Source organism: Pseudomonas sp. Y24-6 (assembly GCF_020295325.1).
In the GTDB taxonomy this organism is placed as follows: Bacteria; Pseudomonadota; Gammaproteobacteria; order Pseudomonadales; family Pseudomonadaceae; genus Aquipseudomonas; species Aquipseudomonas gregormendelii.
Genome location: NZ_JACBXG010000018.1, coordinates 1 through 115,343, shown reverse-complemented (window position 1 = coordinate 115,343; position 115,343 = coordinate 1). Strand labels below are relative to the sequence as shown.

At 62.0% G+C, this 115,343-nt stretch carries 78 protein-coding genes and 1 rRNA gene (1 of these 79 running past the window's edge); 39 read left to right on the top strand and 40 right to left on the bottom strand.

Annotated features, from left to right (window positions below):
• From codB to HYI44_RS29715, 4 genes are all read left to right on the top strand, one after another.
• Nucleotides 1-848: the 3' portion of a cytosine permease gene (gene codB / locus HYI44_RS26500; protein ID WP_122839397.1), read on the top strand. 424 nt of this gene lie to the left of the window's left edge; only the last 848 of its 1,272 coding nucleotides appear in the window; its start codon lies beyond the left edge, outside the window; it ends in the stop codon at nucleotides 846-848.
• Between the two features lie 13 nt (nucleotides 849-861).
• On the top strand, nucleotides 862-2,106 hold the full coding sequence (gene codA / locus HYI44_RS26495; RefSeq protein ID WP_225570926.1) for a cytosine deaminase: 1,245 nt from the start codon (nucleotides 862-864) through the stop codon (nucleotides 2,104-2,106).
• Nucleotides 2,107-2,213: 107 nt separating this feature from the next.
• Nucleotides 2,214-3,365: an MFS transporter gene (locus HYI44_RS26490; RefSeq protein WP_225570925.1), complete on the top strand. Its 1,152-nt coding sequence runs from the start codon at nucleotides 2,214-2,216 to the stop codon at nucleotides 3,363-3,365.
• Nucleotides 3,366-3,415: 50 nt separating this feature from the next.
• Nucleotides 3,416-3,592 (top strand): glycine zipper family protein, encoded by a 177-nt coding sequence (locus HYI44_RS29715; protein WP_412548514.1) that lies wholly within the window; start codon nucleotides 3,416-3,418, stop codon nucleotides 3,590-3,592.
• Nucleotides 3,593-4,155: 563 nt separating this feature from the next.
• Here the strand turns inward: HYI44_RS29715 and HYI44_RS26480 are convergent.
• The 3 genes from HYI44_RS26480 to HYI44_RS26470 all read right to left on the bottom strand — a co-directional run bounded on the left by HYI44_RS26480 (nucleotide 4,156) and on the right by HYI44_RS26470 (nucleotide 8,204).
• Nucleotides 4,156-6,582 (bottom strand): TonB-dependent siderophore receptor, encoded by a 2,427-nt coding sequence (locus HYI44_RS26480; protein ID WP_225570923.1) that lies wholly within the window; start codon nucleotides 6,580-6,582, stop codon nucleotides 4,156-4,158.
• Nucleotides 6,583-6,679: 97 nt separating this feature from the next.
• A complete protein-coding gene (locus HYI44_RS26475; RefSeq protein WP_225570922.1) occupies nucleotides 6,680-7,663 on the bottom strand; it encodes a FecR family protein in 984 nt (327 codons plus the stop codon).
• A 40-nt stretch (nucleotides 7,664-7,703) separates the two neighbouring features.
• Nucleotides 7,704-8,204 (bottom strand): sigma-70 family RNA polymerase sigma factor, encoded by a 501-nt coding sequence (locus tag HYI44_RS26470; RefSeq protein WP_122838715.1) that lies wholly within the window; start codon nucleotides 8,202-8,204, stop codon nucleotides 7,704-7,706.
• A 223-nt stretch (nucleotides 8,205-8,427) separates the two neighbouring features.
• Between HYI44_RS26470 and tynA the strand changes: the two genes are divergently transcribed.
• A complete protein-coding gene (tynA, locus tag HYI44_RS26465) occupies nucleotides 8,428-10,713 on the top strand; it encodes a primary-amine oxidase (protein WP_225570921.1) in 2,286 nt (761 codons plus the stop codon).
• A gap of 128 nt (nucleotides 10,714-10,841) precedes the next feature.
• On the opposite strand, the gene feaR is transcribed toward tynA, so the two are convergent.
• From feaR to paaY, 3 genes are all read right to left on the bottom strand, one after another.
• Nucleotides 10,842-11,756 carry a transcriptional regulator FeaR gene (gene feaR, locus HYI44_RS26460; protein WP_225570920.1) on the bottom strand — a complete coding sequence of 305 codons (915 nt, stop codon included), beginning with the start codon at nucleotides 11,754-11,756 and terminating at the stop codon, nucleotides 10,842-10,844.
• 83 nt (nucleotides 11,757-11,839) lie between these two features.
• Nucleotides 11,840-12,763 (bottom strand): phenylacetic acid degradation operon negative regulatory protein PaaX, encoded by a 924-nt coding sequence (paaX, locus tag HYI44_RS26455; RefSeq protein WP_122838712.1) that lies wholly within the window; start codon nucleotides 12,761-12,763, stop codon nucleotides 11,840-11,842.
• Nucleotides 12,764-12,833: 70 nt separating this feature from the next.
• On the bottom strand, nucleotides 12,834-13,430 hold the full coding sequence (paaY, locus tag HYI44_RS26450) for a phenylacetic acid degradation protein PaaY (protein ID WP_225570919.1): 597 nt from the start codon (nucleotides 13,428-13,430) through the stop codon (nucleotides 12,834-12,836).
• A 369-nt stretch (nucleotides 13,431-13,799) separates the two neighbouring features.
• Here paaY and paaF point away from each other — a divergent pair, with 369 nt between their 5' ends.
• From paaF to paaZ, 15 genes are all read left to right on the top strand, one after another.
• Nucleotides 13,800-14,573, top strand: a complete 774-nt coding sequence (gene paaF, locus HYI44_RS26445) for a 2,3-dehydroadipyl-CoA hydratase PaaF (RefSeq protein ID WP_225570918.1) — start codon at nucleotides 13,800-13,802, stop codon at nucleotides 14,571-14,573.
• A gap of 45 nt (nucleotides 14,574-14,618) precedes the next feature.
• The gene (paaG, locus tag HYI44_RS26440) at nucleotides 14,619-15,410 is read left to right on the top strand and encodes a 2-(1,2-epoxy-1,2-dihydrophenyl)acetyl-CoA isomerase PaaG (protein WP_122838722.1); all 792 of its coding nucleotides are present in this window, start codon (nucleotides 14,619-14,621) and stop codon (nucleotides 15,408-15,410) included.
• 3 nt (nucleotides 15,411-15,413) lie between these two features.
• The gene (gene paaH / locus HYI44_RS26435) at nucleotides 15,414-16,931 is read left to right on the top strand and encodes a 3-hydroxyacyl-CoA dehydrogenase PaaH (protein WP_225570917.1); all 1,518 of its coding nucleotides are present in this window, start codon (nucleotides 15,414-15,416) and stop codon (nucleotides 16,929-16,931) included.
• Nucleotides 16,924-17,373 carry a hydroxyphenylacetyl-CoA thioesterase PaaI gene (paaI, locus tag HYI44_RS26430; protein WP_225570916.1) on the top strand — a complete coding sequence of 150 codons (450 nt, stop codon included), beginning with the start codon at nucleotides 16,924-16,926 and terminating at the stop codon, nucleotides 17,371-17,373. Before paaH ends, paaI begins: the two co-directional genes overlap by 8 nt.
• Nucleotides 17,366-18,577 (top strand): 3-oxoadipyl-CoA thiolase, encoded by a 1,212-nt coding sequence (pcaF, locus tag HYI44_RS26425; RefSeq protein WP_225570915.1) that lies wholly within the window; start codon nucleotides 17,366-17,368, stop codon nucleotides 18,575-18,577. The genes paaI and pcaF overlap by 8 nt, the downstream gene beginning before the upstream one ends.
• A 99-nt stretch (nucleotides 18,578-18,676) precedes the next feature.
• Complete coding sequence (gene paaK / locus HYI44_RS26420; RefSeq protein ID WP_225570914.1) at nucleotides 18,677-20,002, top strand: phenylacetate--CoA ligase PaaK; 1,326 nt, start codon at nucleotides 18,677-18,679, stop codon at nucleotides 20,000-20,002.
• 298 nt (nucleotides 20,003-20,300) lie between these two features.
• Nucleotides 20,301-21,290 (top strand): 1,2-phenylacetyl-CoA epoxidase subunit PaaA, encoded by a 990-nt coding sequence (paaA, locus tag HYI44_RS26415; protein WP_225570913.1) that lies wholly within the window; start codon nucleotides 20,301-20,303, stop codon nucleotides 21,288-21,290.
• A 164-nt stretch (nucleotides 21,291-21,454) separates the two neighbouring features.
• A complete protein-coding gene (paaB, locus tag HYI44_RS26410) occupies nucleotides 21,455-21,736 on the top strand; it encodes a 1,2-phenylacetyl-CoA epoxidase subunit PaaB (protein WP_007943393.1) in 282 nt (93 codons plus the stop codon).
• Nucleotides 21,737-21,744: 8 nt separating this feature from the next.
• Nucleotides 21,745-22,506: a 1,2-phenylacetyl-CoA epoxidase subunit PaaC gene (paaC, locus tag HYI44_RS26405; protein ID WP_225570912.1), complete on the top strand. Its 762-nt coding sequence runs from the start codon at nucleotides 21,745-21,747 to the stop codon at nucleotides 22,504-22,506.
• Nucleotides 22,493-23,026 (top strand): 1,2-phenylacetyl-CoA epoxidase subunit PaaD, encoded by a 534-nt coding sequence (gene paaD / locus HYI44_RS26400; protein ID WP_122838704.1) that lies wholly within the window; start codon nucleotides 22,493-22,495, stop codon nucleotides 23,024-23,026. The genes paaC and paaD overlap by 14 nt, the downstream gene beginning before the upstream one ends.
• A gap of 33 nt (nucleotides 23,027-23,059) precedes the next feature.
• Complete coding sequence (gene paaE / locus HYI44_RS26395; protein WP_122838703.1) at nucleotides 23,060-24,136, top strand: 1,2-phenylacetyl-CoA epoxidase subunit PaaE; 1,077 nt, start codon at nucleotides 23,060-23,062, stop codon at nucleotides 24,134-24,136.
• 164 nt (nucleotides 24,137-24,300) lie between these two features.
• Entirely contained in the window at nucleotides 24,301-24,609 is a 309-nt protein-coding gene (locus HYI44_RS26390) for a DUF485 domain-containing protein (RefSeq protein WP_122838702.1), read from the top strand.
• Nucleotides 24,606-26,252 carry a cation acetate symporter gene (locus HYI44_RS26385; RefSeq protein WP_205895987.1) on the top strand — a complete coding sequence of 549 codons (1,647 nt, stop codon included), beginning with the start codon at nucleotides 24,606-24,608 and terminating at the stop codon, nucleotides 26,250-26,252. The genes HYI44_RS26390 and HYI44_RS26385 overlap by 4 nt, the downstream gene beginning before the upstream one ends.
• A gap of 33 nt (nucleotides 26,253-26,285) precedes the next feature.
• On the top strand, nucleotides 26,286-27,539 hold the full coding sequence (locus tag HYI44_RS26380; RefSeq protein ID WP_122838701.1) for an OprD family porin: 1,254 nt from the start codon (nucleotides 26,286-26,288) through the stop codon (nucleotides 27,537-27,539).
• 58 nt (nucleotides 27,540-27,597) lie between these two features.
• On the top strand, nucleotides 27,598-29,652 hold the full coding sequence (paaZ, locus tag HYI44_RS26375) for a phenylacetic acid degradation bifunctional protein PaaZ (RefSeq protein ID WP_225570911.1): 2,055 nt from the start codon (nucleotides 27,598-27,600) through the stop codon (nucleotides 29,650-29,652).
• A 93-nt stretch (nucleotides 29,653-29,745) separates the two neighbouring features.
• Here paaZ and HYI44_RS26370 read toward each other — a convergent pair whose 3' ends face one another.
• The 3 genes from HYI44_RS26370 to HYI44_RS26360 are packed head-to-tail and all read right to left on the bottom strand — an operon-like array spanning nucleotide 29,746 to nucleotide 33,204.
• Nucleotides 29,746-30,654 (bottom strand): helix-turn-helix domain-containing protein, encoded by a 909-nt coding sequence (locus tag HYI44_RS26370; protein WP_225570910.1) that lies wholly within the window; start codon nucleotides 30,652-30,654, stop codon nucleotides 29,746-29,748.
• A complete protein-coding gene (locus HYI44_RS26365) occupies nucleotides 30,651-32,069 on the bottom strand; it encodes an aminotransferase (protein ID WP_225570909.1) in 1,419 nt (472 codons plus the stop codon). The genes HYI44_RS26370 and HYI44_RS26365 overlap by 4 nt, the downstream gene beginning before the upstream one ends.
• 31 nt (nucleotides 32,070-32,100) lie before the next feature.
• Entirely contained in the window at nucleotides 32,101-33,204 is a 1,104-nt protein-coding gene (locus HYI44_RS26360) for a polyamine ABC transporter substrate-binding protein (protein ID WP_045062637.1), read from the bottom strand.
• Nucleotides 33,205-33,415: 211 nt separating this feature from the next.
• Here HYI44_RS26360 and HYI44_RS26355 point away from each other — a divergent pair, with 211 nt between their 5' ends.
• Together HYI44_RS26355 and HYI44_RS26350 are read left to right on the top strand one after the other, a co-directional pair.
• The gene (locus tag HYI44_RS26355) at nucleotides 33,416-34,198 is read left to right on the top strand and encodes an enoyl-CoA hydratase (protein WP_122838697.1); all 783 of its coding nucleotides are present in this window, start codon (nucleotides 33,416-33,418) and stop codon (nucleotides 34,196-34,198) included.
• Nucleotides 34,195-35,376: an acetyl-CoA C-acyltransferase family protein gene (locus tag HYI44_RS26350; protein ID WP_045062634.1), complete on the top strand. Its 1,182-nt coding sequence runs from the start codon at nucleotides 34,195-34,197 to the stop codon at nucleotides 35,374-35,376. The genes HYI44_RS26355 and HYI44_RS26350 overlap by 4 nt, the downstream gene beginning before the upstream one ends.
• Nucleotides 35,377-36,344: 968 nt before the next feature.
• Here HYI44_RS26350 and HYI44_RS26345 read toward each other — a convergent pair.
• The 4 genes from HYI44_RS26345 to HYI44_RS26330 all read right to left on the bottom strand — a co-directional run bounded on the left by HYI44_RS26345 (nucleotide 36,345) and on the right by HYI44_RS26330 (nucleotide 40,206).
• Nucleotides 36,345-36,785 (bottom strand): carboxymuconolactone decarboxylase family protein, encoded by a 441-nt coding sequence (locus HYI44_RS26345; protein ID WP_122838694.1) that lies wholly within the window; start codon nucleotides 36,783-36,785, stop codon nucleotides 36,345-36,347.
• A 216-nt stretch (nucleotides 36,786-37,001) separates the two neighbouring features.
• The gene (locus HYI44_RS26340) at nucleotides 37,002-38,450 is read right to left on the bottom strand and encodes a mechanosensitive ion channel domain-containing protein (protein WP_225570908.1); all 1,449 of its coding nucleotides are present in this window, start codon (nucleotides 38,448-38,450) and stop codon (nucleotides 37,002-37,004) included.
• Between the two features lie 138 nt (nucleotides 38,451-38,588).
• Nucleotides 38,589-39,212, bottom strand: a complete 624-nt coding sequence (gene ycaC / locus HYI44_RS26335; RefSeq protein ID WP_122838692.1) for an isochorismate family cysteine hydrolase YcaC — start codon at nucleotides 39,210-39,212, stop codon at nucleotides 38,589-38,591.
• A gap of 127 nt (nucleotides 39,213-39,339) precedes the next feature.
• Nucleotides 39,340-40,206 carry a pirin family protein gene (locus HYI44_RS26330; RefSeq protein ID WP_225570907.1) on the bottom strand — a complete coding sequence of 289 codons (867 nt, stop codon included), beginning with the start codon at nucleotides 40,204-40,206 and terminating at the stop codon, nucleotides 39,340-39,342.
• 104 nt (nucleotides 40,207-40,310) lie between these two features.
• On the opposite strand from HYI44_RS26330, the gene HYI44_RS26325 reads away from it, so the two are divergent.
• Nucleotides 40,311-41,219 (top strand): LysR substrate-binding domain-containing protein, encoded by a 909-nt coding sequence (locus HYI44_RS26325; protein ID WP_122838690.1) that lies wholly within the window; start codon nucleotides 40,311-40,313, stop codon nucleotides 41,217-41,219.
• 85 nt (nucleotides 41,220-41,304) lie between these two features.
• Here the strand turns inward: HYI44_RS26325 and HYI44_RS26320 are convergent, their stop codons facing one another.
• The 7 genes from HYI44_RS26320 to HYI44_RS26290 form a co-directional block, all read right to left on the bottom strand.
• On the bottom strand, nucleotides 41,305-41,928 hold the full coding sequence (locus HYI44_RS26320) for a response regulator transcription factor (RefSeq protein WP_225570906.1): 624 nt from the start codon (nucleotides 41,926-41,928) through the stop codon (nucleotides 41,305-41,307).
• Nucleotides 41,929-41,960: 32 nt separating this feature from the next.
• Entirely contained in the window at nucleotides 41,961-42,374 is a 414-nt protein-coding gene (locus HYI44_RS26315; RefSeq protein WP_122838688.1) for a response regulator, read from the bottom strand.
• Between the two features lie 113 nt (nucleotides 42,375-42,487).
• Nucleotides 42,488-43,693 (bottom strand): EAL domain-containing protein, encoded by a 1,206-nt coding sequence (locus HYI44_RS26310; protein WP_225570905.1) that lies wholly within the window; start codon nucleotides 43,691-43,693, stop codon nucleotides 42,488-42,490.
• A 114-nt stretch (nucleotides 43,694-43,807) separates the two neighbouring features.
• On the bottom strand, nucleotides 43,808-47,413 hold the full coding sequence (locus HYI44_RS26305; protein ID WP_225570904.1) for a transporter substrate-binding domain-containing protein: 3,606 nt from the start codon (nucleotides 47,411-47,413) through the stop codon (nucleotides 43,808-43,810).
• Nucleotides 47,414-48,040 carry a response regulator transcription factor gene (locus HYI44_RS26300; RefSeq protein ID WP_122838685.1) on the bottom strand — a complete coding sequence of 209 codons (627 nt, stop codon included), beginning with the start codon at nucleotides 48,038-48,040 and terminating at the stop codon, nucleotides 47,414-47,416.
• A gap of 264 nt (nucleotides 48,041-48,304) precedes the next feature.
• Nucleotides 48,305-49,642 carry a lysine N(6)-hydroxylase/L-ornithine N(5)-oxygenase family protein gene (locus HYI44_RS26295; RefSeq protein ID WP_225570903.1) on the bottom strand — a complete coding sequence of 446 codons (1,338 nt, stop codon included), beginning with the start codon at nucleotides 49,640-49,642 and terminating at the stop codon, nucleotides 48,305-48,307.
• A 142-nt stretch (nucleotides 49,643-49,784) separates the two neighbouring features.
• Nucleotides 49,785-50,267: a sigma-70 family RNA polymerase sigma factor gene (locus HYI44_RS26290; protein ID WP_122838719.1), complete on the bottom strand. Its 483-nt coding sequence runs from the start codon at nucleotides 50,265-50,267 to the stop codon at nucleotides 49,785-49,787.
• Between the two features lie 321 nt (nucleotides 50,268-50,588).
• On the opposite strand from HYI44_RS26290, the gene HYI44_RS26285 reads away from it, so the two are divergent.
• From HYI44_RS26285 to HYI44_RS26275, 3 genes are read left to right on the top strand one after another with little or no spacing between them, the layout of a single operon-like run.
• Complete coding sequence (locus HYI44_RS26285) at nucleotides 50,589-51,761, top strand: efflux RND transporter periplasmic adaptor subunit (RefSeq protein ID WP_225570902.1); 1,173 nt, start codon at nucleotides 50,589-50,591, stop codon at nucleotides 51,759-51,761.
• Nucleotides 51,762-53,735, top strand: coding sequence for a MacB family efflux pump subunit (locus HYI44_RS26280; protein WP_225570901.1), 1,974 nt, complete (start codon nucleotides 51,762-51,764; stop codon nucleotides 53,733-53,735).
• Between the two features lie 7 nt (nucleotides 53,736-53,742).
• On the top strand, nucleotides 53,743-55,137 hold the full coding sequence (locus HYI44_RS26275; protein ID WP_225570900.1) for an efflux transporter outer membrane subunit: 1,395 nt from the start codon (nucleotides 53,743-53,745) through the stop codon (nucleotides 55,135-55,137).
• A gap of 145 nt (nucleotides 55,138-55,282) precedes the next feature.
• Here the strand turns inward: HYI44_RS26275 and HYI44_RS26270 are convergent, their stop codons facing one another.
• Nucleotides 55,283-56,911, bottom strand: a complete 1,629-nt coding sequence (locus HYI44_RS26270; protein ID WP_225570899.1) for a PvdJ/PvdD/PvdP-like protein — start codon at nucleotides 56,909-56,911, stop codon at nucleotides 55,283-55,285.
• Nucleotides 56,912-57,133: 222 nt separating this feature from the next.
• Here HYI44_RS26270 and pvdM point away from each other — a divergent pair, with 222 nt between their 5' ends.
• The 5 genes from pvdM (at nucleotide 57,134) to HYI44_RS26245 (ending at nucleotide 65,178) form a co-directional block, all read left to right on the top strand.
• Nucleotides 57,134-58,483, top strand: a complete 1,350-nt coding sequence (gene pvdM / locus HYI44_RS26265; protein ID WP_225570898.1) for a pyoverdine-tailoring dipeptidase-like protein PvdM — start codon at nucleotides 57,134-57,136, stop codon at nucleotides 58,481-58,483.
• A 29-nt stretch (nucleotides 58,484-58,512) separates the two neighbouring features.
• On the top strand, nucleotides 58,513-59,793 hold the full coding sequence (locus HYI44_RS26260) for an aminotransferase class V-fold PLP-dependent enzyme (protein ID WP_225570897.1): 1,281 nt from the start codon (nucleotides 58,513-58,515) through the stop codon (nucleotides 59,791-59,793).
• A gap of 100 nt (nucleotides 59,794-59,893) precedes the next feature.
• Nucleotides 59,894-60,772, top strand: coding sequence for a formylglycine-generating enzyme family protein (locus HYI44_RS26255; RefSeq protein WP_225570896.1), 879 nt, complete (start codon nucleotides 59,894-59,896; stop codon nucleotides 60,770-60,772).
• A gap of 77 nt (nucleotides 60,773-60,849) precedes the next feature.
• Nucleotides 60,850-62,499, top strand: a complete 1,650-nt coding sequence (locus tag HYI44_RS26250) for a cyclic peptide export ABC transporter (RefSeq protein ID WP_225570895.1) — start codon at nucleotides 60,850-60,852, stop codon at nucleotides 62,497-62,499.
• 201 nt (nucleotides 62,500-62,700) lie between these two features.
• Nucleotides 62,701-65,178 (top strand): TonB-dependent siderophore receptor, encoded by a 2,478-nt coding sequence (locus tag HYI44_RS26245; protein WP_225570894.1) that lies wholly within the window; start codon nucleotides 62,701-62,703, stop codon nucleotides 65,176-65,178.
• Nucleotides 65,179-65,364: 186 nt separating this feature from the next.
• Here HYI44_RS26245 and HYI44_RS26240 read toward each other — a convergent pair whose 3' ends face one another.
• A complete protein-coding gene (locus tag HYI44_RS26240) occupies nucleotides 65,365-65,712 on the bottom strand; it encodes a DUF6124 family protein (protein WP_225570893.1) in 348 nt (115 codons plus the stop codon).
• Between the two features lie 661 nt (nucleotides 65,713-66,373).
• On the opposite strand from HYI44_RS26240, the gene HYI44_RS26235 reads away from it, so the two are divergent.
• Nucleotides 66,374-67,567: a Fic family protein gene (locus tag HYI44_RS26235; RefSeq protein WP_225570892.1), complete on the top strand. Its 1,194-nt coding sequence runs from the start codon at nucleotides 66,374-66,376 to the stop codon at nucleotides 67,565-67,567.
• A 100-nt stretch (nucleotides 67,568-67,667) separates the two neighbouring features.
• Here the strand turns inward: HYI44_RS26235 and HYI44_RS26230 are convergent, their stop codons facing one another.
• From HYI44_RS26230 to HYI44_RS26210, 5 genes are all read right to left on the bottom strand, one after another.
• Complete coding sequence (locus HYI44_RS26230) at nucleotides 67,668-68,624, bottom strand: alpha/beta hydrolase (RefSeq protein WP_225570891.1); 957 nt, start codon at nucleotides 68,622-68,624, stop codon at nucleotides 67,668-67,670.
• 198 nt (nucleotides 68,625-68,822) lie between these two features.
• Nucleotides 68,823-80,702 carry a non-ribosomal peptide synthetase gene (locus HYI44_RS26225; protein ID WP_225570890.1) on the bottom strand — a complete coding sequence of 3,960 codons (11,880 nt, stop codon included), beginning with the start codon at nucleotides 80,700-80,702 and terminating at the stop codon, nucleotides 68,823-68,825.
• Nucleotides 80,702-91,726 carry a non-ribosomal peptide synthetase gene (locus HYI44_RS26220; RefSeq protein WP_225570889.1) on the bottom strand — a complete coding sequence of 3,675 codons (11,025 nt, stop codon included), beginning with the start codon at nucleotides 91,724-91,726 and terminating at the stop codon, nucleotides 80,702-80,704. The genes HYI44_RS26225 and HYI44_RS26220 overlap by 1 nt, the downstream gene beginning before the upstream one ends.
• Nucleotides 91,727-92,298: 572 nt before the next feature.
• Nucleotides 92,299-93,033 carry a thioesterase II family protein gene (locus HYI44_RS26215; protein WP_225570888.1) on the bottom strand — a complete coding sequence of 245 codons (735 nt, stop codon included), beginning with the start codon at nucleotides 93,031-93,033 and terminating at the stop codon, nucleotides 92,299-92,301.
• 86 nt (nucleotides 93,034-93,119) lie between these two features.
• Nucleotides 93,120-94,289: an MFS transporter gene (locus HYI44_RS26210; protein WP_122838669.1), complete on the bottom strand. Its 1,170-nt coding sequence runs from the start codon at nucleotides 94,287-94,289 to the stop codon at nucleotides 93,120-93,122.
• Between the two features lie 258 nt (nucleotides 94,290-94,547).
• Here HYI44_RS26210 and HYI44_RS26205 point away from each other — a divergent pair, with 258 nt between their 5' ends.
• The 3 genes from HYI44_RS26205 (at nucleotide 94,548) to HYI44_RS26195 (ending at nucleotide 98,145) form a co-directional block, all read left to right on the top strand.
• Nucleotides 94,548-95,348 carry a glucose 1-dehydrogenase gene (locus tag HYI44_RS26205; protein ID WP_225570887.1) on the top strand — a complete coding sequence of 267 codons (801 nt, stop codon included), beginning with the start codon at nucleotides 94,548-94,550 and terminating at the stop codon, nucleotides 95,346-95,348.
• Nucleotides 95,341-97,167 (top strand): glycoside hydrolase family 15 protein, encoded by a 1,827-nt coding sequence (locus HYI44_RS26200; RefSeq protein WP_225570886.1) that lies wholly within the window; start codon nucleotides 95,341-95,343, stop codon nucleotides 97,165-97,167. Before HYI44_RS26205 ends, HYI44_RS26200 begins: the two co-directional genes overlap by 8 nt.
• 78 nt (nucleotides 97,168-97,245) lie before the next feature.
• Nucleotides 97,246-98,145: an alpha/beta fold hydrolase gene (locus tag HYI44_RS26195; protein WP_225570885.1), complete on the top strand. Its 900-nt coding sequence runs from the start codon at nucleotides 97,246-97,248 to the stop codon at nucleotides 98,143-98,145.
• Here HYI44_RS26195 and HYI44_RS26190 read toward each other — a convergent pair.
• Complete coding sequence (locus tag HYI44_RS26190) at nucleotides 98,114-99,097, bottom strand: GlxA family transcriptional regulator (protein ID WP_122838665.1); 984 nt, start codon at nucleotides 99,095-99,097, stop codon at nucleotides 98,114-98,116. The two genes, HYI44_RS26195 and HYI44_RS26190, sit on opposite strands and share 32 nt — an antisense overlap.
• Nucleotides 99,098-99,185: 88 nt before the next feature.
• Between HYI44_RS26190 and inhA the strand changes: the two genes are divergently transcribed.
• Nucleotides 99,186-99,863 carry an isonitrile hydratase gene (gene inhA / locus HYI44_RS26185; protein WP_201148115.1) on the top strand — a complete coding sequence of 226 codons (678 nt, stop codon included), beginning with the start codon at nucleotides 99,186-99,188 and terminating at the stop codon, nucleotides 99,861-99,863.
• A gap of 473 nt (nucleotides 99,864-100,336) precedes the next feature.
• Here the strand turns inward: inhA and HYI44_RS26180 are convergent, their stop codons facing one another.
• On the bottom strand, nucleotides 100,337-100,825 hold the full coding sequence (locus tag HYI44_RS26180) for an SRPBCC family protein (protein WP_122838663.1): 489 nt from the start codon (nucleotides 100,823-100,825) through the stop codon (nucleotides 100,337-100,339).
• Between the two features lie 204 nt (nucleotides 100,826-101,029).
• Here HYI44_RS26180 and HYI44_RS26175 point away from each other — a divergent pair, with 204 nt between their 5' ends.
• Nucleotides 101,030-101,431: a lysozyme inhibitor LprI family protein gene (locus HYI44_RS26175; RefSeq protein WP_225570884.1), complete on the top strand. Its 402-nt coding sequence runs from the start codon at nucleotides 101,030-101,032 to the stop codon at nucleotides 101,429-101,431.
• A 141-nt stretch (nucleotides 101,432-101,572) separates the two neighbouring features.
• Here HYI44_RS26175 and HYI44_RS26170 read toward each other — a convergent pair whose 3' ends face one another.
• The 3 genes from HYI44_RS26170 to HYI44_RS26160 form a co-directional block, all read right to left on the bottom strand.
• Entirely contained in the window at nucleotides 101,573-102,598 is a 1,026-nt protein-coding gene (locus tag HYI44_RS26170) for a histone deacetylase family protein (protein WP_225570883.1), read from the bottom strand.
• A gap of 150 nt (nucleotides 102,599-102,748) precedes the next feature.
• Nucleotides 102,749-103,978: a Zn-dependent hydrolase gene (locus HYI44_RS26165; protein ID WP_122838660.1), complete on the bottom strand. Its 1,230-nt coding sequence runs from the start codon at nucleotides 103,976-103,978 to the stop codon at nucleotides 102,749-102,751.
• Nucleotides 103,979-104,001: 23 nt separating this feature from the next.
• Nucleotides 104,002-105,312, bottom strand: coding sequence for an MFS transporter (locus HYI44_RS26160; protein WP_122838659.1), 1,311 nt, complete (start codon nucleotides 105,310-105,312; stop codon nucleotides 104,002-104,004).
• A gap of 162 nt (nucleotides 105,313-105,474) precedes the next feature.
• On the opposite strand from HYI44_RS26160, the gene HYI44_RS26155 reads away from it, so the two are divergent.
• The gene (locus tag HYI44_RS26155; protein WP_225570882.1) at nucleotides 105,475-106,407 is read left to right on the top strand and encodes a LysR family transcriptional regulator; all 933 of its coding nucleotides are present in this window, start codon (nucleotides 105,475-105,477) and stop codon (nucleotides 106,405-106,407) included.
• Here HYI44_RS26155 and HYI44_RS26150 read toward each other — a convergent pair.
• The 6 genes from HYI44_RS26150 to HYI44_RS26125 form a co-directional block, all read right to left on the bottom strand.
• On the bottom strand, nucleotides 106,404-107,015 hold the full coding sequence (locus HYI44_RS26150; protein WP_122838657.1) for an RraA family protein: 612 nt from the start codon (nucleotides 107,013-107,015) through the stop codon (nucleotides 106,404-106,406). The two genes, HYI44_RS26155 and HYI44_RS26150, sit on opposite strands and share 4 nt — an antisense overlap.
• Entirely contained in the window at nucleotides 107,008-107,400 is a 393-nt protein-coding gene (locus HYI44_RS26145; protein ID WP_122838656.1) for a RidA family protein, read from the bottom strand. Before HYI44_RS26145 ends, HYI44_RS26150 begins: the two co-directional genes overlap by 8 nt.
• Nucleotides 107,401-107,418: 18 nt before the next feature.
• Nucleotides 107,419-108,795: an MFS transporter gene (locus tag HYI44_RS26140; RefSeq protein WP_122838655.1), complete on the bottom strand. Its 1,377-nt coding sequence runs from the start codon at nucleotides 108,793-108,795 to the stop codon at nucleotides 107,419-107,421.
• Between the two features lie 119 nt (nucleotides 108,796-108,914).
• Nucleotides 108,915-109,856 carry a 2-hydroxyacid dehydrogenase gene (locus HYI44_RS26135; protein ID WP_225570881.1) on the bottom strand — a complete coding sequence of 314 codons (942 nt, stop codon included), beginning with the start codon at nucleotides 109,854-109,856 and terminating at the stop codon, nucleotides 108,915-108,917.
• On the bottom strand, nucleotides 109,853-110,608 hold the full coding sequence (locus tag HYI44_RS26130; protein WP_122838654.1) for a class II aldolase/adducin family protein: 756 nt from the start codon (nucleotides 110,606-110,608) through the stop codon (nucleotides 109,853-109,855). Before HYI44_RS26130 ends, HYI44_RS26135 begins: the two co-directional genes overlap by 4 nt.
• Nucleotides 110,605-111,906 (bottom strand): MFS transporter, encoded by a 1,302-nt coding sequence (locus tag HYI44_RS26125; RefSeq protein ID WP_225570880.1) that lies wholly within the window; start codon nucleotides 111,904-111,906, stop codon nucleotides 110,605-110,607. The genes HYI44_RS26130 and HYI44_RS26125 overlap by 4 nt, the downstream gene beginning before the upstream one ends.
• A 157-nt stretch (nucleotides 111,907-112,063) precedes the next feature.
• Here HYI44_RS26125 and HYI44_RS26120 point away from each other — a divergent pair, with 157 nt between their 5' ends.
• A complete protein-coding gene (locus HYI44_RS26120) occupies nucleotides 112,064-113,023 on the top strand; it encodes a LysR family transcriptional regulator (protein WP_122838652.1) in 960 nt (319 codons plus the stop codon).
• 12 nt (nucleotides 113,024-113,035) lie between these two features.
• On the opposite strand, the gene mrdA is transcribed toward HYI44_RS26120, so the two are convergent.
• A complete protein-coding gene (mrdA, locus tag HYI44_RS26115; RefSeq protein WP_225570879.1) occupies nucleotides 113,036-114,928 on the bottom strand; it encodes a penicillin-binding protein 2 in 1,893 nt (630 codons plus the stop codon).
• A gap of 162 nt (nucleotides 114,929-115,090) precedes the next feature.
• A 5S ribosomal RNA gene (gene rrf, locus HYI44_RS26110) occupies nucleotides 115,091-115,206 on the bottom strand.
• Nucleotides 115,207-115,343 lie beyond the last annotated feature (137 nt).

Genomic DNA, 115,343 nt, shown 5'->3' with positions numbered 1-115,343 from the left:
GCCTGGCCTTCTGCGCCACGGCGTATGTGGGTTATCGCGGCCTGGAAATTCTTTCCTACATCGCCGTGCCCGCCATGATGTTGCTGCTGATGCTGTCGATGTGGGTGGCCACGGTGGAAGTTGGCGGCATCGACGGCCTGCTGGCCGTCGTGCCCACGGGTACGCTGGATTGGTCGACCGCCATCACGCTGGTGTTCGGCACCTTCGTCAGCGGCGCTACCCAGGCGACTAACTGGACACGCTTCTCGCGCTCGGCGCGGGTGGCGGTGCTGGCGAGCCTGATCGGTTTTTTCGTCGGTAATGGCCTGATGGTGTTGATCGGCGCCTACGGGGCCATCGTCTACCAGCAACCGGACGTGGTCGAAGTGCTGTTGCTGCAAGGTTTTGCCATGGCCGCAATGGCGATGCTGCTGCTCAACATCTGGAGCACCCAGGACAACACCATCTACAACTTCGCGGTTGCCGGCTGCAACCTGCTGCGCACCGGTCGACGCAAAACCGTGACCCTGGCCGGCGCAGTGATCGGCACGGCGCTGGCCCTGCTGGGCATGTACGACATGCTGGTGCCCTACCTCATCCTGCTCGGCACGGTGATTCCGCCGATAGGCGGAGTCATCATGGCGGACTTTTTCTTCCGCTATCGCGGTCAATATCCACGACTGGCCGAAGCGCGCCTGCCGGCGTTCAACTGGCCCGGGCTGGGCGCTTATGCGGTCGGCACCGTGGCCGCTTTCAGTTCGCCTTGGGTCGCGCCTCTGGTAGGGATTGCCGCTGCCGCGCTAACGTATGTGCTAATGACCAGTGTACTTGGCGCCCGAGTCGCCAACGCACCACTACAAGATCTCTAGAAGGATTCGCCTGATGCATATCATCAACGCCCGCCTGCGCAACCAAGAAGGCCTGCATGAGCTGCACCTGGAAAACGGCCTGATCAGCAACATCGCCCGGCAGACCGAAGCCCCGACCCTGGGCCCCGAAGACCTGGACGCTGGCGGCAACCTGGTGATCCCGCCCTTTGTCGAACCGCACATTCACCTCGACGCCACCCTCACCGCCGGCGAACCGCGCTGGAACATGAGTGGCACGCTGTTCGAAGGCATCGAGTGCTGGAGCGAGCGCAAGGTCACCATTACCGAGGAAGATACCAAGACCCGCACCCGCAAAACCCTGCAGGCCCTCGCCGCCCATGGCATCCAGCATGTGCGCACCCACGTCGATGTCACCGACCCGCAGCTCACTGCGCTAAAGGCGATGCTCGAAGTGCGGGAGGAAAGCCGGCACCTGGTGGACATGCAAATCGTCGCGTTCCCCCAGGAAGGCATCGAGTCCTATCGCAACGGTCGCGAGCTGATGGAAGAAGCCATTCGCATGGGCGCCGACGTGGTGGGCGGCATTCCGCATTTCGAGTACACCCGGGACCAGGGCGTAAGCTCGGTGAAGTACCTGATGGACCTGGCCGAGCGCACCGGCTGCCTGGTGGATGTGCACTGCGACGAAACCGACGACCCGCATTCGCGCTTCCTTGAAGTGCTGGCCGAAGAGGCGCGTAGCCGCGACATGGGTTCGCGCGTCACGGCCAGTCACACCACGGCCATGGGCTCCTACGACAATGCCTACTGCGCCAAGCTGTTCCGCCTGCTGGGCCATTCGGAGATCAGTTTTGTTTCCTGCCCGACCGAAAGCATTCACCTGCAAGGCCGCTACGACAACTTCCCGAAACGTCGCGGGGTGACACGGGTCAACGAACTGCTCGAAGCGGGCATGAACGTGTGCTTCGGCCAGGACTCGATTGTCGACCCCTGGTATCCGCTGGGTAATGGCAACATCCTGCGGGTACTGGAGGCCGGGCTGCACATCTGTCACATGCTCGGCTACCGCAACCTGCAAAGCGCCCTGGACCTGGTCACCGACAACAGTGCTAAAGCGATGGCCCTGGGTGACCGCTACGGCCTGGAACGCGGGCGGCCGGCGAACCTGCTGATCCTGTCGGCAGACAGCGACTACGAGGTGATTCGCAGCCAGGGTTTGCCTTTGTATTCGGTGCGCAATGGCAAGGTGCTGATGAAACGGACGATGCCGCAGGTTGAGTTGTTTGGTCCGCGTTGAATGATGGGTTGACTGCAACGCCTGTGCCACGATGTGCCCCTGCCTGACCGAACCTCACAGGACAGTCGCTGTCCCTTGGGGACGCGACGTTTTAACCAAGGATTGCAATGAGTAACCTCAACACCCCCACCACCTTCATCCCCGGACGCCTGGAGCAAATGTCCACGCGGGTCGCTTTTTTCATCGCCGGTTTTGGCATCGCCGCCTGGGCGCCCCTGGTGCCTTATGCCAAGGCCAGGGCCGGGCTGGATGAGGGCACGCTGGGGCTGCTGCTGTTATGCCTGGGGGTGGGCTCGATCCTGGCGATGCCAATGGCCGGTATCCTGGCCACGCGCTTCGGCTGTCGGCGAGTGGCGGTCGGCGGCACGTTGCTGATTTGTGCGGCGCTGCCATTGCTGGCAACGGTGACGTCGATACCGGCGCTGATCGCCGCCCTGTTCATGTTTGGCGCAGGCCTGGGCACGGTGGATTCGACGGTCAACCTGCAAGCGGTGATCGTCGAACGCGCCAGCGGCAAGACCATGATGTCGGGTTTCCATGGGTTGTTCAGTCTAGGCGGGATCGTCGGCGCAGCGGGGGTCAGTGCCCTGCTCGGCTTTGGCCTTACGCCGCTGATGGCGATGCTGGTGGTGGTGGTGATGCTGCTGATCGCGCTGTTCAAGGCGGCCCCCCACATGCTGCCTTACGGCAGCGAAAGCTCCGGTCCGGCGTTCGCCATTCCTCATGGCATCGTGCTGTTCATTGGCGGGATGTGCTTCATCGTGTTCCTCGCCGAGGGCGCGGCGCTGGACTGGAGCGCGGTGTTCCTGGCGCAGGAGCGCGGCATCGACACGGCCTATGCGGGGTTGGGTTACGCGGCGTTTGCCTTGACCATGACTGTGGGCCGCTTGACCGGTGACCGGATTGTCCGGCATCTGGGCGCCACCCGGGTGATTGTGTTTGGCGGGCTCACGGCGGCCGCGGGGTTGTTCCTGGCGACCTTTGCACCCAACTGGGAGTTTGCCCTGGTGGGGTATGCGCTGCTGGGCGCGGGTTGTTCGAACATTGTGCCGGTGCTTTACACCGCGGTCGGTAAGCAGACAGTGATGCCCGAGAGCGTCGCGGTGCCGGCTATCACTACCTTGGGTTACGCAGGGATCCTTGCGGGGCCGGCGGTGATCGGGTTTATCGCCCATGGCAGCAGTTTGAGCTTTGCGTTTGGGTTGATGGCGGTGTTGCTGGTGGCGGTGGCTATTGGCGGGAAGGTGTTGAAGGTTTGACTGCGGTATTCAGGTTTGGGTCCAGACCCGTTTCGGCGGTCTCGGCGCTCATGGCTCCGCGCCTACTGCATCTGATGTCTCGAGCTGCCGTAGGAGCTGTCGTTGGAGCTGTCGTAGGAGCTGTCGTAGGAGCTGTCGTAGGAGCTGTCGTAGGAGCTGTCGTAGGAGCTGTCGTAGGAGCTGTCGTAGGAGCTGTCGTAGGAGCTGTCGTAGGAGCTGTCGAGTGAAACGAGGCTGCGATCTTTTGATCTTGCTCTGCGTACATATCCATTGCCGCAGTAACGGCTTCTTATGGTTCCGCCCTTACGGCGGGTCACTTTCGAAGAGCGCGNTGCCGCAGTAACGGCTTCTTATGGTTCCGCCCTTACGGCGGGTCACTTTCGAAGAGCGCGAAAGTAACCAAAGCGCTCTTGCCCCACCACTCGGCACCTCGCTCGGGCTCGGTGTGCCCTCACTCCGGCATTGCTCCGCGGGTCGCCGCGATGGGCCATCCCTGGCCCAGCGCGGCTAAACCGGCATCCTTGCCGGTTTCCCCGCTGCGCAATGCCTGCGTTCGGCCAGCGTGGTTTAACGGGGCGCCTGCGATCAAGAGCCTCGCCGTGGCGGCCTTCGGGCCGACCAAGGCATCAAGCCGGCGCGCTGCGCTTGTTTGTGCAAACATCCCGAATTGAAATGAACACCTGCGGGTGGTGATAACAGTGGGAGCAAAGCTTGCTTCGGACGGCGTTCCGACGATGGAGGTCAACGATAACGCCCAATCCTTGGCTAAACCCAACACATTAATTTGATCTTAAAACCCAACACTACCCTGCACAAAAAACGTCCGCGGCGCCCCCACATACATCCCCGCATTATTGTCGCTGGATCGGGTGAAGTACTGCTTGTCGAACACGTTCTTCACCCCCGCCCCCAGCTTCAGGTTCGACAGCGTCGCGCCAAAGTCATAGCCGCCACGCACGTTCCAGGTGACGTACCCCGGAATGTCGCCGTACTGACCATCCGCGGTGCCTTCGGTGATGTAATTGCCGCTGAAACTGCCATCGGCGTTCACTGCCGTGCCCGGTGACCGCTGTTTTGACTGGGCGAACGCGTCCACGTTCCAGGTCCAGCGATCGACGTCGTAGCGCAGCCCGGCGGTGGCTACCTGACGCGAATAGAACGGCAAGTCGCGCCCCTTGAAGCCTGGAATTTCTCCTTCATACACCGCCCGGGTGTAGGTGAAGCCGGCGTTGGCCGTCAGGCCGTCGAGTCGTGGGTCCAGCGCGGCAAGGTCGTAATGCACCGAGGCTTCGAGGCCCTGGTGAGTGGTCGCACCGAGGTTGGTCCAGCCCGCGTCATTGCTGATGTACTGCAGTTCTTTATCGAAGTCGATGTAGAACAGCGTCACCTCCCCGCCCCACACGTCATCGTTGTAGCGAGTGCCGATCTCATAAGTCTTGGCCTTTTCCGGGTTCAGGCCGTTGGCCGTCTCGTCACCGGTGCCGCCCTGGCCGAGCTGGAAATATTGCAGGCTGCCAAAGGACGTTTCGTAGTTGGCGAACAGCTTCCAGGCGTCGGAGAGGTGGTACATCACACTCAGCGCCGGCAGCGGTTCGTTGCTTTCGATGCTGCGGTTTTTTTCCGCTACCGGCCTGCCCGCCGTGTCCAGTACCGGGCGATCGTGCCAGTCGGTGCTGATGTGTTCGAAGCGGATGCCCGGCGTTACTGTCCACTTGCCGACGTCGATCTTGTTGTCCAGGTAGACCGAGTTGGCCTCGGTGCCACCCGTGCGGTCCTGGTACACGTGCCCGTCGGCGCCCGGACTGACCACCGGCTCGTTGCTGTCGTTCAGGCCCAATCGGCTGGCCGATTCGTGCATGCCCTCCTTGAGGTAGCGATAACCGACGCTGACTTCCTGGGTGGTCTGGCCGAGGTCGAACACATGAGACACCCGCGGCTCGATGCCGAAGGTGTAGTAGGTGCGCGGGAAGGAACCGAGGGTTTTCTGATCGCGCGCGGCGATTTTGCTGCCACGAAAGCTGTCGTAATAATAAGTCAGCACTTCAGCCTGGGTGCGGTCATCGATCTGCCGCGCCCACTTGAACGATACCTCCTTGCGACGTCCAGTGAAGCTGTCGTTGTTGCGGTCGGACTGGAAAGGGTTGGCGTCGTACTGCGCCTGGGTCAGACCGCCGGGCATATCGGCACTGGCGTCGTAGTAATGCAGATTGAGGCTGAAATCATCCACATCGTTGGGCGCCCAGTGGGTCTTGAGCATCACGTCATCGATGTCGTTGCCATTGTTGCGCTCACGGTAACCGTTGCCGTTGACGCCCGAATACAACAGCGCCACGCCCATGCCGTTGTCCGCCGTACCGCCGACGAACGCCGTATCGATGTGCTTCCAGCCACCGTGCCGCGAGGTTTCCAGAGTGGTGCCTATCTCGGCGGACGCTTGTTCAGGAATCGCCCGGGTGACGAAGTTGATCACCCCGCCCACGTTCTGCGGTCCATAACGGACCGAGCCGGCGCCGCGCACCACGTCGATGCTGTCGAGGTTGCCGGAGGAGATCGGCGCCATCGACAGTTGCGGCTGGCCATAGGGCGCGAAGGCTGCCGGTACACCGTCAATCAACACAGTGGAGCGTGGCGACAGGCGCGACGTCAGGCCGCGCACGCCGACGTTCAAGGAAATATCGCTGCCCCCGGTGCCGTTGGCGTCCTGCACCTGCACGCCCGGTACCCGCTTCAACACGTCGCCGACTGTCATTGCGCCTTGCTCGACCATGGCCTCGCGACGGATCACCGTGCGTGCGCCGGCGTGGTTCTGCACCACGGCTGCATCGGCATCGCCGAGCCAATTGCCGACCACCTTGATATCCGTCACGCCGAGCTCCAGCGGCCCTTCCTGGGCGGAAGTCGGTGTGGGGGTCAGGGTCACCGAGCCTGCATCGATCTGATAATCCAGGCCGCTGCCCTGCAGCAGCTGGCGCAAGGCCTGCTCGGGGGAAAGGTTACCGTCCACGGCAGGTGCCTGTTTGCCGGCGACCAGCTCCGGGCTGAAAAAAACCTGCAGCGAAGTCTGCTGGCCCAGCTGACTCAAGGCCTGCCCCAACGGCTGCGCCTCGATGTGGATGGCGTCGGCAGCAAATGCCTGGGGCAGCGCGCAGTTGGCGGCCAAGGCCAGGGCCAGCGGCAACCAGGGTGATTTTTTGTTATGGGCGATGGGTTTTTTCACGTCGAAACTTGTCCTGTGAATCGCAAGAGCATGCGTTTGTTAATGCAAACCAGTTGCAGTTGGACAAGAAGACGAAGAACTCGAAAAAAACCTGAATCTATTTTGAAATTATTTCCTGACTGCCGTCATCGAGGGTGCGCACGGCTACCGGGAGAATGCTTGGCAAGGCCTTCAACAGGGCATCGGTGTTGTCAGATTTGAACACGCTGGTCAGACGTAGATTGGCCACTTTGTCGTTGGCGACCGTGATCGGCTTGTCACGATAACGGGAGGCTTCGGCGGCCACTTCGCTCAGGCTCGCGTTATTGAACACCAGCTTGCCGCTGCGCCAGGCGGTCAGCTGCGCTGCATCCACCGCATACGCCGCGGCGACCTTGCCCTGGAGATCGACACGGGTGCCCATGCCGGCGACAAGGTCGATGGATGGGCTATCGGCAACGTCCCGTCCCTGGACCTTGACGGTGCCCTGCTCGACCACTACGCGGGTTTCGCCAGCGTCGCGGCGCACATCAAAACGGGTGCCGGTCACCGTGACTCTGCCACGGCCCGACTCCACCACGAACGGACGATCGGCGTCGTGCTCGACGCTGAACATCGCCTCGCCTTCGGTCAGCTCGACGGCGCGACGGTGCCGCACAAAATGCACTTGAATGCGGCTGCGACTGTTGAGGTCGATCATCGAACCGTCCGGCAACGCCACTTGCCGACGCTCGCCCAGCGCCGTGGAAAACTCGCCAGTGTAGGTAGCCGGCTGATCCATCGTGTTGAACCAGCCCAGCCCCAGAGCCACGGCCAGCACGCTGGCGGCCACGGCATAACGCAGGATTGGCTGACGCGTGCTGCGCGCTGGCGGCACGTCACACAAGGCCTGCATACGCGCCGCCGGCAGCAGGTCCGCCGCCGACCACATCCCCTCAAGTACCTGGAATTCATAGTGGTGCTGCGGGTGCTCGGCCAACCAGGCTGCAAACTGCTGACGCTCCAGGACATCCACCACCGGCTCCTGCAAAACCACGAACCAGCGCGCCGCCTCATCGCGGACCGCCGTGGGTCCGCACGCGCAATCACGGGTATCCATCATGGAAGTTCCTGTTTGGCGGAGAATGGAAAGACGCGACCGATCATGATTGCAACCCATCCAGGCGATCGCGTAGATGCCGCAGCGTGCGGATCATATACTTTTCCACCATGTTCTTGGACAGTCCCAGGCGTTCGGCGATCTCGGCCTGGGTCAGACCTTCGATCTTCTGCCACACGAACACCTTGCGGCAATTGACCGGCAACTCGGCCAGCGCGCGCTCAATGGAATCGGCCAACTGGATCGCCTGCACGAAATGCTCCGGGTCGCCGCACGAGGACACACTGTGATCGATCGCCCCCGACTCCATGGCGCCTCGTCGATCCTCACGACGATAGCCGTCCACTGCAATGTTGCGCGCTGTCTGATGCAAATATGCACGAGGCTGCTCCACCGCCGCCGAATCCGACTCAAGCACTCGCACGAAGGTATCGTGGGCCAGATCCTCGGCCTGCTGACGATTTCTCAGGCGACGGGTCCAGGTGCCAACCAACTCTTCGTAATGCTCGAAAAAGCCGGGCCTGCGGGGCAGCTTGGGGGTCATTGCGGCGTGCTGTGGAGACGGGGCGTGAATAGTAATGCTTCCTATTAAACCTAAGCAATGGATTCAAGGCAGTTACCCAAGGGCAACTTGCATGCCCTTGTGACGTAACAGTTGATTTAGGCACAAAGCCCAAGGATTCTGGCAGGCAAACAAAGAAAGCCCTTCGCTGGCTGTAGCAAAGTGCAGGTATGCCGGTCACCTGCTGTCCTCAAGGAATTCGCCCATGTTCACCGCCGTCAAATTACCGATAAAAAAGCCCCTGGCCCGACTCGCACTGTCCGTGGCATTTAGCGCATTGTGCCTGCCTGGCTGGATTCCAAAGGCCACCGCCCACGGCGGGCATGCCGAAATGGTGCCGTTGCAGGCGGGCCTTGAGGAGTTTGGCGCGACGGTGAAGTGGGACGACTATGCCAACGTCTTCGTGATTACCCGGGACGGGGTGTACCTCAAGGTCAAGCCGGACACCAAGGTGGCGATGCTCAACGGCAAGCGCATCGAGCTGACCGTGCCGGTGGTGTTCAAGGGCAACACGGCCTACATGTCCAAGGACTTCATCAACCAGGTGTTCCAGTCCGGCCTGGACAAGACGTTCGTGGTCGAGACCAGGCCCAACCCGCTAAACCCCCTGAGCGCCGATGAAATTGGTCGTGCGGTGGAGATCGTCAAGCAGTCGGTGCACTACAAGCCCGGATTTCGTTTCACCGAAGTCTCCATCCACGAGCCGCCCAAGGATCAAACCTGGAACTTCGCCCTCACCGGCCAGGCCGTGAAGCAGCCGCGCCAGGCCAACATCGTGGTGCTCGATGGCAAGCACGTGATCGAAGCGTTGATCGATCTCGACAGTCGCATGCTCCTTTCCTGGCAACCGGTGGAAGGGGCCCACGGCATGGTGTTGCTGGATGACTTTGCCACCGTGCAGGCGGCCATCGAGGCCAGCCCCGAATACGCCCAGGCCCTGGCCAAACGCGGCATCGATGATGTGAAAAAGGTCGTGGCCACGCCCTTGACCGTCGGTTACTTCGACGGCAAGGACGGCCTGGCGCAGGACAAGCGCCTGCTGAAGATCGTCAGTTACCTCAACATCGGCGACGGCAACTACTGGAGCCACCCCATCGAGGGGCTGGTAGCGGTGGTCGACCTGGAACAGAAGAAGCTGATCAAGATCGAGGACGGCGGCGTGATCCCGGTGCCGATGAAGCCCACCCCCTATGACGGCCGAGGACGGCCGGGGGTAGCCGTCAAACCGCTGGAAATCACCGAGCCCGAGGGCAAGAACTACACCATCACCGGCAACAGCATTCACTGGCAGAACTGGGACTTTCACGTGCGCCTCGACTCACGGGTAGGCCCGATTCTGTCGACGGTCACCTACGACGACCAGGGTAAAAAACGCAAAGTCATGTATGAGGGCTCCCTGGGTGGCATGATCGTGCCCTACGGCGATCCCGATGGCGGCTGGTACTTCAAGGCTTACCTGGACTCCGGCGATTACGGCATGGGCACCCTGACCTCGCCGATCGCCCGGGGCAAGGACGCGCCGGCCAACGCCGTCCTGCTGGACGCCACGCTCGCCGATTACACCGGCAAGCCCACCACCGTGCCGCGCGCCATGGCGATCTTCGAGCGCTACGCCGGCCCGGAATACAAACACCAGGAAATGGGCCAACCCAACCTGAGCACCGAGCGCCGCGAACTGGTGGTGCGCTGGATCAGCACAGTGGGCAACTACGACTACATATTCGACTGGGTATTCCAGCAGAACGGCACGATCGGCATCGACGCCGGCGCCACCGGAATCGAGGCAGTGAAGGGTGTCAAGACCAGCACCATGCGCGATGCCACGGCCAAGGAAGACACCCGCTATGGCACGCTGCTGGACCACAATATCGTCGGCACGACCCACCAGCACATCTACAACTTCCGCCTCGACCTGGACGTGGATGGCGAGAACAACTCGCTGGTGGAAGTGAACCCGGTGGTGGCGTCAAACGACCGGGGTGGTCCGCGCACCAGCACCATGCAGACCGAACAGCAAGTGGTCGGTACCGAACAGCAGGCGGCACAGAAATTCGACCCCTCGACCGTTCGCTTGCTGAGCAACTTCAGCAAGGAAAACAAGGTGGGCAATCCGGTGTCCTACCAGTTGATCCCCTACGCCGGCGGCACTCATCCGGTGGCCAAGGGGGCCAATTTCGGCAAGGACGAATGGCTCTATCACCGCCTCAGTTTCATGGACAAGCAACTCTGGGTGACGCGTTACAGCCCGGATGAAAAATACCCTGAGGGCAAGTACCCCAACCGCTCGGACAAGGACTCGGGGCTGGGGCAGTTCACCCAGGACAATCAGGCCATCGACAACACCGACAACGTGGTCTGGCTGACCACCGGTACGACCCACATCGCCCGCGCAGAAGAGTGGCCGATCATGCCGACGGAGTGGGTACACGTGCTGCTCAAACCGTGGAATTTCTTTGATGAAACGCCGACGTTGAATCTCAACAAAAGATAAACGCAGATGGAGCCAGGCACAAAACAACCTGAGGGAGCGAGCCTGCTCGCGATGGCGGTGGGCCAGATACGATGATGTTTATTGACCAACCCATCGCGAACAGGCTCGCTCCCACAGGGGGTCGCCTTTCAGGCATGTTGCTTGCGGTATTCACCGGGTGAAATGCCGAAGCGTGATTTGAATGCCGTTGAAAAATAACTTGAATCGCAGAACCCCCAGGAATACCCCAGCACCGACAATTTCTGCTCGGGCCGCGACTGGCGCAAGGATTCAGCACACAAATCCAGACGCCGGTTTTTGATGTACCGCGCCACCACCAGCCCTTTCCTGGCAAACATCCGATACAACCCGCGAGTCGACATGCCGACCTCCCGCGCCAGCCATTCGGGGCACAGCTCCTCGCAGCGAATGTGCTGGTCGATAAAGCTCAGGGTCCGGCGAAAGGCACGCTCGTGCACATCTGCGCAGTCGTCGGTGTGACTGATCGCCGGGCGCAGCAGGCTGACAATGGCCTCCAGCGTCGCTTCACTTTCCTGGCGGCTCAGGCATTTCTGCCGGGTCGCGTCGAGGATCAGGCGTCGGGACAACAGGGCAATCGGCGAACTTGCGGCGATCCGGTGACCGCAGCGCACCTGATTAAAACGCAAGGTCTGCTCGACCAACTGCGCCGGCAGGATCAACGACAACTGCCGGGAGTTCTCGCTGTAGGTAAAGTCGCTGGGACGCGAAGCATCGATCAGAGTGATGTCGCCGGCCGACAGCAACACCTTGTTATCGGCCTGGGCCATACCGGCAGTGCCATCGAGCTGGAACACCGCAAAGTATTTTCCCCCCTCCCCCGCCGCGACTTCCAGCGGAGTTCGATACAACCGCGCCTGGCACGCCTCGACAAAGCTGGCCTTCAGCGCGCCGTCCTGATGCTCCTGGATCTGGCCGGCAAAGTCGCTGCCCAGGGGTTGCGCATTAAAGGCGCCGCAGATCTGGTTGATCTGCTGGATCCACTGGTCGAACCCGTCACGGCGCTGTGCAATAGAAGAAATCATGTGGGGCCTCACGCAGGCTTGTTTTTATTATCTACGCCAATCCACGCATCCTCCCTGACCGCCACGCTCCTGCCTCTGGTGAGCTATTTCAGCCCACCGAAGCGTCGATAGAAGCTTTCTCCGACGTCGGGCAACGGGCCATCAGCGGTTTCCAGCGCAGTGTTCAGCCATTCCTCGGCCTTGGCGTAGATCAAACGGTAAATGTTGCGGCACAGCTGGCGTGCAGCACGGCCTTCCCAATCCCCGGGGAGTAATTCGTCCGGCAGTTGAGGATCGCGCAGCAGCAGTTTGCGGTACTCGTGAATAAGCAGGACGCGTGCCAGGAAGCAGTCGGCCGGCTGCAGGTTTTCCTGCTCGCGAAGCGCCTGCCAGAGCGGCCGGAACAGCTGGATGAACTCGCTGTAGTGGGTCGCCAGTTCTTCGATGTTCCAACTCTCGCGCACCTGCAGGCGCAGGGCTTTGGAGGCCAGCACATCCTGGGCCGTGGTCTCGAAAACGATGGTTTCTTCCTGGGCACCCAGGTCGAGCAAAGTCGCGTTCAGATCGCCGCGGTCACTGCGCGGGCAGGCCAGCACTGCCGGCGAGATCGCACCATAACCTTGCCACTCGAGCTCTTCGCGCACCTGTTTGCGCTTGTCCTGGGTCAGCTGGGTGAGCATCACCAGACTCCAGGAACCATCCCACGCCGGCACGGTTGAGCTGTAGACCCGCTTGAAAGCCTTGTCGAAACGCCGGCGGCCGGTGCCGGTCAGGCTGTAATAACTGCGCCGCCCGACCTTTTCGGAGGTCAACCAGCCTTCCTTGGTCAGGCGAAAAATCGAGGTGCGGATCAACCGCTCGTTAATGCCGATGGGTTCGAGCAATTGAATCAGGCTACCCAGCCAAACCGTTCCGCCATGCGGCTCGATGGCATCACCGTACAACGTGATGATCAGGGAGCTGGCGCGGATCGGCGTCTGTTCCTGGAAGCGGGTAATCAGATGGTTCAGGGGAATCAGGGACGACATGGGCGTACCGGGTTGAAAAAAGAAAAGGAATATACCGAAAGCCAGCCTGTGAACCCAATTCCCTTGTTGTTCACAAAGTGCTGCTCTTTGGCCGCAGGCCGCTGTCGCTGATTCGCCGGCGCTCGGGCTCCGGTTGCGCCAGCGGCTCGCAAACCTGCATCTGCTCCAGGCAGCGCTTGGCCAGTTGCTGATATTCGCGGGTGCCGGCCTGCTTCCATGCCACCTCTTCATCGCTGAGTGCGCGTTTGACGCTGGCCGGCGTGCCCATCACCAGGGACTGTTCCGGGCACTCGAATCCGGCTTTGACAAAGGCCGCCGCCGAAACAAAGGAACGCGGGCCGATCCGCGCGTTGTCCATCACCACCGCGTTCATGCCCACCAATGCATCGGCGCCGATCCGGCAACCGTGCAACACCGCGCCGTGGCCGATATGACCATTACGCTCGACCACCGTGTCGCTGTCCGGAAAACCATGCATCACGCAGGTGTCCTGCACATTGGCGCCCTCCTCCAGCACGATCCGGCCGAAGTCGCCCCTCAGGCTGGCCAAAGGTCCTACGTAGCAATGAGGACCAATGATCACATCACCGATCAACACCGCCGAGGGGTGCACATAAGCGGTGGGATCAACCACCGGGGTCAGGCCATCGAGGCTATAGCAGGTCATGGGACGTTCCTTGATGCGTGACAAAGCGTGATCGCAAAGCGATGCCTTTATGAAGGCATTTTGTATCACATCGTTTTTGTTAGCACAAAGACTAAAAAGCGTATCACTTGCCTCGCGGTGATCAATCGGCGGCGACCAGGGTCGCAGGATCAGCTTTAAAACCAATGATTACGAGAGTTCATAACCAGCTAAGCCCGAGAATCCGCTTTAGCAGGAAAACCAAAGAATCTTTAATAAGACACGTTATTCTAATTTTACAGTTGCATTTGCGTATCACGTTGCAGGTATACTCCGGCAAAACCGGCCCACCGCGCCGATCCAATAATGAGCCGGCGTCACCGCCGAGCGTGCACCGTGAGGGCATCCGCCATGCCTCTAACCCTTGCTGTCGAGTTCATCGAGCCGGGTGTCCGCCTGATTACCTTGCAGCGCCCGCAAGCGCTGAATGCCCTGACCACCCAATTGCTGGGCGAACTGGCGGACGAACTGCAGGCCGCACAGGCCGATGCCAACACCCGCGTGGTGGTTCTGACCGGCAGCCGCAAAGCCTTCGCCGCCGGTGCCGACATCAAGGAAATGGCCGAGCGCAATCTGGTCGGCATCCTGGATGACCCGCGCCAGGCGTCATGGCAGACCATCACCCGCTTCAACAAACCACTGATCGCTGCCGTCAACGGTTTTGCCCTTGGCGGCGGCTGTGAACTGGCGATGCACGCCGACATCATCATTGCCGGTGAAGACGCGAGGTTCGGCCAGCCGGAAATCAATCTGGGGATCATGCCCGGGGCCGGCGGCACTCAACGCCTGCTGCGTGCCGTGGGCAAATCCCTGGCAATGCAAATGGTCCTGACCGGCGAGGCGATCGACGCCCGCCAGGCGCAACGGGCCGGCCTGGTGAGTGAAGTGACTCAACCGGAATTCACCGTCGAGCGCGCCCTGCACATCGCCCGCAGCATCGCCACCAAGGCCCCGCTGGCTGTACGCCTGGCCAAGGAAGCACTGCTCAAGGCCATGGACACCGACCTGGCAAGCGGCCTGCGTTTCGAGCGCCACGCCTTCACCGTGCTGGCCGGCACTAGCGACCGTGATGAAGGCATCCAGGCCTTCCAGGAAAAGCGCACGCCGAGCTTTACCGGGCAGTAACCGGTCCATACCCGAATTCGAACCTCGCAGAGAGCCCCCATGACCATGAACTTCGAACACATTCTGTTTTCCATCGAGGCTGGTGTTGCCCTGCTCAGCCTCAATCGGCCAGACCAGCTCAACAGTTTCAATGCACAGATGCACGGCGAAGTGAAGGAAGCGCTCAAGCAGGTTCGCCAGAACACAGACGTGCGCGTACTGCTGCTGACCGGTGAAGGCCGCGGCTTCTGTGCCGGGCAGGATCTGAGCGACCGCAACGTCGCGCCAGGCAGCGCCGTGCCGGATCTGGGCGAGTCGATCGAGAGGTTCTACAACCCGCTGATCCGCCAACTGCGCGACCTGCCGCTGCCGGTGATCTGTGCGGTCAATGGCGTGGCGGCTGGCGCCGGCGCCAACATTCCCCTGGCCTGCGACCTGGTGATTGCCGCCCGTTCGGCGAGCTTCATCCAGGCCTTCTGCAAGATCGGCCTGATCCCCGATTCCGGCGGCACCTGGACCTTACCGCGCCTGGTGGGCATGGCTCGCGCCAAAGCGCTGGCCCTGCTGGGCAATCGCCTGAGTGCCGAACAGGCCGAGCAATGGGGGCTGATCTACCGCGTGGTAGACGATGGCGAACTGCGCAACGAAGCCCTGACCCTCGCCCGTCATCTGGCCACGCAGCCCACTTATGGGCTGGCGCTGATCAAACGCAGCCTGAATGCGAGCCTGAGCAACACCTTCGACGAGCAACTGGAGCTGGAAAAGGACCTGCAACGCCTGGCCGGGCGTAGCGAGGATTACCGTGAAGGCGTCGGCGCGTTCATGGAAAAACGCACCCCAAGTTTCAAGGGGCGCTGAGTCATGACAGCACTGAACATCAACGCGCAGATCGCCGTGATCGGTGCCGGAGCCATGGGCGCCGGGATTGCCCAGGTCGCGGCACAGGCCGGCCATCCGGTGCTGTTGCTGGACAATCGCCCGGGCGCCGCCGCGCAAGCCATCGCAGGAATTGACCGGCAACTGGGCAAACGTGTCGACAAAGGCAAGCTGTCGGCCCAGGCGCGGGTGGCAACTGTCGCTCGCCTGCAAGCGGTGGACAACATCGAGGCGCTGGCCGATTGCGCGCTGATCATCGAAGCCATCGTCGAGAACCTGGAGGTCAAGCGCGAGCTCTTTCGTCAGCTGGAAAGCCTCTGCGGCGAGCACTGCATCCTGGCCAGCAATACCTCGTCGCTGTCGATCACCAGCATTGCCGCGCAACTCGACCATCCGCAACGCATGCTCGGCCTGCACTTCTTCAATCCCGCGCCGGTGATGGCCCTGGTGGAAATCGTCTCTGGCCTGGCCAGCGATCCGGCGTTGGCCGCGTGCCTGTACGACACCGCAAAGTCCTGGGGCAAAAAACCGGTACACACCCGCTCGACGCCGGGCTTTATCGTCAACCGCGTGGCCCGGCCGTTCTACGCCGAAAACCTGCGTCTGCTGCAGGAAGGCGCAGCAGATGTCCCGACGCTGGACGCCTTGATGCGAGAGGCCGGCGGCTTTGCCATGGGAGCCTTTGAACTGACCGATCTGATTGGGCATGACGTCAACTATGCCGTGACCTGCTCGGTATTCGATGCCTATTACGGCGACACGCGCTTCCTGCCGTCGTTGATCCAGAAAGAGCTGGTGGATGCGGGACGCCTGGGACGCAAGAGCGGCCAGGGGTTCTACTCCTACGCCGAAGGCATCACCCGTGCGCAGCCCACTGAAGTCAACAGCCGCGCCGTCGTTGACACCTGCGTGGTGGAAGGCGATCTGGGCGTCGCCAATGCGCTCCTTGCGCGGCTGCGCGAGCGCGGAGTTGAAGTCATACAGCGCGATGGCCATGGCGTGCTGCGGGTCGGTGACGCGGTGCTCGCCCTGAGCGACGGGCGCATGGCCTGCCAGCGCGCCCGGGAAGATGGCCTGGACAACCTGATTCTGCTCGATCTGGCGTTTGACTATGGCCAGGCCAGCCGGATCGCCATCAGCTGCGGCGCCGACATCGACCCTAACGCAATGCAACAAGGCATCGCCCTGCTGCAACGCGCGGGGTTCAGCGTCAGCCAGCTCAGCGACAGCCCGGCGCTGGCCGTGTTGCGCACCGTCGCCATGCTCGCCAATGAAGCGGCCGATGCCGTGCTGCAAGGCGTGGCTTGCGCCGCCGACGTCGACCTGGCCATGCGTGCCGGGGTCAATTATCCCCAGGGTCCACTGGCCTGGGCCGACACCATCGGCCTGGCGCACGTTCTCAGGGTCCTGGAAAACCTGCAAGCCGGATACGGCGAAGAACGCTATCGCCCCTCGCTGCTCCTGCGGCGTCGGGTTGCCGAAGGGAGAACCTTGCATGACTAACCACGAAGCGATGCACCTGGCCAGCAACTGCGCGCAAACCATGCTCCAGCGCGACGCCGCCAGCCAGGGCATGGGCATGCGCCTGCTGTCGGCCGCACCAGGCTGTGCCCGGGTCGGCATGAGCGTGCGCGCCGACATGATCCAGGGGCACGGCACCTGCCACGGCGGCTACCTGTTCGCCCTGGCCGATTCGGCATTTGCCTTTGCCTGCAACAGCTACAACGACGCCACGGTAGCCATCGGTTGCAGCATCGACTACACCGCCCCGGCGCACCTGGGCGACACGCTGACGGCCGATTGCATCGAGCAGAGCCGTTCCGGTCGCACCGGAAATTACGACGTACGCATTGAAAACCAACAGGGCCAGCTGATCGCGCTGTTCCATGGCAAATCCTACAAAGTGCGCGGCACGGTGCTCGCGCAGGAGAACCCGAATGAATGATGCCTTGATCATCGATGCGGTGCGCACCCCCATCGGCCGCTACGCAGGCGCCCTCAGCAGCGTGCGCGCCGACGACCTCGGCGCCGTGCCGCTGCGTGAACTGCTGCGCCGTCACCCGCAGGTCGACTGGGCAACGGTGGACGACGTGATCTATGGCTGCGCCAACCAGGCCGGCGAAGACAACCGTAACGTCGCGCGCATGTCGGCACTGCTGGCCGGGCTGCCGGTTAGCGTTCCGGGCACCACCCTCAACCGCCTGTGCGGCTCGGGGCTGGATGCGATCGGCACGGCGGCACGGGCGATTCGTTGCGGTGAGGCCGGACTGATGCTGGTGGGTGGCGTCGAATCGATGTCCCGCGCGCCACTGGTGATGGGCAAGGCCGAGCAAGCGTTCTCCCGGGATGCAAACCTCTACGACACCACCATCGGCTGGCGCTTCGTCAATCCGCTGATGGAAAAAACCTTTGGCATCGACTCGATGCCGCAGACTGCCGAAAACGTCGCCGAGCAGTTCAACATCTCCCGCGCGGACCAGGACGCTTTCGCCCTGCGCAGCCAGCAACGGGCAGGCGCAGCGCAGGCCAGCGGACGCCTGGCACGGGAAATCGTCGCCGTGCACATCCCCCAGCGTAAAGGACCGGCGAAAGTCGTCGAACACGACGAGCATCCCCGTGGCGACACCACGCTTGAGCAACTGCAAAAACTCGGCACGCCCTTTCGCGTCGGCGGCAGCATCACCGCCGGTAACGCCTCGGGAGTCAACGACGGTGCCTGCGCCCTGCTGCTGGCAAGCCCCGAAGTCGCCAGGCGCCACGGCTTGAAAGCCCGCGGCCGGGTCGTCGCCATGGCCACTGCCGGCGTCGAGCCGCGCATCATGGGCATCGGCCCCGTACCGGCCACGCGCAAGGTGCTGGAACTGGCCAACCTCAACCTGGCCGACATGGACGTAATCGAACTCAACGAAGCCTTTGCCGCACAAGGCCTGGCCGTGCTGCGCGAGCTCGGCCTGAGCGACAACGACCCGCGGGTCAACCCCAACGGTGGCGCGATCGCCCTCGGCCATCCACTGGGCATGAGCGGCGCGCGACTGGTCACCACCGCCTTGCACGAACTGGAAGAACGTCAAGGTCGCTACGCCCTGTGCACCATGTGCATCGGCGTGGGCCAGGGTATCGCGCTGATCATCGAGCGCCTGTCCGTCTAAAGAACCGCGATTCCCGGGGAGCCGAGAGGTATCCTTGGGGCATGCACTCAAAGCCCTGGCGTGACAGGGTTGAAACACAAAAACAATTCGAGTGAAATCATGAACATGCCAATTGCCAACGCCGTGCTTGACCCACAGCTGGACCCTCTGGAAACCGCCAGCATCGACGAACTCCGTCAGCACCAGCTGGATCGCCTGCGCTGGAGCCTGAACCACGCCTACAACAATGTGCCCCTGTACCGTCAACGCTTCGATGCACTGGGCGTGCACCCGGACGACATCAAGTCCCTCGAAGACCTGGCGAAGTTCCCCTTCACCACCAAGACCGACCTGCGCGACAACTACCCCTACGGCATGTTTGCCGTGCCGATGCACGACATCGTGCGCCTGCACGCATCCAGCGGCACCACCGGCAAACCGACCGTCGTTGGCTACACCCAAGGCGACATTGACACTTGGGCCAATGTGGTGGCCCGCTCGATCCGCGCCGCCGGTGGCCGCCGCGGTGACAAGGTGCATATTTCCTATGGCTACGGCCTGTTCACCGGTGGCCTGGGCGCGCACTACGGGGCCGAGCGCCTGGGGTGCACGGTGATTCCAATGTCCGGTGGCCAGACCGAGAAACAGGTGCAACTGATCAAGGATTTCCAGCCGGACATCATCATGGTCACGCCTTCCTACATGCTCAACATCGCCGACGAGATCGAGCGCCAGGGCATCGACCCGCACAAACTGGCCCTGCGCCTGGGCATCTTCGGCGCAGAACCCTGGACCGGCGAACTGCGCAGCGCCATCGAGAATCGCCTGGGCATCACCGCGCTGGACATCTACGGCCTTTCGGAAATCATGGGGCCGGGTGTCGCCATGGAATGCGCAGAGACCAAGGACGGGCCAACGATCTGGGAAGACCACTTCTATCCGGAGATCATTGACCCGGTCACTGGCGAAGTGTTGCCGGACGGGCAGATGGGCGAGTTGGTGTTTACCTCATTAAGCAAGGAAGCCTTGCCGATGATCCGCTACCGCACCCGCGACCTGACGCGCTTGCTGCCGGGTACCGCGCGACCGATGCGGCGGATCGACAAAATCACCGGGCGCAGCGACGACATGCTGATCATTCGCGGGGTGAACGTGTTCCCGACGCAGATTGAGGAGCAAGTGCTGAAGATCAAACAGCTTTCGGAGTGTTATGAAATTCACCTGTATCGCCATGGCAACCTGGACAGCGTTGACGTGCACGTGGAGCTCAAGGCCGAGCATCAGAGTATGAGTGATGATCAGCAGAAGGCGGTCTGCGCCGAGTTGAGTCGGCATATCAAGACGTATATCGGGATCAGTTCGCGGATTGTTTTGCAGCCTCTGCATTCGATCAAGCGGTCTGAGGGTAAGGCTTGTCATGTGATGGACAAGCGTCCCAAGGGATGACTGCTGCACCTCTTTTGGCCCCGCTTTGGCGGGGTTTTTTTTTGGGTTTTGATTGGGGACATATCCGTTTTTTGGTGATGGCAGCTGCCGGTTCCGCTCTCACAGCGGATTACGTTGAAACGCGCAAAGTAACCCGCCGCAAGAGCGGAACCATAAGCAGCCGCTACCCTGGAAACGGATTTGCACCCCAAAGCGATACAAAAAAATAAACGACACTATATTTTATGTTTGATATTAGTTTCCGTATCGCTTATAAAGTTATCCATGCCATCAAACAGATTCACGGCGGGAGACCCCCATGTACGCACAGCTAGTAGAAACAGGCGTAAAGCGCATAAAAGACCTATCGGAAATGACCGAACAGGAACGCGCCTTCCAGGAAAAAATCGATTCGGAAATAAAGATCGAAGCCAAGAACTGGATGCCTGATGCCTATCGCCAGACCCTGATCCGGCAGATCTCCCAGCACGCGCACTCGGAAATCGTCGGCATGCTGCCCGAAGGCAACTGGGTCACTCGCGCGCCATCGCTCAAACGCAAACTGCAACTGATGGCCAAAATCCAGGATGAAGCCGGTCATGGCCTGTACCTCTACAGCGCCGTGGAAACCCTGGGTGCAGACCGCGATGAAGAAATCGCCAAACTGCACAGCGGCAAGGCCAAGTACTCCAGCATCTTCAATTACCCAACCCTGAACTGGGCCGACATGGGCGCCGTGGGCTGGCTGGTGGATGGCGCCGCGATCGTCAACCAGGTGGTACTGCAGCGCACCTCTTATGGCCCCTACTCCCGGGCCATGGTGCGGATCTGCAAGGAAGAAAGTTTCCACCAGCGCCAGGGCTACGAGATCCTCCTGACCATGATGCGTCACGGCAACCAGGCGCAAAAAGACATGGTCCAGGACGCCATCAACCGCCTGTGGTGGCCGTCATTGATGATGTTCGGCCCCAGCGACGAACACTCGCCCAACAGCGCCCAGTCCATGGCCTGGAAAATCAAGCGCCAGAGCAACGACGAACTGCGCCAGCGCTTCATCGACCAAACCATCCCGCAACTCGAACTGCTGGGCTGCACCTGCCCCGATCCGGACCTGAAGTGGAACGCAGAACGCGGTCACTACGACTTCGGCGATATCCAGTGGAGCGAGTTCTACGAAGTGCTCAAGGGCAACGGTCCGTGCAACCAGGAACGGGTTGCCACCCGGCGCAAGGCCATCGAAGACGGTGCCTGGGTCCGCGAAGCCGCCGTTGCCCACGCCCGGAAAAAACACAACAGGAACGCCGCCTGATTCGGCACGTTTGATCTTGATCCTCGGCGGCTCCATGCCACCAACAGATCGCAGGCTGCGCCAGCTCCCAAAGGAGCCGGTGCCCCATGTAGGAGCTGCCGAAGGCTGCGATCTGTTGATCTTCAGCCGCGCCAGCAAAACCGAACAGATGTGGAGTAACTGAAATGTCCGAATGGACCCTTTTCGAAGTCTTCGTGCGCAGCAAGCACGGCCTCAATCACAAGCATGTCGGCAGCGTGCATGCCGCCGACACCACCATGGCCATCGAGAACGCGCGCGAGTTGTATACCCGCCGCAGCGAAGGCGTGAGCCTGTGGGTAGTGCCTTCGGCGCTGATCACCGCCTCGTCTCCGGATGAAAAAGACCCGCTGTTCGACCCCTCGGACGACAAGGTCTATCGCCACGCCAGCTTCTACGAGTTGCCGGCCGAAGTCGGGCACATGTGAGGTCGACCATGAATTCCAAGACTGATCTGATCGAATACCTGCTGCGCCTGGGCGACAGCGCCCTGATCCAGGGCCAGCGCCTGTGCCAATGGTGCGGCAAGGCGCCCGCGCTGGAAGAAGAGCTGGCGCTGATGAACGTCGGCCTCGACCTCGTCGGCCAGGCCCGCAACTGGCTCGAATACGCCGCCGAACTGCTGGACGACGGTCGCGACGCCGATCACCTGGCGTTCCGCCGCGATGAGCGTGACTATCGCAACCTGCTGCTGGTGGAACAACCCAACGGCGATTATGCAGTGACCATCCTCAAGCAGTTCCTCTACGACGCCTGGCACCTGCAAGTGCTCAGCGGCCTGATCCAGTCCACGGACGAGCGCATTGCCGGGATCGCAGCCAAAGCGGTCAAGGAAGTCACCTATCACCTGCGCCGCTCCGGTGAGTGGGTCGAGCGCCTGGGTGACGGCACCGAGCAGAGCCACCAACGCATGCTCGCGGCGATCCCTGAGGTCTGGCGTTTCACCGTTGAATTGACCAGCGCCGATGACAGTGAACGGCGTCTGTGCGAGGCCGGCATCACCCCAGACACGGCGCAAGTCGCTGCGGCGTGGCAAGCCAAAGTCAGCGAGATTTTCGCCAGCGCCACACTGCCAGTGCCCGCCGCACCGAGCTATTTCTACCTGGATGCACGCAAGGGCCTGCACACCGAACACCTGGGCATTTTACTGGCCGAGATGCAGTTCCTGCCCCGAGCGTACCCCGATGCAACCTGGTGAACTGATCGCCAGCGACCAGGGCGCACGGCCGGCACAACCGACCGACCTGGCCGCCGCGTGGGCAACCCTCGCGCAGGTCATGGACCCGGAAGTGCCGGTGGTCAGCGTGGTCGATCTGGGCATCGTGCGCGATCTCGACTGGCAGGCCGGCCATCTGCACGTGGTGGTCACACCGACCTACTCAGGTTGCCCCGCCACCGAAGTGATCGAGAGCGACATCCGCGATGCGCTGGAACTGGCCGGTTTCAAGGCGCCGCAACTGGAACGCAAATTGACCCCGGCCTGGACCACCGACTGGATCACCGACATTGGCCGCGATCGCTTGCGCGCCTACGGCATTGCACCGCCCGACGGCAGTACCAGCAAACGCAGCCTGCTCGGCGAGAGCCCGGTGATTGTCTGCCCGCAATGTGGCAGCGCGCACACCGAAGTGCTCAGCGAGTTTGGCTCCACTGCGTGCAAGGCGCTGTATCGCTGCGTCGATTGCCGGGAACCGTTCGACTATTTCAAGTGCATCTGAGCGGCGCTCGGCCGTCCCAGCTGGAGAATAAAAATGAGTAAATTTCACAGCCTGACCATCAAGGACGTGCGCACCGAGACCCGTGACGCGGTGTCCATCGCCTTCGAGATTCCACAACACCTGCAGGACAGTTTTCACTTCACCCAGGGCCAGCACCTGGTCATGCGCACTCAGATGGACGGCGAAGAAGTGCGCCGTTCCTACTCGATCTGCACCGGGGTGAATGACGGCGAACTGCGCATCGCGATCAAGCGCGTGGTCGGCGGGCGTTTCTCGGCGTTTGCCAATGAGCACTTGAAAGCCGGGCACAGCCTGGAAGTGATGCCGCCAGCCGGACACTTTCACGTCGAGCTCGACCCGACCCGCCACGGCCACTACCTCGCGGTGGCGGCGGGCAGCGGCATCACGCCGATCCTGTCGATCATCAAGACGACTCTGCAAACCGAACCATACAGCCACGTCACCTTGCTGTACGGCAACCGTTCCAGCTCTGGCGCGCTTTTTCGCGAACAGCTTGAAGACCTGAAAAACCGCTACTTGCAGCGCCTCAACCTGATCTTCGTGTTCAGTCGCGAGCAGCAGGATGTCGACCTGTACAACGGCCGGATCAACGCCGAGAAGTGCGAGCAACTGTTTTCCCGCTGGCTCGACGTCAAGGCCCTCGACGCAGCGTTCATTTGCGGCCCGCAGGAGATGACCGAAACCGTGCGCGACAGCCTCACAGCCAAAGGCATGCCGGCCGAGCGTATTCACTTCGAACTGTTTGCCGCCGCCGGCAGCCCGCAAAAACGCCAAGCCCGCGAGGCCGCTCGGCAGGTTGATGCCGCGGTCAGCCAGATCACCGTCATCAGCGACGGCCGCGCCCTGGCGTTTGACCTGCCGCGCAACACGCAAAGCATCCTTGATGCGGGCAACGCCCAGGGTGCCGAATTGCCTTATTCGTGCAAGGCCGGCGTGTGTTCGACCTGCAAATGCAGGGTGATCGAAGGCGAAGTGGACATGGACAGCAACCACGCCCTGGAAGATTACGAAGTGGCCGCCGGCTATGTGCTGTCGTGCCAGGCGTTTCCGGTGAGCGACAAAGTGGTGCTGGACTTCGACCAGCTCTAACCAACCCCTGCAGGAGCGAGCTTGCCCGCGAAGAACCCGAGAGCAACGCGTTTATTCAGGAAGCACGCGTAATCGTTAACGACCATCGCGAGCAAGCTCGCCCCTACAGGGGGCACCTGTGACTTTGCTTCACCCACAACAAAAACAACAACAGAGAGCGCGCCATGACCCCCACAGACGTAGAACTCATCCGCCAACACCCCGATTTCATCCAGCTGGTCCGCCGTAAACAGAACCTCTACTGGTCACTGTCGCTGATCATGCTGGTGATCTATTTCGGCTTCGTCCTGCTGGTAGCGTTCTCCCCCAGCACCCTCGGCCAATCCTTGAGCGGCGGCGTGACCAGCGTGGGCATGCTGGTGGGTGTGGTGATCGTGTTACTGGCATTCGCACTGACCGGTTTCTACGTCTATCGCGCCAACAACGTGATCGATCCACTGAACGAAAAGCTGAAACAGGAGTGCGCCCGATGAGCCGCCTTTGCGGGTTACTGCTGCTTCCCCTGGCCTTTGTCGCGGACTTTGCCGCCGCGGCCGACGGCGCCTCCCGCCCACTGAACTGGAACGCCATCGGCATGTTCCTGGTGTTCGTCCTGTTCACCCTCGGCGTTACCCGCTGGGCCGCGTTGCGCACCCGGTCCGCCAGTGATTTCTACACGGCCGGCGGTGGCATGACCGGTTTCCAGAACGGCCTGGCGATTGCCGGCGACATGATCTCCGCAGCATCCTTCCTCGGCATCTCGGCGATGATGTTCCTCAACGGGTATGACGGTCTTCTGTACGCGCTGGGCGTGTTGGCCGGCTGGCCAATTATTCTGTTCCTGATTGCCGAACGCCTGCGCAACCTGGGCAAATACACTTTCGCCGACGTGGTCTCCTACCGACTGGAACAAACCCCTGTGCGCCTGACCTCGGCCTTCGGCACCCTGACCGTTGCGCTGATGTACCTGGTGGCGCAGATGGTCGGTGCCGGCAAGCTGATCGAGTTGCTGTTCGGCATCGATTACCTGTACGCGGTGATGCTGGTCGGCGTGTTGATGGTGTTCTACGTGACCTTCGGCGGCATGCTCGCCACCACCTGGGTACAGATCATCAAAGCGGTGATGCTGTTGTTCGGCACCACCTTCATGGCCTTCATGGTGCTCAAGCATTTCGGTTTCAGCACCGAAGCGATGTTCGCTGGCGCCACCGCCGTGCACGCCAAGGGCAACGCCATCATGGCCCCTGGCGGTTTGCTGTCGAACCCGATCGATGCGATATCGCTGGGGCTGGGCATGATGTTCGGCACGGCTGGCCTGCCGCATATCCTGATGCGCTTCTTCACCGTCAGCGATGCCAAGGAAGCGCGTAAAAGCGTGTTCTACGCCACCGGTTTCATCGGCTATTTCTATCTGCTGCTGATCATTGTCGGCTTCGGCGCGATTGTCATGGTCGGCACCGACCCGGCGTTCCGCGATGCCAGCGGCGCGATCATCGGCGGCGGCAACATGATCGCCGTGCACCTGGCGCAAGCTGTGGGCGGCAATCTGTTCCTCGGCTTCATCTCGGCCGTCGCCTTTGCCACCATCCTGGCCGTCGTCGCCGGTTTGGCGCTGTCCGGCGCCTCGGCGGTGTCCCACGACCTGTATGCCTGCGTGATGCGCAAGGGCCAGGCCACCGAGCAGCAGGAGATCCGCGTGTCGCGAATCGCCACGCTGTGCATCGGCGTGCTGGCGATCATCCTCGGCCTGTTGTTCGAATCGCAGAATATCGCCTTCCTCTCCGGCCTGGTGCTGGCCATCGCGGCTTCGGTGAATTTCCCGGTGCTGTTCCTCTCGATGTACTGGAAGGGCCTGACCACTCGCGGCGCAGTGACCGGTAGCCTGGCGGGCCTGATCTCGGCGATTGTCCTGTTGGTGCTGAGCCCGGCGGTGTGGGTCAACGTGCTGCATTACGAAAAGGCGCTGTTCCCTTATTCCAACCCGGCACTGTTCTCCATGAGCCTGGCTTTTTTAAGTGCCTGGGTGTTTTCCGTCACCGACAGCTCGCCCCGTGCCGCTCTTGAGCGTGGCCGTTATCTGGCGCAGTTCATCCGTTCGATGACCGGCATCGGTGCCTCCGGCGCCAGCAAGCACTAACCAACGACGATCCGATGGCAGGGAATAAAAATAATGAAGCCCGCACGCACCGCACCTTACGAATCACTGTTTTCGTTAGCCGCCGCATTAAGTCTGCCACTGCTCGCACCCTGCGCCATGGCCGACTTCATCGACGACAGCAAGGCCCGTATTGAAATGCGCAACCACTATATCAATCGCGATTTCCGTCAGGACAACGCGCCGCAGTCCAAGGCCGAGGAATGGGCCCAGGGCTTTACGGCGCGCGTCGAGTCGGGATTCACCGACGGCACATTCGGCTTCGGCCTCGACGCACTCGCGGAGCTTGGGCTGAAACTCGATTCCAGCGCTGATCGCCGGGGCACCGGGCTGTTGCCCTTCGGCCCGAACAGCCATGAACCGGCTGATGAGTTCAGCGAACTGGGGCTGACCGCAAAGCTGCGCGTGTCCAAAAGCGTTTTGAAGCTGGGCACTCTGCAGCCCATGCTGCCGGTGGTGACCTACAACGACACCCGGCTGTTGGGGTCGACCTTCGAGGGTGGCTTGCTGAGCAGCCAGGAGATCAGCGACCTGACGCTTAACGCCGGGCGCCTGACCCGGGCCAACCTGCGAGATTCCTCAAGCAATGATGATATCGGCTACGGTGCCGCCAGCAGTGATCACTTCGATTTTGCCGGCGGCACCTACGCCTTCAGCCCCCAACTGAACCTGAGCTACTACTACGGCAAGCTCGAGCAGATTTACCGCCAGCAGTTCGTCGGGCTGGTGCATACCCAGCCGCTGGGCAACGGTTTTAACCTGCGCAGCGACATTCGCTATTTCGACAGCCGGGGTGATGGCGCCGAGCGTGCCGGGCGCATCGACAACCGCAACTTCAACAGCATGTTCACCGTGGCCCATGGTGCCCACAAGGTCAGTGCAAGCTACCAGCAACTGTCCGGTGACAGCGCCTTCGCGTTCCTCAATGGCGGCGACCCCTACGTGGTCAACCTGGTGACTTACAACACCTACACCCGCGCCGACGAGGACTCCTGGCAGCTGCGCTACGACTACGACTTCGCCGCGCAAGGCATTCCCGGCCTGACGTTCATGACCCGTTATACCGACGGCAACCACGTCAAGGCCGGCAGCGTCGACAACGGTCGCGAGCGCGAACGCGATACCGACCTCAGTTACGTGATCCAGAGTGGCGTGTTCAAGAACGTCAGCCTGCGCTGGCGCAACGTCACCTTCCGCTCCGGCAATGGCTTGACCACCGACCTCGACGAAAACCGGCTGATCGTCGGTTACACCCTGACACTTTGGTAATCCCTCAATGGCACGGTCTCGGTCGCGCCCACACTTTTCACAACCTGGAGGAATCGTGATGCCTCACGCCCCTACCCTGCAAAGTTTCATCGCCGGTCGCTGGATCGGCCAACACGGTGCCCAGGTGCTGCGCAGCGCCATCGATGGCCATGAAATTGCCCGCACTCATGAGGAACGCCCGGACTTCGCCGAAGCCATTGAGCACGGTCGCCGCCAGGGCGTCAGCGGGTTGCTGGCGCTGGATTTCCAGCAGCGCGCCCAGCGGTTGAAGGCCCTGGCCTTGTACCTCAGCGAGCGCAAGGAACAGCTCTATGCCATCTCCCATCACAGCGGCGCCACCCGCGCCGACAGCTGGATCGATATCGAAGGTGGCAACAGCACGCTGTTCACCTACGCCAGCCTCGGCTCCCGGGAGTTACCGTCGGGCAACATCGTCCACGAAGGCCCGGCGCTGCAACTGAGCAAGCTGGGCAGCTTCGCCGGCACGCACATCCTGGTCCCGCGCGGCGGCCTGGCAGTACACATCAATGCGTTCAACTTCCCGATCTGGGGCATGCTGGAAAAGTTCGCCCCAAGCTTCCTGGCCGGCATGCCGTGCATCGTCAAACCAGCCAGCGCCACCAGCTACCTGACCGAAGCCGTGGTGCGCCTGATGGACGAGTCCGGCTTGCTCCCGGCCGGCAGCCTGCAACTGGTCATTGGCGGCACCGGTGACCTGCTCGACCGCCTGCAGGGCCAGGACGTGGTGACCTTCACCGGGTCGGCCGACACCGCCGCGAAGCTACGGGTCAATCCGAACCTGATCCGCAACTCGGTGCCGTTCAATGCCGAGGCCGACTCGCTGAACTGCGCGATTCTGGCCCCTGATGTCACGCCGGATGATGAAGAGTTCGAACTGTTCATCAAGGAAGTCGCCCGGGAGATGACCACCAAGGCCGGGCAGAAATGCACCGCCATTCGCCGGGCGATCGTGCCGGCCACACACATCGATGCCGTGGCTACCCGCCTGAGCGAGCGCCTGCGCAAAGTCGTGGTCGGCGACCCGTCGGTGGAAGGTGTGCGCATGGGTGCGCTGGCTTCCCACGATCAGCACAAAGACGTCACCGAGCGTCTGGAAAGCCTGCTGCAAAGCAGTGACCTGCTGTTCGGGGCCAGTGATGGGTTTGAACCGCGCGGGCAAAACGTCAGCCAGGGTGCGTTTTTCGCTCCGACCCTGCTGCGATCCCGTGATCCTCATGCAGAAGGTGGCGCTCACGATATAGAAGCCTTCGGCCCGGTCAGCACCCTGATGGCCTACGACGACCTGGACGAAGCCCTGGTGCTGGCGGCTCGCGGCAAGGGCAGCCTGGTCGCCAGCCTGATCACCAAGGACCCGAAAATTGCCGCCAAGGCTATTCCCGTGGCAGCGGCCTGGCATGGTCGCCTGCTGGTGCTGGACCGCGAATCCGCGGCTGAATCCACCGGCCACGGCTCGCCGCTGCCGCAACTCAAGCACGGTGGTCCGGGCCGGGCTGGCGGCGGTGAAGAACTGGGTGGCCTGCGTGCCGTGAAGCACTACCTGCAACGCGCCGCCGTACAGGGTTCGCCGACCATGCTGGCGGCCGTTACCGGTGAGCACGTGCGAGGCGCCAAGGTGATCGAAACTGAAGTGCATCCGTTCCGCCGGTTCTTCCAGGACCTGCAGATCGGCGAGTCGCTGCTGACTCATCGTCGCACTGTGACCGAAGCAGACCTGGTGAACTTCGGATGCCTGTCCGGCGATCACTTCTACATGCACTTCGACGACATCGCGGCCAAGGAGTCGCAATTCGGCAAACGTATTGCCCACGGTTACTTCGTGCTGTCGGCAGCGGCCGGCCTGTTCGTCTCCCCAGCACCGGGGCCGGTGCTGGCCAACTACGGGCTGGACACCTTGCGCTTTATCACCCCGGTGGGAATCGGTGACACGATCCAGGCGCGCCTGACCTGCAAACGCAAGATCGATCAGGGCAAGAAGAGCCCGCAGGGTATCCCGCAGGGGGTGGTGGCCTGGGATGTGGAAGTGACCAACCAGCTGGGTGAGCTGGTGGCCAGCTATGACATTCTGACCTTGGTGGTTAAGCGCGAGGAGTGACGCAAAAGATCAAAAGATCGTAGCTTTCGGCAACTTCTACAGGGCGAACGCATTTCCATGCAGGAGCTGCCGAAGGCTGCGATCTCTTGAATTTCAATGCTGGCGCAGCCAATCGATAAACAACGCAAACAACTCCGACTGCGACCCCACTTCCAGCTTCAAGTACAGATTCTTGCGATGCATGAGCACTGTCTCCGGCGATATGCCAAGTTCGCTCGCCGTGGACTTCACCGAGTGCCCCCTGAGCACCATGTGCGCCACTTCGCGCTCGCGTTCGGTCAGCACGTTGCCGCCGAAATGCTCGAAGGCCCACTGCACGCGTTGCTTGAGATTGTCTCCTGCTGCAGCATCCTGCGGCCTCTGGACGGCCGTGATGAGCTGCATGCCACGCTGGCTGAACTCACTGATGAACTCACACACCAGCGGTTCGACCGCGCGCAGCAAATTCAACTGCTCACCCCGCAGGCATTCGCCACCGAAACCCTGGAACAGGCTCACAGAAATCTTCGTGTCATTGCCGGTATCGACAATGTAATAACTGTCTTCCGAGCACCCCGCCTTCAGGTAATAGGTGCGGTAATACTCACTGTCGAAAAAGTCATCCGGCGCGATTTCCTCCAAGTGGTAAAAGCCCTGCGCCAGGCCTTGCTCCACTGCCAGGCAGAAAGGATCTAGCAAATACCCGCCGGAGAAATAGCGATCGAGAATCGACACCTGGTACTGCTGGGCGATGCCGCGCTGATACAACAGCTGAGGTGGCCGATCGCGGTGCTCCAGGCTGATCATCACCGACTCGATACCCACCAGATGCTCCAGGGCCGACGCCAGGTCAGCCAGTGCATCAGGTGCGTCCACATGCGCAAACGCCTCGCGCATTTGCCCGTGCCATTTGTGCAGGGCCCCGAAGGGCAATGCGATCAGCGTATCGTCGTCTGGTTTGCTCATGCCCCGCAGTCTAGCGGGTGAGCGGGTTCCTGGTAACAGCCTGTTCGACGCAATCATTGGCCCTGGTACTGCCCGCTCGCCTGGAGCTCGGCCGCCACCTCAAGAATACACTCGCGCAGGGTCTCGACGATTTCATCGACCTGGGCGCAGGTCAGGATCAACGGCGGCGACATGACATTGAGGTGCATGATCGGGCGTACCAGCAAGCCCTTCGACTGCGCCCGGGAATGAATCCTCTCGCCAATGTTGATCTCGTCGGCAAACAACGCCTTGCTGCGCTTGTCAGCCACGAACTCGACGCAGGCCATGAACTTCTGGCAGCGCACATCTCCAACCAGCGGCAGGGCGCCGAGGGTCGCCAGGCGTTCTTCCAGATACGTGCCGACTGCATCGACGTGCTCCAAAAGCTGTTCGCGCTCGATGATTTCGATGTTCTTCAACGCTGCGGTACAGCACACCGGATGCCCGCTGTAAGTGAAACCGTGACTGAAGCAACGGCCCTTGCCCGGCTCGGCGATAACCTTCCAGATGCGCTCGGAAAAAATGCAGGCGCCCAGCGGCAGGTAAGCCGACGTCAGGCCCTTGGCGGTGGTGATGATGTCTGGTTGCACGTCGAACAGATCCCACGAGGCGAAAAACTTGCCCAGCCGTCCGAACGAGGTCACCACTTCGTCGGCGACGAACAGGATGTCGTAGCGTTGGCAGACTTCCCACATACGCTTGAGGTAGCCCTTGGGCGGAATGATCACCCCGCCCGAGCCCATGATGGGCTCGGCAAAAAAACCCGCCACCTGGTCGGCGCCGATGGCGAGGATCTTGTCTTCGAACTCCTTGACCAGGAACTCTAGGAACTGTGCTTCGTCCATGCCGTCCGGTGCGCGATACGGATTGGGGTTGGACACGTGGTGAATACGCTCGTGGGCGTAGTCGAATTCCGGGACGCGGTCGGCGGCCTTGTTACCGATCGACATGGTCAGGGTGGTCGAGCCGTGATACGCGTTGTAGCGAGCAATGATGTGCTTTTTTTCCGGTTTGCCACGGCAGTTCTGGTAGTACTGGATCAGCCGGTAGGCGGTGTCCACGGCGGTCGAGCCGCCCGTGGTCAGGAACACGTGGTCGAGATCGCCCGGGGCCAGGCTGGCGAGTTTCTCGCAGAGCTGGATAGCCACGTTGTTGGACATGTCGCAGAACGGGTTTGAATAGGCCAGCTGGCGCACCTGGTCGGCTATCGCCAGGGCCATTTCTTCGCGTCCCAGGCCAATGTTAGTGCACCACATGCCGCCCACGGCATCGAGAAAACGGTTGCCCTGGGTGTCGTAGATATAAGCGCCATCTCCAGCGACGATGTTCAGCGAGCCCTGCTCGGCGTGTTCGTCGAACATGTGATAACCGTGCATGTAGTGGGCTTTATCGGCCTTGACCAGCCGGGACTCTTCAGCAGCGGAAAAAATGTGTTGAGTTGGGGTAGCCATAGGAAAAACCTCGAACCGAATAGTTGAACGCTCAAATCCCGCTTTTCACCGTGCTCCAGACTCGCGTCATCGCGCGCATGTCCTTGGCGTCCTGAGTCTTCTGTGGAAACAGCCGCGCGCGGGTCTCGTCATCGGGATAAATCGCCAGGTTGTTGCGCACTTCGGCGTTCACCAGGGGCGTGGCAGCCGCGTTGCTGTTGGCGTAGTGGATGTAATCGGTGACATCGGCCATCACCTGAGGCTGCATCAGGTAGTCGAGGAACTTGTGCGCATTGGCGACGTGCGGCGCATCGGCCGGGATGTACAGGTTGTCGAACCAGATCAGCGAACCTTCCCTGGGGATGAAGTACGCCAGGTTGATCTTCAGCTTGGCCTCCTCGGCGCGCGCCATGGCCGTGGCGTAGTCGCCGGACCAGGTCATGGCCATGCACACATCGCCATTGGGCAGGCTGGTCAGGTAGTTGACAGAGTCGAACTTGCGAATGAAGGGGCGCACTGACAACAGCAGTTCCTGCGCGGCCTTCAGGTCCGCCGGCGCGGCACTGCGCGGGTCGCGGCCGAGGTACTTCAGGGCCAGGGGAATCACTTCGGTCGGGGCATCCACCAAGGTCACGCCGCAGTCGGCGAAGCGCGAGACAATCTTGGGATCGAAGATCATTGCCAGCGAGCCGATCGGCGCATCCGGCATGCGCTCCCTGATCTTGTCGACGTTGTAGGTGATGCCGTTGCTGCCCCAGGTGTAGGGCGCGGAATACTGCGTGCCGGCGTCGAATCCCTGCAGGTCCTGCAGCACCTTGGGGTCAAGGTTGTTCCAGCCCGGCAATAATTTCTTGTCCAGCGGCTGGAATACTTTCGCCTGGATCAGGGGCGGCGCGAGGGACGCGTTGAGCACCACCAGGTCATAGCCGGAGTGTCCGGTGAGCAGCTTTGCCTGGACCGTTTCGTAGGCATCGAAGGTGTCGTAGATGACCTTGATGCCGCTGGCTTTTTCAAAGTCGGAAAGGGTTTTCTCGCCAATGTAATCCGCCCAGTTGTACAACCGCAGCGTTTTCGCACCGTCGACTTCGGCGGCGTGCACATTGAGTGACAAAGGAACCAGGATCACACTGAACATCAACTTGAAAGCCTTGCGCATGGCAAATTCACCTTCTCAAGCGTTCTAAATGAGCGGATGCAGCCACTATCGAGCGATCAGGGCGGCGGCACCATACCCCGAATGGGTGTGTCGCCAATCTCACGGCCTTGCAACATGGCAAAAAGAAGCAGGTGCGTTGACCCGTTTTGTCATAGATCCGGTGCAGGTCCCACGCTTAGAGTGGCCGATGCATCGAACCACAGAGTCGCTTATGAACGATCTGATCAAACAGGACCGCGACGCCGGCGTACTGACGCTTACGTTTGACCGTCCCGACAAGCTCAACGCGCTGAACAACGCCATGTACACGCAGCTCGCCGACCTGTTGCAGGCCGCAGACGAGGACCCGGCCATCGGCGTGGTCATCATCACCGGTGGCGACAGCTGTTTCACCAGCGGCAATGACCTGGTGGATTTCCTGCAGTACCCGCCCACTCACCTGGACAGCCCGGCATTTCGCCTGATGGGGGTGGTGACCCAGTTGCAAACGCCGTTGATCGCGGCGGTATGTGGCGCGGCCATTGGCATTGGCACGACCTTGCTGCTGCACTGCGATCAGGTGGTGGTCAGCCGTAATGCCAAGTTGCGCATGCCGTTCGTGAACATCGGCCTGTGCCCGGAATTCGGCGCCACCCTGCTGTTGCCGCGGTTGCTTGGCCACGCCCGCGCCGCTCGTTTGCTGCTGCTGGGAGAAATCCTGGGCGGCGCCGACGCGGTGCAGTGGGGCCTGGCCAACGAACTGTGCGAGGACGGCCCGCAATGCCTGACCGCCGCGCGGCAACTGGCCCAACGTCTGCTGGCATTGCCGCAAGGTGCATTGCGCCAGTCCCGGCAATTGCTCAAGCAGGCCTCGCTGGCGGAACTGCAAGCGACGATCCGCCAGGAAAACCTTCTGTTTATCGAACGCCTGAACACCCAGGAAGCGCAAACAGCGCTGAGCGCCCTGCTCAATCGCAGCACTGAAAAGAATCCGTCGAAAGGAACACCCCCATGAACACTCCAGAAGTTTTTGTCGTCAGCGCCGCCCGCACCGCCATTGGTACTTTTGGCGGTTCGCTCAAGGACGTGCCACCGGCCGATCTGGCGACCACTGCGGTCAAGGCCGCCCTGCAACGCTCCGGCGTCGATCCGGCGCAGGTCGGCCATCTGGTGATGGGTAACGTGATCCCCACCGAAACCCGCGACGCCTACATTTCCCGTGTAGCGGCAATGAACGCCGGCATCCCCAAGGAGACGCCCGCCTACAACGTCAATCGCCTGTGCGGCTCTGGTTTGCAAGCCATTATTAGCGCGGCCCAGACGCTGCTGCTCGGCGATGCCGAAATCGCCATCGGCGCCGGTGCCGAGTCCATGAGCCGCGGGCCATACCTGCTGCCGTCAGCGCGCTGGGGTGCGCGTATGGGCAACGTGCAGGCCGTCGACTACATGCTGGGTATCCTGCATGACCCATTCCACGGCATCCATATGGGCATCACCGCCGAGAACGTCGCGGCGCGCAACGGCATTACCCGCGAAATGCAGGACGCCCTCGCCCTGGAGGATCAAAAGCGCGCAGCCTTTGCCATTGCCAACGGGTATTTCAACGAACAGATCGCGACAGTAGAAATCCAGGGGCGCAAGGAAACCATTCTGTTCAACGTCGACGAACATCCTCGGGCGACCACCCTGGAACAGCTGGCGCAGATGAAGCCGGCGTTCAAGAAGGACGGTTCGGTAACGGCGGGCAACGCTTCGGGGTTGAACGATGGCGCTGCGGCATTGGTGATGGCCACCGGGGACGCGGTGCAGCGCAACAGCCTGCGCCCGCTGGCGCGCCTGGTCAGCTATGCCCATGCGGGTGTCGAGCCCGAACTCATGGGCCTGGGCCCCATCCCCGCAACGCGCCTGGCGCTAAAGCGTGCGGGGCTCTCAGTGCAGGATATGGATGTGGTCGAGGCCAACATCGCCTTCGCCGCCCAGGCTTGCGCAGTCAGCCAGGAGCTCGGCCTTGATCCGGCCAAGGTCAATCCAAATGGCTCGGGCATTGCGCTGGGGCACCCTGTAGGCGCGACGGGGGCAATTATTGCGACCAAGGCCATCCATGAGCTGCACCGCATCAACGGCCGGTATGCGCTGGTGACGATGTGCATTGGCGGCGGCCAGGGCATTGCAGCGATATTTGAGCGGGTCTAAGCACCTCTGCACGGCTCCCACACTGCGCCCTAGCCGGGCGAATATCCAATGTGGGAGCCACTGTCTTCCCCAGTCACCTCAATGTTGAATGTGCAGACGCCATCGTGGGCAAGCCCGGCTCCCACAGTGATCTGCGCCTAACACAAATGCTGCGTCCACCACCAATACCCTGTGGGAGCGAGCCTGCTCGCGATGGCAATCTCCCTGCCACATCAATGTCGAATCCGCAGACGCCATCGCGGGCAAGCCCGGCTCCCACAGTGATCTGCGCCTAACACAAATGCTGCGTCCACCACCAATACCCTGTGGGAGCGAGCCTGCTCGCGATGGCAATCTCCCTGCCACATCAATGTCGAATCCGCAGACGCCATCGCGGGCAAGCCCGGCTCCCACAGTGATCTGCGCCGAACACAAATGCTGCTTCCACCATCAATACCCTGTGGGAGGGAGGCTGCTCGCGATGACAATCTCCCTGCCACATCAATGTCGAATCCGCAGACGCCATCGCGGGCAAGCCCGGCTCCCACAGTGATGTGCGCCGAACACAAATGCTGCTTCCACCAGCAATACCCTGAGGGAGGGAGGCTGCTCGCGATGACAATCTCCCTGCCACATCACTGTCGAATCCGCAGACGCCATCGCGGGCAAGCGCGGCTCCCACAGTGATCTGCGCCGAACACAAATGCTGCGTCCACCACCAATACCCTGTGGGAGCGAGGCTGCTCGCGATGTCAATCTCCCTGCCACATCAATGTCGAATCCGCAGACGCCATCGCGAGCAGGCTCACTCCCACAGAGATGTCCGCCGTACACAAATGCTGCATCCACCACCAATACCCTGTAGGAGCGAGCTTGCTCGCGATGGTCGTTAACGATGACACTGGTCACCTGACACCCGCAGCGCCCTCCGGTCTTTCGCGAGCAAGCTCGCTCCTACAAAAGTCCTGACTGCCTGCTTAAGGCGTTCCTCAGTCCTGCGGCATCTTGCGAAAGCCTACCGCCAGGCGGTTCCAGCTGTTGATCGTGGTAATCGCCACCGTCAGGTCGACCATTTCCTTGGCGCTGAACTCGGCGGCCAGTTGTTCGTAGTCTTCATCCGGCGCATGGGTCTGGCTGAGCAGGGTCAGGGACTCGGTCCAGGCCAGTGCGGCGCGTTCGCGCGGGGTGAAGAACGGGGTTTCACGCCAGGCCGACAGCGTGTACAGGCGACGCTCGGCTTCGCCGCCTTTGCGCGCATCGGCGCTGTGCATGTCCAGGCAGAAGGCGCAGCCGTTGATTTGCGAGGTACGTAGCTTGACGAGTTCGATCAGGGTCTTTTCCAGCGGCAGTTTCGAGACGGCGGTTTCCAGCGCGATCATGGCTTTGAGTGCGTCTGGGGAAGCGGTGTAGAAATCGATGCGAGGTTTCATGACGGGCTCCGGGAACAAGTGAAGGTGGAGCTACGTTAAACCCCTCGGTGGGTTGCTCAAATAGCCAATGTTTCAGAAGTTGGGTAGGCCATTGGTGAGTGTGCGGTGACGGTGATGGCCTCATCGCGAGCAGGCTCGCTCCCACAGGAGGGACGGGGTGACGGGAGAACGGTCAACTGTGGGTGTTAGCATCAGTACAGGCAACGAGAGCGCTGGTTAGCTTTCGCTGCGGCGCCGCAGCCATTGCAGGAACCCTTTTTTCTCCACCGCCTTGGGCGTTTCCATGGTCAGGGTTCGGGCTTTTTCCAGGCGGTAATCCAGCAGCGCCGTCATCGCCTCGCTGATGTCGTGGCGCGCGTCGAGGCAGGGTTTCAGGTAGTCCTTTTCGATGCGGTACAGGCTGCAGAAGGTCTTGGCGGTGAAGTCCGCCGGCAGCGCGGTATCGGAGAGTATGCCGCCTTCGCCGATTACTTCACCCGGCCCCATGCGCCCGGACTCGAACCTGATGCCATCACGGCTCAGCTCGACCGACACCACGCCGGATTCGATGATGAACAGATGGTCGCTGACCTCACCCGCCGGAAGGATCAGTTCGCCGGCGCGGAAGTTCTGCAGCTTCATGTTCTGGCTGAAGGTGTCCTTTTCTTCCTGACGCAGGGTCGAGAAGATGCTCGAGCTGTCCAGCAATGCCAGTGGCCGTGACAGCCCGGCAGGCGCATTGGATTCGACGCTCGACAGCAGGCTTACACCCGAGGCCTGCAAATGGCGGAACGCCAGGTCGAACAGCAGATTACGCACCATGCGCTTGTGCTCCATCGACGCCACGAAGCCGCTGATCTCATACTCCACGCCGGCGGCACTGGAGCCTTTGAGCGCGACGCACGGCGCAGGTTTGTCCAACAAATAGCGGCAGCCCTGCATGGCTCGCTCCAGGGCATCGATGATTTTCTGCGGGCGCGCGTGCGGGCTCAGTTGCAGGCTGATGGAGACGCCAAACATGTCAGTTGGCCGGCTGAAATTGATGATCTTGGCCTTGGCCGCCAGCGAATTGGGAATCACCGCCATGCTGCCCTGGGAGGTCTGCAGGCGTGTGGCGCGCCAGTCGATGTCGGTCACCCGGCCTTCGGTGCCGTCAATGGAGATCCAGTCATCGAGTTGATAGGGTTTGGTGGTGTTGAGGACGATCCCGGAAAACACGTCGCTCAAGGTGCTTTGCAACGCCAGGCCGACGATGATCGCCAGGGCGCCGGAGGTGGCCAGTACACCCTTGACCGGCAAATCCAGCACGTAGGCCAGGGCGGCGATGATGGCGATGAGAAAAATCACTGCCCCAAGCAGATCCTGAAGCAGGCGACCGGTGTGCCCGACCCGCTGCATCATCACCGCGCCAATCAATACCGTGAGCGTGCGTGCGCCGAACAGCCACCAACCGATTTGCAAGCCGGTTGCGGCCAGGTGCAACGGCACATTGTCGGCCCAGGGCGCCGGTTCCAGAGGGTTCAAGCCTTCGTTGAACAGCAGGACGCTGAACAGCGAAAAGATCACCAGCCGCGCCACGAGTTTCCACTGGCTGCCATTGGCACTGATCAGGCGCCACAACCCCAAATCGATGAGGATCAGGGCCAGCGCACAGAACAACGGGTGATCGGTGAGCAATGACAGCATCGAGCGGCTCCGGCAGGGACTCATTTACGCAACCATCGCACGCATTGCAGGAGCTGGCGAAGCTTGCGATCTTTTGGAATCTCGAAAGATCAAAAGATCGCAGCCTTCGCAAGCTCCTACAAGGGGCGATGGGCGCGCTTACTTGCTGGTCAGCGTGTTGTAGCTGGTCATCAGGTTGCGGTAGTCCGGGATGTGGTTGGAGAACAGAGTGGCCAGGCCTTCCACGTCGTTGCGCCAGTCGCGATGCAGCTCGCAGGCCAGGCCGAACCAGGTCATCAACTGCGCGCCGGAGGACGACATGCGATCCCAGGCCGATTGCCGGGTCAGTTCGTTGAACGTGCCGGAAGCGTCGGTCACCACGAAAACTTCAAAGCCTTCAGCCAGGGCCGACAGCGCCGGGAATGCCACGCAGACTTCGGTCACCACACCGGCGATGATCAACTGCTTCTTGCCGGTCGCCTTGATCGCCTTGACGAAATCTTCATTGTCCCAGGCATTGATCTGGCCAGGACGAGCGATGTAGGGCGCGTCGGGGAACAGTGCCTTGAGCTCCGGCACCAGCGGGCCGTTCGGGCCGGTTTCAAAGCTGGTGGTCAGGATGGTCGGCAGCTTGAAGTACTTGGCCAGGTCGGCCAGGGCCAGCACATTGTTCTTGAAACGATCCGGATCAATGTCGCGCACCAGCGACAGCAAGCCAGCTTGATGGTCGACCAACAGAACCGCGGCGTTATCCTTGTCGAGACGTTTGTAGGAAGTAGTCATGGGGTAATCCTCGCTATTTATCGATGCCGATCAAGCCGGCGCAGTGATTTCGGTTTTTTTGTTTACATCGCGGTCAGGCAAGCGTAGTCACACGACCCGGCCGCGCCACAGCGGTGCAGCATTGAGTTCAACCGCTCATCCGGCCGAAGCGGCCCGATTGAAAGTCAGCAAAGGCCTGGTGGATTTCCTGCTCGCTGTTCATCACGAACGGACCATGGCCGACGACGGGTTCGTCGATGGGCTCGCCGCTGAGCAGCAACACCACCGCGTCGCTATTGGCTTCCAGGCTGAGCTGGTGACCATCGCGGCCAAACAGAACAAGCTGGCCTTCTCGGACCCGTTCCTGGCCGTTGACCTGAACCGTGCCACGCAACACCACCAGCGCCGTATTGCGGCCTTCGTGCAGGTCCAGGGTCAGCGGCTTGCTCGCCTTGAGGCGCAGGTCCCAGACGTCGATCGGGGTGAAGGTGCGCGCCGGGCCGGTTTGGCCGTCGAATTCCCCGGCGATCAGGCGCAGGCTGCCGGCATCGTTTTTCAGCGCGATGGCCGGGATGTCGCCGTCAAGAATCGTCTGGTAACCGGCGTCGGCCATTTTGTCCCTGGCCGGCAGGTTGACCCACAGCTGCACCATTTCCAGGGTGCCGCCGCTTTTGGCAAAGGCTTGGGAGTGAAACTCTTCATGGAGAATCCCCGAAGCCGCAGTCATCCATTGCACGTCACCCGGACCGATTTTGCCGCCACTGCCAGTGGAATCACGGTGTTCCACTTCGCCCTTGTAGACGATCGTCACGGTCTCGAAGCCGCGGTGCGGATGCTGACCAACGCCGCGGCGCGCCGTGGTCGGGCTGAATTCAGCAGGACCGGCGTGATCCAGCAGCAGAAACGGGCTGATGTGCTTGCCCAGGTTGTCATAGGAAAACAGCGTGCGGACCGGAAAACCGTCACCGACCCAATGACCGCGCGGGCTGGTGTAAATACCGATGATGTTTTTCATGTGGCCTCCGAATCTGTGGTTTGCTGCGATGGATAAAGCTTAAAACCGAAGCCTTTGGTGCGCTAGACTGCAAAAATCAGTCATAGCGTTCTATTTGGAGAACGATGGTGGAAGATCTCAACACCCTTTATTACTTCACCCAGGTGGTGGAGCATGGTGGGTTTGCTGCGGCCGGACGTGCGCTGGACATGCCCAAGTCCAAGCTCAGCCGGCGCATCGCCGAGCTTGAAGAGCGCCTGGGTGTACGCCTGCTGCATCGCACCAGCCGGCATTGTTCGCTGACCGAAATCGGCCAGGCCTATTACCAGCGTTGCCTGGCCATGCGGGTGGAAGCGGAGAGTGCTGCCGAACTGATCGAGCGCAACCGCTCCGAACCCCAGGGCCTGGTGCGCATCAGCTGCCCTACCGCCCTGCTCAATTCCTGGGTCGGGCCGATGCTGACCCGCTACATGCTCAAGTACCCGCTGGTCGAGCTGTTCATCGAGAGCACCAACCGCCGGGTCGACCTGATTCACGAGGGCTTCGACATCGCCCTGCGCGTGCGCTTCCCGCCACTGGAAAATACCGACATGGTGATGAAGGTGCTGGGCAACAGCACTCAGTGCCTGGTGGGCAGCCCGGCCTTCGCCGAACGCCTGTCATCCCCTGCCACCCCGGCGGACCTCAGCGGCTTGCCGAGCGTGCACTGGGGCGCGGCGCAGCGTGATTACCAGTGGGAGCTGTTTGGCGCAGAGGGCGCCAGCGCGTTGATCCGGCATGCGCCGCGCATGGTCACTGACGACTTGTTGGCCTTGCGCCATGCGGTGCTGGCAGGCGTCGGCGTGGCGCATTTGCCCAGCGTGGTGGTGCGCGACGACATTGCTGCCGGGCACCTGATGGAGCTGGTGCCGGGATGGGCGCCAAAGTGCGGAATCGTCCACGCGATTTTTCCGTCGCGTCGCGGTTTGCTGCCGTCGGTGCGGGCCTTGATTGATTTTCTTGGGGAGGAGTTCAGTCATGCGGATATTGCTTAGGGCACGGGCCTTCAAACTGAGCGAGGCTGATTTCCAGGCGCTGTATGCCTGTTGCCAGGCGACGCCCATGCAGGAAGACGTTCACTCAGATCAAGCGGTTGCGCAAGGCGAAATCCCGCAGGTGGACCGCCGATTTGACGTCGAGTTTTTTAATCAGCCGCGTCTTGTAGGTGCTCACGGTCTTGTGGCTCAGGTGCAGGTTTTCGGCGATCTGCTTGTTTGATATGCCCATGGCCAGGTAGCGACAGATGGTCAGTTCACGACTGGACAGGACATCTATCCGCTGCTTTTCACTGCATTGCGATGTCCTGAGCGAAACCGCGGTCGAGAGCTGGGCAAAATAGGTGTAGCCGACCGTAACCGCGTGTATGGCCTTGTGCAAATGCTGCAGGTCGTTCGACTTGGCGACGTAGGCCGCGGCACCGGCGCGAATGCATCGGTCCTGGAAGAGCATCGCCTCGTGGGCGGAGAAGACCACCACCGGGCATCGCTCGCCACTGTCGTGAAGCCTTGCCAGTACTTCCAGCCCGTCGAGCTCGGGCAGGGAAATATCCAGCACCACCACGTCCGGTTGGTGCTCGCGGACCATCGCCATGACCTCGTTACCGCAACTGGCCTCGTAAATCCGCTGAAAACCTTCCTGTTGGAGCACGATTTTGACTGCGGCGCGAACCACCGGATGATCGTCCACAATCAGTGCTGACTTCATCACGACTCCATGTACAAAACACGACGATTGACCTACCTGACAGAAATGCCTGTCCCGGCGGACGGTAGGCGACGATCGATCAGCGCCATCAGGCGGCTGATCGAAGCCAGATCCGGCAGGGATGTGTGGCTGACCTGGATGTTCTGCTGCTCACCGTCGGGAGTCGGCGGCAGCCGTGCACGCTGGCCTTCATAGATGAAGGCGTGGCGAACCTGGGCATTGTCACGAAAGAAATCCAGCAGGTTAAAGGCATCACCTGCCATCGAAGCGTTGATCACCACCAGGTCGAACGGCTCGCAACCGTACTCGACCAGCGTCAGCAGTTCCTCAAGGCTGTGAACCGGTGCGACCCGGTAATAGTCGAGCTGATTGAACAGCCGTTCGATTCTCATGCGCTGAAAATGCTGCTCGTCGGCAATCAGGATACGCAAGGCTTTGTTCGACAAAGTAGGCCCCCAGCAGGGTGTCAAATTCGAGATGACGCAAGGCTACGCATGCGAGACGGTGCTTTATGTAGGACTTTTCCGAAACTCCCACTGCATTTGTCTACGCATCGCCATCAGCGACCGCCTGGGGATTGGCCGTGCAGCTGCAACCAGGCCAGCAAATCCTCGCCACTCATGGGGCGTGCAAACCAGTAGCCCTGCCCCTGAACACAGCCGAGCGACATCAGGTGCAGGCGCTGCGCATCGGTCTCGATGCCTTCGATAACCACCGACATGCCCAGACTGTCCCCCAGCGCCAGGGTGCTGGTGATGGCTGCCCGACAGCGCGGCTCGTGCGCCAGGCCGCGGACGAATTCGGCGTCGAGCTTGATCTCGTTGAAAGGCAGCTGACACAGGCGCTGCAATGAAGAGAACCCGGCACCGAAGTCGTCGATGGACAGCCGGCAACCCATCATTCTCAGGCGCACCAGGTTCTCCAGGCTGGTGGCGGGGGCCTGCAGCAAACCGCTTTCGGTGAGTTCGAAGGTTAATCCGGAGCCCGGCATGCCATGGCGGAGCAAGAGACGCCGGATGCTGGCCGTCAGTTCGCTGTCGGCCAGTTGCGTGGTTTGCAGGTTGAACGCCATGTTCAGGGTAAAACCGCGGCTTGCTGCGGCCCGCTGCAGCATCAGCGCCTGTTCCAGCTGGGCGAACAGCAGCCGGTCCATCTGCCCGTTCCGCTCCAGTATCGGCAGGTACACCGCCGGCGACAGCACGCCCCTTTGTGGGTGCAACCAGCGGCTGAGCACCTCGACGCCGCAGACCTGGCCGGTGTGCAGATGGAATTTGGGCTGGTACCAGGACTGGATCTGTCCTAGAGCGAGCGCTGCATTCACCTCCTCCTCGCTGGCCAGAAGCAACGGCGTTGCCGGCGCGCATGTCACCGGCCGATGGCTCGGGTGTTTGTCGAGCAACTCGCGCAGCGCCTGGGGGTGCAGTGGTTTGCCGACATCCCCCAGTAACTCGAGCCCCAGCAGGGAGACGATCTGGTGCACCGCCCGCCGCAGGTCCGCCGAGAGCGAACTGCTGATGATGATCGACCTGACCTGCCCGCTGGCCCCCAGGCGGCGAAAGAACTCCAGGCCGTCCATGCCTTCCATCTGCAAATCGCACAGGGCGATGTCGACCGGCCCCACCTCCTGCAGGATGGCCAGCGCCTGCGCTCCGTCGCAAGCTTCGAACACCTCGCGACAGCCTGCCTGCCGGAACATGCTCACGGCCACTGAACGTTGAAAGGCGTGGTCTTCGAGTATCAGAACGCGCGGTGGCGGGCAGGTCATGTCATCTCGACTCGTCTTGGAAGGGAAGACGATTATCCAGCGGATCATATTTAGGAAACGCCCCAAACCTTGTAGGAAATTTCCCAAGTGTTTCCTGATGATGTCTGAGTGCGGTCACGCCAACCGCTGCGCCAGTCGCTCCATCGCCTGATGCAACTCGTCAACGGCCTCGGTTAACTGCGCCGGGTTCACCACCTCGCAAGCCGTTTCCAGACGCTCGCATGCGCCGATCAGCCCCTGAGCCTTGATGATTCGCGCACCGCCCTTGATGCGGTGAGCCAGGCTCGCCAGCCCCGGCACGTCGTTTTGCGTGAACAACCGCATCAACCGCGCCATATCGTCATCGTTGCTGGACGCCAGGTCATCCAGCAGGCGCTTGATGGAGGCCTCGTCGCCCCGGGTCAACTGGTGCAGCCCGGCCAAGTCAATCTCGTCCGTGAGCGGGGTGGCTGCCTGCTCGGCACTCGGGGCGAGGCTCGACAGCCGGGCGCCGAGGTCCTCGAGGCTGATCGGCTTGAACAGGCAGTCATCCATGCCGGCATCCAGGCAGCGCTGCTTTTCCTCGGCTTGTGCATTGGCGGTAAATCCCAGGATGAGGCTGGGCGCGAGGCCCTTGTCGCGCTCTTCCTGGCGGATCGCCCGGGCCAGTTCGTAGCCTGTCATGACCGGCATGTTGCAGTCGCTGATGACCACATCAAAAGGCAGGCTGCGCCATGCGCGCAAACCCTGCGCGCCGTCTTCGGCATCCCGCACCCGGTGGCCGAGGTAGCTCAGTTGCTGAGACAGCAGCAAGCGGTTCGCCGGGTAATCGTCGACTATCAGGATACTCAACGCACGATGCGCCGGTGCCGGTGCGACCGGCACCGGCGCTGGCTCATGCCGAGGTTGCAGCGTGGGCAGATCCAGGACAACGTCGACCCGGGTGCCCTTCCCCACATGGCTGTGCAACGTCAGCTGGCCGCCCATCATCTCGCACAACGTGCGGCTGATGACCAACCCAAGGCCCGAGCCGCTGCGCGCCGACTGGCGATTATTGCTCGCCTGGGTGAATGGGCTGAACAACCGTTGCTGATCCTCATCGCTAATGCCGATGCCGGTGTCGGCAACCTGCAGATGCAGCGTCAGACGCTCGTCTGGCCCTGGATGAACCCTGACTTGCAGACAGACCTCGCCAGCTTCGGTGAACTTGATGGCGTTGCTCAACAGATTGGAGATGATCTGCTTGAGGCGCAGCGGGTCGACCAGCACCTCGCGATGGGCTGCAACATCCAGCTCAAGGCTCAGGCGCAGGTGTTTCTGTCGCGCCAGCCCCTCGAAAATACGCGTGACGGCGATCACCAGCTGACCCAGGTTGGCGCGTTCCGGGGCCAGGCTCAAGTGTCCGGACTCAATGCGCGAGACATCCAGGATATCGCCGATCAGATCAAGCAGGCTGCGCGCGGCACCTGAGGCCACCTCGATGGCAAAACGGTCGGTCAGCCCCTGCTCGGCCTTCTTCATTGCCAGTTCCAGCATGCCGATCACGGCGTTCATTGGCGTGCGGATCTCATGGCTCATCGTGGCCAGAAAAGTGGTCTTCGCCCGGTTCGCATCGTCGGCGGCGTCCTTGGCTTCGCGCAGCGCCTGCACCAGGCGCTGGCGCTCGCTGATATCAATCCAGCCCCCGATCAGACCACTCACTTCACCGTTACTGGTACGGTAAGGCAGCATCCAGTGGTAGATGGTCAGCACGTTGGCGCCCAGGGTCAGCTGGCGATCCTGGACCTGGGGCCGGCCGTCCTTCATCACCTGCAAATAATTCTCATGGTAGGCCGCCGCTTCCTGCACGTTCTCGAACATACCCTCGATCACGGTCTTGCCGACCACCTCGTCGCGCTCGATGCCAAACACGTCGAGGTAACCCGAATTGCAGATCAGCAGCCGTGCCTGGCGGTCGCGCACGTAGATCGGGTGCGGCGTGCCGTCGATCAGCACGCGCATGAATTCCAGCTGATCACTGAGGGCCACTTCCGCCTGCTTGCGTTTGGCAATCAGCTGGCGCAGGTAGGCGATCCAGCCCAGTGCCAGCAACAGCAACACGGCTGCCAGGGCAAAGCCCTGAATGATCGCCGCGCGATGCCGTAGCCAATAGCTGTCATCCACCACCACTTCGCTGCCCCAGCGATTGGACACTTCGTCCAGCTCGTCGGGGGGAATACTCAGCAGGGTTTTGTCGAGGATCGAATACAGCTCTGTGGCGTCGCGGGCGGTGGCGAAACCCAAGCGGGCGGAAGTGGTGCCAACCGTGCTGGTGATCCGCAGCCGGTCGCGATACTGCCGGGAAATCATGTAGCGCGCGGTGATCAGTGCGCTGACTGCGGCATCGGCCTGACCGTTGGCCACCAGGGTCATGGCGTGCTCGGCGTTGTCGGCATCAATCAATTGAATGCCTGGGTACTGCTCGATCAACTGGTCGCGCACGGGCGTGCCGAGAATCACCGCCAGGCGTTTGTTGGCCATTTCGTCCAGGGTTGCGGGATTGCCGCCGGACGTTCGGCTGACCAGCACGTACGGCGTGCTGAGGTAGGGACGGGTAAACCGCAAGGACTTCTCGCGCTCCGCGCTGGGGGTCAGGCTGATCAGCAGGTCCGCCCGGCCGGATTCGACCTGCCGGATCAGTCTGGGGACGGTGTGCAGGCGCTGAATGTCGAACTTCAACCCGGTGCGCAGCGCGACCTTGGCCAGCACATCGGCACCCAGGCCGCGAAACTTGCCGTCCTGACCGTAAAACGACACCGGCAGGAAACTCTCGTCTATGGCCACCTTGACGTGGGGATGCTGCTCCATCCAGCGCCGTTCGGCGGCGCTGAATTGCAACACATGCAATCCGCTCATGTTCGCCCCGCCCGCGCTCCAGCGTCGCTGGATGCTCAACCGCTCGCTCGCCGGAATCACCGCCAGCGCCGCATTGACGATGCGCAGCAGGCGCGGGTTGTCCCTGGTCACGGCAAAGGCGAAGTCGTTGACGTTGGTGTCGAGAAAAGCCGCCAATTGCACGTTGTTCAGGTAATTTTTGTTGATCAGGTAGTTGGCGCTGATGGAGTCGCCCAGGTAGACGTCAGCCGTGCCGAAGGCTACCGCACCGATCGCGCTCAAGGTCGAGGGATAGAGTTGCAAACGGGCGTTGGGAAAGTGCGCCTTGACGGCTTCCGGCGGCAGGTAGTGGTAAAGCATCGCCACCTGTTTTCCAGCCAGGTCCGGCGTGGCGTTCTGGCTATCGCCGATGCGGGTGACGAGGGTCGGCTGGTCTTCGGCGTAGGGGCTGGACATCACCAGCTGCGGGTCCGCCGCCTCGAAGTCGTTGGACGTCCCGAGCAGGTCAACTTCGCCCTGCTGGACCGCGTGCACCACATCCGCCCGGGACGGATAACGCCGCACCTCGATGCGCACCTGCAGCAGCTCGGCGAGCAATGCCGCGTAGTCGGCCGTCAGCCCTTCATAGTCACGCCCGGTGCCAGTGATGCCAAACGGCGGGTAGTCCGGTGCCGAAGCGCCCAACACCAATACGCCCTTGTCACGCAGCCATTGCCGGTCAGGCTCATCGAGCGCCACCTGGTAGCCATCGACCTGGGAACGCCCCAGCAACCGCAGGTTTTCCACCGGCGCTGCTACGGCCCATACGCAATGAACGGTGCCCGACAACAGCACCACGGCCAGCCATTTACCCCATGCCCGACTCATTCACACCAACTGATTGCGCTTGGCGAAATCGGCGAGGTACACCACGGACTTCACGTTGAGTTTTTCGATCAGGCGGGTCTTGTAGGTGCTGATGGTCTTGCTGCTCAGCAGCATGGCTTCGCCGATCTCCTTATTGCTCATGCCGTTGGACAGTTGCTGCAAAATCGTCAGTTCTCGATCGGACAGGCTCTGGATCAGTTCAAGGTCAGTGGCCTGGGCATCACTGCGCCGCACTGAGCTGCTCGCCAGGTTTGGAAAGAAAGTGTAGCCGGTCAGGACGGCCTTGATGGCCCTGACCAGTTCATCGAGGTCGTCATTTTTGGAGATATAGCCGGCGGCACCGGCCTTCATGCAGCGCATGGCGTAGAAGATCGGCAATTGCGAGGTCAGTACTACGATTTTGCAATGCGGTTGGTCGGTCATGATCCGGCTGATGACTTGCAGGCCATCAAGCCTGGGCATGGCGATGTCGAGGATGATCAGGTCCGGGGCGAGTTCGCGGGCACGTTGCACGGCGTCCGCGCCGTTGCCGGCCTGGGCGATCACCTCGATGTTTTCCTGCTGCAGGAGCATTGAGACTGATGCCCGAATGAACGGGTGATCGTCTACCACCATCGCTTTGACCATAAGCACCTCTGCAAGACATGACGGGCATTGTAGCGAGAGGGCGCGGCGATGGCTGCCTGATGGCGTTTTTTTTGATGGGGTATAGGTTGCAGGCGCGCTAACCCTGCAGGAGCGCGGCTAGGGGCGCTGGCGGTGGATCATTGATGTTGGAGCAAAGCTTGCTCGCGATGGCGGTGTAACCGTCAGCTCAAATGTTGAATGCCTGACAGAAATCGCGAGCCAGCTTTGCTCCCACAGAAGCGTTTGGAACTAACCTCTGGAATCTCAGCTAGCCGTCGCCAACAACAAATCCACCACCGAGCGGCTATGCCCACGATTCTTGCCATGCTCATACAACGACCCGGCAATCTCGTCTGCGCGAATCGGCAGGATTGACAGCAAGGTGTCGCTCAGTCCGTGGCTGGCCTGACAAAATCCCTGCATGTAAATGCCCGCTTTGCAGCGCTCGTCGGTGATGAGTTTGTAGTGGCGATCCACCTCGAACTCGCCCAGGTATTGTTCCAGCGGCGCCAGCAGTTTGCGGTGCATCTGGCGTTCGTAACCGGTGGCCAGCACCACGGCGTCGTACAGGCGAACCGTGACTTCACCGGTGGCGTTGTTGCGCACCGCCAGCTCGATGCCGCGCTCGGTGGCGCTGGCTTTTTCGATGGTGGTCAGGGTGCGGAAAGCGTGACGGGCGATGCCGGAGACTTTCTGGCGATAGAAAATGCCGTAGATGCGCTCGATCAGGTCAATGTCCACCACCGAATAGTTGGTGTTGTGGTACTCGTTCACCAGCCGCTCACGTTCAGTGCTGGCCTGCTGGAACACCAGGTCGGTGAATTCCGGCGAGAACACTTCGTTGACGAAGGGGCTGTCATCCGCCGGTTTCAACGCCGAGCCGCGCAGGATCATGTCCACCTGCACCGACGGGAAGCTGTCGTTAAGATCGATAAAAGCTTCTGCCGCGCTCTGGCCGCCGCCAATGATCGCGATGCTCATTGGCTGGTTGTTCACGCAAGGCTGACGGGCCATCTGCGCCAGGTATTGCGAATGATGGAACACCCGGCTATCGCCCTTGAGTGACCTGAACGCCTCGGGGATGCGCGGGGTCCCGCCGGCGCTGACCACCACCGAACGGGCGGTGCGCACGTGCTGCTGGCCCTGTGCGTCACGGGAGATCACTCGCAGCGCCTCGACCTGCTGGTTGTGCAGCACCGGCTCGATGGTCAGCACTTCTTCACCGTAGCGGCTCTGCGCGTCGAACTGCGCGGCGACCCAGCGCAGGTAGTCGTTGTACTCCATGCGGCACGGGTAAAAAGTGCCGAGGTTGATGAAGTCCACCAGGCGCCCGTGGTGCTTGAGGTAATTGACGAACGAGTAAGGGCTGGTGGGGTTGCGCAGGGTCACCAGGTCCTTGAGGAAGGAGATCTGCAGCTCGCTCTGGGTGACCAGGGTATTGCCGTGCCAGCGGTAGTCGGCCTGTTTGTCGAGGAACAGTACGTCCAGTTCACCCTGGGTCGGCCCGCGCTCTTGCAAGGCGATGGCCAGTGCCAGGTTCGAAGGGCCGAAACCGACGCCAATCAGGTCGTGAACGATGGGCGATGCAATTGCCTGTGTCATTTCCAGTGTCCTCTGGATGAGCCCCTCAACAGCGGGGAGAAAAAGCTGAGTGACCTCGGCGGCGAGTGCCAGGTCGTCTGTTGATAGGAAACGAGGACAGTGAAACAAAATTTAATACTTACCCTTGACGAGAGCGTCAGGGTCAATGGCCATCCCATTGCCGCATCCGCACCCGGCAATGTTTCATCGCATTGACGATGTGTTTTTCCACCAGGGCTCGGGAAATGCCCAGGTGCTCGGCAATTTCGGGATGGGACAGGCCATCGATCTTGCGCAGCATAAAGCTCTCCCGGCACAGCCGGGGCAGTTCCGACAAGGCGCGCTGGAGCATCTCCAGGCGCTGGCCGTGGTCAAGGCTGTTGTGGGGCGATGGGGTGAAGTAGCGCTCCTCGCTATCGAGCACTTCCAGCGACTCGACCTGGCGCAGGGCATTGCGTCGGTGATCGTCGATCACCAGGTTGAGCGCAGTGCGATAGAGAAAGGCCCGCGGTTGTTCGATCGGTGTGGTGCTGGAGCGTTCAAGTACACGCAGATAGGCGTCATGCACCACGTCTTCAGCCACCTGACGGTTGCCTAGCTTGGCGTTCAGGAAACACACCAGCTCCCGATAGTAGTTCTCCAACATGACTCCCAGCCGCATGGGTGCGGATTCAATCCTTGAGCCACCCCGCCGACCGCCGAAATAGGCAGTGGCAAGATAGTGGCAGAGCGAGGCGCGTAATTTATAGTAATTCTCATATAGATTTAAAGTATTGCTTGATCTTGCCCGACAAATTGTCATGGTCTATATGTGTGCCCACATGTGTCCGCGCCTAAATTCGCTGCGGCATTTCTCGTATTAAGGACAGCTCCCCGTCTCTGCCGGCCTGCCGGCAGCGTTCAACTATCGCCGGATACTCACCGGCAGAGCGCACGACGGGTCGATTTCCATTGGCCGGAACCCTGCATGAAACGTCCCCGACACACCCGACGCGCCCTGCTTGCAGCCCTGTGTCTGATTCCCCTTATCGCCGTCGCCGCCTGGCAGATGATCCCGCCCGGTCGGGACAAGTTCGCCACCGTGCAGGTCACCCGGGGTGACATCGAAAGCAGTGTCACCGCGCTGGGCACCCTGCAACCCCGGCGCTATGTCGACGTCGGCGCCCAGGCTTCCGGGCAGATCCAGAAGATCCACGCGGAGGTCGGTGACGTGGTCAAGGAAGGTCAGTTGCTGGTGGAAATTGATCCGTCCACCCAACAGGCCAGGCTCGATGCCGGGCGCTTCTCGATTGAAAATCTCAAGGCGCAGCTTGAAGAACAGCGGGCCCAGCACGCGCTGGCGCGGCAAAAATTCCAGCGCCAGCAGCAGCTCAAGGCTGGCGGGGCAACCCGCGAAGAAGACGTGCAAACGGCCCAGGCCGAACTGCGCGCCACCCAGGCGCGCATCGACATGTTCCAGGCACAGATTCGCCAGGCCCAGGCCAGCCTGCGCAGCGATCAGGCGGAACTTGGCTACACCCGCATCTATGCGCCGATGGCCGGCACCGTCGTCGCCCTGGACGCCCGGGAAGGCCAGACCCTCAACGCCCAACAGCAAACTCCGCTGATTCTGCGCATCGCCAAGTTGTCGCCGATGACGGTCTGGGCCGAAGTTTCGGAGGCCGATATCGGCCACGTCAAACCCGGCATGCAGGCCTGGTTCACCACCTTGAGCGGCGGCAACCGCCGCTGGAGCAGCACCGTACGGCAGATACTTCCGGTGCCGCCCAAACCTCTGGACCAAACCAGCCAGGGCGGTGGCAGCCCGGCCAGTTCGAGCAAAAGCGGCAGCGCGCGAGTGGTCTTGTACACCGTGTTGCTCGACGTCGACAACGCCGACAACGCCCTGATGGCGGAGATGACCACCCAGGTATTTTTCGTCTCCGACCAGGCCAGGAATGTCCTCACCGCCCCCATCGCCGCCCTGCAAACCGGTACCCAGGCCGACCAGCAGACCGCCCAGGTTGTCGCTGAAAATGGCAGCCTGCAGCAACGCATTGTGCGCACTGGCATCAGCGACCGCCTGCGGGTGCAGATCCTCGACGGCCTGGAGGAAGGTGATCACCTGCTCATCGGCACGGCCAGCGGGAGTGGCGGCTGAATGCTGACGCCCCTGATCGACCTGCAGGACATTCGCAAATCCTATGGCGGTGGCGACGCCCCTGAAGTCCACGTGTTGCGCGGTATCGACCTGTCGATCCACGCCGGGGAGTTCGTGGCGATCGTTGGCGCCTCCGGCTCCGGCAAGTCGACCCTGATGAATATCCTCGGCTGCCTCGACCGCCCGACCTCGGGTGAGTACCGCTTCGCCGGAGAAAATGTCGCCCGCCTCGACAGCGACGAGCTGGCCTGGCTGCGCCGTGAAGCCTTCGGGTTCGTCTTCCAGGGTTACCACCTGATTCCGTCTGGCTCCGCCCAGGAAAATGTCGAGATGCCGGCCATTTATGCCGGCACGCCAGCGGCCCAAAGGCACGCACGCGCAGCCGCCCTGCTCGAACGCCTGGGCCTGGCCTCACGCACCGGCAATCGTCCGCACCAGCTTTCCGGCGGCCAGCAGCAACGGGTGTCGATTGCCCGCGCCTTGATGAACGGCGGCCATATCATCCTCGCCGACGAACCCACTGGCGCCCTCGACAGCCACAGCGGCGCCGAGGTCATGACCCTGCTCGACGAACTGGCGAGCCAGGGCCACGTGGTCATCCTGATCACCCACGATCGCGAAGTGGCGGCGCGGGCCAAGCGCATCATTGAAATTCGTGACGGGCTGATCATCAGCGACAGCGCCCTGGACAACCCCCAGGTGCAGACCTCGGCCAATCCTGGCGCGCTGCAGGCGGTGGACCTGCGCAAGCGCCTGGCCGAGGGCGCCGAAGCCACTGGCGCCTGGAAAGGTGAACTGGTGGACGCAGTGCAAGCCGCCTGGCGAGTGATGTGGATCAACCGCTTTCGCACCGCGCTGACCCTGCTGGGGATCATCATCGGCGTCGCATCGGTGGTGGTGATGCTGGCCGTTGGGGAAGGCAGCAAACGCCAGGTCATGGCGCAGATGGGTGCATTCGGTTCCAACATCATTTACCTCAGCGGCTCATCGCCGAACCCGCGGACACCCTTGGGCATCGTCACCCTGGACGAGGTCAAGGCGGTCGGCAGCCTGCCGCAGGTGACCCGCATCATGCCGGTCAACGGCCAGGAAGCCGGGGTGCGTTTTGGCAACCTGGACCACCTGAGCTACGTCGGTGGCAACGACACCAACTTCCCGGCGATCTTCAACTGGCCCGTAGTCGAAGGCAGCTACTTTACCGAGGCGGACGAACAGAACGCTGCGGCGGTCGCTGTGATTGGCCACAAGGTGCGGCACAAGCTGCTGAAGAATGTCGCCAACCCGATCGGCCAGTACATCCTCATCGAAAACGTGCCGTTCCAGGTGGTCGGCGTGCTCGCGGAAAAAGGCGCCAGCTCCGGCGATTCCGACAGCGACGACCGCATTGCCATTCCGTATTCAGCGGCGAGTGTGCGCCTGTTCGGCACCCAGAACCCGGAGTACATCGCCATCGCCGCGGCTGATGCGCGCAAGGTCAAGGAAACCGAACAGGCCATCGAGCAGTTGATGTTGCGCCTGCATAACGGCAAGAAAGATTTCGAACTGACCAATAACGCGGCCATGATCCAGGCCGAAGCGCGCACGCAAAATACCCTGTCGCTGATGCTCGGTTCGATTGCCGCGATCTCTTTGCTGGTGGGCGGGATTGGCGTGATGAACATCATGCTCATGACTGTCCGCGAGCGCACCCGCGAGATCGGTATCCGCATGGCCACCGGTGCCCGTCAGCGCGACATTCTGCGCCAGTTCCTGACTGAGGCCGTGATGCTCTCGGTGGTCGGCGGGCTCGCCGGCATCGCCCTGGCGCTGATCGTCGGCGGCGTGCTGATTCTCAGTGAAGTGGCGGTCGCGTTCTCCTTGATAGCGGTGCTCGGCGCCTTTGGCTGCGCCCTGGTCACCGGTGTTGTCTTCGGCTTCATGCCGGCCCGCAAAGCTGCCCGACTCGACCCGGTCACGGCCCTTACCAGTGAATGATCGATTTATGAAGCCGCCACTCCGCCTCTTAACTGTCTGCCTGTTGCTCAGCGCCTGCGGCACTCCCGCCCAGCGTCCAGACAGTGGCCTGCAGCCCCCTGCCGCCTGGCAATCGCCGCACAATAATGGCGCCGCCCGCAGCAATACGCAGTGGTGGTCGCAGTTCGGCAGCCCGCAGCTTGGCCTGCTGGTGGAACAGGCCCGCGTGGGCAGTTTCGACCTGGCGGCGGCGATGGCCCGGGTCCGTCAGGCCCAGGCCGAGACGGTGGTGGCCGGCGGCTCGCAGTTACCTGAGCTCAAGGCCGGCCTGAATGGCAATCGCCAGAAGCTGCTGCGCGGTAATGGTTACAGCCAGCTGGACGCCGACAGCAGTAACAAGGCGGTGGACTACTTCGACGCCAATCTCAGTGCCAGCTACGAAATCGATTTTTGGGGCGGCCAGCGTGCGTCTCGCGACAGTGCGCTATTCGCGCTGCAGGCCAGCGAATTCGATCAGGCCACGGTCGAGTTGACCCTGCAGAGCAGCGTCGCCAATGGTTATGCACAAACCTTGTCTCTGCGCGAACAGCAGCGCATCGCCGAGTTGAACCTGGCCAACGCCCGGAGCGTGCTTGACCTGGTGCAGACCCGTTACGACTCGGGCTCGGCCACGGCACTGGAACTGGCGCAGCAGAAGAGCCTGGTGGCGGCGCAGCAACGGCAATTGCCGCTGGTGCAGCAGCAGGCCCAGGAGGCGCAGGTCAACCTCGCTGCCCTCCTTGGCCAGCCAGTGCAACAGCTGTCGTTGGGCCAGGAGCGCTTCGATCAACTGGTATGGCCCACCATCGCCGCCGGCGTGCCCAGCGAGCTGCTCAGCCGTCGCCCGGACATCGCCAGGGCAGAAGCGCAGCTGGGGGCCGCACAGGCCGACGTGACCGTCGCCCGGGCGGCCATGCTGCCCACGGTCACCCTGAGTGCCGACCTGGGTTCAGGCGCCGATCACGCGGCGGATATCCTGCGCAGCCCGTTCTACAACCTCACCGCAGGATTGCTCGCACCGGTGTTCAACAATGGGCGCCTGGGCGCCGAACGTGACAAGGCCACGGCTCGCCAGGAAGAGCTTCTGGAGAACTATCGCGGGGCGATCATCAATGGTTTCGCCGACGTGGAAAAAGCCCTGAACAGCATTCGCGGGCTGGATCAGCAGCGGCAGTGGCAAGGGGAGGAGCTGAACCAGGCCCAGACGGCGTTCAACATCGCGCAGAATCGCTATCAGGCCGGGGCCGAGGATTTGCTGACGGTGCTGGAGACCCAGCGCACCTTGTATGCGGCGCAAGACCTGAATGTACAGCTGCGGCTGGCGCGGTTGCAGGCCAGTGTAGCGCTGTACAAGGCGTTGGGTGGAGGGTGGCGAGCGCAGTGATGGGCGTGTCCATGAGGCCCCCTTCGCCGGCAAGCCTTGCTCCCAAAGGTATGGCGTGTACCGCATGATGGGGACATACACTGAGCCTGTGGGAGCAAGCTTCTGTGGGAGCAAGGCTAGCCCGCGATGAACGATAAAGCGGTCTTCAAGCCTGGCTTTTCCTGGCCTTCAAATGCCGCGCATACCAGGGCCGCTGCGGTACCTTGCGCAACAGCCCGGCCAGTTTCTGCTCATCCTCACCAAAGGTAATGCGCAGCGCCAGCTTCATGGTTTCCGGGTCCATCTCCATTGACTTGCCCGCCTGCAAACCCGGTGTGGTGCTGCAACCATGAGTCCCCGGGCCCAGCCACGGGTCATCCACCTCAACCCAGCGCCCCGGCGCAAACCACGCCACGCCATTGACCTCCAGGCGACTGACCTGCCCCGGATGAAAACGCTCGTGGGCGCGGAACCAGTCTTCCAGTCGATCATCAATCCAGCCGTGAAAATGCCAGAATACCGGGCTCACATGGGAGGAAAAGGGGTCGCCGAGAAAATCGTTCTCTGCGGCAAACCAGCGCGCGGAAAAGTCCGAGGGGTCACGGGCAAACGGCACCGGCTGGCCATTGGACGGATCGCGCGGCACCGAGGCCCAGCGCATGTGCAGCCAGTCGTGCAGGCCCAACTCGACCTCGGAACCGAACTGCCCCAGTGTCAGCTTCGACAGGTAACGTGGATCACGATAACGCGACTCCCACACCTGGAAATTGCTGTGGTAAGTCTCGGCCGTCTTGATGTCGGCCACCCACTGCGAGTACTCGGCATCGTCGTCGGCCAGCCAGGTGGGCGGCAAAGACGTGCCATCGTGATTGTCGAAGTAGCGGGCGAAGCCGACTCGATCCCGCGCCAGTTCCGGCTGCGGCAGGGGAAAATGCGGCCACGAGGGCAGATCCTGCATGGAGCGCGCCGTACCGAGCATGTGCCGGTGCATGAAGAAAAAATCCACACCGGAGCCATTGCGATCCTTGCGCGTGCCCCGGGCATCGCGCTCTTTGTTCCGCGGCCCGGGCTGCCAGCCGATGCCACGCAGGGCGTTGCGTTTGTCTTCGGACAAGGTATGCCACTTGTCCCGGGAGGCGTGCCACAGCTGGTGGAACAGCCGATGCTCCGGCGAAATCAGCCAGGCCAGCAGCGTGGGGTTGAGGCCGGTGCGCTCACGCGCTTCGGGAAACACCCGCTTGAGCGCGATAAAACGATTGTCCTGGGCAGTCATCATCAAGGGCCGATCCAGGTTCAACACCCGGCCGCTGAGCGTCGCGCTGCCGGCGTTGCCGAAGCCCGCCCAGACTTCATCCAGGGACATGCTGAATTCGTAATCCGGGGTGTCGTGCAGGGCATTGGCGCTGATCAAGCGCCAGCTGAGCTCGGCGGGCTTGGCATCCGCCAGGTCACCCAGCACCCGGTAGCGTGGCGCTGCAGTGGCGCGCAAGCGCTCGGCGGTGTCGAGGTAACCGATGAGGCCGCGGCCCTTGTGGCCGATGTCGAGAAACAGTTCCAGGCCGTCCCGGGGCAAGCCTTCGATACCGGCATCATGGCCCTCGAAGCGGATCTGCCAGACGCCGCGCAGCGTGTCCGCCAGGTGCTGGCCAGCGACATCCGCCACGTCGAACGTCGCTTCGCCGGGGGTGATCGTCGGGTCCGGCCGGGTCCATTCACGATGCCCATAAAAAGCCGCAGGCACGGCGGCACCGGTCAGCGCCAGGCCTGCCATGAACCATCGTCGAGAAATCGTCATTGCCCTACCTGTGTCAGCCATGAAGCAGGCTTTATCCAAGCTAGAACGTTTGTTGCCTTCAAGAATTTAAGCGCATCGCGGGCAAGCCTTGCTCCCACAGGGATCTCCATATGGGCCCGCACGCTCATCTAAATTTTCCCACCGGTCAATCGTTCTTCCCAGATAACCGTTCTTCCCAGATAACCAACGCCCCTGCGGCCGGCGAACCTGACTGAGATGGCAATGACAAAACCACGTTCGAAAAAGGCGCTCTACATCGGCCTGCCGTTGGCGCTGGCCATCAGCGCCGGAGCCGGCTTTGCGGCCTGGGGCTACTGGTTCAAGGACAACCCCGGCTACCCGGTCAAGGTGATGAAGCAAGCCGATGAACTGCAAGAGCGCATCCTCTCCTTCGACAGCCACGTCACCCTACCGCTCGACTTCGGCACCGCCGGCAACGAGGCCGACAAGGATGGCAGCGGCCAGTTCGACCTGGTCAAGACCGCACACGGGCGCCTGTCCGGCGCGGCCCTGACCATTTTCGGCTGGCCGGAAATCTGGAATGGCGAAAACGCGCCGCACCGCCCCACTGCGGGCTTTGTCGACGAGGCGCGATTCGAGCAGGAAACCCGCTACAAGATCATCAGCACCCTGGTGCGCGACTTTCCCAACCAGGTCGCCATCGCCTACACCCCGGACGACTTCCGGCGCCTGCATGGCGAAGGCAAGTTCGCCATCTTCATGAGCATGCTCAATGCTTACCCGCTGGGCAACGACCTCAGCGCCCTGGACAAGTGGGCCGCGCGCGGCATGCGCATGTTTGGCTTCAGCTACGTGGGCAACAACGCCTGGGCTGACTCCTCGCGGCCGCTACCGTTTTTCAACGACTCGCGCGACGCCCTCGGCGGCCTGTCGGAGACCGGCAAGCAGGCCGTGCACCGGCTCAACGACCTCGGGGTGATCATCGACGTGTCGCAAATGTCGACCAAAGCCCTGGAGCAAGTCGCGCAACTAAGTCGCACACCGATGGTGGCCTCGCACTCGGCGCCACGGGCGCTGGTGGACATCCCGCGCAACCTCAGCGACGCAGAGATGCAGCTGATCAAGCAGAGCGGCGGCGTGGTCCAGATCGTTGGCTTCCCGACCTACATCCGCCCGCTCAGCCAGGCGACCCAGGACAAGCTCAACGCCTTGCGCGCACGCTTCGACCTGCAACCGCTGCAGGGGCTGGAGATGGCCTTGATGCCCGGCGACCCGATCATCACCGTCTGGCCGGAGCAACGCTTCGGCGAGTACGCCAGCCAGCTGTACGCAATAGTCGACGAAGAGCCCAAAGCCACCCTCAAGGACTACGGCGACGCCATCGACTACGCCGTGAAAAAAATCGGCATCGACCATGTCGGCATCAGCTCCGACTTCAACGACGGCGGCGGTCTGGACGGCTGGAAAGATGTCAGCGAAGCCCGCAACGTGACGGCGGAGCTGATCAGTCGCGGTTACAGCGAAGCCGACATCGCCAAACTCTGGGGCGGCAATTTCCTGCGGGTGTGGGACCAGGTACAGCAGTCGTCGAGACCGCTGGCGAACAACTGATGCCCACTTTGCAAAAGCGAACCTGACCCATGACCAACCGTCGATCATTCCTCAAGCAGGCCGGCATCCTCGCGGCGGGCCTGCCCCTGGGTGCCGCTGCAGGCCTGCCGGCCCTGGCGGCTAATCCGGCGCCGTTGCCGAAAGACAAATGGGCGCAGTTGCGCCAGCTGTTCAACCAGGACCCCGACTACCTGCACTTCGCCAACTTCCTGGTGACTTCGCACCCAAGGCCCGTGCGCGAGGCCATCGAGAGGCATCGCGCCCACCTTGATCGCAACCCCGGCCGGGCCATGGACTGGGACCTGGGGGAAACCGAGAAGCGCGAACAGCAAGTGCGCGAATGGGCCGCACGCTACCTCAACGCCAGGCCCGAACAGATCGCCCTCACCGGCAGCACCACCGAAGGCTTGTCGCTGATCTACGGCGGCATCCATGTGCGTGCGGATCAGGAAATCCTCACCACCGAGCACGAGCATTACGCAACCCACTACGCGCTGGACTACCGCCAGCAGAAAGACGGCGTGAAAGTGCGCAAGCTCAAGTTGTTCGAGAACAGTCGCGAGGTGTCGGTGGATGAAGTGCTGGGTTCGATTGCCAAGGGCATACGCCCCAACACCCGGGTACTGGGCATGACCTGGGTGCAATCAGGTTCCGGCGTGAAGCTGCCCATTGCTGAAATCGGCAAGCTGGTGGAAGAACAAAACCGCAACCGTGCGGACCAGGATCGCATCCTGTACGTGGTTGACGGCGTGCATGGTTTTGGCGTCGACGATCTGGATTTTCCCGACATGCACTGCGACTTCTTTATTGCCGGCACCCATAAATGGATGTTCGGCCCGCGCGGCACCGGGATCATCTGCGCCCGCTCGGCCGAGCTCAAGGACGTGACGCCGACCATTCCGACCTTTTCCGAAGCTACCGCTTTCTCGACCATCATGACCCCCGGTGGCTACCACAGCTTTGAACATCGCTGGGCGCTGGATGAGGCGTTCAAGCTGCACCTGGAACTGGGTAAGGCCCAGGTGCAGGCACGCATCCATGGGCTGAACACCTATGCCAAGAATCGCCTGCTGGAGCACCCGCAGATGGAACTGGTCACCCCCTTGAGCCCGGACCTGTCCGCCGGCTTCAGCTTCTTCCGGGTCAAGGGGCGCGACTGCGAACAGGTCGCCGCACAGCTGATGAAGAACCGAGTGGTGTGCGACTCGGTGGACCGCGATGTCGGCCCGGTCATTCGCATTGCGCCTGGCCTGCTCAACAGCGAACACGAGATCGACCGCTTCATGGCCTTGTTGGGCAACACCGTCTGATGCCTGCCCTTCGGTATGACACGTACCCCTTGTCGGAGCGCACTTGCTCGCTCCCACAGGGAATGTCCACGCCCTCAGTTTTTCTTTCGACGAGACACCCATGAAAAGCAATCTGATAGTCCTGCCGCTCAAGGCACTCGCCCTCACCGCACTCATCGCCGCACTGGCCCCGACCACCGCCCAAGCGGCCGCCGCGCCGCCACCGGGCAACGTATTCAAGGACTGCCGCGACTGCCCGGAAATGGTCGTGCTGCCCGCCGGCACTTTCACCATGGGCACGCCGGAAGACGAAGTCGGCCACGAACCCGACGAGGGCCCGATGCACGAGGTGACCTTCGCCCAGCCATTCGCCATGAGCCGCTTCCAGGTCACCGCCGGCGAGTGGGACAGCTACGTGCGCGAAAGTGGCGTGACCATCGCCAATGGCGACACCCGCCCCGGACGCGAATGCATTGCCAGCAAGCCACGCTATCCCCAGGGCGCGCGCCAGCCGGCGGTGTGCATGAACTTCGATGACGTGAAGAACTACGTTGCCTGGCTGTCGAAAAAGACCGGCCAGACCTACCACATGGTCAGCGAGGCCCAACGCGAATACGCCGCCCGCGGTGGCAGCCAGGGCCCCTTCCCTTTTCCGTTCGACGAGGGCAAGGCCTACAGCATCGCCAGCCACGCCAACACCTATGGCCCGGCCGACGGCTACAGCTACAGCTCGCCGGTGGGCAGCTACCCGGCCAATGCCTTCGGCATGTATGACATGCACGGCAATGTCTATGAGTGGATGCAGGACTGCGAACACCCCAACTACGTCGGCGCGCCTGCCGATGGCAGCGCCTGGCTCGAAGCCAATTGCGAGGCCGTACGGATTCGCGGCAACGACTGGGGCGAAGCGCCGGTGTTTTCACGCTCGGGCAATCGCAACAGCCAATACCCGCAAGAGCGTGGGGACTGGATCGGGTTTCGCGTAGTGCGCGATCTGTAGGAGCTGCCCTGCTAAATTAACCCCCGCACCAGACGTTCTACTGGGTATCTGCCTTTACACCCAAGGAACCGTCTTCCATGACCCAGCCTCCCCGTGGCGCCATCGGCGAATTGTTCGCCCTGTTGAAACCCTTTCGGCTGATCGTCGCCGCCTCCATCTTCCTGGGCATGGTTGGCGGCCTGAGCGTCACGGTGTTGCTGGCGACCATCAACAACGCGCTGCACTCCGAAACAGGTTTGACCCAGGGTGTGGTCGCGCTGTTCGCCGGCCTGTGCCTGCTGGCGCTGGGCAGTTCGATCTGCTCGGATATCGGCACCAACTACGTCGGCCAGCACATCATCGCCAAGCTGCGCAAACAGCTGGGCGAGAAGGTCCTCTCGGCCCCCATCGAGCAGATCGAGCGCTACCGCAGCCATCGCCTGATCCCGGTGCTGACCCATGACGTCGACACCATCAGCGACTTCGCCTTCGCCTTCGCACCACTGGCGATTTCGCTCACGGTGACCCTGGGGTGCATGGGCTACCTGGCCATCCTGTCGTGGCCGATGTTCCTGATCATGGTGGCCGCGATCCTGATCGGCACGGCGATCCAGGCCTATGCCCAGAGCAAGGGCGTGCAAGGGTTCATGGCCGCCCGCGATGCCGAGGACGAGCTGCAAAAGCACTACAACGCGATCGCCGAAGGCGCCAAGGAGCTGCGCATCCATCGCCCTCGCCGCCAGCGCATGTACGTCTCGGGCATCAAGGCCACCGCCGAATTCATCTGCAACACCCAGGTGCGCTCGATCAACACCTTCGTCATCGCCAAGACCTTCGGCTCCATGCTGTTCTTCGTGGTCATCGGCCTGGCCCTGGCGCTGCAAACCTACTGGCCCAGCGCCGACAAGACCGTGATGAGCGGCTTTGTGCTGGTGCTGCTGTACATGAAAGGCCCTCTGGAGCACCTGATCAGCACCCTGCCGATCGTCAGTCGCGCGCAAATCGCGTTCCGCCGGATCGCCGAGCTGTCCGAGCAATTTTCCACCCCTGAGCCGCACTTGCTCCTCAGCGATCAGGGCCAGGTCAAACAGGCGGTGCATGAGCTGAAACTGGCTGATGTGCGGTTCACTTTCCCAGCCGCCGAAGGTGCGGCGCCGTTCCAGCTGGGCCCGGTGAACCTGACGATCAAGCAAGGCGACATCACCTTTATCGTCGGCGAAAACGGTTGTGGCAAGACCACGCTGATCAAGTTGCTGCTGGGCCTGTACACCCCGCAACAGGGCGAAATCCGCGTCAACGGCGAGGCGATTGACTCGCACAATCGCGACGACTATCGCCAGCTATTCACCACCATTTTTGCCGACTACTACCTGTTCGACGACGTGATCCAGGGCGACCAGCACATCCCCGAAGACGCCAACCAATACCTGCAGCGCCTGGAGATCGCCCACAAGGTCAGCGTCAAGGATGGCAGCTTCACCACCACCGACCTGTCCACCGGTCAGCGCAAACGCCTGGCACTGGTCAATGCCTGGCTCGAGGAGCGCCCGGTGCTGGTGTTCGATGAATGGGCTGCCGACCAGGACCCGACCTTCCGCCGCATCTTCTACACCGAACTGCTACCGGACCTGAAACGCCTGGGCAAGACCATCATCGTGATCTCCCACGACGACCGTTACTTCGACGTCGCCGACCAGTTGGTGCGCATGGAAAGCGGTCGGGTGGTTACCGAACCCGTCACGGCCTGAAAACCGGCTGCACACACCTGTGGGAGCGGGCTTGCTCGCGCCGCTTTGGCGAGCCAGCCCGCTCCCGCAAATAGCGCTTCATCTGCCCCGGCGAATTTTATTTGCACGTTTCTTTCCGGTTTTACCTGCGCGCCCCGTCTTAATAATCATTCTTATTAACAAAAAAATCTGTACAACATTCTTCAGGAGCTCAGGTAAGTAATGCGACCTCTCACCCGCCGCACACCTCTCGCACTGGCCGTACAGCGCCCGACGCTGCATCGCAGCCTGTTTACCAGCGTACTGCTGACCGCCACCTTGCTGGGGAGCTCGATGGCCAATGCGGCACCTGTAAAAGTGAGTATCCCGGTGCAGCCGCTGTCCAGCGCGCTGACCGAGTTGGGCATGCAGACCAACCTGCAGATCCTCTACAGCCCTGACCAGGTCGCCGGGATCAAGTCCCGCGCCGTCTCCGGTTCGCTGGAGCCGTCCCAGGCCCTGGCGGAACTGCTCAAGGGCAGCGGCATCTCTTTCCAGATCAACGGCAACACCGTGACGCTGGTGTCCGGTGGCAGCTCGAGCCTGCAACTGGGTGCCACCACCATCTCCGGCCAGGCGCTGGGCCTGACCACCGAAGACACCGGCTCCTACACCACCGGTGCAACGACCACGGCGACCAAGCTGCCATTGACCCTGCGCGAGACCCCACAATCGGTGACCGTGGTGACTCGCCAGCAGATGGATGATCGCGGCGCGCAGAGCGTCGGCGACGTGCTGCGCAACACCCCCGGGGTGACCACGCAAAAGTACGACAGTGACCGTACCGAGTTCTCCGCCCGTGGCTTTGCGATCACCAACTTCCAGTACGATGGCGTCAACCAGCCGTACGACGGTGTCTACGGCGAAAACCCCAACAACAGCGACGACTCAGCCAGCCTCGATCGCGTCGAAGTCATCAAGGGTGCTACCGGCCTGATGACCGGCGCGGGCGACCCGTCTGCCACCGTCAACCTGGTGCGCAAGAAGCCGACCAAGGATTTCAAGGCATCGGTCAGCGCCACCGCCGGCTCTTGGGACAACTACCGCACCGAAGGTGACATTTCCGGCTCGTTGAACGACTCCGGCACTGTGCGCGGGCGCTTCGTCGGCGCTCTTCAGGACAAAGATTCCTACATCGACCACTACAGCCAGAAGAAAGACCTGTTCTACGGCATCCTCGAAGCCGACCTGACCGACGATACCCTTCTGACGCTAGGCGTCGACAAGTCCAGCGCGACGCCGCGCGGCAGTTCCTGGACCGGTAATGCGCCCTACTTCACCGATGGCGGCCGCACCGATTTCTCCCGCAGTTTCAACCCGGGCGCAGACTGGAGCCGTCGTGATTTCGACAGCGTCACCTACTTCGCCTCGCTGGAACAGGCGCTGGCCAATGACTGGAAATTCAAAGCCAGCTTCGACCAGAAAACCACTGATCACGACACTCAACTGGCCTCTGCCAGCGGTGGCTACGCCGACCGGGCCACGGGCGAAGGTAACTTTCTGTACTGGGGGCGCTGGGAAGGCCATCGCGTGCAGAACACCGCTGACGTGAGCGTTTCCGGGCCTTTTACCCTGGGTGGCCGCGAGCATGAATTGGTTGCCGGCTTCATGGCATCACACTCGCGCCAGACCGGGGCAACCTACGACACCAGTGCCTTTGAACTGGTCCCGGGCAGCATCTACGACTGGAACGGCACCCTGCCCAAGCAGGAGTTTGCGAAGAACGGCAAGTACGAACGCACCCAAAGCCAAAACGGCCTGTACCTGGCCACCCGCCTGCGGCCGACCGACGACCTGTCGTTCATCCTCGGCAGCCGCCTGAGCACGTTCAAGTACAACGAAGATTACTCCTACTACCCAGGTGGCAGCCTGACCGACACCCATGCCAGCTACAAGGAACACGGGGTCGTCACGCCCTACGCCGGTGTGGTCTACGACCTGAACGAGACCTACTCGGTCTACGGCAGCTACACCAAGATCTACCAGCCGCAGATCAACAAGGACATCAACGGTTCGACCCTGGCACCGGTTGAAGGCGACAGCTACGAAACCGGTCTGAAAGCCGCCTACCTCGACGGTCAACTGAACGCCAGCCTGGCCTTCTTCCGCATCGAGCAGGATAACGTCGCGCAATCGATCGGTACCGATCTGAACACCGGCGATGGCATCTTCGAAGCCACCGACGGCGCCACCACCAATGGCGTGGAACTGGAAATGGCCGGCGAACTGGCCCCGGACTGGAACGTTTCGGCCGGCTACACCTACGCCCGCACCCGCGACAAGGATCATCAGCGCATCTACGGTTTCCCGCTGGCCACCAGCAAGCCGGAACACGTGATCCGCACGTTCACCACCTACCGCCTGCCCGGCGCGCTTAACCAGGTCACCGTCGGCGGTGGCATCAGCTGGCAGAGCGCGTTCTACGGCCAGAGCTACAGCCCGGACGTGGGCGGCGGCGAAGGCGGCGAGACCTCACTCAAGCAAGGCGGCTACACCCTCGTCGACCTGATGACCCGCTACAACTACGACGATCACCTGAGCTTCACCGTCAATGCCAACAATGTCTTCGACAAGAAGTACCTGTCGGGCCTTGGCAACTTCGGCACCACGTTCTACGGCGAACCGCGCAACCTGCAGCTGACCGCGAAGTATGATTTCTGAGCGATAGGCTGAAATGAAAATGCCCGCTTCTTTCGACGCGGGCATTTTTTTATTGTTAAAAGCAACATCAAAAGATCGCAGCCTTCGGCAGCTCCTACAGGTGTACCCACCATCCCGTAGGAGCTGCCGAAGGCTCGGGCCGCGTTCGGACGATATTTTGACTTTAATATCTTTGACCGTCAGCAGCTACTCAGAACATCCAAGCTGATCCAGCGCCCGATTCACCGCCAATTCCCCCAGCATGATCACCTGCGCAATCCCTAATAAGGCATTGCGCGAACTGCCCTCCATTTGATCCACCAGATCGGTGGCCATGACATTGGCCGACGCCAGCGATTCGCAGGCATAGGCCAGCAAGGTTTCGGTGTCGAACTCGGGGTTGACGGTGAACAGCGTGCAGAGTTTGCGCGGGGTGGCTTTGATGTCGGCAATCGAGGGCCGGGGTGCGGCTGTTTGGTGGGGGCCAGGTGAATCGGAATTATCAGGGGCGGTTGTCGGATCAATGTCCGGCGGGTTGGGCGTTACCTTGAACATAGATGAAACTCCATATGTGACTAAAGGAGCCCTCACCCTCGCTACCAAACGAAGGTGGCGGCCATACGGAGGTTGGTAGACCGGTACATATGGCAAAACCGGCGCGCTCGAAAGCGCCCTGCGCACGGCCACCATATTTCAAATGCCAGAAGCACCTGGATCAGGTGACGTTATGCGTCATATGTACGAGGGCTACCAAACCCGATCGCTGTTTCCAGCGACCACGCAACTATAACGCCCGCACCCAAGGCGCACAAGTTGGCGAATTCTGACGTACCTGTAGGCAAAGGCGCAAGACGTTGTAGCTTTCGAGAAGTAAACCCGGAGCCGTTTAAACAAAGCCCGCCATTCGCGGCGCACCGGGACGATCCGGTCCTGCGCTGTAACAAAATGCTATGTTGGATCGACGAATCATCCTGCGAGTTTTTAGGGTTGGGCTTGGGAATAGCAATGTATAGCGTGGCTGCTCCCGCACTGCCTACCTCCCTACGCATCGGGCTAATTTTCCGTGTATGCATTCCTGAAAAATAATGTGAAAATAAATGTGAAGATTTATATGCAGAAAATCGACTAGATATCGACTACAGACCACGTAAATAGCGGCTTGCATAACGTTTTTTATGTGAAATAAAATGTGAACCTTGAACGGCAGAATTACATAATGCCCCTTATCACATCCAAAACCTGGCTCGACCCCATTCTTCCGGAGACGTTGCCACCGTCGATAATCGCACTCGCCGATGCATTACCAAGGAAGACGCAGTTTTTAGCCGGACGGCTTCCATCTCAAACCGCTGCACGCTTGAGCCGCCTTCTGCAAATCACCAATTCCTACTACTCGAATCTGATCGAAGGGCAATTCACCGAGCCCGCTGACATGCAAAGGGCGCAAACGGCGCCGATCAAAGACCGAAAATTGCTTGAAAACCTGGCGGTCAAGCATATGCAGGTTCAGGTTTTGTTCGAGCGAGCCTTGCGACAGCGCGGGCCGTTTACCTGGGACGAGATGTTTGAACCGAAGTTGGTGAGTCGGTTGCATCACCGACTCTTTCGCGAGTCCACTGACGCCGAGCGTACCTTGTCAGACGGTTCGATCATGCAGACGGGCATGCTGCGTTCGGTTACGGGTCAAAATATTGTCGTCGGTAATCATGATGCGCCTGCTGCGGCTTCGGTTGAGATCATGCTGCGCCACTTGCAGCAAGGCTTTGGCCGTCAGTCAGACCCGCGTCGCCAGTTGATTTCTGCGCTTGCTTACCACCATCGCCTCGCTTGGGTCCACCCATTCCCCGACGGGAATGGACGTGTGGTTCGGTTGATCACTCATTTGCAATTAGTGAGGCTGGGACTGGAACCGACACTCTGGTCGCTTTCGCGTGGGCTTGCCCGTCAACACGACGACTATTACCGGACTCTGGCAATGGCCGACCAACCACGGGAGGGTGATCTGGATGGACGAGGACAGATGTCCCAGAAACGATATTTCGAATTCATCGAGTTCATGCTGCAGGTTTGTCACGATCAGGTTGACTACATGACGGCTGCCGTCGAACCATCCCGGCTACGCGAGCGGGTGACACGTGCCTTCCGCTACAACGAAAAGCTTTTGCAGGAGGGCGTCCGCCCGGAAACGGCCTCCGCAATGATTGCACTGTTAACCCAAGGTAGCCTGCCGCGTAGCGAGATCAAGACATTCACCGGACTTACACCGCGCCCTGCAACCGATGAATTGTCCAAGCTGATCAAAATAGGCTTGGTGGAAAGCCAAACTTCTAGATCGCGAGTAGTCACACCCGGCCTACCTGCCTGGTTTGCCCAAGACGTATTTCCGGATTTGCATCGCCGCTTTCAATAGATCCCGCGAAGCTAAAATTCAGAAGAAGAGCCGCCAACCCAAGTTGAGGATGGCGGTTTTAGCCAATATCCCCGCACACTCTCAGCGCTCGGATTACAGCTCACAATCTTACCCGCACCCACCCCGCCACTTGCGCGTGAATCCCTTTCACTTCGCTCAACAACCCGCCCATGCGCATGAAGTCATGGGTCATCCCCGGTTGTTCCAGCAGCGTCATTTCATTTCCCGCTTCGCGCAGTCGTTCGGCGTATGCCAGCCCTTCGTCGTGCAACGGATCGTGCCCGGCCAGGTACACGAGTGCCGGTGCGAGTCCTGCCAGGTCTTGTGCCAGTAATGGCGAGCAGCGCCAGTCCGCGAGGTCGGCGGGGGTGCGGCTGTAGTGGCTGTAGAACCAGTCCAGTGTTGCGGTTTCGAGCAGGTAGCCTTCGGCGAAATCCCGGTGGGAGGGGCGTTTGGTGATGGCGTCGGTGACGGGGTAGACCAGTACCTGGGCCTTGGGTTTGAGTTGCAGTTCTGCGGGGGTTTGTATCGCGATAATCGAGAGGACGGTGGCCAGGGTTGCACCGACGCTGTCGCCGGCCAAGGCTGCGCGGGTGGCGTCCAGGCCCTGGGCGGCGCCTTCTCGGGCCAGCCAGTTGGCGGCATCGCAGGCGTCCTGGATCGGGGTTGGGAATTGCCATTCAGGGGCCAGGCGGTAATCGACCGTCAGGAGGTCGAAGCCGCCTTGGGCGACGAGGCGCCGGCACAGGGCGTCGTGGGAGTCGAGGCTGCCGACGACGTAGCCGCCGCCGTGGAAGTACAGGATGACGGGGTGCAAGCCTTCGACCGGGTTGGCGTCGCGGTACAGGCGGGCCGGAAGGTTGTGGCCGTCTCTTGCGCGGAGGGTGAAGTGTTCGCAGTTGATGTGGGTCAGTGGGGTGTCGAGGAAGCTTGAGGAGGCTTCGAAATCGCTGCGAGCCTGTTCCGGGGTGAGGTCGTGCATGGGGCGGCTTTTGCCGGTGAGACGGCCGAATTCGGCGAGTTCGAGGAAGGCTTCAAGTTCAGGCAGGACGGGCATGGGGGTATCCTTCTACACAATAATCGATGGGGAACGCAGAATGTGAAAACACCGGTATCCCCGTAGGAGCTGCCGCAGGCTGCGATCTTTTAGCGGTGTTCGATGCACCGATAAGATCAAGATCAAAAGATCGCAGCCTGCGGCAGCTCCTACAGGGGGCCGTTGTCAGACGAAGGCCAGGGTGCGCTCCACGTGTCGTCAGGCGATGGCCAGGGTGCACTCCAATTGCAGTTCGAGATCGTCGAGCAATTCGTCACCGCGTAGCAGCTCGTAGTGCCCGCCGGCCAGCAGACGGTCCACACCGTGATGGCCGACCTGGGCCTCGAACACTCGACGCTCGTCGTCACGCCCGGCTACCCACCAGCGATGCGCCGTGACTTTGATCGCGGGCAGTTGGAGCTGGGCCAGGGCCAATGCCTTGAGGCGTGAACCGGTGTTGAAGATTTGCGTGAGCTCTCCAGCGCCCAGTGCGGCTTGTTCATTGGAGCCATGCAGCGCGGCTTCGATGACGGCGGCGGCGGCCTGATGCTCAGGCAGACCTGCGGCGTGCAACGCCATTAACGCCTGTGCTTCTTCAGACGAATGACCGAGGACAAACTTCAGGAAATCCCCCAGGTCTTCGCGCCAGTTCCCCGCTTCGGCGGTGCCGGCCACGTAGCTGTCGACCAGGCCGGCGAACGCGACGGTCTCGCCTTGTTGCTCCAGCTCATGGGCGACCAGTTGCGTCAACGCACCACCCAGCGACCAGCCCAGCAGGTAATACGGCCCCTTGGCCTGTTGGGCACGAATGCGCTGGGTGTAGGCTTGGGCCATAGCCAGCAGCGACTGATCCTGCCAGTGCGGGTCGAGCAGCATGCGGCATTGCAGGCCGTACACCGTGCGCCGTCCTTCCAGGCGTCGCGCGAGCGGTTCGTAGTCGAATACCGTGCCAAAACCGGCGTGCAGGCAGAACAGCGCGGGCCTGTGCGCCAGCCGCGAGTTCAGTGCCAGCAATGGGTCTGGCGCAGCTGCGGCGGGCTCGGCGGCCTGGTAGCCGCAGAGTTCGGCAATGCTGGGTTTTTGCATCAGGTCGCGCAGTTTCAGTTCGAAGCCCAGTTCGGGTTGGCTGCGCACCCGCGAGATGACTTTGAGCACTTGCAACGAATCGCCCCCCAGCTCAAAGAAGTTGTCGTCGATACCCACTTGCGGCATGCCGAGCACTGCTTGCCAGATCGCAGCCAACGCGCTTTCCAGGGCGTTGCGCGGTGCACGATAACCCCCCAGGGCCCATTCCGGCACAGGCAATGCACGACGATCGAGCTTGCCGTTGGCCGACAGCGGGAAGCGTTCCAGGACCAGGATCCGCGCGGGCACCATGTAGTCCGGCAGTTGCGCCTGCACTTGCGATTTCAGGCGCCGATCAAGTCCCACCGTGCCGAGCGCCACCACGTAGCCCACCAGCTGTTTGCCGATTGGTGTGTCGTGCACCACCACGGCTGCATCCTGCACCCCTGCGCACTCACGCAGGCGCGCTTCGATCTCGCCCAGCTCGATGCGGAAACCGCGGATCTTCACTTGCTGGTCCAGCCGCCCCAGGTAGTCGATCAAGCCGCAGTCGCGCTGGCGCACCAGGTCGCCCGTGCGGTACATGCGCCCGCCCGCTGCAAATGGATCGGGAATGAAGCGTTCGGCGCTCATGCCCGGGCGCTGGTGGTAGCCCCGCGCCAGGCATTCACCGCCCAGGTACAGCTCCCCGCTGACGCCCACCGGCAGAGGGTTGAGGTCGGCGTCGAGCACATACAGGCCTCGCCCGGCCACACCGCGCCCGATCGGCGCATAGGCCGCGTCGCAGGTTTCGCTGACCTCGGCACGCCACAACAAAGGCGTGACCACGGTTTCGGTCGGGCCATAGCCGTTGACCAGGCGCTGCGGGCGCAAGGCGCGCTTGACCTGCTCGAAACTGGCTTCAGGCACGGCATCGCCGCCGAAGCAATACACCTCGACCGCGGGCGGATTGCCCAGGCGTTCCGCAACTTCGGCCATCTGTTGCAGGTATGCCGGCGGGAAGCAGGCGACGGTGACGCCATGACGCTGCAGCACTTCCAGCGTTTGTTCCGGGGTCCACAGATTGTCATCACGGATCACCAGGCTGCCACCGGCCAGCATCACACTCAGCCAGCGCTCCTGCGCACCGTCGAAAGCGAACGACATGAAGTGCAACTCGCGGCTGCGCGGTGCCAGTTCATAGCGCTCGACGATGCTGCGGCAATGCCGGGCAATCGGTCCGCGCGCCACGGCCACGCCTTTCGGTTGCCCCGTGGAGCCGGAGGTGTAAATCAGGTACGCCAGGTGCCCCGGCAACGGATGGGAAACCGGGCACGCCACGTTGTCGGCAACGCTCAATTGATCCAGCAGCAGACGTGGCGGGCTGTCGGCCAGGGTCAGTCGATCCCCCAGGTTGCTGTCACACAGCAACAGGCTGGCTGCCGAATCGCTCAACAGGTACGCCAGTCGTTCGGTCGGGTACGCCAGGTCCAAAGGCAGGTAAGCAGCCCCCGCCTTGAGCACCGCGAGGAACGCGACGATGGTGCGTTCGGAACGCGGCAACGCCACCGCCACCAGGGTCTCCGGCCCAATACCGCGAACGATCAGTTGCTGCGCCAGCCCATTGGCCTGAGCCTCAAGTTCGGCGTAACTGACTTGTCGATCCTCACAGATCAAGGCGATTTTCTGCGGCTGGGCTTTGACGTGTTGATTGAACGACTGCAGCAAATCAGCGGTGTCGTCTGACACCTGCGGCAGGCTCATGCGTGCTTGCGGCAAGCCAATATTGCCGAGCAGGCACGAAGCGTCCTCGGGCAACGCACGCAGCAATCCTTCGAGCTGCGCACGAATCCGCTCGACTTCAACGTCACTGAAGCGATCGCGCAGGAACAGGTACTCGACTTCCAGCCCTTCCTCGTTGGCGCTGACCATCAGGTCCATCGGGAAGTTGGTGACCCCGCCGCTGCCGACTTCGGCAAAGCGCAGCTCGCCCTCCTCGCCGCCTTTGAAGGCGCGGTCCACCGGGTGGTTCTCGAACACGATGATGCTGTCGAACAAGCCCTGGCCACCCTGCCCGGCCCAGCGCTGAATGTCGGACAACGGCGTGTGCTCGTAGTCGCGCACCATCAGGTTGTAGTCCTGCAAGTCCCGCAGCCACTCGCCCAACGGCTGTTGCGGGTCGAGGGTCTGGATCACCGGCAAGGTGTTGATGAACAGGCCAAGCATGTCCTGGGCACCGGCCAGCCCGGTCGGGCGACCCGCCACCGTGGCGCCGAACGCGACGCTGCGCTGACCGCTGTGGCGTTGCAGCAACAGCAGCCACGCGCCCTGCACCAAGGTATTGAGCGTCACGCGCTGACGCTTGGCAAAGGTGTGCAGTTTGCGCGTCGCTTCGGCGTCGAGGTTGCTGTACATCACGCCGTGCCCGGAGCCTGCGGCACCCGAAGCCTTGGCCAGAATGGTCGGCTCCTCAAGCAACGCCAGGCGCTCACGCCAAAAGCCTTCGGCCTGCACCCCATCCTGACGTTGCAGCCAGGCGATGTAGTCAGCGTAGCGCCCGGTCAGGGGCGCCAGGCTGTCGTTGTGATACAGGCGCAGCATGTCACCCAGCAACCGTGAGGCGCTCCAGCCATCGAGCAACAGGTGATGATAGATCCAGATCATCTGGTAGCGATCCTCGCCCAGGCGCACCAGGTTGAATCGCATCAACGGCGGGCAGCTCAGGTCGAAGCCCTTGGCCTGTTCCGCTGCCGCCAGTTCGCCCAGGGCCTGTTCGGTGTCGCTGCGCTCACGCCAGTCGAGCTCTTCGATCGGCAGCTCGACCTCGGCGAATACCGCCTGCAGCGGATCGGCCAGGCCGTCCCGCCAGCGGAACGCCGCCCGCAGCACTTCATGGCGCTCGACCAGCGCCTGCCACGCGGCACGGAAGCGTGGTACCTGTAAACCCTCCACCGCCACGCTCAACTGGTTGACGTAGGGGTTGAGTTCCGGCGAGTCGAGGCAGTGGAACAGCATGCCTTGTTGCATCGGCGACAGCGGATACAGGTCTTGCAGACCTTCGCGCGCGGCGATGTCGATGTGCGGTACCAGCGAGAACGCCTCGACTTTTGGCGCTTCAATCAATATTGCTTCACGGCTGCCGGCCACGGCGGCGAGCGCACGGATGGTCTGCTGTTCAAACAATTGCTTGGGACTGAACTTCAGCCCGCGCTGCCCGGCACGGCTTACCGCTTGCAGCGAGATGATCGAGTCACCGCCCAACTCGAAGAAGTTTTCGGTGACACCCACCGACTCCAGCCCCAGCAGTTCCTGCCAGATTTCCACCAGCAAGGCTTCGGCGGGCGACGCGGGGGCCACGTGATCGTGGTGCTGTCGAGTGGCTTGCGGCGCCGGCAGGCCTTGGCGATCGAGCTTGCCGTTCGGCGTCAGCGGCAACGCGGCCAGGCACATCAAATGCGCCGGCAGCATGTGCGCCGGCAAACGACTGCGCAGGTGGGCCGTCAGCGCTTCACGCAAATCCTGCTCATCGGCGAGCGGATCGCGCGGGACCACGTAACCGATCAACTGGCGGCTCACCGGGCCTTCGCGATCAATCACAAACGCTTCACGCACACCTTCGTGTTCCAGCAGGCAAGCTTCGATTTCGCCGAGTTCGATTCGGAAACCGCGAATTTTCACTTGCTGGTCGATACGGCCGAGGTATTCCACCACGCCGTCGGCACGGAACCGCGCGAGGTCGCCACTGCGATACAGACGGGCGCCCGGCACGAACGGATCAGGCACGAAGCGGTCAGCGGTCAAATCCGGACGCTGATGGTAACCCCGGGCGACGCCCTCGCCGCCCAGGTACAACTCGCCCGCCACGCCGACCGGCAGCGGCTGCAAGCCACCGTCCAGAATGTACGCACTGCGATTGCCCACCGGTCGGCCAATCGGCATGAACGCCGAGTCGAATTCGGTATCCGGATAGGCCAGCCAGATCAGCGGCGTGATCACTGTCTCGGTCGGGCCATAGCCGTTGATCAGGCGCTTGGGTTGCAGTACCTGCTGGACCTCGTCAAACGCATGTTTTGCCATACCTTCACCGCACGGCGTGTAGGAACGGATCGGCAGATCACGCCCCGCTTCGCCCATGAAATCGGCGATCTGCGAGAGATAGGTCGGGGTGAAGCAGGCGATGGTGATGCCATGCTTTTCGATCTCGGCGCAGGTGCGCTCCACGCTCCACAACTCGTCGTCGCGCGGCATCACTGCGGAACCGAACACCAGCGGCGTCAGCCAGCGCTCGTGGGCACCGTCGAAGCTGATCGAGGCGAATTGCAGTTCTCGATCGTCCGGGGTCATGCCATACAACTCGCCGATCGACAGGCAATGCATGGCCAATGGACCGTGGGCCACACTGACGCCTTTCGGTCGCCCGGTGGAACCCGAGGTGTAAATCAGGTAGGCGAGGTTTTCGCCACAGGTGAGGTTGATCGGGTTGCTGTCCGCCAAGGATTCCAGCGGCTCGCGGTCGATTTCCAGCACCGGCAGGCCTTCGGGCAACGGCAGTTTTTCCCGCAGCCGAGATTGGCTGATCATCAGCGCAATGCCGCTGTCTTGCATCAGGTAGCGCAGGCGTTCCGTCGGGTAGGCCGGGTCCAGCGGCACGTAGGCGCCGCCGGCCTTGAGGATCGCCAGCAAGCCGATGATCATTTCCGGCGAACGCTGCATGGCCAGGCCGACCCGCACTTCCGGACCAATGCCCAGTGCGCGAAGACGATGGGCTAATTGGTTGGCACGACGGTTGAGTTGGTCGAAGCTCAATTCCAGATCGTTGAAGATCAGCGCCGTGGCGTGCGGACGAATGAACGCTTGGGCCTCGATCAACTGATGCACACACAGCGGGTTTTGCGCTGCGGTAAATGCCGGGTTCCACTCGATCAATTGTTGCGCGCGCTCAGGTGAGCTCAGCAGGTCCAGCTCACTCAATGCAGCCTGTGGCGCGGCGACCATCGCCGTCAGCAACGCGGCCAGGTGTTCGCTCATGCGAACAATCCCTTCGCTGTTGAAATGGGCGCACTGGTAGCTCCAGTTCAGGCTCAATTGACTCTCGGCGGTGGCCGCCAGGGTCAGCGGGAAATTGGTGCGCTCATGGTTCTGTGGAATCGAAAAGCTCAACCCCGCAGGTGCGCTCTGTTGCAGCGCGTCGGCCACCGGGAAGTTCTCGAACACCAGCAGGCTGTCGAACAGCGGCTCACCGGCACGTCCGGCCCAGCGCTGGATGTCACCCAATGCGGTGAATTCATGTCCACGCAATTCCAGGTTTTGCGCCTGCAAACGGATCAGCCACTGGCCGACGCTTTCTACCGCATCCGGGCGGCTGATCACCGGCAAGGTGTTGATGAACAGGCCGAGCTGGCTTTCAGCCCCCGGCAAGTCTACCGGGCGGCCTGCCACAGTCGCGCCGAACGCGACGCTGCGTTGGCCGCTGTAGCGTTGCAGCAGGAGTGCCCAGGCACCTTGCACCAAGGTGTTGAGCGTGATTTTTTGCTGACGGGCAAACTCGCTGAAGCGCTGGCTGGTGGCGACATCGAAGGTCTGGCGATGGTCAGCGAACTCAGCTGTCGACAGGTTTTTACTGCCGCCGTGGGCCAGGCTCTGCGCCAGCAGGGTCGGGTTATCGAGGGTCGCCAGTTGCTCGCGCCAAAAGGCCTCGTCGGCCTGCGCATCCTGACGTTGCAGCCAGCCGATGTAATCGGCAAAACGCCCGGTTGGTGCCTGCACGTCTTGTCCGGCATAACGCTGCAAGACTTCGCTCAACAGCAGTGAATTACTCCAGCCATCAAGCAACAGGTGATGGTGGGTGTAGATCAGTTGCTGACGCTCACCTTCGAGGCGCACCAGGGTCAGGCGCATCAGCGGTGCCCGGGTCGGATCGAGTTGCAGGCGCTCGCTGTCGATCAGCTGCGCCAGTGCTTCAGCCTGATCGCTGCGGCCACGCCAGTCGAGGCAGGTCATCGGCAATTGCAGATGACGATGGACCAACTGCACCGGCGCTTCGAAGCCGTCCGGGAAATGGAAGCTGCTGCGCAGGATCCCATGGTTGTCGAGCACCGCTTGCCAGGCGCGGCCCAGCCGCTCGGCGTCGAGGCCATGGGCTTCGACGCTGAGCTGGTTGACGTAGGCGCCGCTGTCCGATTCGTAGAGGCTATGGAACAGCAAGCCGGCCTGCATGGGCGACAGCGGATACAGGTCCTCGATCTGCGCCGGTGGCACCGGCAGGCCATCGAGTTGCGCCTGGCTCAAGCGCGCCAGGGGGAAGTCCGCCGGGGTCACGCCGCCTGCGCCATCGCTCAGGCAATGGTCAATCAGGTCTAACAGCTCTTCACGGAAATTCGCCGCGAGGGTTTCGATTTCGTGCAGGTCGAAGCATTCGCGACTGAAGGTCCAGTCCAGTTTCAGTTCGCCGCCATACACCTGGCCATCCACCGACAGCCAATTGGGCAGCGGCGCATCCGCGGCCTGCGCAGCGCCGCTGGATTCACGAGCCGGTGTGAACAGTGCTTCTTCGGCAAAGCTCTGGTCAAACTGGCCAAGGTAGTTGAAGGTGACGCGCGCTTGCGGCAACGCGGCCAGCGCGGCTTGCGCCGAGGCATCGCCCATATAGCGCAGCAGGCCGTAGCCCATGCCCTTGCCGGGGATTTCGCGCAACTGCTGCTTGATGGCTTTGATCGAACCCGGCAGGTCGGCGGTTGGGGTCAGGCACACCGGGAACAGGCTGGAGAACCAGCCCACGGTGCGGGTCAGGTCGATGTCGTCGAACAGCTCTTCGCGGCCATGGCCTTCGAGCTGGATCAGCGCCGAGGGGTGACCGGTCCAGCGACTGAGGGTGCGGGCCAGTGCGGTCAGCAGCAGGTCGTTGACCTGGGTGCGGTAAGTCGCCGGTGCCAGCTGCAGCAGCTGGCGAGTGTGTTCGCGGTCCAGGCCGATGCTGACGCCCTGGCGCAGATGTCCGGCCTGGCTGGCCTGCGGGTTGGCGGCTGGCAGCAAATCGTTGCCGAGGCTGAGTTGCGCCTGCCACCAGTCCAGTTCGCTGGCAGCCGCTTTGGAACGTGCGTAGGTGTCGAGCTGCTCAGCCCAGGCCTGGAAGGAGCTGGTCTTCGCCGGTAGCTCCTGCCCTTGATAAGCCGCTTGCAAGTCCTCCAGCAACACCCGCCACGACACGCCGTCCACCGCCAGATGGTGAATGACCAGCAGCAGGCGCTGGGTGCCGTCCGCCTGTGCGATCAATGCGACTCGCAGCAGCGGGCCGTCTTGCAGGCTGAGGCTGCGCTGGGCTTGATCGCACACCGACTCCAGGGATGCATCGCTGGCCACGCGCGCGGTCCAGAGCATGTCGACGACATCGGCGCTGTCCGCACCAACATAGCGCGCAGACCACTCTGTGGCAGCGAGCCTGCTCGCGATGAGCTCAGCACCGGCAACATGGAGGTCGCCTGCCCCACCGCCCTCGCGAGCAGGCTCGCTCCCACAGGGATTTGCGGCGTCGGTCACACGCGGGGCCTGCTGGCTGAAGCGCAAGCGCAGTGCGTCGTGTTGCTTGAGCAAGCGCTGCAGCGCGGCCTGCAGACGCGGCAGTTCCAGGGGCTCGCGGGGGGTCAGCAAGACGGCCTGGTTCCAGTGCGCGCGTTGCGCGATTGGCTCGTCGAAGAACCAGCGCTGGATGGGAGTGAGTTTTTGCAGGCCGTATACCGGTCCTTGCTGGGCCAGCGGAGCGGCCTGTTCCTTGACCACGGCGGCCAGCGCCTGCAAGGTTTGCTGCTGGAACAGATCCCGCGGTTGCAGGCTCAAGCCGGCGCGACGGGCACGGCTGACCACCTGGATCGAAATGATCGAGTCGCCACCCAGCTCGAAGAAATTGTCCTGGCGGCCGACCTGCTCAACGCCCAGCACCTCCTGCCAGATCTGCGCCAGCACCTGTTCGTGCTCACTGCGCGGCGCTTCGAAGGCGCGCTGGCTGACCTGCGCGGTTGGCGCCGGCAGGCGTTTGCGCTCGAGTTTGCCGTTGGGGCTCAGGGGCATTTGCTCGATCATAACGGTCTGCGCGGGCACCATGTAGTCCGGCAGGCTGGTGAGCAGATGGGCCTTGAGCGCTTCGCGCCAAACACCTTGTTGCCCGGCATCGGCGCTGATCAAGGCGCGTTCCCGGGGCACGATGTAGGCGACCAGTTGCTTGCCGCCCGGGCCATCGACGGCCAGCACCACGGCTTCCTGCACCTGGGCATGCTCTTGCAGGCGCGCCTCGATTTCGCCCAGCTCGATGCGCAGGCCGCGAATTTTCACTTGATGGTCGATGCGCCCGCAATACTCGATGGCGCCATCGGCGCGATAGCGTGCCAGGTCGCCAGTGCGGTACAGGCGCTCGCCGCTGCCGAACGGGTCGACCACAAAACGTTCGGCGGTCAGCGCACCTCGACGGTGATAACCCCGCGCCAGGCCGACCCCGCCCAGGTACAACTCGCCCACGGCACCCAGGGGCAAGGGCTGCAGTTCGCTGTCCAGGACACAGGTACGCAGGTTGGCAATCGGCCGGCCGATCGGCACGCTGTCGCGGCCTTCTTCCACGCACGTCCAGTGGGTCACGTCGATGGCCGCTTCGGTGGGGCCATACAGGTTATACAGGTTGGCTTGCGGCAGGCTGCGCAAGGTCTGGCGTTGCAGCTCCATCGGCAGCGCTTCACCGCTGCAGATGATCCGCTGCAACGAGGTGCAGGCCAGCGCTTCGTCGGCACCGATAAACGCCGCGAGCATCGATGGCACGAAGTGCAGCGTGGTGATCGCCTGCTCGACGATCAACCTGGCCAGGCGTTGCGGATCGCGATGTTCGCCGGGGGCGGCGATGACCAGGGTGGCGCCCTTCATCAGCGGCCAGAAAAACTCCCACACCGACACGTCGAAACTGAACGGCGTCTTTTGCAGCACGCGGTCCGCCGGTTGCAAGTCGTAGGCTTGCTGCATCCATTGCAGACGGTTTTGCAGCGCCACATGACGGTTGCCGGCGCCCTTGGGTTTGCCGGTGGAGCCTGAAGTGTAAATCACGTAGGCGAGGTTTTCCGCGACCGCAAGGTTCGGCAGATCGGTACCGGGCAACTCCCCGAGCCAATCGCCTGCGGCCTGCAGGCACAGAGTGCGCACGCTGTCCGGGGTCGGCAGTTGTTCCAGCAAATGTTCCTGAGTCAGCAGCAAGGCGATGCCACTGTCTTCGATCATGTAGCTGAGCCGATCAAGCGGGTATTCAGGGTCCAGCGGCACATAGGCGCCGCCGGCCTTGAGAATCGCCAGCAGGCCGACGACCATCTCGAACGAACGGTCGCAGGCGATTCCCACCAGCACTTCCGGACCGACGCCCTCGGCGCGCAGGTGATGGGCCAGGCGGTTGGCGCGCTGGTTCAGCTCGGCGTAACTCAGGGACTGGCCCTGGAACACCAACGCCGTGGCCTCGCCATTTTCAACCACGCGTTGCTCGATATGCCGCTGCACGCAGACTTCGCCCGGATAGGCCTGAGCGGTGTGGTTGAGGTCGTCGAGAATGCGCAGACACTCGTCGGCGTCCAGCAAAGGCAACTCGGCAAGCGGACTTTGCGGGTTGGCCAGCACACCGGCCAACAGGTTGCGCCAGTGACGCGAAAAGTGCTCGATGCGTTCGGCGTCGAACAGATCGGTGGCATAGGTCAGGCTGGCAAACAGCAGGTCGCCCTGCTCCTGGGTGTCCAGTTGCAGGTCGAACTGGGTGGTGTGAGCGGTGCCACGCAGTGGCTCGACGCGCAGGCCAGCAAGTACACCGCTGGCGCCAGCCGGCCTGGCTTGCTGGTGATTGAACATGACCTGGAACAATGGGCTGTGGCTGAGGCTGCGTTCGCCCTGCAGGGCTTGCACCAGTCGCTCGAATGGCAGGTCCTGATAGGCCTGGGCATCCAGCGCCGCGGCGCGAGTCTGGTCGAGCAACTGGCTGAAAGGCTGACGTCCATCGAGCTCGGCGCGCATCACCTGGGTGTTGACGAAGAAGCCGATCAGGCCACGGGTTTCTGCGCGATTGCGGTTGGCAATCGGCACCCCGACCCGCAGGTCCGACTGGCCGCTATAGCGATAAAGCAGCGCCTGGAAACTCGCCAGCAACAGCATGAAGGGAGTCACGCCGTGCTGCCTGGCCAGGGTCATCAGGCCGCTGGCCAAGGTTGCATCGAGGGCGAAGTCCAACCGTGCACCGCGTTGGCTGGGTTGCGCAGGACGTGGACGATCAGTCGGCAATTCGAGTAGCGGTTGCTCGCTGCCTAACGTGTCACGCCACCAGTTGAGTTGGCGCTCCAGCTCACCCGCTTCCATCCAGCGACGTTGCCACAGCGCATAGTCTGAATACTGGATCGGCAATGCTTCAAGCACAGCTTCCTGGCCCTGGCAATGTGCGGCGTAAAGCCGGGAAAACTCCTCAACCAGCACGCCCATCGACCAGCCATCGGTGACGATGTGGTGCAGGGTCAGCAGCAGTACGTGGTCTTCGGCGTCGAGCTGCAACAGGCTGACCCGCAACAGCGGCCCCTGTTGCAGATCGAACGGCCGGGCGATGTCCTGCTCGACGCTGTGCATGGCAAGATCGAGGCGCAGGGACTCGGGCTTGCCGCGCAGGTCGATACGCTCGATCGGCAGTGAGGTGTACGGCGCCAGCGTCTGCAGCACCTTCCCGTCGTCCTCGACGAAACGGCTGCGCAAACTTTGATGCCGCTCCAGCAGCACGTCAAAACTGTGCTGCAACGCCGGGACATCCAGCGGCCCGTACAGGCGCAGCGCCGCCGGAATGTTATACGCCGAACTGTGCGGATCCAGCTGCCAGAGAAACCACTGGCGCTGCTGCGCGTAGGACAGTTCGAAGCGCGTTTGCGCCTCAAGGGCAGGCGGAATCGGCAGCTGGCCAAAGCTCACGCCCTGCTCCTGCATGCGGCTCAGGAACTCGCGGCGCTTGGCGGCTGGCAGGCCGGCGAAGCGGCTGGCGATACGCTGGGCAGTGGTGTGTTCCATCAGTTGATCTCCATCTCGTCCAGAAGCGACTCAAGCGCATCCAGGCGTGCATCGTTGTCAGCCGGGGCATGTTGCCCGGCCATGGCGGCATAAGCCTGAAGGTCGGTGGACTCGAACAGCGCACGCAGCGGCAGCTCGATGCCCAGGTCCAGTTCCACCCGGGCGCTGGCCTGGGCGGCGAGCAGCGAATGCCCACCCGATTCGAAGAAGTTGTCGCGCCGACCGATCTGCGCCACGCCCAGCACCTCGGCCCAGATCGCCGCCAGTTGCTGTTCGAGCTCACCTTCCGGGGCTTCGAACGGTCGTTGCCAATCCCCGGCATCCGGCAGCGGCAGGGCCTGGCGATCGAGCTTGCCGTTGCCGGTCAGCGGCAAGGCGTCCAGCAGCAGCCAGTGACTGGGTACCATGTAGTCCGGCAGGCCGACCTTGAGCGCGGCGCGCAGTTGATCGCGCCAGGCGATCGGGTCGAGCGGGGTTTGCGCAGGCACCACGTAGGCACACAGCTGCGGGCCGCCCTCACCGGGGTGCACACTCAACACCGCGTGGCGCACACCCGGCAGGGCCAGCAATGCAGCCTCGATCTCGCCCAGTTCGATGCGGAACCCGCGGATCTTCACTTGCTGGTCGATCCGGCCCAGGTAATCAATGCTGCCGTCGGCGCGCTGGCGGGCCAGGTCGCCACTGCGATACAGACGCTGTGACGCGTCGAACGGGCTTGGCACGAAGCGCTCGGCGGTCAGGCCGAAGCGGCCGTGATAACCCCGCGCCAGGCCAGCACCGGCGATATACAGCTCGCCCGCCACGCCCACCGGTACCGGGTGCAACTGGCTGTCGAGCAGGTACCAGCGCAGATCGCGAAGCGGCAGGCCGATCGGACTTTGCGCCTTGCCTTCGAGGTCGGCCAGGCAGATGGCGCGGCAGGTCACGTGCACCGTGGTTTCGGTGATGCCGTACATATTCACCAGAGTCGGCCGCTGGTCACCGAAACGTTCGAACCAGGGGCGCAGGCTCGCGACTTCCAGCGCTTCACCGCCGAAAATCACCTGACGTAGCGCCAGGGTGCGCGGGCTGGCGCAGGCGATCGGCAGCAACTGGCGGAACGCCGTGGGAGTCTGGTTCAACACGGTCACGCCTTCGTCGCACAGCAAGCGGTGCAATTGCTGCGGATCACGGCTGATGTCATACGGCACTATCACCAGGCGCCCGCCCGTGCACAGCGAACCAAACAGTTCCCATACCGAGAAATCGAACGCGTAGGAATGAAACAGGGTCCAGACATCGTGCGGGCCGAAGTTGAACTCGCCAGCGCTGGCCGTGAGCAGTCGGCCGACATTGCCATGGCTGAGCAACGCGCCCTTTGGCCTCCCCGTGGAACCGGAGGTGTAGATCACGTAGGCGAGGTTGTCGGGTGCCGCCAGTGGCGGCAGGTTAGCGTCGCTGAAGCCCTCCAGGTGCAGTGATTCGAGGCTGAGGACTCGCACGCCATCCCGGGCTGGCAAGCCGTCGACCAGGTGCTGTTGCGTGAGCAGCAACCGGATGCCGCTGTCCTCGATCATGTAGCTCAGGCGCTCGGCCGGGTACTGCGGATCGAGCGGCACATAGGCGCCACCGGCCTTGAGAATCGCCAGCAAGCCGATCACCAGTGGCATCGCCCGCTCGGTCGCAATGCCGACCGGCACCTCGGGGCCCACGCCTTGCTCGCGCAGGTGGCGCGCCAGGCGGTTGGCCTGGGCGTTGAGCGCGGCGTAGGTCAATTGTTCGCTTTCACAGACCAGCGCCACGGCGTTGGGGCGCAGCTCGGCCTGTGCTTCGAACAGCTGATGCAAGGTGGGCGACAGCGGCTGTGCCTGGAACGCCGGGTTCCAGTGCTGCACCAGTGCGTCGCGCTGTGACTGGCCAATAAGCGGCAGTTCGGCGACGCGTTGCTGCGGGTCCGCGACCACGGCACGCAACAGATTCAGCCATTGCGCGGCGAGTCGCTGCATCGACGCCTGGTCGTACAGATCGGTGGCATAAGTCAGGCTGGCATCGAGCTCCTCGCCATGCTCCTGGGTATCAAGCACCAGGTCGAATTGCGTGGTGAGTTGCGACCAGTGCAGACGCTCGACCTGCAGGCCGGCCACCGTGCGCTCGACGCTCGCGCCCAGTTGCTGCTGATGGTTGTACAGCACCTGGAACAGCGGGCTGTGAGTGAGGCTGCGATCCGGCTGCAAGGCATCGACCAGTTGCTCGAACGGCAGGTCCTGATGGGCCTGGGCAGCCAATGCCGTCTGCTTGACCTGTTGCAACAAGCCACTAAATGGCTGCTGCCCGTCGATCTCGGCGCGCAGCACTTGAGTGTTGATGAAGAAGCCGATCAGGCCTTCGGTCTCAAGACGCGAACGGCCGGCGCTCGGCACTCCCACGCTGATGCCCGACTGCCCGCTCTGGCGATGCAGCAACGTCTGGAAGCTCGCCAGCAGCAACATGAACAGCGTCACCTGTTGGTCCTGGGCGCATTGGCGCAAACCGGCCAGCAAGTCGCGATCCACGTTAACCATCAAACTGGCACCGCGCTCGCTGCGGCGTGCCGGCCGGCTCAGCTCGCTTGGCAACTCCAGCGGCGCCTGGCTGCCAGCCAGTTGCTCGCGCCACCAGGTCAGTTGTCGTGCGCCCTCGCCCGCCTCCAGCCAGTCGCGCTGCCAGCGGGCATAGTCGCTGTAGTGCACCGCCAGCTCAGCCAGACCGGCTTCGCTACCGCAGACGGCCACCTGGTACAGTGCGCTGAACTCATCGACCATGACCTGCATCGACCAGCCATCAGCGGCAATGTGGTGCACGGTCAGCACCAGCACGTGTTCGTCGGTGTTCACTTGCAGCAGCAGCACGCGCCACAGCGGGCCGTTGCGCAGGTCGAAGGGCCGGGAAATTTCCTCAGTCACCGCCTGGTCGACCGACAACGAATCGATTGTGCGATGCTCCAGGCACAACGCCAGGTCATCGTGCAGCACCGGAAGCGCCACCTGGCCGTCCTGTGTGAAGGTGGTGCGCAGGGTCTGGTGACGGGCTTGTAACTGGTCGAAGGCTTCGCGCAGGGCGTCGCGGTTCAGTGCGCCCCTCAGGCGCAGCGCGGCGGGAATGTTGTAGGCCGGGCTCTGGGGGGCCAGCTGCCACAGGATCCATTGACGCTGCTGGGCGTATGACAGCACCGGCGGCTGATCAAGCGGTGCCTGCTGCAGGACGGGTTGGACGCTGGCCTGCGCCCGCGCCACTCGTTGGGCGAACTGCGCCAGGTTCGCGGCACTGAACAGGCTGCTCACCGACAGTTCGAGCTGCCACTGCTGACGCACACGGGAGATGACCTGCAGCACCAGCAACGAGTGCCCGCCCAGTTCGAAGAAGTTGTCGTCGCGGCCTACGCGCTCGACCTGCAGCACGTCCTGCCAGATCAGCGCCAACTGCGCTTGCAACCCTTCGCCAGGCGCTATGAATGGGCGTTGCGCATCGCCGGCTTCGACCCGTGGCAGCGCTTTGCGGTCAAGTTTGCCGTTGGTGTTCAGCGGCAGTCCCGGCAGCAGAATCAGCTCCGTGGGCACCATGTAGTCCGGCAACGACTGGCGCAAGGCCGCTTTGAGTATCTTCAGGTAATCAACCGCAGAATCGACCTCGGCGCTGGCCACGATGTACGCCACCAGTCGCGTGCCGTCCTGGGCGATGACCGCCGCTTCGCGCACCTCATCCCGGGCTTGCAGGCAGGCTTCGATTTCGCCCATCTCGATGCGCATGCCGCGAATCTTCACCTGATGGTCGATGCGCCCGACGTACTCCAGGTTGCCGGCAGCGTTGCAGCGCGCCAGGTCGCCGCTGCGGTACAGGCGGGCGCCGGGTTCGCGGGCGAACGGGTCCGGCAGGAAACGCTCGGCGGTCAGCGCCGGGCGGTCGAAATAGCTGTGCGCCAGGCTGGCCTGGGCGCCGATAAACAGTTCACCCACGCCGCCATCGGGCAGCAGGTGCCCGGCACTGTCGAGCACATACAGCGCCCGGCCGGCGATAGCGCGACCGATGGGGATGCCAGACACGTCGCTGGCATCTTCCAGGCGGCAGTCATGAAGGCTCGACACCACGGTCGCTTCGGTCGGGCCGTAGGTGTTGAGCAGTCGCACCTGTGCCAGGCCGGCTTGGTGCCACAGGCGCAGGCCTTCCACCGACATGGCTTCGCCGCCCACGTGCACCTGGCGCAGAGCGCCGAGATTGCGGATGACGCCGCTGGCGCACTCCCGGGCCAGCAGGTACCAGTACGCAGCCGGCAAGTCGGCCACGGTCACACCCTGCCGGACGATTTCGGCGACCAGGCGCCCGGCGTCCCACAGCTCATCACCGCGCATGATCAACGCGGCGCCCACGCACAGCGCCGGGAAGCACTGCTCGACGAAGCCATCGAAGCTGAAGGTGGCGAACTGCAGCACGCGGTCTGACGCTGACAGGCCTGAATAGTCGGCGGCGGTCTGGCAGAACTCGCGGAGGGCGGCGTGGGTGATGGCTACGCCTTTGGGTTGGCCCGTGGAGCCGGAGGTGTAGATGATGTAGGCCAGGTTTGCGGCGTCCGGGAGGGCGCTATCGCGAGCAAGCTTTGCGCCTACAGGGTTTGGTCCCACCGGCTCTGCTCCTGCAGCCGCAGGGGTGGTGGTTTCGGGCAGGGTCAGGCGCGGGATGTTTTTGATATTTTGCAGCAGGCCGGGTTCGCAGAGCAGTTGATCGAGGCGGCTGTCTTCGATCATGTAGGCCAGGCGTTCACCGGGGTATTGGGGGTCCAGTGGCACGTAGGCCGCGCCGGTTTTCAGCACGGCGAGCAGGCTGACGATCAGTTGCGGACCACGGTGCAGTGCCAGGCCGACACGGGTACCCGGGCCGGCACCGTTGGCGAGCAGGCGCTGGGCCAGGTCGTTGGCCTGGGCATTCAACTCGCCGTAGCTCAAGGACTGACCGTCAACCTGCAACGCCAGCGCGTCGGGATTGGCCGCAGCCTGGGCAGCAATCTGCTGGTGGGCGAACAGTGTTGTGGATAACTCGACGGCAGATGATCGATTGGCCGCGATCGTCGCCCGGGTTTCGACCTCGTCGAGCAGCTGCAGCGCGCCCAGCGGGGCGTCCGGCAACGCTGCAAACTGCACCAGCAGATGCTGCAGATTGGCGGCCAGCTGAACAATGTGCGCCGCACTGAAGCGCGCCGAGTCGTAGCTGAAATCCAGGCTCAGGCCGTCGCCCAGCTCGATGCCCAGGGTCAATGGATAGTGGGTGCGTTCGTGGTTGTGCAGGTTGCTGAACGACAACCCGGCCGGGGCGCCTTGCTTGAGCGCTGCCGCTACCGGGAAGTTCTCGAACACCAGCAGGCTGTCGAACAGCGCGGCCCCCTGCTGGCCCGCCCATCCTTGAATGTCGTAGAGCGGCACATGCTCGTACTCGCGCATGGCCAGGTTCATCTCTTGCAGCTCGCCCAGCCATTGGCTGACGGTGCAATCGGGCTTCATGGCGCAGACCAGCGGCAGCGTGTTGATGAACAGCCCGAGCTGTTCTTCGATCCCCGGCAATGGCGCCGAGCGACCGGCGACCGTGGCCCCGAACACCACGCAATCCTGGCCGGTATAACGCTGCAACAACAAGCTCCAGGCGGCTTGCAGCAAGGTGTTGAGGGTGACCTTCTGCTGGCGGGCGAACTCGGCCAGGCGTTGGGTCGCGGGGCCGTCGAGGGCAACGCGGTAGTCCTCGCTACCTTCGGCTCCCACCGGCGGGCGCAAGGCTTCAGCCAGCAACGTTGGGGCTTGCAAGGGAGCCAACGCAGCCTTCCAGAAGTGCTCGCCCGCCACGGCGGACTGCTGCTGCAGCCAGCCCAGGTAGTCGCGGTATTGCCCGCGTTTTTGCCCCGTCAATGCCGGGATCGAAGGGCCAGCGGCGTAGTGCTCGATCACTTCGGCCAGCAGCTGCGCGTTGCTCCAGCCGTCCATCAAAATATGGTGGCTGGTGTAGATCAGGTGCCAGTCCTGGTCGCCCGTCTGCACGAGTTTCAAGCGAAACAACGGCGCGCTGCCCAGCTCAAAACCTTGAGCACGTTCGGCGTCGGCCAGGGCTTCGGTGTCAGTCGCGTCCAGCACCTCAAGCGGCAAGGCGACCTGACGGACAATCGCCTGATGCGCGCTGTCGAGGCCCTGCCAATGGAAGCTGCTGCGCAGGATGTCGTGCCGGGTTAGCGCAGCCTGCCAGGCTTGTGCGAATCGCTGCGGGTCGAGGCCCCGAATGTCCAGGCGCAACTGGCTGATGTAGGCACCGACCTGCGGTTCATACAGGGTGTGGAACAGCATGCCTTGCTGCATGGGCGATAACGGATACAGGTCTTCGAGCGTCGCGATCGACAAGCCGTCGAGTTGCGCCTGGCTGATGCGCGCCAGCGGGAAATCCGAGGGAGTGGCCTGGGGCGCTTCAACGCCGCAGCAGTGTTCGATCAGCGCGTTGAGTTCAAGTGCGTATTCGTCCGCCAGGCGCTGGACCGTCGCCGTGTCGAACATTTCGCGACTGAAGCCCCAGCTCAGCGCCAGCTCACCGCCGTACACCTGGCCTTCAACGGATAGCCAGTTGCCCAGGGGCGCCGATGGATCCTGCGCCACACCGCTGCCTTCAGTGGAGGGCAAAAACATCGCGGCATCGTCGAACTGGCGGTCGAACTGCCCCAGATAGTTGAAGGTGATACGCGGTTGCGGCAGTGCCGCCAGTTCAGCGCGAATTCCCCGGGCGCCGAGGTAACGCAGCGCGCCGTAACCCAGGCCTTTGTCCGGCACGGCACGCAGTTGTTCCTTGATGGATTTGATCGACGCGCCGAGGTCTTGCGACGGCATCAGGTTGACCGGGAACAGGCTGGTGAACCAACCCACTGTGCGCGTCAGGTCGATATCGTCGAACAGGTCTTCGCGACCATGGCCTTCGAGCTGAACCAGCGTGCTGCCCTGCCCGCTCCAGCGACAAACCGCCCGTGCCAGCGCCGTCAGCAGCAGGTCGTTGACCTGAGTGCGATACGCCGCCGGCGCGTGTTGCAGCAGCTTGCGGGTCTGTTCGGTGTCGAGCCTGATCTCGAGTTTTTGTTCGAAGCGGTATTGCAGGGCCCCGGCTGGACGCTCGCACGGCAAATCGTTCGCAGCCTCGCGCAACTGGCTTTGCCAGTAAGGCAGGCTGCTTTCAAACGCTGGCAGATGATCTTGCAGGCGCGCAACCCAGCGTTGATAGGTGCTGGTTTTCACCATCTTCCCGGCGCTGGCGCTGTAGCACTGCTGCAGATCCTCCAGCAGCACGCGCCATGAAACACCGTCCACCGCCAGGTGATGGATGACCAGCAGCAAACGCTGGGTGCCATCGGCCATTGCCACCAACAGCGCGCGCATCAGCGGCCCTTGGTGCAAATCCAGACTGCGTTGGGCTTCATCGCACACAGCGTTGAGCGCTTCGACCGACTGCGCCTGACGTTGCCATAATACCGATTCAGCGGTCGCTGCCGAGTAGGTCTGCTGCCAGCCTTCGGCGGTCTGTGCATAACGCAGGCGCAAGCTGTCGTGATGGCTCAGCAATTGCTCAAGCGCACGCTGCAGCGCCTCGACGTTCAACGCCTCGCGCGGCACCAGCAGCAGTGACTGGTTCCAGTGGTGCCGCTCAGGGATTGCCTGGTCGAAGAACCCCTGTTGCACCGGCGCCAACGCCACCGCGCCACTCGCCGGCCCCTGGTCAATCAGCGCCTGCTCGCCGCTACGGGCGGCCTGGGCCAGGCTGCGAACCGTCTGGTGCTGGAACAGATCCTTGGGGCTCAGCACGATACCGGCCTGCCGCGCGCGGCTGACCACTTGCATGGATACGATGGAGTCGCCGCCCAGTTCGAAGAAGTTGTCTTCCAGACCGACGCTGTCGAGAGCCAGCACGTCCTGCCAGATCACCGCGAGGGACTTTTCCATGACCGTGCGCGGCGCTACGTGCTCGCGCTGTTGTGGCGGGCCATCGACGGCCGGCAAAGCCTTGCGGTCAAGCTTGCCGTTGGGCGTCAGCGGCAGTTGTGCGAGGAACAGCAGGGACGCCGGGACCATGTAGTCCGGCAGATGCTGGCGCAGCGCGGTCTTGAGGCATTCACGCAGGTTGGCTTGCGCATCGAGGTCGTCCAGCAACGCCGGATCGCCGGGCACGATGTAGGCCACCAGTTGCTGCCCGTTGACACCGTCTTGCGCCAGCACTGCCAACTCGCGGACGGATGTTTGCTGCAACAGCCGCGCTTCGATTTCTCCCAGCTCGATACGAAAGCCCCGCACCTTGACCTGATGGTCGATGCGCCCGACGTATTGCAGCGCACCATCGGCCTGATAGCGGGTCAGGTCGCCGGTGCGGTACAGGCGCTCGCCGTTGCTGGCGAACGGGTTGGGCACGTACTTTTCGGCGGTCATGCCCGGGCGTGCGAGGTAACCGCGGGTGATGCCTGCACCGCACACGTACAGCTCGGCGGACACCCCTTGCGGCACGGGTTGCAGGTCGGCGTCCAGCAAATAGCTGGCGCTGTGCTTGAGCGGTCGGCCGATGTTCGCGCGGCCGCCCGCCTCACGGCGAGTCCAGGTGGAATAGGTGGTGTCTTCCGACGGGCCGTACAGATCGTACACGTGCTCCACGCCCGGTTGCTGGTACAGCGCCTCGACCAGGCTTTGCTTCAGCGGTTCGCCCGCAAGGTTGATGATGCGCACGCTCGAAGGAATCTGGTCCTCGCGCTGCAAGGCACTGATAGCCGACGGTACAGTATTGATCAGGCGCACCTGATCACGGGCCGGGAGTTGCGGCAGTTCCAGGGCGTTACGGGCGATGATCAGCGAGCCGCCGTTGGCCAGTGTTACGAACAGCTCCCAGACTGACAGGTCGAAGCACACCGAGGTCGACGCCAGTACGCCCTGAATATCTGCGTGGCTGTAGACCGATTTCGACCAGTCGATCAGCGCCAGCACGTTGCGGTGGGTGATGGCGACGCCTTTGGGTTTGCCTGTGGAGCCGGAGGTGTAGATCACGTAGGCCAGGTTGTCCGGCGTGACGCGGGTGACCGGGGCGCTGGTCGGGTAGTCGGCGACCTGCAAATCGTCCATGAGCAGCACTTGGGTGTCGGTGGGCACGGCCAATGTCGCCGTAACCGATGGCTCCGTCAGCAACACCAGGGCGCGGCTGTCTTCGAGCATGTAGGCGACGCGTTCGGCCGGGTAATCCGGGTCCAGCGGCACATAGGCGCCACCGCTCTTGAGTACGGCGAGCAGCGCGACCAGCAAGTTCTCGGAGCGCTGCATGGCTACGCCGACACGCACTTCCGGGCCAACGCCCAGTGCGATCAACCTGTGAGCCAGGCGATTGGCCTGCACATCGAGTTGGGCGTAGGTCAGTTGCCGGGTGGCGAAGGTCACTGCCAATGCGCCGGGGTCTGCCGCGACTTGCCGGCTAATCAGTTCGTGAACGCACAGCTCTTGCGCGAACGCTTCGTCAGCGCGATTCCAGTCATGCACGATGCGCTGGTATTCAGTGGTTTCCAGCATTGGCAATTCACTGATGCGCTGCCGGCAATCGCTGACCATGCCCTGCAGCAAACGCGTCCAGTGCTGCGCCATGCGCGCGATGGTCGGGGCGTCGAACAGGTCGTTGGCGTAGGTCAGCGCAGCATGCAACCTGCCGCGTTTTTCATAGGTGTCGAGGGTCAGGTCGAACTGGGTGGTGCGCCCTTCCCACTCGATCACCCCCAGAGCCAGGCCGGACGCAGTGCTGACGGTGGAGATGTCCGCGACCTGCGGCTGGTGGTTGTACATCACCTGGAACAGCGGTGTGTGACTAAGGCTGCGCTCGAGCTTGAGCGCTTCGACCAGGCGCTCGAACGGCAGGTCCTGGTGGGCCTGGGCGCCGAGGGCGGTTTCCTTGATGGCGCGCAGCAAGTCGTCGACCCGGGTCTGACCGTCCAGTTGGGTGCGCAGTACCTGGGTATTGACGAAGAAGCCGATCAGGCCTTCGATCTCGGCGCGATTGCGGTTGGCAATCGGCACGCCGACGCGGATGTCGGTCTGCCCGGTGTAGCGATGCAGCAGCGCGTTAAAGGCGCCCAGCAGAAGCATGAACAGGGTGATGTTGTGTTGCTGGGCCGTGGTTCGCAGTTGCTCGGCCAGTTGCGGGTCGATGGCGAACTCGTAACGGGTGCCGCGATGGCTGGGCAGCGCCGGGCGCGGGTGGTCGGTGGGCAGCTCCAGCACCGGGTGTTCATTGCCCAGTTGCGCCTGCCAGTAGTCGAGCTGCCGCGCCTGCTCGCCCGCTTCCAGCCAGCGCCGCTGCCACAGGGCGTAGTCGCTGTACTGGATCGGCAATGGCGGCAGTTGCGGCTGTACGCCGGCTTCAAAGGCGTCGTAGCAGCAAATGAATTCGTCGATCAGCACGTTCATCGACCAGCCGTCGGACACGATGTGGTGCAGGGTCAGCAGCAGGACGTGTTCCTGTGCTGCGAGCTTGAGCAAGGTGACTCGCAGCAATGGGCCGGTGGATAGATCGAAGGGTAATTGCGACTGCTGCCCGGCGGCGTTCGCGACGGCGAGTGCTCGCTCATCGGCGGATAAATGGCTGAAGTCGACCTGATCGATGGCCAGCGACGCAGAGCCAGGTACTTGCCGCAAGCTGTCGTCGGCCTGGCGCTGGAACAGGGTGCGCAGGGTTGCGTGACGCGCCACCAGACTGGCGAAGGCCTGTTCCAGTGCGCCCAGGTCCAATCGCCCGCTCAGACGCACCGCCCCCGGCAGGTTGTAGGCGCCACTGTGGGGATCCAGTTGCCAGAGAAACCACATGCGTTGCTGGGCGTAGGACAGCGCCTGGCGATCTTCGGCTTCGACGCCGGCAGGAATCGGGAACCGGGCGAAATCAACGCCTTCCTTGTGCAAGGCCGCGAGGAACATCTGGCGCTTTTCCAGGGGCAACCCGATAAACCGGCGAGCAAGTTTCAAGGAGTCTTCAGCGTTCATTTCTGGGTATCCGGATCAGTGGCGGGAAGCACAAAGGCGCGTCGTCCCTATAAAACGAATGCAGACCGGAAAAATTAGCGAATGAGAATAACTATCAGAGAGACGAGGTTTGATGAGGACAGTGGCTGCGCGGCAAACCAAAATGCGGGAGCGGGGGTTACCCGCTCCCACAGTGGAATGGTGGTGGGCGCGGCATTCATGTACGGCGCAGACCACTGTGGGAGCCAGCCTGCTGGCGATGGCGTCTGCGGATTCGCTATTGATCTGGCAGGGAGATTGCCATCGCGGGCAAGCCTGGCTCCCACAGGGTAGTGGTGGTGGACGCAGCATTCATGTACGGCGCAGACCACCGTGGGAGCCAGCCTGCTGGCGATGGCGTCTGCTGATTCGCGATTGAGCTGGCAGGGAGATTGCCATCGCGGGCAAGCCACGCTCCCACAGGGTAGTGGTGGTGGACGCAGCATTCATGTACGGCGCAGACCACCGTGGGAGCCAGCCTGCTGGCGATGGCGTCTGCACATTCGACATTGATGTGGCAGGGGGAAGACAGTTGCTCCCACAAAGGCGTTGCATCAGGCGCTGGCGACGATGGCGTGCCGGCGATGGTGGATGTCGAGTTGATCCTTGATCACCTTCAGCACCTTGGCCTCGTGTTCATGGATGAAAAAATGGCCACCGGCAAGCATGTCCACCGAGAAACTACCGCGGGTTTCCCTGCTCCAGCCAATCAACTGTTCGGTGCTGGCGCGATCGTCCTTGCCACCGAGGACATGCACCGCACACTTGAGCGGCGCACGCTCGACAGGTTCGAAGCGGCCGCACAGCAGGAAGTCGGCGCGCAGCACTGGCAAGGTCAGGCTCATCAACTCTGCGTTGGCCAGGACTTCCTCGCTGGTGCCGTTTAGGTTGCGCAGTTGCTCAATCAGCTCGGCATCGGATTTGGGCTCGGCGAAACCCCGGTCGTAGTCGGCGCGCATTGTCGGTGCAGCGGTGCCCGAAGCGAACAGCGCTACGGGTTCCGGGCTACCCAGCGAACGCAAGGCATGGGCCATTTCACAGGCCAGCAGCGCGCCGAGGCTGTGGCCGAACAAGGCATACGGAGCCTTGAGAGTGACCAGTTGTTCCTCGGCCAATTGCCGCGCCAGGCGGCGCATGTCGGTGTGCAGCGGCTCGCCAAAACGTGCGCCGCGTCCCGGCAGTTCCACCGGTTGCAGCTTGATCCACTCCGGCAGCTTGCGCCGCCAGCGGCTATAAACCATGGCGCTCGCGCCTGAATAGGGCAGGCACAGCAATGTCAGCTGGGTCACCGGGCTTACCTCGATAGTTGTCTGGTTGGAGAACGTATGAGGCGGTCGGTGAATTAGTCGGATCGCAATCGCGAGCAAGCTCGCGCCTACAATTTACGGAAGCTCTGGATGGCCGAGCCCAGCACCACGACGCCGGCCGCAATCGCCACCCAGAACCCGCTGGGTGCGCCGAATGCGTCCACCAGCCAACCCGAACTGGCCGCACCGATGGCCACGCCGATGCTCAAGCCGGTGACCAGCCAGGTCAGGCCTTCGGTCAGCTTCGCCGCAGGCACGATCTGCTCAACCAGTGCCATGGCGACGATCAGGGTCGGGGCGAAGAACAGCCCGGCGACGAATACCGCCAGGGACAGGCCGAGGATGTTGGTCGCCAGCAACAGCGGCAGGGTCGTCACCGCCGTCGCCACGCCGCCGTAAAGGAACAGTCGCGGCAGCGGCACTTTCGAACGCAATGCGCCGAACGCGAGCCCCGCCATGCACGAGCCGATGGCGTACACCGACAACACAATACTGGCCGCCGCCGGCTGACCCTGATGCCGGGCAAACGCCACGCTGACCACATCGATCACGCCGACGATGGTGCCCATGGCAACCATCAGCAACACCAGCAATCGCAGCTCGACGGAGCGAATGATCGAGCCCTGGTGGTGCGCTTCGTGGGGATGAATCGCAGGTTCGGTTGCCCTTTGCAGGACAAATGCAGTCACGCCGATCGCCAACATCAGCAACGCCGCCAGCGGCCCGGCTTCGGGGAAGACCACCACGCATAACCCCACCGACAACGGGGGCCCGACGATAAAGCAGACTTCGTCGAGCACCGACTCCAGTGCATAGGCGGTTTGCAGCTCGGGCTTGCCGCGGTATACCTCGGTCCAGCGTGCCCGCACCATCGCCGACATGCTGGGCATGCAACCGGCCAGCGCCGCGAACAGGAACAGTGTCCAGTGCGGGGCCTGCAGTCGAGTGCAGAGCAGCACCATCAGCAGCGCGCCGCCACCGATCAGCGCCGACACCGGGAGGATGCGCCGCTGGCCGAAACGGTCCACCAGACGGGAAACCTGTGGTGCGCAAAAGGCAGTGGCCAGGGCAAAAGTCGCCGCCACCGCCCCAGCCAGGCCATAGCCCCCCTGTAACTGCGAGAGCATGGTGATCAATCCGATGCCGGTCATGGAAATCGGCATGCGCGCGATCATCCCGGCCAACACGAAGGCTCTGCTGCCTGGGGCCCTGAACAGTTCGCGGTAGGGATTTGCCATGGTCTGACTGTCTTTGGAAGGGAGTGCAAATTGCCATAAGGCGGGGGGCGGGGAAAGCGCTGAATTGTTGGTTGAATGTTAAGGCCCCAGGATCAAAAGATCGTCCGATCGCGGCCCGAGCCTCCGGCAGCTCCTACAGGGGTTCGCATTCCAACGCAGGCTCGGGCCGTGATCGGACGATCTTTGATCTTGCTGGTGAACTCTTGAAGTCCGAAACCAGTCAGCTGATAAGGCCCTCAACTCAAGGCGCTAACCCTTATGCTGATTTCCCTGGACCAACAGGTCGCCCTCATCACCGGCGCCAGCTCCGGTATCGGTGCCGGCGCCGCCAAGGCCCTGGCCGCTGCCGGTGCTGCCGTGGTGCTCAACTACAACTCACAGGCCGCCCCGGCTGAAGAACTCGCCCGGCAGATCAAGGAGCAAGGCGGTCGCGCCATCGCCATCGGCGCAGACGTTGCCAAGGAGGAAGACGTCGAACGACTGTTCGCGCAAACCCTCGAAGCCTTCGGCTCGCTGGATATCCTGGTGGCCAATTCGGGCCTGCAGAAAGACGCCCCGGCAGTCGACATGAGCCTCGCGGACTGGAACCAGGTGATCGGCGTGAACCTTACCGGCCAGTTCCTGTGTGCCCGCGCCGCCCTGCGGGTTTTCAATCGACAGGGCATTCGCGAAGGCGTGTCCCGGGCCGCCGGAAAAATCATTCACATGAGTTCGGTGCACCAGCGCATTCCCTGGGCCGGCCATGTCAATTACGCCGCCTCCAAAGGTGGCGTCGACATGCTGATGCAGAGCCTCGCCCAGGAAGTCAGCCACCAGCGCATCCGCATCAACGGCATCGCCCCGGGCGCGATTCGTACCGCTATCAACCAGGCAGCTACTGAGGGCGCCGCTGCACAGGAACTGCTCAAACTTATTCCCTATGGCCGCATCGGTGACGTCGAGGACATTGCCAATGCCGTGGTCTTTCTCGCCTCCGATGCCTCTGACTACATCGTCGGCACCACCCTGTTCATCGACGGCGGTATGAGTCTCTATCCGGAGTTTCGCGGCAATGGCTGATCATCATCCCGAACGACAAAGCGCTATCGACGCCCATGGCATCATCGGCGACATGCGCAGCGCTGCACTGGTCAATGATCGAGGCAGCGTGGACTTTTTCTGCTGGCCGGAATTCGACAGCCCGTCGATCTTCTGCTCGCTGCTGGACACCCCCGACGCCGGGATTTTCCAGCTGGCGCCGGACTTGCCGGATGCGCGTCGGGAGCAGATTTACCTGCCGGACACTAACGTCCTGCAAACCCGCTGGTTGAGCGACCACGCGGTGGTCGAAGTCACTGACCTGTTGCCGATCGGCGACAGCGAGGACGACCTGCCGGTGTTGATGCGCCGGGTTCGCGTTGTCAGCGGTCGGGCGACCTTTCATATGCGCTGCGCTGTGCGACACGATTACGCCCGCGCCAGCACTCGCGCGCAGATGGCTGATCAGGACGTGGTGTTCGAGGCGACCGACCAGCCTGCCCTGCGCCTGTCCTCCGATCAGGTGATGCGCATCGACGCGGACGCAGCCGTAGCGCAATTCAGCCTGGAACAGGACCAGAGCGCGCAATTCATGCTCGGCGGCGTGGATGACCCGCGCTTTGAACAGGGCGCGGCGGACATGTGCATGGAGCGCACCCTGAAATTCTGGCGCGACTGGAGCGGCCAGTCCAATTACCGAGGCCGCTGGCGTGAGATGGTCAATCGTTCGGCCCTGGCGCTGAAGCTGCTGACTTCACGCAAGCATGGCGCCATCCTTGCGGCCGCCACCTTCGGCCTGCCGGAAACACCTGGCGGGGAGCGCAACTGGGACTATCGCTACACCTGGATCCGCGACGCTTCGTTCACTGTCTATGCGTTCATGCGCCTGGGTTTCGTCGAAGAGGCCAATGCGTACATGGGCTGGCTCCGTGGACGGGTCAGCGATTGCCGCGGCAAGTCGATGAAGCTGAACATCCTCTACGCCGTCGATGGCCGTCAGGAACTGCCGGAATCCGAACTGTCCCACCTGGCCGGCCATGGTGGTGCAACGCCGGTGCGCATCGGCAATCAGGCTTACGACCAAGTGCAACTCGACATCTTCGGCGAGCTGATGGACGCGGTGTACCTGGTGAACAAGTACGGCGACGCGATCTCTCACGAGGGCTGGAGGCACGCGGTTGAGGTGGTCGATCAGGTCTGTGAAAACTGGCAGCACAAGGACGTCGGCATTTGGGAGATGCGTGGCGAACAGCATCACTTCCTGCACTCTCGACTGATGTGCTGGGTGGCGCTGGACCGGGCCATTCGCCTGGCGTCCAAGCGCTCGCTGCCCGCGCCTTTTGCGCGCTGGGATGAGACCCGACAGGCCATTTACGCGGACATCTGGAATAATTTCTGGAATGAAGAGCGCGGTCATTTTGTCCAGCATATCGGCGGCACGGCCCTGGATGGTTCGATGTTGTTGATGCCGCTGGTGCGCTTTGTCAGTGCCAAGGACCCCCGCTGGCTATCCACCCTGCAGGCCATCGAGAAGACCCTGGTGCGTGACGGCATGGTCTACCGCTATCGTAACGAGGATGCAGGAATTGACGGTCTGGAAGGCACTGAAGGTGCATTCGCAGCGTGCTCGTTCTGGTACGTCGAATGCCTGGCCCGGGCAGGCCAGGTGGAGAAAGCGCATCTGGAGTTCGAGCAGCTGCTCAGGTATGCCAATCCGCTGGGTTTGTATGCCGAAGAGTTCGACACCCGAGGGCGGCACCTGGGCAACACACCGCAGGCCCTGACCCATTTGGCGTTGATCAGTGCGGCGAGTTTTCTCGATCGCAAGTTGAGTGGCGAAAAAAATTATTGGCAGCCATGATGAAGGCCTAAACCTTAACAGTTCACTCGCACGCAGGAGCCGCCGCAGGCTCCTACAGAGGCTCGCGGAGATTGCTGCATGACTGGCCATCCCATCCAGTTCATCCGAACATCAATGCTCACAATCGCCTATGAAGAACACGGCCCGGCCAATGGTGAGCAGGTGATTCTGCTGCACGGGTTTCCCTATTCCCCGCGCGCGTTCGACTCGGTAGCACCCGTGCTCGGTGCACAAGGCTATCGAGTTATCGTGCCGTATCTGCGCGGCTACGGTCCGACCCGTTTCAACAGCCCGGGTACCCCACGCTCCGGGCAGCAGGCAGCCCTCGCCCAGGATCTGCTGGAGCTGATGGACACCCTCGGGATTGAGCAGGCAGCGCTTTGCGGCTACGACTGGGGCGGACGCGCGGCGTGCATCGTGGCGGCACTGTGGCCGCAGCGGGTTCGTTGCCTGGTTACTGGCGATGGGTACAACCTCCAGGACATTCCCAACTCGGTTAAGCCGCTGGATCCGCAAACCGAACATCGGCTCTGGTATCAGTACTACTTCCATAGCCCGCGTGGAGTCGAGGGCTTGACCCGAAATCGGCATGCACTGTGCGAGTTGCTATGGCGCCTGTGGTCACCGACCTGGGACGAGGGCCCCGCGTTGTACGCGCGCAGTGCAACGGCCCTTGATAACCCGGACTTTGTCGAGGTGGTGATTCACTCCTACCGGCACCGATTCAAGTATGTCGATGGCGATCCGGCGTTGGAATGGATGGAGCAGGCGCTGACTCGCCAGCCGCCGATCAGTGTGCCCACTATCTCCCTGTGCGGCGCAGACGATGGCGTCGGACCTGCAACGGCAAACGATGAAGATCGGGACTTTTTCACCGGTGACTACGAGCGGCGTATTCTGGCCGGGGTCGGTCACGACATTCCCGAAGAAGCCCCCCAAGCCACCCTCAAGGCACTACTGGATCTGCTGCAGCGCTGATGCAAAAGCGTTCCCGATAGGCTTGCGGAGTCACCCCCATCGCCCTCAGGAAACTGCGCCTGAGGGTCTCTTCGCTACCGAACCCGCATTGCATCGCCACGCGCTTGATCGGCACACCGGTGTCGCTGAGCAACCTGCGCGCCGTTTCCACTCGAATCGACTCTATCGCCCGGGCGGGGGTCTGGCCGGTGTCGGCGCGGTAGTGGCGCACGAAACTGCGTTCGCTCATGCCCGCCTGGGCGGCGAGTGTTGGAATCCCCAGGTCCAGGGGAAGATTTTCGCTGATCCAGGCATGAAGTTCGTCAAACCGATTACCTTTTTTTTGCAACGACAGGGTCACGCTGAACTGCGACTGGCCACCGGGACGCTTGAGAAACACCACCAGTTGGCGGGCCACTTCCATGGCCATCTCGCGACCGAGGTCCTGTTCCACCATGGCCAGCGCCAGGTCGATGCCGGCAGTGACGCCGGCCGAGGTCCACACCGGGCCATCGTTGATGAAGATCGGGTCGGGTTCCACCCGCAGCTGCGGATGCTGCCGGGCCAACTGCTCGCACCGGGTCCAGTGAGTGACCACCCGCCGGCCATCGAGCCAGCCGCTGGCGGCCAGCAGAAAAGCCCCGGTGCACACCGAGGACACGCGCCGGCAAAGGGTTGCGTGGCTGCGCACCCAACTCACCAGTGCCGGGTCCTGAGCCGCTTCATACACGCCCCAGCCGCCGGCGATGATCAAGGTGTCGCTGGCCGTCTGCGGCAGCGGTTCAGCCAGCATTGCCAACCCGGCAGAGGACATGACCGCCCCGCCACCGCTGGCGATCACCGTCGGTGCGTAGGGTGCCGGCAGGCCTTGCTGGCGGACGATGTCATTGGCCGAGGCAAACACTTGCAGCGGCCCGGTGACATCGAGCAACTGCACCTTGGCGAACGCGAGCACATGAATGACTTTAGGCATGTTGGCGTAATTCGTGGGTTGATTGGCGTATGCGCCACATCCTAGAGAGCTAGAGTGAGGTAGTCCACCCACTTCATGAGAAATCACCATGGCGTTGCAGATAGGTTTTCTGTTGTTCCCCCAGGTCCAGCAATTGGACCTGACCGGGCCTTATGACGTGCTGGCGTCCCTGCCGGACGTGCAGGTGCATCTGGTCTGGAAGGACCTGGGGCCAGTGACAGCAAGCACCGGGCTGGTCTTGCAACCGACTACGACGTTCGAGGACTGTCCGGCTCTGGATGTGATCTGCATCCCCGGCGGCAGTGGCGTCGGCCCATTGATGGAGGATGAGGTGACGTTGGCGTTCATCAAGGCCCAGGCGGCCAGTGCACGGTATGTGACGTCAGTGTGCACCGGCGCCCTGGTACTCGGCGCGGCGGGCCTGCTCAAGGGCAAGCGCGCCACCACTCACTGGGCGTATCACGAATTGCTCAAGCTTCTGGGGGCGATTGCGGTTCAGGACCGTGTGGTGCGCGACGGCAACCTGCTGACCGGCGGCGGGATCACGGCGGGTATCGATTTTGCCCTGACGCTGGCTGCGGAACTGTTCGATGAGGGCACTGCGCAGTTGGTGCAGTTGCAACTGGAGTACGCTCCCGCGCCGCCCTTTGCTTCGGGGAGCCCGGACACTGCGCCGGCCGCAGTGCTGGAAGACGCCCGGCGCCGCGCAGCGCCATCGCTTGAGCAGCGAACACGGATTACCGAGCGGGCCGCAGCCAGGCTGTAACCTCTTACTGTAGGAGCGAGCTTGCTCGCGAAAAATGAATGAACGCCGCGGGGTATCAGGGTTCCCGCGTTATCGTTCACGCCCATCGTCGGGACGCCGCCCGTAGCGTGCTCCTACAGAGATCGGAGAGGCGCCTCTCGTCGTAACGGCGGTTTTGTACAGACGAAAAAAAACCCGCCGAAGCGGGTTTTCCCAAGACCATGTCGACTCCCTGTCGATAGCGTTCCGTGCTGATGGTCGATCGTCCCTGATCCCGAGGCACTTCCTGTGCCTCGGTTGATGGGGTCAGAATACGCATCGGATCCAAAATGTAACAGACGATATCAGTACCATAGCGTGTAGGACATTCGCTATAGCTACTAGCGGGGAACCCTTGGCGCTCCCCTCGCTGAAAGCTGCAAGCCTGGGACGCGGGGGTTCTGCAACACTCAGCTGGGCGCGGCGCTTCAACCATGGGCAGAACCTGCGGGCATTTACTCTTGCTGGGGCTCCGGTGCCTTGTGGCTGATTTTGAGGAACTCCTCGATATTGTTCATCTGCTCATCCCAGCCCCGGCTGTCCATGCGGAATGCCTTGAGACGGCGCTCCTGGGGGATGTGATCGAAGCCGGACTCGGTGACCTTGAGCAACGTGCCGCCATCCATATCTTCCAGCTCGAACAACACCAGGGTGGTCGGCTCCTGGGAATAATCGATGTGCCGCTCCACGGCGTAGGGATGCCAGCGAAACGAGAACACCCGCTCCGGCTCAACCCGCTCCACGAGTACGTTCCACAGCAGGTGCTCATAACCGGGGTAAGTGATCTGCCCCTGGGTCCACTCACCGGCGACAAACCGCTTGCCCTCCAGTGCCACGCCAAACCACTGGCCGAAGGCTTCGGCATGGGCGATTACGCGCCAGACCTGCGAACGCGGGGTCCTGAGCAGGATTTTCCTTTGGATACGATCTGATGCTGGGTTCATATGTCACCTCCTGTAATGAACAGTAGGCCTGTAAGACCACAAGACCAACCCTAAAGTTGTACCAAGCGCATACTGTAATCAACCCATGGCGCTCATTCGGCTGGGAAATGACTGCAGCGCAGCGGCTTTTACGCGACTGGTAACTGACCTCGCCGGGGTTCGCTACACTGCCCTTCTCTTTAAGATGTCATAGCGAGAACTCCCATGTACTCACGCTTTCTCCTGGCGCTGACGCCCCTGCTGTTTACCCACCTGGCCCTGGCCGCAGATTGCGATAACGCCACCGACCAGGCGACGATGAACCAGTGCGCCACCCAGCAGAACAAGGCTGCGGACAAGGAACTGAATGCGCTTTACCAGCAGATTACCGGGCGGCTGAAGAGCGATCCGGACCGCAAGAAGCTGTTGATCGGCGCGCAACGCTCGTGGATTGCGTTCCGGGATGCGGAGTGCAAGTTTTCAGCATCGGGGGTGGAAGGTGGGAGCGTTTACCCATTGATCTACGGTAATTGCATTACAGAGCTGACCCGCGCACGGGTGGAGACTTTCAAGAATTTTTTGAAATGCCAGGAGGGCGATATGGGGTGTCCTGTGCCTGGACAGTAAATAACGGGGGGTGCTCCAGGGCCTCACCGCGGGCAAGCCTTGCTCCCGCAGGTTCAGCGTTGTCCACAAGTAAGTGGTCCACCTTGGTCACTGTGGGAGCGGGGCTTACCCGCGACCGCGATCGGACAGCCCCCATCTCACTCAGAGCCGCCACACCTGGGCATTCACAAAAAACGCCCGGGCATTGTCTTCCAGACTCTCCAGGTGATACCCACCCTCCTGCACAATCAGGCACGGCAACCCAAGGCTACGAATCCGTTCGCCCAGCACCGCAAACCCTTCACGGGTCACCGCCACTTTGCTCTGGGGGTCCAGTTCGAAAATATCGAATCCCAGGGACAGCACCAGCACCTCGGCGCCAAAGTCCTTGACCGCCGTCAACGCGACTTCAAGCTGTGCCAGAAATTCCGCCTCGCTCGCACCATGGGCCATCGGCAAGTTGAGGTTAAACCCCTCGCCTGCCCCGACACCGCGCTCATCGCCGAAGCCGGCAACCCCTGGGTAGAAATTGGTCGGATCGCCATGCACCGAGACGTACAGCACGTCATCGCGGTCGTAGAAAATCTCCTGAATGCCCTGACCGTGGTGCATGTCAGTGTCGAGCACCGCGACCTTCTTGAACCTGGCGCGTAAAACCTGCGCCGCCACCGCGGCATTGTTCACATAACAAAATCCGCCAGCCGCCTCGGCCCGGGCATGATGACCCGGTGGACGACACAGCGCGTAAGCCGCCGGCTCGCCGTCAAGCAACGCTTGAGCACCGGCCACCGCGCTTTGCGCCGACCAATACGCCGAACGCCAGGTCTGTTCGCCCACCGGGCAACTGCCGTCCGCCAGATAGCGGGCGGCTTGAGCGAGAATCCCGCGCAAGGCGTTGGGCTCGCGCACGAATATGTTCGACATCACCTCATCGCCCCAATCCTCGGGGATCTCCTTCCAGCGCTGGTGCGCTTCTTGCAGAAACCGCAGGTACGAAGCGCCGTGGACCGCCAGCAATGGCGCCAGCCCCGCATCGACGGACTGCTCGACTTTGAAGCCGAGGGAATGAGAAGCCTGCACCAATCGCTGCAAACGCTCCGGCACTTCCTGCGGCGTGCGCATCTGCCCGCGGGAGTAGTAACTGCATGGATGGTGGAGCAATTGTTCGGGGTGGAAAAAACTGCGCATGGATCAAATACCTGTCAGTTAACGTAGATCTTGAAGCTGAGTGTGTCTCCTGTAGGAGCAAGCTTGCTCGCGATGAGGCCAGCACATTCGACATCGATGGCGACTGATCCACCGCTACCGCGAGCAAGCCCGCACCCACAGGGACTGTGTTTATTCAGCTTTTTCGGCGCGGGCCAGCACGGCGTTGAGCAACACATCAGTGCCCTGTCGCACATCCTCGGGCAGCACGTCTTCGGCTTCGTTATGGCTCAACCCGCCAACGCACGGGATAAACACCATCGCCGTCGGGCAGAACCGCGCCAGGTGAATCGCATCATGCCCGGCGCCGCTGACAATCGACTGCTGAGCGTAGCCCAGCGCGTCCACGGCGTGCTGCACGGCTGCCACGCACTCGGCATCGAACGGCGTCGCCGGGCTGATCCAGTGCGGGGTGATCGTGAGGTTCAAGCCACGGCCGTCGGCAATCGCCTGCAGTCGTGTACGGACCTGTTGCTCCATAGCCTCGATGGCTTCATCACGGTGATGCCGCAGGTCGACGGTGAAATTCACCAGGCCTGGAATGGTGTTGCGCGAGGATTTGTTAATGCTCAACTCGCCCACGGTGGTCAGGCCTTCAGGGGCGAAATCGGTGGCCAAACCTTCAATGGCCTGGATCATCCGCGCCACCCCATACAAGGCGTCCTTGCGCAGCGGCATCGGCGTAGTGCCGGCGTGGGCGGCCATACCTTCGACCCGCACGTCGAGCCAGCGAATCGCCTGGCCGCCGCTGACCACGCCGATACTTTTGGCGTTGTCTTCGAGGATCGGGCCCTGTTCGATGTGCGCTTCAAAGTACGCATCCACCGCGCCGCCCAGTGGGCGTTCGCCGGCATAACCGGTGCGTTGCAGCGCGTCGGCAACGCTGATGCCATCGACGTCCCGCACCGCCAGCGCCGCGTCCAGCGACATGATGCCGGTGAACACCGCCGAACCGAACATCGCCGGGGTGAAGCGTGCGCCTTCTTCGTTGGTCCAGACCGCCACTTCCAGTGGTTTGCGGGTCTGGATGCCGAGGTCGTTGAGGCAACGCACCACTTCCAGCCCCGCGAGTACGCCGTAGACGCCATCGAAGCGCCCGCCTTCAGGCTGGGTGTCGAGGTGGCTGCCCATCATCACCGGTGCGGCATCGGGGTCGGTGCCGGCGCGGCGGGCGAACAGGTTGCCGATGGCGTCCACGCTCAGGGTCATGCCGGCTTCGCGGCACCAGTGGGCAAATAGTTCGCGACCTGCCTTGTCCTCATCGCTCAAGGCCAGACGGCAGCTGCCACCACGGGCGGTGGCGCCGATTTCGGCCATTGCCATCAGGCTCGCCCACAGGCGTTCGCCATTAATTTTCAACATGAGTGACTCCTGGAAATCATTGATTAAGCGCTGGCCATTTCAATGCGTTCAGCACTGGCATGGCGGCGGGCAAGGGACAAGACACAGATGAGAGAAGTCGCGGCGATCAGGCTGTAGAACACCGCCATCGGCCACCATTGGCCGGCAAACTTGTGCGCCAGCATCGTGCCGATCAGCGGCGTCAGGCCACCGGCCAGCGCACCGCATACCTGATAGGCCAACGAGATCGCGGTGTAGCGCACGCGGGTCTCGAACATGCCGCTGACATAACCGGCGATCACCGCGTAGAACGAAGCCATGCACACCACTGCCAGGGCGATGCCAAGGATGATCAGCGGCGCCTGGGCCGAGCTGACCAATACGAACATCGGATAGGGCGAGGCGATCGCCAACAAGGACACCAGGCACAGGAAACGTGTCGCCCCCATCTTCTCCGCGACCCACGCGGCCAGTGGTTGGATGCAGAACTGAATGATCGCCACCACAAACAGACACTCAAGAATCAGTGAACGCGGCAGTTCGAGTTGCTGGGTGGTATAGGCAATCATGAAGGTGTTGGTGAAATACACCCCGGCGATCCCCAGGGTGTTGGCGCCGATGCACAGCAGCAATGGACGCCACGCGGTGCGCAGGACTTCCATGACCGGCGCCTGCTCTTTGCGCGTGCTCTTGCTGGCCAGTTCACGGCTGGCGAGAAATTCCGGCGATTCATTCACCCCCAGCCGGATCGCCAGGCCGACCAGCAGCAGCAACGAACTGGCGAGGAACGGCAGGCGCCAGCCCCAGCTCATCAGGTCCTCTTCCGGCAAACGGGTGACTGCGCTGAACGCCAGCAGCGACAGGATCAAACCAGCCGGGCTGCCCAGTTGCGCAAAGGAAGCGAAGAAGTTGCGTCGACCTTTCGGCGCATGCTCGCCGGCCATCAATACTGCCCCGCCCCACTCGCCACCGACGGCGATGCCCTGGACGATGCGCAGCACAATCAGCATCACTGGCGCCACCGCGCCGATTTGTGCGTAGGTCGGCAGCAAACCGATGCACACCGTGACTACGCCCATCATCAATAACGTGATGATCAGCGACTTCTTGCGGCCGATCCGGTCACCGATATGGCCGAAGATGATCCCGCCCAACGGCCGCGCAAAGAAACCGACGGCGAAGGTGCCGAACGCGGCCATGGTGCTGAACAGTTTGTCGTCGGAGGGGAAAAACAGCGCGCCGAACACCAGGGCGGCGGCGGTCGCGTAGATATAAAAGTCGTACCACTCGATCATGGTGCCGATGAAGGCTGCGGCTGCCGCACGGCGCGGCTGAGCAGAAGCTTGAGGCTTCATGGGTCGGGCTCCTTTGGTTATTTTTTTGGCAGGAGTGAAAAAGCAAAATCAAGGCACTCTGGCGGCGCCTGTCTGGGAATGATTTATCGTCCCGGGGCTATAATTAGTCAATTTTCTATTTATTATGCAGACTATTACGACAGCTTATAATCGAGAGCCGCCATGGCCGAACGTGATGTACATCGCCTGCTCAATGACCGTCTGGATTGGAACCTTCTGCGCACGTTTCGGGTAATCGGTCAGGAGCTGAGCATCAGCCGCGCTGCCGCCCGCCTGCACCTGACGCAACCGGCGGTGAGCCAGGCGCTCAAGCGTCTGGAGGAGCAACTGGGTCGCCAATTGATCGCCCGTCGCGGTCCGCGTTTTGCCCTGACCGAAGTCGGCGAACAGATCTTCGACCTGGCCGGAGAGATCTACGGGCAGATGTCCCAGGTCAGCAGTGTGCTGGAGCAACCGGCCGACGAAGTGATCGGCAAGGTTCGATTGCTAATCATCAGCCGGATCTTCTCGGAGCGCTTCGACGACTTCCTCGCGGACTTTCATCGCCAGCATCCGCGCGTAGACCTTGAAGTGGATGTGATGCGCAGCTCCGACATCGTCAGTGCCTTGCAGGAAAAAACCGCGACCCTCGGCCTGAGCCTCAATCGCCGCCCCCAACCGCGCCTGGAGCAACGGCTGTTCCTGCGTCAGCGCTATGCGTTTTTCTGCGGCAAACACCATGCGATGTTCGGGCGGCAGAACGTGGTCGAAGGGGATTTGCAGCGGGAGAACTTCGTCAGTTTCACCAGCGACCAGATCGGCGGCATGCTTTCGCCGCTGACGATCTTCCGCGATCAGCAGGGTTTCAGCGGACGCATCGTCGCGTCGTCACCGAGCCTGGAAGAAGTCCGGCGGCTGGTGATCGCCGGATTTGGTATCGGCTGTTTGCCCGAGCACGTGGTGGCGGCGGACGTGAAAGCCGGATCGCTCTGGCGCCTGCCGCCACACGAAGGGATTGCCGATGTGGACATTCATTTGCTGTGGAACCGCGAGCAACGCATGAGCCGGGCCGAGACGATCTTCATAGATAGCCTGCAACGCAGCCTCACGACCTAGACCCGCAACACCTGCGCCACCGGCTCACCCGCACGCAATCGCTCAAGCAAACGCGGCTCGGCACGATCGGACGCCAAGGCCTGTTCGATGACACCGGCCGCGGTTTGCCAGTCCAGAAACAGCACGCCGTTGTCGTCCGCAAGCACCAGCACCCCCGGATGCACAGTGACGCCGGCGCAGTGTATTGGCTGATTGATTTCGCTGTCACCACGACCGTGCAGTTTGGTGGTCAGCACACTGGTGCCGCGAGCGAAGACCGGCAGCCCGGCTTCACGCAGTTCCAGGAGATCGGTGACCGCGCCGTCCACCACGATGCCCACCGCCCCCGCACAGAGCGCAGCACAACTGGTCACCGCACCGACCGGGGCGTGTTGCCAATCGCCGTCGGTGTCGATCACCAGCACGTCGCCCGGTTGTATCAGCGCCAGGGCCTGGTTGACGGCAATGGCATCGGCGCCCACCAGCTTCAGCGTCAACGCCCGGCCGACCAGTTTCACATTGGGCACCATGGCCCGCAGTTGCGAGTCCGCGAAGCCCTCCTCCAGGAAATGCCCGAGGGTCGCAAAGCTCACCGCCTTGAACTGCTCGATCAGTTTTGATTCATCCATGTTGCGACTCCTTTGCGATCAACTGGGCCACACAATCGATCTCCAGCGAGACGCCCCAGAGCGCCACACACACCGTAGTGCGAGCCGGTGGCGCGTGGCCAAGAAACTCGCGATAGACCGCATTGAACGGTTCGAGTTGCGCCGGATCGGTCAGGTAGGCGTTGACCTTGATCACGTGGCTGAAATCGGACCCCGCTTCAATCAGGATCGCCTCCAGATTGCGCAAGGTTTGCCGCACTTGTTCGGTAAAATCCTCGGGTTGGTCATCAAGCCCGTTCTGGGCCGGAATCTGTCCGGCGGTGAATACCAGGTGGCCGCTGACCACTGCTTGAGAGTAAGGGCCGACCGGGCCGATGAAGCCCGGGGCCGACTGGATTCTGCGCATAAGGTTGAACTCCATGGATCAGGCGGCTGCCGATTTGAAGGGTTTGCGAACGGGCTGATCGTCGTCGGTCACCGCCTTCGGTATTTCGCTGATGTCGCGCTTGAAGGTTTCGGTCAGCAGCAACAGCGCTACCAGCGAAATGAGCGCCGCTCCGATCATGTACCAGGCGACGGACGAGCCTTTGCCGGTGGCCGCCAGCAACGCCGTCGTGACGATAGGTGTCGCCGCACTGCCGAGCAGGCCGGACAACATGTAGCTGATCGACAGCCCCGAATAGCGCACCCGGGTGCCGAACAACTCGGCCAGAAAGGTCGCGATCGGCCCATAGTTGGCGGCGAATGCGGTCATCAACAGCAAGTAGCCGAAGATCACCCAGGGCAGCTCCCTGGTGTCCATCAACCAGAACATCGGGAACGCGACCAACGCCTCAGCGACAATACCGGCGACGATAATCGGCTTGCGTCCGAAACGGTCCGACAACGCACCGAACACCGGCAACATGACGATGCACCAGGCGCAGGAGAGCAGCACGACGCCGAGCATCACGCTGCGGCTGAAGCCAAGATTCTGGGTGCCGTAGGTGAGGCCGAACGCAACGATGATGTTGAACGATGCACCGGTCGACATGGTGGCGATCCCGCCCAGCACCACTTGTTTCCAGTACTTGCGAAAGACCTCCGCCAGCGGCATTTTCACCTGCACCTCGGCTTCCTTGACCTTGTTGAAGGCCGGGGTTTCAGCGATGTTCAAGCGGATGTACAACCCGACGGCAATCAGCAGTACGCTGGCCAGGAACGGGATACGCCAGCCCCAGGCCAACAGGTCTTCGGGGGACATCAACGCCGCGATCAACAGGAAGGCCAGGTTGGCAATCATGGTCCCGGCCGGAACGCCGATCTGCACCCATGAGCCGTACAAGCCACGTTTGTTGGCGGGGGCATGTTCCACCGCCATCAACACCGCCCCACCCCACTCGCCGCCGAGCGCCAGGCCCTGGATGACCCTCAGCAATAGCAACAGGATCGGCGCCCAGATTCCGATGGCCGCATAGTTCGGTAATAACCCGATGGCGAAAGTCGCAGCCCCCATGGTCAACAGCGAAACCAACAGCATCGATTTGCGTCCCAAACGATCACCGAAGTGCCCGAACAGGGCCGCACCGACAATCCGCGCCAGATACGCCGAAGCAAACGTACCGAAAGCCAGTAAGGTGCCGATCAACGGATCGAAGTCCGGAAAAAATACTTTGTTGAACACCAGCGCCGACGCCGTGGCGAATACAAACAGGTCGTACCATTCCACCGTGGTGCCGATGACACTGGCAACGGCCACCTTCTTCATATTTGCAACTTGCGCAGGTGCGCCGGGCTTTTCTGCGGACGATAGATCGCTCATCACTGTCTCCAGGAATTCATCAAGAACTCGTTTATTTAATTGTTTTACTGGCAGTAAATAGTTTGAGAGTGCGAGATTGTTGTTATAGGTCGCCTGATTTAATGGGCGAGTTTTTGAGATCAATAACCCAGTAACCGGTCGGCGCTATTCAATAACGGTTCACCGGCATTCAGTCGTCGCAAGTTCTCCGCTACTTGTTCGGCAATACAGTCGTGGGAGGCCGCCGAGGCCATGTGTGGGGTGATCGTCACGCCGGGCATTGTCCAGAGACGGTCATCGACCGGCAGCGGTTCCTGTTCGAAAACATCCAATAATGCACCGCGCAACTTTCCTCGTTGCAGGGCCAGTTCGAGGTCGTCGATATTGAGATGCCCGCCTCGTCCACAATTGACAATGGCAGCGCCGTTGGCGAGGTGTTCAAACGTTGCCCCACCCAGGATGCCCCGTGTTTCGCGGGTCAGGGGCAACAGATTGATCAGCAGTTCCAGACCGTTCAGAAACGAATTCAGGTGCGGCGCACCGGCGAAGGTCTGGACACCAATGATTGTCTTGCTGCTGCGCGCCCAGCCACGCACGTCGTAACCGGCGGCAGCGAGGTCGAGGGCAATGGCACTGCCCAACGAACCTAGCCCCATGACCCCAACCTTGAACTGCCCCGCCGCTCGTTGCACCGGGCGCTCCCAGTGCTGCTCCTGTTGCTGTCTGAGTACCTGATCGAAGCGCCGGTGGTAGTGAATCACCGCCCAGCGCACGTACTCGGTCATGCCTTGCCGGTGGCCGGGATCGACGACCCGGCACACCGGCAAATCCGGGCACGTCGGGTCGTGGTCCAGGTGATCGATGCCCGCTGCGACCGAGTGGATGACTTGCAGGTTCGGCAATGCGACGAGGCTGCCCGGTGGCGGAAACCAGCACGCGGCAATCTGCGCATTGACGGCTTGTGGATCGTCGGCCAGTACGGTGGTGAGTTGCGGTGCACTGCGGGCAAATGCGGCTTGCAGTTGCTTGAGCAGCAGGGAGTCGCGGGAGAGCAAAACCACGGTGTTGATGACTGTTTTCAAGATAAGTAGGACTCGCGCTGGGATTCGATCAGGGTTAAAGCGGCCTCCCAGGCCAAGTCGATGATGTTGTCCTGATCATCGCGGTCAAACTGTTCGGCGGTGTGCGCGCAGACTTCCGGGGACGGGTAATGCAATGCCGAACCACCGGCCAGCGCCGCGACCTGCGCCTGACAGGCACGTTCCAGAAAGTGAATCTCCTGGAACGCCTGGGCCACTCCGGAACCACCGACCAGCAAACCGTGATTGCGCAAAATCATCGCCCGGTGCGGCCCGAGGTCGGCAATCAGACGCTCGCGCTCATGCAGCGACAACGCGATGCCTTCATAGGTGTGATACGCCAACTTGCCGTAGAACTTCAGCGCATGCTGACTGATTGGCAGCAGGCCATGCTTTTGCGCCGCAACGGCCATGCCTGCGGCGGTGTGTGTGTGAATCACACAGTTCAGATCCGGGCGGGCCATGTGGATCGCCGAATGGATGACGAACCCGGCAGGGTTGACTCGGTGACCTTGGTAAGCCGGATCGACTACCCGTCCGTCCTTATCGATGCGCACCAGATCCGAAGCGCGCATACGGTCGAAAATCACGCCATAGCGGTTGATCAGGAAATGATGCTCAGGACCGGGAATCCGCAGGGTGATGTGGGTGTCGATCAGGTCAGTCATGCGAAAGTGCGCGACCAGGCGATACAGCGCCGCCAGTTCGCAACGGGCCTGCCATTCAACCGGGCCGATGTGTTCAGGTTTACTCACGAATACACCTCTTTAGCAGCGTGGGTGACGACCGGGTTGGCGCGCAGGCGAGCCAGGCCGCAAACACCTATCAAGGACAGGGCCGAGAGCAAGGTGAAGAACACCGCCAACGGCAACCATTGTCCGGAAAACTTGCTTGCCAGCAGCGTGCCTATCAGCGGCGTGGTACCGCCTGCCAACGCGCAGCTGAGTTGGTACGCGATGGAAATGCCCGAGTAGCGCAGATGCACCGGGAATGCCTGAGTCATGTAGCCGGCGATCACCGCATACAGCGCCGAAAGAATCACCACCGCCAGGGCGATGCCGACTGTCATCAGCACGATGTTTTGTGTGCCCACCAACATGAACATCGGGTACGGCGTGACCATGCACATCAGCGCGACAAGTTTGAGGAAGCGCCCTTCGCCGATGCGCTCGGCGAGCAGTGCGGAAAGAGGTTGCGAGGCCAACTGGATGACGGTCACCAGGAACAGGCAATCAAGAATCGTCGAGCGCGCGATGCCCTGGTACTGGGTGACATAAGTGATCATGAACGTGTTGGTGAAAAAGAACCCGGCCGAGCCGATGGTCACGGCCGCGGCGGCGAACAGGATCTGCCGCCAGCAGGTGCGGATCACATCCTTCACCGGGTATTGGGCGGTCTCGTTGTTGTCCCGCGCCTTGGCGAATTCCGGCGACTCGTCGACACCGGAGCGGATCATCAGGCCAACCATCATCAGCACACCGCTGGCGAGAAACGGCAGGCGCCAGCCCCAGGCGAGGAAGTCTTCCGGTTCCAGGGACGTGACCAGACGAAAGGCGATCAACGCCAGCAGTAGACCGGCCGGACTGCCGAGTTGGGCGAAAGATGCGTAGAAAGTCTTGCGCTTGGCCGGCGCGTGTTCGCTGGCCATCAGCACCGCCCCGCCCCACTCGCCACCGACCGAAATCCCCTGGATCAAACGCAGGACAATCAGACCGATCGGCGCCCAGATACCGACGCTTGCATAGCTGGGCAACATCCCGATCCCGGCGGTCGCCAGGCCCATTAGCGCCATGGTCACCAGCAGCATTTTCTTGCGCCCCAGGCGATCGCCCAAGTGACCGAACACCATGCCGGCCATGGGACGGGCGATGAAGCCGACCGCGAAACTGCCAAAGGCTGCCAGCGTACTCATCACCGGGTCGCTGCTGGGAAAAAACACTTGCCCGAGCACCAGCGCCGCGGCCGTGGCGTAGATGTAGAAGTCGTAGAACTCGATGGTCGTGCCAATAAAGGCTGCCGCCGCCGCTCGACGCGGTTGAGGGGTAGTGTGCATGCAAGGACCCTGTGTATTTATAGTTTTGGGCAGGTGCTGAAGGCTGTTTTACGGTTGCACTCTGTGGCGCTTGTTGGCTTTATCGCTTTCATGCCAGGATTAGTCAATTTTCAAATTCTTATCTTTACTATTAGCCCTGCTACTACATGGAGTTTTTATGCCCTCCACTTCCAACCCGTGGGTCGGTCGCCGCTTCCTCAATGACCGCCTCGACTGGAACCTGTTACGCACCTACCTGGTGATCGGTCAGGAAGGCAGCATGAGCCGGGCCGCTGCGCGCTTGCACATCACGCAGTCGGCGGTGAGCCAGGCGCTTAAACGGCTGGAGGAACAGTTGGAGTGCGTGTTGATTGCCCGCAGCGGGCGACGATTTGACCTGACGGAAACCGGGGAAGAAGTCCTGCGTATTGCAGCGGATATCTACGGGGATATTTCGCGACTGGGCACGGTGGTGGAGAGCCGTCACGACGATGTCGTGGGCAAGATTCGTATCCTCACGGTCAGCGGTGTGCAAGCGCGCCACTACGATGAGTTCCTTGCCGATTTCCACGAAACTCACCCGAAGATCGAGTTGGAAGTCGAGGTGATGGGCAGCTCGAACATTATCAGTTCGCTGCTGCAAAAGACCGCGACCATCGGTGTTGGGCTGTGTCGGCTACCGCAACCAAGGCTGGAGCAGCGGGTGCTGTTTCGCGAGCGTTATGCGTATTTCTGCGGACAGCGGCATCGGTTGTTCGGGCAGGAAAACTTGACCCTGGAAGAGCTCGCGGCAGAGAATTTTGTCAGTTTCACCAGCGACCAGCTCGGCGGTAATCTTTCCCCTTTGACGCTGTTTCGCGACCAACAGGGCTTTACCGGGAAGATCGTTGCATCATCGACGAGCTTTGAAGAGATTTACCGCCTGATCTGCGCCGGGTATGGCATCGGTTGTTTGCCAACGCATCTGGTGCGCCGTGATGTCGAGCAGGGTCTGCTGTGGCGATTGCCGCCCGAGGATGGGGTGGTGGATTTCGATATTCAGCTGTTGTGGAACCGCGAACAGAAGATGAGTCAGGCCGAAACGGTTTTCCTCGAAAGCTTCCAGCACATGCTCAGCATTCGTGAGCCTGTGCTGTGAAGCCTTGAACGCTTAAACGTGAGGGTCGCCCGGTGCTTTGCTCGGCGTGGCGTATTGCGGCTTGAGATGGCCGTCCTGATCGAGTAACCAGGCGTCCATGATCTGCCGCACCACCGGGCCGGCAACGCGACCACCGGCCTCCCCGTTTTCAATCATCACCGAAATGACAATCTTCGGATGCTCGGCCGGGGCGAAGCCGACGAACAAGGCATTGTCGCGGTTGCGCTCCAGGGTTTTCGCCCGGTTGTAGCGCTCGCCTTGCTTGATCGCGACAACTTGCGCGGTACCACTCTTGCCGGCAATGCGGTACTGAGCGCCCTGCGCGGCCGCTCGGGCAATCCCTCGAGCGTCGTGCATGACCATCTGCATGCCGTGGTTGACCTGCTCCCAGTCCCGGGGATCCTTGAGCAGGATATTCGGCATCGGGTGTTCGTCTACCGGGGCGACACCGTCTAAGGTTCTGGCCAGATGTGGCCGGTTCCACACGCCTTTGTTGGCGATCAAGGCGGTGGCCTGAGCCAGTTGCAGTGGCGTGACCTGCATATAGCCCTGGCCGATGCCGAGGATCACTGTCTCGCCCGGGAACCAGGGCTGGCGACGCGTAGCGCGCTTCCACGCCTGGGAGGGCATCAGGCCGGCAGACTCTTCGAACATGTCCAGCGAGACCTTTTCGCCAAGCCCGAACATGGCCATGTAGTCGTGCAGGCGATCAATGCCCAGCTTGTGGGCCAGGTCGTAGAAATACGTATCGTTGGAACGCATGATCGCTGCGTCCATATCGACCCAGCCATCACCGCTGTGATTCCAGTTGCGGTACTTGTGATCGAAGTCCGGGAGCTGATAATAGCCGGGGTCGAAGACGCGGGTCTGGGGGGTGACTACACCGGCATCTAGGCCTGCGATGGCCACTTCAGGCTTGATGGTCGAGCCGGGGGCGTAGAGACCGCGTAGCACGCGGTTGAACAGCGGCCGGTCGATAGAGTCGTGCAGCGCGGCATATTCCTTGAAGCTGATGCCGGTGACAAACAGGTTGGGATCGAAGCTGGGCTTGCTGACCATCGCCAGCACTTCGCCGGTTGCCGGATCAAGTGCTACCACGGAGCCGCGGCGGTCTCCCAATGCTTGCTCGGCAGCTTCCTGCAGTTTGACGTCAAGGCTGAGCACGATGTTTTTGCCGGGGATCGGATCGGTGTGCTTGAGCACTCGCAACACCCTGCCCTGGGCATTGGTTTCGACTTCTTCATAGCCTACGTGACCGTGCAGCTGCGACTCGTAGAATTTCTCGATGCCGGTTTTACCGATCGACTGGGCGCCACGGTATTCAACCGTATCGAGCACCTTGGACTCTTTCTCGTTGATTCGTCCGACGTAGCCGATGGAATGCGCGAAATGGGCGCCCATCGGGTAATGGCGAACAAACTGTGGTTCCACATCGATGCCCGGCAAGCGGAACTCGTTAACTGCAAGCACCGCGATCTGCTCTTCGGTGAGCTCATAGAACAACGTGACCGGCACGAACGGGTGCCGCACCTGCTTCATCGCCTTGTCGAACAGCGCGCGATCCTCGACTGGAAGGTGCAGGAGGCTGACAACCTGATCCAGCTCGTCCTTGACGTCTGTGGCGCGTTCACGGGTGATGGTCAGGTTGAAGCTGGGACGGTTGTCCGCAAGCACCACGCCGTTGCGGTCGTAGATCAAGCCACGGGGCGGGGTGATCGGGAGGACATGGACGCGGTTGTTTTCCGAGATCGTCGAGTGGTAGTCGAATTCGAGTACTTGCAGCACGTACAGGCGCACAACCAGTGCGCAGGAGATCGCCGCAACGAACAAGGCGCAGGCCATGAGTCTCCTGTTGACCAGGCGCGTCTCTTTTTCGTGGTCTTTGATCGGTATCGGTTGGGGCATTTCTGCAGGAGCTCTATGGATATGAAAAGAAGTGCCGGTCCATAGGCGTTGCTAGCAGTTCCTTGAAAAACGAGGTGCACCTTACCAAAAAGTGCCGACGATTTCTCGCGGACAAAAACAAAACCCCTACCTGCATACGCAGATAGGGGTTTCGGAATTTAATCTTGACGATGACCTACTCTCACATGGGGAAACCCCACACTACCATCGGCGATGCATCGTTTCACTGCTGAGTTCGGGATGGGATCAGGTGGTTCCAATGCTCTATGGTCGTCAAGAAATTCGGGTACCGAATCGTGGCCAGCTGGCCGCGCTTCAGCAAATTGGGTATGTGATAGCTTTCGGTGTTTGCAAGAGTCGAACTTTCGGTTCTATCGTCTTCACACACCGCAATCTGATGCTTCTACTTGTTTCC

Coding starts and splice junctions, on each gene's coding strand:
- HYI44_RS26195 (WP_225570885.1), top strand. CDS start 97,246: ATGACTGGCCATCCCATCCAGTTCATCCGAACATCAATGCTCACAATC.
- HYI44_RS26295 (WP_225570903.1), bottom strand. CDS start 49,642: ATGACACAGGCAATTGCATCGCCCATCGTTCACGACCTGATTGGCGTC.
- paaB (WP_007943393.1), top strand. CDS start 21,455: ATGTCCGAATGGACCCTTTTCGAAGTCTTCGTGCGCAGCAAGCACGGC.
- HYI44_RS26255 (WP_225570896.1), top strand. CDS start 59,894: ATGAAAAGCAATCTGATAGTCCTGCCGCTCAAGGCACTCGCCCTCACC.
- HYI44_RS26355 (WP_122838697.1), top strand. CDS start 33,416: ATGAACGATCTGATCAAACAGGACCGCGACGCCGGCGTACTGACGCTT.
- HYI44_RS26120 (WP_122838652.1), top strand. CDS start 112,064: ATGCCCTCCACTTCCAACCCGTGGGTCGGTCGCCGCTTCCTCAATGAC.
- paaA (WP_225570913.1), top strand. CDS start 20,301: ATGTACGCACAGCTAGTAGAAACAGGCGTAAAGCGCATAAAAGACCTA.
- HYI44_RS26290 (WP_122838719.1), bottom strand. CDS start 50,267: ATGTTGGAGAACTACTATCGGGAGCTGGTGTGTTTCCTGAACGCCAAG.
- paaZ (WP_225570911.1), top strand. CDS start 27,598: ATGCCTCACGCCCCTACCCTGCAAAGTTTCATCGCCGGTCGCTGGATC.
- HYI44_RS26380 (WP_122838701.1), top strand. CDS start 26,286: ATGAAGCCCGCACGCACCGCACCTTACGAATCACTGTTTTCGTTAGCC.
- HYI44_RS26390 (WP_122838702.1), top strand. CDS start 24,301: ATGACCCCCACAGACGTAGAACTCATCCGCCAACACCCCGATTTCATC.
- HYI44_RS29715 (WP_412548514.1), top strand. CDS start 3,416: ATGGCTCCGCGCCTACTGCATCTGATGTCTCGAGCTGCCGTAGGAGCT.
- HYI44_RS26285 (WP_225570902.1), top strand. CDS start 50,589: ATGAAACGTCCCCGACACACCCGACGCGCCCTGCTTGCAGCCCTGTGT.
- paaI (WP_225570916.1), top strand. CDS start 16,924: ATGACTAACCACGAAGCGATGCACCTGGCCAGCAACTGCGCGCAAACC.
- paaE (WP_122838703.1), top strand. CDS start 23,060: ATGAGTAAATTTCACAGCCTGACCATCAAGGACGTGCGCACCGAGACC.
- HYI44_RS26275 (WP_225570900.1), top strand. CDS start 53,743: ATGAAGCCGCCACTCCGCCTCTTAACTGTCTGCCTGTTGCTCAGCGCC.
- HYI44_RS26345 (WP_122838694.1), bottom strand. CDS start 36,785: ATGAAACCTCGCATCGATTTCTACACCGCTTCCCCAGACGCACTCAAA.
- ycaC (WP_122838692.1), bottom strand. CDS start 39,212: ATGACTACTTCCTACAAACGTCTCGACAAGGATAACGCCGCGGTTCTG.
- paaH (WP_225570917.1), top strand. CDS start 15,414: ATGACAGCACTGAACATCAACGCGCAGATCGCCGTGATCGGTGCCGGA.
- paaC (WP_225570912.1), top strand. CDS start 21,745: ATGAATTCCAAGACTGATCTGATCGAATACCTGCTGCGCCTGGGCGAC.
- HYI44_RS26260 (WP_225570897.1), top strand. CDS start 58,513: ATGACCAACCGTCGATCATTCCTCAAGCAGGCCGGCATCCTCGCGGCG.
- mrdA (WP_225570879.1), bottom strand. CDS start 114,928: ATGCCCCAACCGATACCGATCAAAGACCACGAAAAAGAGACGCGCCTG.
- feaR (WP_225570920.1), bottom strand. CDS start 11,756: ATGATTTCTTCTATTGCACAGCGCCGTGACGGGTTCGACCAGTGGATC.
- pcaF (WP_225570915.1), top strand. CDS start 17,366: ATGAATGATGCCTTGATCATCGATGCGGTGCGCACCCCCATCGGCCGC.
- HYI44_RS26160 (WP_122838659.1), bottom strand. CDS start 105,312: ATGAAGCCTCAAGCTTCTGCTCAGCCGCGCCGTGCGGCAGCCGCAGCC.
- HYI44_RS26145 (WP_122838656.1), bottom strand. CDS start 107,400: ATGCGCAGAATCCAGTCGGCCCCGGGCTTCATCGGCCCGGTCGGCCCT.
- HYI44_RS26350 (WP_045062634.1), top strand. CDS start 34,195: ATGAACACTCCAGAAGTTTTTGTCGTCAGCGCCGCCCGCACCGCCATT.
- HYI44_RS26240 (WP_225570893.1), bottom strand. CDS start 65,712: ATGTTCAAGGTAACGCCCAACCCGCCGGACATTGATCCGACAACCGCC.
- HYI44_RS26330 (WP_225570907.1), bottom strand. CDS start 40,206: ATGAAAAACATCATCGGTATTTACACCAGCCCGCGCGGTCATTGGGTC.
- paaY (WP_225570919.1), bottom strand. CDS start 13,430: ATGACCTGCTATAGCCTCGATGGCCTGACCCCGGTGGTTGATCCCACC.
- HYI44_RS26360 (WP_045062637.1), bottom strand. CDS start 33,204: ATGCGCAAGGCTTTCAAGTTGATGTTCAGTGTGATCCTGGTTCCTTTG.
- HYI44_RS26325 (WP_122838690.1), top strand. CDS start 40,311: ATGGTGGAAGATCTCAACACCCTTTATTACTTCACCCAGGTGGTGGAG.
- HYI44_RS26180 (WP_122838663.1), bottom strand. CDS start 100,825: ATGAACCCAGCATCAGATCGTATCCAAAGGAAAATCCTGCTCAGGACC.
- HYI44_RS26155 (WP_225570882.1), top strand. CDS start 105,475: ATGGCCGAACGTGATGTACATCGCCTGCTCAATGACCGTCTGGATTGG.
- HYI44_RS26165 (WP_122838660.1), bottom strand. CDS start 103,978: ATGTTGAAAATTAATGGCGAACGCCTGTGGGCGAGCCTGATGGCAATG.
- paaD (WP_122838704.1), top strand. CDS start 22,493: ATGCAACCTGGTGAACTGATCGCCAGCGACCAGGGCGCACGGCCGGCA.
- HYI44_RS26270 (WP_225570899.1), bottom strand. CDS start 56,911: ATGACGATTTCTCGACGATGGTTCATGGCAGGCCTGGCGCTGACCGGT.
- HYI44_RS26250 (WP_225570895.1), top strand. CDS start 60,850: ATGACCCAGCCTCCCCGTGGCGCCATCGGCGAATTGTTCGCCCTGTTG.
- HYI44_RS26365 (WP_225570909.1), bottom strand. CDS start 32,069: ATGGCTACCCCAACTCAACACATTTTTTCCGCTGCTGAAGAGTCCCGG.
- HYI44_RS26490 (WP_225570925.1), top strand. CDS start 2,214: ATGAGTAACCTCAACACCCCCACCACCTTCATCCCCGGACGCCTGGAG.
- HYI44_RS26125 (WP_225570880.1), bottom strand. CDS start 111,906: ATGCACACTACCCCTCAACCGCGTCGAGCGGCGGCGGCAGCCTTTATT.
- HYI44_RS26280 (WP_225570901.1), top strand. CDS start 51,762: ATGCTGACGCCCCTGATCGACCTGCAGGACATTCGCAAATCCTATGGC.
- paaX (WP_122838712.1), bottom strand. CDS start 12,763: ATGTCGTCCCTGATTCCCCTGAACCATCTGATTACCCGCTTCCAGGAA.
- HYI44_RS26340 (WP_225570908.1), bottom strand. CDS start 38,450: ATGCTGTCATTGCTCACCGATCACCCGTTGTTCTGTGCGCTGGCCCTG.
- HYI44_RS26300 (WP_122838685.1), bottom strand. CDS start 48,040: ATGGTCAAAGCGATGGTGGTAGACGATCACCCGTTCATTCGGGCATCA.
- HYI44_RS26170 (WP_225570883.1), bottom strand. CDS start 102,598: ATGCGCAGTTTTTTCCACCCCGAACAATTGCTCCACCATCCATGCAGT.
- paaF (WP_225570918.1), top strand. CDS start 13,800: ATGCCTCTAACCCTTGCTGTCGAGTTCATCGAGCCGGGTGTCCGCCTG.
- HYI44_RS26235 (WP_225570892.1), top strand. CDS start 66,374: ATGCCCCTTATCACATCCAAAACCTGGCTCGACCCCATTCTTCCGGAG.
- HYI44_RS26385 (WP_205895987.1), top strand. CDS start 24,606: ATGAGCCGCCTTTGCGGGTTACTGCTGCTTCCCCTGGCCTTTGTCGCG.
- HYI44_RS26190 (WP_122838665.1), bottom strand. CDS start 99,097: ATGCCTAAAGTCATTCATGTGCTCGCGTTCGCCAAGGTGCAGTTGCTC.
- HYI44_RS26210 (WP_122838669.1), bottom strand. CDS start 94,289: ATGGCAAATCCCTACCGCGAACTGTTCAGGGCCCCAGGCAGCAGAGCC.
- HYI44_RS26470 (WP_122838715.1), bottom strand. CDS start 8,204: ATGACCCCCAAGCTGCCCCGCAGGCCCGGCTTTTTCGAGCATTACGAA.
- HYI44_RS26245 (WP_225570894.1), top strand. CDS start 62,701: ATGCGACCTCTCACCCGCCGCACACCTCTCGCACTGGCCGTACAGCGC.
- HYI44_RS26150 (WP_122838657.1), bottom strand. CDS start 107,015: ATGGATGAATCAAAACTGATCGAGCAGTTCAAGGCGGTGAGCTTTGCG.
- paaK (WP_225570914.1), top strand. CDS start 18,677: ATGAACATGCCAATTGCCAACGCCGTGCTTGACCCACAGCTGGACCCT.
- HYI44_RS26370 (WP_225570910.1), bottom strand. CDS start 30,654: ATGATTGCGTCGAACAGGCTGTTACCAGGAACCCGCTCACCCGCTAGA.
- HYI44_RS26200 (WP_225570886.1), top strand. CDS start 95,341: ATGGCTGATCATCATCCCGAACGACAAAGCGCTATCGACGCCCATGGC.
- inhA (WP_201148115.1), top strand. CDS start 99,186: ATGGCGTTGCAGATAGGTTTTCTGTTGTTCCCCCAGGTCCAGCAATTG.
- HYI44_RS26205 (WP_225570887.1), top strand. CDS start 94,548: ATGCTGATTTCCCTGGACCAACAGGTCGCCCTCATCACCGGCGCCAGC.
- paaG (WP_122838722.1), top strand. CDS start 14,619: ATGAACTTCGAACACATTCTGTTTTCCATCGAGGCTGGTGTTGCCCTG.
- HYI44_RS26475 (WP_225570922.1), bottom strand. CDS start 7,663: ATGATGGATACCCGTGATTGCGCGTGCGGACCCACGGCGGTCCGCGAT.
- HYI44_RS26320 (WP_225570906.1), bottom strand. CDS start 41,928: ATGAAGTCAGCACTGATTGTGGACGATCATCCGGTGGTTCGCGCCGCA.
- HYI44_RS26230 (WP_225570891.1), bottom strand. CDS start 68,624: ATGCCCGTCCTGCCTGAACTTGAAGCCTTCCTCGAACTCGCCGAATTC.
- HYI44_RS26305 (WP_225570904.1), bottom strand. CDS start 47,413: ATGAGTCGGGCATGGGGTAAATGGCTGGCCGTGGTGCTGTTGTCGGGC.
- HYI44_RS26140 (WP_122838655.1), bottom strand. CDS start 108,795: ATGAGCGATCTATCGTCCGCAGAAAAGCCCGGCGCACCTGCGCAAGTT.
- codA (WP_225570926.1), top strand. CDS start 862: ATGCATATCATCAACGCCCGCCTGCGCAACCAAGAAGGCCTGCATGAG.
- HYI44_RS26310 (WP_225570905.1), bottom strand. CDS start 43,693: ATGACCTGCCCGCCACCGCGCGTTCTGATACTCGAAGACCACGCCTTT.
- HYI44_RS26175 (WP_225570884.1), top strand. CDS start 101,030: ATGTACTCACGCTTTCTCCTGGCGCTGACGCCCCTGCTGTTTACCCAC.
- tynA (WP_225570921.1), top strand. CDS start 8,428: ATGTTCACCGCCGTCAAATTACCGATAAAAAAGCCCCTGGCCCGACTC.
- pvdM (WP_225570898.1), top strand. CDS start 57,134: ATGACAAAACCACGTTCGAAAAAGGCGCTCTACATCGGCCTGCCGTTG.
- HYI44_RS26220 (WP_225570889.1), bottom strand. CDS start 91,726: ATGAACGCTGAAGACTCCTTGAAACTTGCTCGCCGGTTTATCGGGTTG.
- HYI44_RS26225 (WP_225570890.1), bottom strand. CDS start 80,702: ATGGAACACACCACTGCCCAGCGTATCGCCAGCCGCTTCGCCGGCCTG.